This window comes from Rhizobium sp. NZLR8 (assembly GCF_019685025.1).
In the GTDB taxonomy this organism is placed as follows: domain Bacteria; phylum Pseudomonadota; class Alphaproteobacteria; order Rhizobiales; family Rhizobiaceae; genus Rhizobium.
Genome location: NZ_JABDVY010000007.1, coordinates 1 through 113,419, shown reverse-complemented (window position 1 = coordinate 113,419; position 113,419 = coordinate 1). Strand labels below are relative to the sequence as shown.

Below are 113,419 nucleotides of genomic sequence, written 5' to 3'. Positions count from 1 at the left end.
CATGCCTCGTCCTTTTTCTTCATCTGTACCGGCGTCTTCGGCGTTGCAGGCTTCCTGACTGCCGTCGTGCGCTTCGGCTTTTCCACAGGCGCGGCAATGGCAAAGGCGGCCTTATCTGCGGCCTTGGCGCGTGGCTTGCGTACGGCCTTCGGCTTGGCGGCAACCGTTTCGGCCTGGACGATCGCTGCTGCGACGGGTTCAGGCTGCGCAGGCGCCGGCACCAACGGCGGCGTTTCCGGCAGGCTCATCGACGGCGTCGGGGCTGAGACCGCAGCAGGCGGCACCTCGGTCTTGTTTTCCGGGGCCACGGTCGCCTTCTGCAGGTCGGCCTTGATCTCGTTGCCCATCTGGCGAAGCGGATTCATCGCCTCGCGCAGGCTATTCACCGGGTTGAGCTTCTGAGCGTCGCTGAGCGTCTGGCGGACATCGTCAAGCTCTGCCTCGCGCAACGCTTCATCGAACTGCGCGCGGAAGTCACCCGCCACCTTGCGGGCGCGCTGCGTCATCTTGCCGAAAGCGCGCAGCATCGGCGGCAAATCCTTGGGACCGACGACCACGATCAGGACCACCGCGATGACCAAAAGCTCGGTCCAGCCAATATCGAACATGCAAGGCTCCTGGACGGGAAGCGCGGGGGCAGCGCCTTTTCCCGGACTTGGTTATTTCGTTTCGTCGGCCTTGTGATCGACGGTCTTTGCCGTTTCCGGCGCGTCCTCGTCCGTCATGCCCTTCTTGAAGCTCTTGATGCCCTTGGCAACGTCGCCCATCAGTTCCGGGATCTTGCCGCGACCGAACAACAACAGCACTATGACCAGAACGATCAACCAGTGCCACATGCTAAAAGAACCCATTACCCTAACTCCCTGTTTCGTTGTTCCCACGATGTAAGGATTTCAAACACCGTTTCCAACATCACGCCTTTTGAACTGCGCTTAATGTCACGGTATCGCCCTTTGTGACAAGCCATTGACCCGTCGAAAAGTGGCGGCCCCCATTGTTTTCGCCATGCATGGCAAAAGCAAGACGCAAGCCCCTCAATCTTCGGAGGCGCCGCGCGGCGCCAGCAACCCCAGTTCCTCGAGGTCCATCTGGGTTATCGGGTCCTCGTCCTCGGTCAGTTCGTCGTTCATCAACGGCGAGGGAATATTGAAATTCGCCGGAATCCGGCCTGACAGCAAGCCCGCTCCCTTCAATTCTTCGAGACCGGGCAGGTCACGCAGTTCCTCGAGACCGAAATGGTCGAGGAAATCGCGTGTCGTGCCCAGTGTCACTGGCCGGCCCGGCGTGCGCCGGCGGCCGCGAAACCGCACCCAGCCGGCTTCCATCAGCACGTCGAGCGTGCCGCGCGAGGTCTGAACGCCGCGGATATCCTCGATTTCGGCCCGGGTCACCGGCTGGTGATAGGCAATGATCGCCAGCACTTCCAGTGCGGCGCGCGACAGCTTCTTCACCTCGTTTTCATCGCGGCGGATGACAAAGGACAGATCGGCCGCGGTGCGGAAGGCCCAGGCGCCCTCGATCTGCACGAGGTTGACGCCGCGCGGCGCATATTGCGCTTTCAGACGCAGCATGATTGCGCGCACGTCAGCATTCTCAGCCAGACGCTCAGCCAGGAAGCTCTCGGAAACCGGCTGCGAGGAAGCGAAGACCAGCGCCTCGGCGATGCGCTCTGCCTCGATCTCCGCCTGCAAGTCGCGGCCCCTGCCTTCGAAATCGTCCTCGAAATCCTCATCACTCTTCGGATCGATCAAGCCGGCTGCTCCTGCTCCACCACCTGCAGCGTGGCGTGTTTGGGACCGCGGCGCATGTATAACGGCTGAAAGGCGCCGTCCTGGCGGATTTCCAACTTGCCCTCGCGCACCAGCTCTAGCGAGGCGGCAAAAGCGCTAGCGATCGCCGTGACGCGTTCCTCGGGCGCTGCGAGATAGCGCAGCAGATAATGCTCCATCGCTGTCCAGTCGCCGACCTCGCCGATCATCTGGGTCAGCAATTCGCGGGCATCTGTCAGCGACCAGACGCTGCGTCTCTCGATCGTCACATGGGTGACCGCATTGCGCTGGCGCAGCGCCGCATAGGCGGTCAACAGATCGTAGAGGCTGGCCGCATAAGCGGATTGCTGCCGGTCGGGAATATGCTCGGGCGCGCCGCGCATGAAGATGTCGCGGCCGAGACGGTTGCGGTTGACGAGGCCTTCCGCAGCCTGGCGCATGGCTTCGAGGCGTTTCAGCCGGAAGGCGAGCGTTGCCGCCAGTTCCTCGCCGGAAGGACCGTCATCCTTGGCCTGCTGGGGAATGAGCAGCCTCGACTTCAGAAAGGCGAGCCAGGCTGCCATGACGAGATAGTCGGCGGCAAGCTCGATGCGGATGCGCCGGGCGCTTTCGACGAACTGCAGATATTGCTCGGCAAGCGCCAGCACCGAAATGCGCGACAGATCAACCTTCTGGTTGCGGGCAAGATAGAGCAACAGGTCGAGCGGGCCTTCAAAGCCGGCGACATCGATCACCAACGCCGGCTCGTGGCTGGCGCGCTCGGCACCATTTTCCTGCCACAGCTTGTCCATCGGCGTTGCCGCCTGCGAACGCTCCGTGCCCTTGACCGTGTTCACCACCCTGCTCCTCTACAATCAGACCGTCGCAAACATCGCCTCGAATTCTGCCCTCAATTCCGCTTCGTCGGCGGCATCTGCTGCCGTGAAGCCCGCCTCCACCGCTTTTGCGCGGACAAGCGATTGACCGGCGATCTGCGGAACATTTGCCACGACCTCGCGCATCTCGTCCATATGGCCGTTGCAATGCAGCACGATATCGCATCCGCCTGCAATGATATTCGCCGCGCGTTGACCGATCGTGCCGGAAAGAGCATTCATCGAGCTGTCGTCGGAGAGCAGCAGACCGGTAAAGCCGATATGCTCGCGGATGATACCGTCGGTCACTTTGCGCGACGTTGTCGCCGGATTATCGGGATCGATGGCGGTGAAGACGACGTGGCAGGTCATCGCCATCAACTCGTCTTTCATCGCGACGAAGGGTGGGAAGTCATGGGCTTCCAACTCATCGCGCGAGACGGTGACGACAGGAAGTTCCAGATGTGAGTCCGCAAAGCCGCGGCCGTGGCCGGGAACATGCTTCATCACCGGCAACAGGCCGCCGGCCTTCAGCCCCTCGGCAGCCGCCCGGCCCATCGCGATGACGGTCTCGAGATCGCCGCCATAGGCGCGGTCGCCGATGACATTGCTGCTGCCCTCGACCGGCACATCGAGCACCGGCAGACAATCGACATCGATGCCGAGGCTCGAAAGGTCGAAGGCGTGCAGCCGCGACATCGCCCATGCGGCGCGCAGGCCGAGCCCTGGGTCGCGGCGATAGAGATCGCCGAGTTCCCGGCCTGAGGGATAACGCTTGAGAATGGGTGGCCGGATGCGCTGGACACGGCCGCCCTCCTGGTCGATCAGCACCGGTGCATGCCAGCCGACGCTGTCGCGCAGTTCGGCGACAAGATCGGTAATCTGACCTGCCTCCGAGATGTTGCGCCCGAAGAGGATGAAGCCCCAGGGCCGTTCGCCCCGATAGAAGGCTTTCTCTTCGGATGTGAGGGAAAGGCCACTGCAGCCAAGGATCATCGCTTTTGATTCGGTCATTTGAGAATCATAGACGGCGCCCGGCCAAATGCGAGCAAGGTCGAAAGCGATGCACAAAAAAGAGCGGCGGACCGATCCGGCCCGCCGCTCTTGTTATTCCATTCAAACCCGAGACTACTTGGAGATCAGGCAGCTGCCGCCCGCTGCGCGATACTGTTCGCAGAGCGCTGCGGCCTCGTCCTTGGAACCGGCAGGAATACGGACACGGTAGAAAGTGCCCTTGCCGGCGATATCGGCCTTGCGGATCTCATGTGCGCGGCCACCAAGCACACCGGCGAATTTCTTCGACAGGTTGGCATAGGATTTGGTCGCCTCGTCTTGCGACGGCAATGAGGCGATCTGGATGCCGTAGCCGCCGGCGGACGCGGCCTGCTGCGGCTGAGCGGCGACCGGTGCTGCGGCCGCGACCTCAGTCGTCTTCGGCTGCTGTGCCGGCGGTCGGACATTGCCCTTCTCGGTCACGGTGCCGACAACGTTGACGGGCTGCTCGGCCGGACGGGCGATCGGAACCGGAGCGGTATCGGTCGCCGCCCCGGTCTTGACCGGGCGCACCGGCGGTTGGACCGGGGCGGGATTTGCAGCCTGCGTGTCGGCGCCACCTGTCAGCGGCGGCTGTGCCGGCGTCGTTTCGGCAGGTGCTGCAGAACGAGCATCGGCGGAAGCAACCTCGGCGCTTGACGGGAAGCTTGCGGCCGTTCCGCCTACCGGCGGCACCGGCGAAGCCGATTGCGCCGACGGGGCCGTCAACGCCGGCATCGGCTGAGCAGACGATGTCACCGGGGCAGCCGGCTGGTCGACGGCTGCTGGTTCCTCGCGGGCGACCAGCGTGCCATCGGGCTTGACGATCATCGTGCGGACCTTGCGCGGCGAAACGGACGGCGCCTTGTCGGCATCGCTAGCGGGCGCGTTTTCGGCATTGTCCTGGTTCGGCAGCAGCCGAGGATCCTCCGTCTCACCGACTGCGGTCGGTGTGACCTGATCACTCGGGTTGGCGTTCTCGTCGTCCTCAGGCAGCGCTTCCGGTGTCAGCGTGCGCTGGACGACATCGACCGGCGCCTCGTCGGAAGAAACCAACGCCTTCTGCTTCGGCTCCTCGGCAGAACCGGCAACACGGTCGTAGACCGCCTTGTCCTGGTTCGGCACGGTCTTGCCGCCGGGATTTTCCGGAACGACCTTGACCGGCTCCTTGTCCGCAGCGATCACGCGCGGCTCGCCCGATGCGACGATGCCGAGCCCCTCGCCGTTCCAGACGGAGGAATAGACACCGTAACCGACGCCGGCGAAGACCACGAGCACGACGGCTCCGGCAAGCAGCCGGCGCATCGACCGGGCCCGGCTGAAATCAGCCGCCTGGCTTGCCGACTCAATCCGAACTTCGGAGGTTTCGCGGCGCTCGACCGGCTCGCGCACGCTGCGGCGGAAATCCTCCTCCAGCGCCCGTTCGAAATCATCGAGGCCATCGGCGATGGTGGGCTTGACCACCTTTGCCGCTGCGGCAGCCGTATCCGTGGCCGGCGCCGGGTTTTCCCGCGGCTTGGCCGGTTCGAAGAAGCTCGCGATCTCCGCGTCGAGATCGAAATCGAAATCCTGAGTTTTCGCGACCGGAGCTGGCTGCTCGACCGGCGGTAGCGCCGGCACGTGCATGTCCTCGACAGCCTCAGGACGATCCTCCGGATCGGAGATCATCGCCGGATCAAACGGCAAGTCTTCGGTCGAGTCAGCGACAGGCGTCCAGTTGAAGGCCGGAGCCGGAGTTGGAACCTGAGCCTGAGCCCGAACGTGGGACTCAGCAACGACAGCCGGAGCGGGCCGTGCAGGGGCGGAAGCCGCCTGCTGGAAAGCAGGAATTTGTGGCTCAGGCGCAAAAACGGCCGCTGACCTAGGCGAGATGGCAGCGGCCTGCTCGGGAGCACGGACTGCCGGCTCCAGCTGCGGCACGGGCTCAGCCGGAGCCAGCTCTGGCGGTTCGGAGAAATCGAGATCGGCGAGTTCCAGCTCGATGCCGGCAAGATCCAGCTCGAAATCATGGCCGGCGAAGGGATCGTCGGCTTCCGGTACAGGTTGCTGTGCCCGCGAATATGCCGTCGCGGCAGGCTGAGGTGCAGCGACCTCGGCAAGCTGCGGCGCGACCGTTACGGCTTCAGCAGCATAGACCGGAGCAGGCCGAGCGGCAGCCGCGACGACCGGTGCCGGCGCGATCACTTGCGGCTGGACAAATGCAGCGGCAACGGGAGCTGCCTCGATCGATTCGGCCTGCGGCGAAACCGTCGCCGGATTGGGGCGTTGCGGTACCGGATAACGCGAGACGTCGGCGAGCAGATCGTCAAGATCGAAAGTGCCGGCAGTGTGCGGAACGTCGGGCACGACCTCGGTCAGCGCGGCATCGGCCTGGATCTCGCCTTCGACGGCGGCGGCAATGAGATCGAAACCGGCGTCGGACCCGAAATCTTCCAGATCGTCTTCGATTTCGACGAAGTCCTCGACCTCGGCAACCTCTTCCGACGCGATCACCTCGTCGTGGCGATCGAGCTCGGCGGGGAAGCCGAGCGACGGAGACGCGGATTCGAATTCCTCGGACGGCTCGGCAGCGACGATGGGGGCCAACTGCTCGACGGCGGGGGCGGACTGCTCGATTGCGGGCTGCGGCTCTGCAGCGGGCAGATCGGCGGAATGCGCTTCAGCCACCGGCGCTGCGGCTGCTTCGACCACAGGTTCGGGCTTCGGCGGAACAACCGATTCCTCGCGTTTCGCGGCGTGGAAATTGGCAAGCGGCAACCTGATGCTGGCGGCCGACCACTGCGGCGCCTTGGCGGGCTGCGGCAGCGAAGAGACCGGAGCAGCACCGATCGACAGCTCAAGCTCCTCGATCAGGTCGCGGGCACCGCCGATAGCCGATTGCACCGGCGTCTCGAAAGCGGGCTCGACGGAAAGCTGCTGCGGCCAAGCCGCCGGGTCGGCGGCGGGCGCATCCCAGTTGCTTGCTGCAGGCACAGTTGCTTCCTCAGCCTCAACGGAGGCGACGGAAACCGGCTCTGCAACCTCCGGCCTCTCGGCAGCCGGAGAAACATCGAGAACGGGCTCAATGTAATCTTCGGGGATGACGTCGTCAGAGATCGGCTCGGCTGGCCGGTCGAGCTCTGCGAGCGGACGTGGCGAATCGTAACGGTCGAACTCGCGGCCAAGCTCGTCCTCGAGATCGAGGGCGGGCTCCTGCCGCGCGGGCTCGGTTATCGTGTTTGCTGCAACACGGGGTTCGAAGCCGACGATACGGGCAAGTTCGGCCAACGGATCATCGTCGGCAAACAGGTCATCTTTTCCGCGCGTATCATACGCAAGTTGTTTATCAGCCATGCCTATCCCACTCGCAAACGCCAACTCTGAATTGCCAGCGCATTGTGGGGAAATGGTGACGTTATCGCATTTCGTCCGGTGCGGCAGTGCCTGTAATGGCAAGTCCCGACTTCAAAACCGACGCGACGGCGTACACCAGCCCAAGTCTGGCAATAGTTGATTCTCGGTTTTTATCATTAACAAATCGTAATTCCGGCTGATCTTTACCTTTGTTCCAGTGCGCATGGAAAGAACTAGCGAGGTCGTAGAGGTAAAAAGCGACCCGATGCGGCTCCTGTGACTGGGCTGCAGCCTCGACGATCCGCGGGAATTCGGCGAGCTTGGCGACGAGCTGCAATTCGGCCGGATCGCCAATGCCTGCAACGGTTTGCGCCAGTTCGGCGGCCGAAACATCGAGGTCGCCAAAAGCCTCCCTCGCCTGCCGGAAGACCGACATGCAGCGGGCATGCGCATATTGCACGTAAAAAACCGGATTATCTTTCGACTGTTCCGTCACTTTGGCGAAATCGAAGTCGAGCGGCTCGGAATTCTTGCGATAAAGCATCATGAAACGCACCGAATCACGACCGACCTCCTCGACCACTTCCCGAAGCGTAACGAAATCGCCCGAGCGCTTCGACATCTTCACCGGCTCGCCGTTGCGATAGAGCTTGACGAGCTGGCAGAGCAGCACCGTCAGTTTCGCCTTACCGTCCGAAACGCCACGTGCAACCGCTTCCAGGCGCTTGACGTAGCCGCCATGGTCGGCGCCAAGCACATAGATCATCTCGTCGAAACCGCGGTCGAACTTGTTCTTGAAGTAGGCGACGTCGGCGGCGAAATAGGTGTAGGAGCCATCCGACTTGATCAGTGGCCGGTCGATATCGTCACCGACTTCGGTCGAGCGGAACAGCGTCTGTTCGCGATCCTCCCAATCCTCAGGCAGTTGTCCCTTCGGTGGCGGCAGCGTGCCTTTGTAGACATAGCCCTTGAAGGTCAGGTCGTTAATCGCCGTGCGGATCGCGGCTGCACCATGGGCATGCAGCGTGCGCTCGGAGAAGAAGACGTCATGATGGACGTTCAGCGCCGCCAGGTCTTCGCGGATCATCACCATCATCGCATCGATGGTGCGATCCTTGACGATCGGCATCCATTGGTCTTCCGGCATGTTGTGCAGCCGTACGCCGTAATCGGCGGCAAGCGACTGGCCGACGGGCACGAGATAGTCGCCTGGATAGAGACCCGAGGGAATTTCGCCGATCTTTTCGCCGAGCGCTTCGCGATAGCGCAGGAAAACCGAACGGGCGAGCACGTCGATCTGCGAGCCGGCATCGTTGATATAGTATTCCTTCTCGACGTCGTAACCAGCAAAGGCGAGCAGGTTGGCGAGCGCATCACCGACGACGGCACCGCGGCAATGGCCGACATGCATCGGGCCGGTCGGATTGGCCGAGACATATTCGACGTTGACCTTCCGGCCCTCACCAAGCGTCGAGCGGCCGTAATCGATGCTGGCGCCGATCATCGCAGCGAGCAGCCGCTGCCAGTAGCCGACGGCCAGACGGATGTTGATGAAACCCGGGCCGGCGACCGAAACCTCGGCGATGTCGGCATCCTCCCTGAGCTTGGCGATGATGATGTCGGCCAGCGCGCGCGGGTTGGTTCCGAGCGGTTTTGCCAGCACCATGGCGGCATTGGTCGCGACATCGCCATGGCTCGCGTCACGTGGCGGCTCGACGGCGATGCGGCCGAAATCGAGCTCGGATCGCTTTTCCCTGACCAGATCGATCTGTTCAAGGGCGGTTTTGATCCTGGCTTCGAAGTCGGTAAAAAGGTTCATCACACTCTTCCATGCATAGGCTGTGCCAAAGGCTTAAATCGGCCTTCGGCGGGGCGACCGCTGCCTATCGCAAATCCGGAGTCTGGTCAAACAATCGCCTGTGGGCGCTGATCGCATAGGTGTCGGTCATGCCGGCGAGATAATCGCCGACATGGCGGGCCTTCGGCGCATCCGACAGGCCGGCGATATGATCGACCCAGTAGTGGCTCTGCATCTCCTTGGGATTGGCCATGTAGGCGGCAAAGAGATCGGTGACGATCTGCGCCGCACCCGCACGGATGCGCATGATATCGGGATTGCGGTAGATACGTTTGAAGAGCATCGCCTTGATCAGCCTGTCGGTCTCGGCCATGTGATCGGAAAACGTGGCGATAACCCGGTCGGCACCGCGAATGTCGGCTGCGCTCTCGGGGCGCAGCAGGGAAAGGCGTGCCTGCGCGACGCCGATCACGTCTTCGACCATGCGGGTGATCTGCCGGCGCATGATCTCATGGGTGAAGCGGCTCGGCTCCAGATGCGGGTATCGCGCCCTGACCTCGGCCATCAGCCCGGCGAGAAACGGGATTTCCTCCAGCATATCGAAAGTCAGGTAGCCGGAGCGCAGGCCGTCGTCGATATCGTGGGTGTTATAGGCGATGTCGTCGGCGATCGCCGCGACTTGGGCCTCGAGACTGGCATAGGTTGCAAGCTCGAGATCGTGCAGCTCGCAATAATCGAGGATCGGCTGTGGAACGGGACCGCGCGTGCCGACACCTTCGGGCGTCAGCAGCGGACCATTGTGCTTGACCAGACCTTCGAGGCTTTCCCATGTCAGGTTGATGCCGTCGAATTCGGCATAACGCCGCTCCAGCTTGGTCACGATGCGCAGCGATTGTGCATTGTGGTCGAAGCCGCCATAGGGCAGCAGCACCTCGTGCAGCGCGTCCTCGCCGGTATGACCGAACGGCGTGTGGCCGAAATCGTGCACGAGCGCCACGCCCTCGGCCAGATCCTCGTCGAGCTTCAGGGCGCGGGCGAGCGCGCGGGCAATCTGCGCCACCTCGATCGTATGCGTGAGCCGGGTACGGTAATGATCGCCGTCCTGAGCGATGAAGACCTGGGTCTTGTGCTTCAGCCGTCGGAAGGCGGTGGTATGGACGATGCGGTCACGGTCGCGCTGGAAGTCGGAGCGCGTCGGGCTTTCATCCTCCTGATAAAGCCGTCCGCGCGTCGTCCAGGGGTCGGCCGCATAGACCGCCCTTTCACCGCTGCCGAAACCCAAAGCACGCCTATCGATCGTCATTGTTCACCGTCATCCTGCATGTTGCCGCATCTGCCCATTGACGCCGCTTTGCGCTCTTCATACCTATAGCCCGAAGAAACGGCAAAGAGGTGCTTTCTCAACCACCTCGGCGCATCATGGCCTTTTTACGAAGATCATGATAAGTTTGTTTGATATCAGGCATTTGAATATTCGAGTGCCAAAACCCATTCTCTCCGGATCTTGACCCCGGCAGGAGGAAACATGACGGATACGAGTGTAACCCTTTCAGATGCCGCAGCAAAGCGTATCGCTGCGATCGTCGGCGCCGAGGCCGGCAAGAGCGCGCTGCGCGTCTCCGTCGAAGGCGGCGGCTGCTCGGGCTTTTCCTACAAGTTCGACCTTGCCGACAGCGCTGATGACGACGACGTCGTCGTCGAAAAGAACAATGCCAAGGTGCTGATCGACAGCCTTTCGCTCGTCTACATGGCGGGTTCCGAGATCGACTTCGTCGACAATCTGCTCGGTCAATCCTTCCAGATCAAGAACCCGAACGCAGTGGCAAGCTGCGGTTGTGGCACCAGCTTCTCGATCTGAAGATCCGAACGCACTGCGTTCTCCCCATCGAACCGGCCGAAGATAATGCTTTCGGCCGGTTTACCGTCTTGTCCGACGACGAAAGACCACGATAAAAGAAGCGCACTAAAGCGCACCGCCTCGAAGCTGATTCATGCGGCGCGCTTTAGTTCTTTTGTTTTTATGCATGCCGTTATCCAGAACCGCTGCACATTTCTGGGCGACATGCATTATGCGCAACGGGACAGAGCCATGAAGATCGCGACCTGGAACATCAATGGCGTCAAGGCGCGCATCGACAATCTTACGCAATGGCTCAAGGATTCCGATCCGGATATCGTTTGCCTGCAGGAGATCAAAACGGTCGACGAAGGTTTTCCAAGGCTCGAGATCGAGGCGCTCGGTTATCACGTCGAGACGCACGGTCAGAAGGGCTTCAACGGTGTGGCCATTCTCTCGAAGAGTTCACCTTCCGAAGTGAACCGCGGCCTGCCCGGCGATCCGCTGGACGAACAATCCCGCTTCATCGAAGCGGTGTTCACCCTGCCCGACACACGTATCCTGCGCGTCTGCTGCCTCTACCTGCCGAACGGCAATCCTGTCGACACGGAAAAATATCCCTACAAGCTCGCCTGGATGGAGCGCCTGCGGACGTTTGCAGCCGAGCGGCTGGCCTATGAGGAGATGCTGGTCCTTGCCGGCGATTACAATGTCATCCCGGAACCGCACGACTGCTTCGATCCCAAGGTCTGGGAAAGCGATGCGCTGTTTCTGCCGCAGACGCGGGAGGCGTTCCGCCGGCTCGAAAATCTCGGGCTGACGGATGCCGTGCGCGTGACGACGGATGCGACGCAGCTCTATTCCTTCTGGGATTATCAAGCCGGCGCATGGCCGAAGAACAACGGCATCCGCATCGATCATCTGCTGCTGTCGCCTGAGGCCGCCGACCGGATGACGTCGGCTGCAATCGAAAAACACGTGCGGGCCTGGGAAAAGCCGTCCGACCACGTACCGGTCATCGCTTATTTCGATTTCACGGCCTGAGGCTTTTCGCCTTGATACTAGTCGTCGGAGCTAGTTGCGATGCTGTGCGAGAGGGATACCGCCGTGCGGCGGTCGGCCTCATTGGCAACGGAGAAGGCCTGTTCCTGCAGCGCTTCCATCCAGCTGCAATCCTTGGGCTTGCAGCGGTCGAGCGCGGCCGTCATCAGCGCCAGGCCGCGGGCCGTCTGGCCCTCGTCGAAAAGAATATTGCCGAAGACCGCCATGGCGCCTGGGTGACCGCTCTTGCGGGCCTGGTTCAGCCATTTCTTCGCCTGCTGCGGGCTGGAATTGCCGCCCTCGCCGGCCAGCATCATCTGCGCCAGCTGGAACTGCGCCTCGGGGACGCCAAAGGTGGAGGCCACCTGAAAATAAAGCTGGCGCGCCTGGCTGAGGTCGATCCGGACCGGACTGCCTGATATGCCGTGTTTGTAATAATTGGCGAGCGACAGCAGCGCGTTGACAAAGAAGCCGGTATCTTCCGAGCCCGGTTCGACGCCCTGCTGGGCGATTTCGCTGTAAATCTTGAAGGCTTCGAAATCATCCTGCGTGACACCGTCGCCATCGGCATACATATTGGCGAGCGCCCAGCGTGAGCCGGTGTGCCCCTTTTCAGCAGCGTATTTATAGGCTTCGACCGCCTCTTCCTTCTGTCCGTTCTTATAGGCCTTGAAGCCGAACTTGAAGAGGTCGAAGGGTCCGGATTCCTTGCTGACGCCCGCCTTGATGTCAAATGCGCGGACCGGGCCGGACAGCGCCAGCGCTACGGCCATCGACATGCCCATCAGCATGAATTTGAACAGTCTGAACTCGGACGTCACCATTTCAACCGATTTCTTTCGCTCATCGCAGGCAGGAAGCAGCGGCGCTCGCGCTGTGCATTCCGCGGATGTATTTCTTCGAGGCGAGCGATCCCGCGGCGAGCTCCATGGCTCCTTTGCCCGCGTCGCATCCAGCCCACTGGCCCTCTCTCGAAGGCCGAATTTTCAGCGCATCATTCAGAACCACCCGGCTCACGGCATGGCCCGACAGCAATCTCCGTGGCAGGCTTTCGACAGTTGCGGCATCCGCCTTCCCGCCTTCACCATAATCGTAAACAACAAATGTGACGAAACCGGTATCGACATCTCCAGGAAAGCCGTGCCGCTCATCCGAGCGGGCCGAAAACGACAACAAAGAACGGCTCGACGGCGCCGCCGTGAGACCGGATTGGCGGTCGCAACAGCCTTGTGCAGAAAGCGAAACGGCCGCAATCAAACGATTGTTGCCAATCGTATCGCGCGATCTGTTGTTGCCGGAAAAAAATCGACCCATGCTACTATTTACACGCACCGTAAGCCTGCCCATCACCTTGCCCGCAAATAGCGCTGCGCCCTCTTTGTGGCGGGAAATGGACAATTTCACCCCGCTGCCACCTTACGGCAATCGTCGTAAAAAAGTGTTGCTGAATCGTCACAAATCAGAACGTCCATTTGTCTTACGGAGTGCTCAAAAAAAGCCCGGCAGACTGCCGGGCTCTCAAACCTCTACTTGGGACGCAGGGTCAGAACTTGATCTTTACGCTGGTGGAAAGCGCCGCCACCAGATCGTCGCCGAAGGAATAAGAGACGTCGTCGCCGTAAGTCTTGCCGTTATAGACGAAGGTGCCGGATTCACCGGCGGTCATGATGCCGAGCGCACCGGCCAGACGCCATTCGACGTTTTCGACCGGCGTATAGGAAACACCTGCGCCAAGCGTCCACGTGTCGGTTTGGGCGCCGTAGCCCTGGCTTGTGCCGCGATCCCAGGTCAGGCTGAGGGCGCCTGCCCATTGGTCGTTGAACTTGTGGCCGACGCCGCCGCTGATCGTCCAGCCGTCGCGATACAAGAGGTCGAGCGAGGTGAGTTGGCTGCCGGCGTTGCAGGCGACGACGCCCTTGGTGGCCTTCGGGCAGAAGGCGATCGACTGAAGCACGCTCCAGTTCGTCCACTTGACCGAACCGAAGGCAAGCCAGTCGGGGGCAATGCCGCTCTGCAGCTTCAACTCGACGGAATCGGGCGCTTCGGCCGAACCGTAGACGGGCGTGACGATACCGAGGTAGGGATTGGTGGGACTGACGGCCTTCGGCACCTCGGTCAAGTCGACCGTGCCCGTGAGATCGTCATACTTGACCTTGCTGTTATAGACCAGGCTGGCGCGAAAGGCATATTCCGGGATTTCGTAGGCGACGCCCGCCCGCCATCCCCAAGCCTGGTCGGCAAGGTCCAGACGGCCAGTGCCGTCATAGATTAGTGCGGCCGGCAGAGTGGTGATCGGGGCGACGAGGCGCGTCTTGAACCCCTCGACCGTCTGGTAGAATCCGCCACCGATCAGGCGAAGCTGTCCGGGACCCATGTCGAAACGATAGGAGCAAGTGGCACCGTAGTTGCGGGTGCTGATCTTGGTTTCGATGTTGTTGTTGACGCCCAGCCAATCAGTGCCGGGATTGGTGTGTGCGCCGAAGGGCGTTGAATAATCGCCCAAGCAGTCGATGGCGTCTCCGAAACCAACCTTTACCCCGAGATAGGGGACCCAGTAATCCTCCGTCTCATCCGCTGTGGTCGAACCACCGCCGATGCCGTTGGTGCCGAGGCCGTCCGAGGCTTTGGTGTCCTTGACGTTCTTCAGCCTGCGCTGCGGCATGACATAGGTCGCACCGGATTGCACCGAGAACCGCGAATTGTCGAAGAGAAGGTCGATATTGTATCCGCCGCGCTCCAGACCGCCGGCGAAGGACGGCGATGCAAGCGACGAAAAAAGAACGAGCGACGTTACGCCCTTGGAAAACCTACGCGATGCCATTGTGTCTCCCCCACTCCAGCAATTGATGTCACGTCACTCTAGTAAGTGTTCGCTCGACATGGCAACGCGCGCCACGGCAGCGCTTCCAGGCATTGCAGCGACTAGCTTACGTAAAGAAATTGACGGACACGTCAAAAAATCTGGTTAATAAAATTTTATTCCCAGGTTATCGGTTTTAAGATGGGCTTTTGGGTTTTCATTCCAAACATTGCAGAAGCTGTATCAATCCGACAACAGTGGCAGTTTTCACCCCCAGGAGGTCCGTCCAGCCGTAATCCCCAGGCTCAGCGCCTGAAATCAGCCGCTTTCAGGCCGAATCACGCGCGCCGAAACCAATGAAAAAGACGCGCCCGAGGAGGGACGCGCCTTTGAAATAAAATACCAAAACGGGCGATGAACCTTACCCGGCTTCGCTTACCCTGGAGAGGGCAGTGTTCAAGCTGGCGATCTGGCCCTTCAGCTCGTCGAGGCGCTCGCGTTCGGCCTCGACCACTTCGGGATTGGCGTTGGCGACGAACTTCTCGTTGGAGAGTTTGCCGTTGATGCGCGAAATCTCACCTTCCATTTTGGCGATCGCCTTTTCGAGACGGGCCTTTTCGGCGGAAAGGTCGATCAGATTGCCGAGCGGCAGGCAGATGGTAGCCTCCGCGACGACGATCTGAGCAGCCCCCTTCGGCGCATCGTCGGCCAGCGATATTGCCTCGACACGGGCAAGCCGCTTGATGGCGGCGTCATGGCGGAACAGACGTTCGCGCGTCAGGTTGTTGGCCTTGACGACGACGAGCGGGGCTGTCGCCGACGGCGGTACGTTCATTTCGGCGCGTACTGAGCGGATGCCGGAGACGAGGTCGATCAGCCAGTTGATCTCGTCGGCGGCCGCGTCGTCGGCATAGGAGGGCGACGGCCATTCGGCATGGCAGACCAAGGTGTCGCGCTCTTTGCCCTCGCCTGCCGTATGGGCCCAAAGCTCTTCGGTCATGAAGGGCATGAAGGGATGCAGCAGCTTGTAGATCTCTTCGAGAATATAGGCGCTGCAGGCCTGGGCCTCGGCTTTGGCACCCTCGTCCTCACCATTGAAGACCGGCTTCAGGAGCTCGAGATACCAGTCGCAGACCTCGTTCCAGACGAAGCGATAGAGCGCGCCGGCGGCATCGTTGAAGCGGAAGGCTTCAAGCGCTTCCGTAACGTCACGTTCCGTACGGGCAAGCTCCGTCAGGATCCAGCGGTTGATGGTGAGTTCGGCCGCCTCGGGCACAAAATGCGGGTCGCTCTTGACACCGTTCATCTCGGCGAAGCGCGTGGCGTTCCAGAGTTTTGTGCCGAAGTTGCGATAGCCGGCGATGCGGGCCGGATCGAGCTTCACGTCGCGGCCCTGCGCCGCCATGATCGCCAGCGTGAAACGCAGCGCGTCGGCGCCATATTCATCGATCAGTTCCAGGGGATCAATGACGTTGCCCTTGGACTTCGACATCTTCTGCCCATTCTTGTCGCGCACCAGCGCGTGAATGTAGATCGTATGGAAGGGTTCGACAGGATCGCCATTCTCGTCCTTCATGAAATGCAGGCCCATCTGCATCATGCGAACGACCCAGAACGGGATGATATCGAAACCGGTGACCAGAACACTCGTCGGATAATAGCGTGCGAGTTCCGGCGTTTCGTCCGGCCAACCGAGTGTCGAGAATGGCCAGAGCGCGGAGGAGAACCATGTGTCGAGCACGTCCTCATCCCGCGTCAGGATCTCGCCCGGCTTGAAGTTTTCGAGCAGGTCCTCGACATAAGCCTTCATTGGTCCTTCATGCGAGAGGTAATGCTGGATCGCCGCCTGCAGCGCCTCTTCCTCTGTCTGTTCGACAAAGACCTGGCCGTCCGGGCCATACCAGGCGGGAATCTGATGCCCCCACCAGAGCTGGCGAGAAATACACCACGGCTCGATGTTCTCCAGCCAGTTGAAATAGGTGTTTTCCCAGTTCCTGGGAATGAACCTGGTTCTTCCCTCGCGAACGGATTCCAGCGCGGGTTGTCCCAACGTCTTGTTGTCGACAAACCATTGTTCAGTCAGCCGCGGCTCGATAGGCACGCCGCCGCGGTCGCCGTGCGGCACCATGTGCTTGTGCGGCTCGATCTTGTCGACGAGGCCGGCCTCTTCGAAAATCTCGACGATGATCTTGCGCGCGAAGAAACGGTCCTGTCCTTCCAGACGGTCCCAGGCGCCATGCAGCGCTGCCGGATTGTCGAGACCTTCGAGGAAGTCCTCGTTCTCCTTGATGGTAATCGTGGCATCGACATTCATGACATTGATGGTACGCAGCTTCGCGCGTTTGCCGACCTCGAAGTCGTTGAAATCATGCGCAGGCGTGATCTTCACCGCGCCCGTGCCGGCCGTCGGATCGGCATAGGAATCAGCGACGATCGGTACCTTGCGGCCGACGATCGGCAGGATGACATGCTTGCCGACGATCGATTCATACCGCTCGTCTTCGGGGTTGACGGCAATGCCGGTATCACCCAGCATCGTCTCCGGCCTCGTTGTCGCGACGACAATATAGTCACGCGTCTCGAATTCGGTCGGCTTGCCTTCCTCGTCGAATGCAATCGGATATTGGTAGGTGACACCCGGCTCTAGCGGATAGCGCAGATGCCAGAGATGGCCCTTTACCTCGTGCTGCTCGACCTCCATGTCGGAAATGGCAGTCAGGAGTTTGGGGTCCCAATTGACGAGGCGCTTGTCCTTGTAAATCAGGCCTTCCTTGTAGAGTGTGACGAAAACTTCGAGGACGGCCTTCGACAGGCCCTCGTCCATGGTGAAGCGTTCGCGCGACCAGTCGCATGAGGCACCAAGGCGCTTCAGCTGGTTGAAGATCAGGCCACCCGATTCAGCCTTCCACTCCCAGACCTTGTCGATGAAGGCGTCGCGGCCCATTTCGCGGCGGCCGGGCAGCTGCTGTTCCATCAGCTTGCGCTCGACGACCATCTGCGTGGCGATGCCGGCATGGTCCATGCCCGGCTGCCAGAGCACGTCCTTGCCGCGCATGCGCTCGAAGCGAACCATGATGTCCTGCAACGTGTTGTTGAGCGCATGGCCCATGTGCAGCGAACCGGTAACGTTCGGCGGCGGGATGACGATGGTGAAGGTCTCGGCCCCGGGCTTGGCGTTCGCGCCGGCGCGGAAGGCGTCGTCCTCATCCCATTTTGCAGCGATTTTGGGTTCGACGGCAGCTGAATCATAGGTCTTGTCGAGCATTTTCTGACCAATTTCGAGGTTCGAGGATGGCGTTTGTAAATAGGATGGCTACCGGCAAGTCAATAAAAAAGCCGCCCCGGAGACCGGAGCGGCTTTTCAGGAAAAAGCAATCCGATCAGCGGCGCGGGCCGCGCGCCACGCGCTCGATCTCTTCACGCACCAACCGCTCGACCAGCGTCGGCAGATTGTCGTCCAACCATTCGCGCAGCATCGGGCGCAGCATATCCTCTGCAATCTCGTCCAGCGAGCGGCGCTCCGCACCGTCGATCGCGGCGGCGAGCTCCTCGAAAGAGCGGCTGATCTGCAGACCGGCATCCTGTGAAAGCAGCGTCGGCTGGACCTCGTCCATGACGCTCGGCAGAAAACGTTCGGCCGACGACTGTGCGGGTTCCAAAACCGGCGGCATTGTTTCGACGGCGGGCGCCGGCTCGTCGATTGCGACCCGCGGTGCTTCCGCATAGACCGGCTCGGCCGGCTGCTCGATCACCGCCTGCGGAACGGGTGCAACGCTAGCCGGAGGAAAAACAGGCTGCGCCGGCTGCGGCTGCGGTGCTGCTGCACGCGGCGGCTCCGGCATCACTGCCGGCTGCGGTTCGGGCTGGCGGAAGCCGCTCGGAATCTCACGCAGTGCCTGACCGGCCTGCACGGCGCTGCGCTCGGAGGCGGCGCGCACGCGGGCGGCGACATCGGCAAGCGACAGGGCGCGGGCCGGCACTTCTGCTTCAGGGGCGGTGCCGGCCGAATTGGCGGCGACGAAACGCGGATCGGAGGAGCGCATGGCCGGTTCGGGGAACTCCACGCCGGCATAGGTGTCATCCACCGTCAGATGGATTTCGGAGCCGTTCTCGTCCTCATCGGCGCCGTAGACCGGCGGCAGGGATGCGGAGATCGCCTTGCCGGCGCCGGGCTCATTGCTTTCGATGATCTGGCGAATGGAGGCCAGAATTTCTTCCATGGACGGTTCACGCGCTACACCTGGCTGAGCCATTTCAATCCCCGTTATCCAAAAACAACGACCGGATGATGTGGAGCGTTCACCCGAATCACCACGACCTTAGAATACCCCAGGCAGGAAAAAAATCATCGCGAATCAAATGAATGCGGCCATGCACAGTTTTGTTACCCGATGTTTGCGACCTGGCGGCATCAGGGTAATTCATGTTTGTGAAGGCTTTCCAGCGGCACGAACAAAAACCGAGCATTAATGACAAGCCTTGCTCTTTACTCGGCGTCATCCTCGGCCTTGTGCCGAGGATCTGCGACAGAGAAATAGGCAGGCCTATTAGCCGGTCTGACAGGCCCCATTGACGCCCGTTGCTGAATTCATCGACAAAACCGCCTCAGAAAACGAATTCGCGCGCCTTGGCGAAACCGGGCAGCGGCTTCACGGAGGCATTGAAGAAGACGTTTTCCGAAACGGCGCCGCGCTCGGCGACGAATACCTTGGCGCGGGCAGCATTGCCGTAACCTTCGACGGTGATCAAACGGCCGCCATCACGCAATTGACCGAGAAGAGCCGCCGGAACCTCCTCGACTGCGCCATTGACGAAGATCAGATCATAGGGAGCGCCGGCAGCGTAGCCCTTTTCGAGTGGTCCGGTCACGACTTCGACTTTGGCATAGCCGGAAAGCTGCGCCTTCGCCTCGGCGGCCAGCGTCTCATCGCATTCGAGCGAGATGACGGAGCCGGCAATGATCGACAGCAGCGCCGATGCGTAACCCGTACCGCAACCGACTTCGAGGACGAAATCATTCTTGGTGATCGCGGCCAGTTGCAGCAGCTTGGCGAGCGGCGATGCCTCCATCAGGAATCGGGCCGGCTTTCCCGGTGCTGCGGCCGATATCTCGACATCGTTGTCGATGTAAGCCAGCAGCTTCGCCTTCTCCGGCACGAATGCCTCACGCGGCACGGAGAGAAACGCCGTCAGCACGGAATGCGAGGTAACGTCCGTCGTGCGAACCTGGGTGTCGACCATCTTTGCGCGCGCTGCTTCGAAATCCATCATGTCCTCTGGCTCTTGAAAGCGGTTCCTATCCTTCGTCTCTTAATCCCCGCCACGGTTGCTTTCAAGGCTTGGCAGCCTCCGGCGTAAAGAATCCGGCAGGCGCATCTTCCGCGCCACAGGGGGATTGAAGCGCTGCAACGCAAACGTGGAATCCCCTGCCCCGTCATGTTATGATCCTCAACGGAGGAAATAAGGAGGAGCAGGCAATGTCTGCGATTTTCGAGCATTTCTCGCTGTTCGATTTTTTCATCGTCGCAGCGCTCATCGGCATATTCTGCTGCGGGCTGCTTGACGGCGAAACGACCCTGAAGTGATTGGGCGCCGAAGGGCGCTCAGAGATATTCCCGGCATATCGTCTGCGGCAATCTCATGCAGGCAGACGCGGGTTTGATTTGCGCTCGGTTCGTTTGAAATCACGGCGCGACCCCGCTGCCCGCTACGCATGTTGCCAACAGTAGCCAGCACTTCCAGCCTCGACCGCCTCACGCACATTAACGTTACGTCAACCATTTTGTTGCGGCGCCCTCACCTTTCGCTATGGGTGTGCGCATGCAAACCTTTCTGATAAAATCGCGTGATATAGAAGCGCTTCACTACAATGCCGATGCCCGCCTGCTGCTGATCAAATACAGCAGCGGCGACATTCGCAGCTTCACCGGCGTTTCGCCGCGGGCCATGCGACGGCTGCTCGGCGCTGGTCCCGAAATCGGTAGCGGGTCTGGATCAAGCGATCTGGAATATCAGGCGCAAATCCGCAAGGGCGGCCTGAAGGCGCTTCACCGCCTCAGGGGAATCAGTCCGTCGCAGTTCGATTTTTCGGCCCGCCCGCGGATCTGGTAGCCGTGCGTTTCAGACGCGACGCCTCGTCGCTTAACCGGCCGCAGCCAGGCGGTATACGTCGTGTGGAAAATTTTGGAGGCCTCGCCCGGAATTGAACCGGGGTACAAGGATTTGCAGTCCTCTGCGTCACCACTCCGCCACGAGGCCTCACGCGCTCGTTATCTGAGCCGTGGCGAGCGTTTAGAATGATCGTAAGGAAATCGCAAGAGGGCATTTCGGAAAAACGCCATTCCGCTGCTGCCGAAAAGGCCATTTTCCCATCCCGGAACGGCGCGGGCGCAGGCTGGGATTTCCATGGCCGTGACGATGCCCTATTTCCTGCCAATGTTTGCATTTGAAACGAATTGTCAGCTTGACGATCGTGCTGTTGGCCTCATATTGCCCCCGGGAGGGTGATAGGAGCTGCAATGGATTGGGCTGCCCTCAAATCGAAGCACGTGCATGCGGCATACGACGCCGACAGCCGGGATCTCCACGTAAAATTCCCGGGTTCTCCACCAGTGAAACATGCGGATATTCCGCCGCACGTCTACCAGAACCTGCTGGAAACGAGTGATCCGCACTTCTATTACAGTTATTATGTTGCGCCTTCCCGCGTATCACGGGGTGGGCGACATCCGGTCTCGGTCTCCCACGCGCTGAAGCTCGTCCTCCTGCTTGCCGTCTGCAGCCTCCTCATGGTGACCAGCCTCGATCCGGGTCCCAGTGGAGTGTTCGAGGAAAGCGAACTCAGGTCGAATTAGGCCCAAATTCGCATAGGCGGCGTGCCCGGCTCAATCGCTGGGCCTGCGGCAAGGCGACTGGCTGCTGGGTCGACATTGTCGGTTCTGTTCTGATTGCGATAACGGCGATCGTCGCGGTGGCGATCGTTGCTGCCATCACGCTCGTTCCGGCCGTTGAAATTGCGATAGTTACGAGGTCCGTTATAGCCGCCGCCTTGACCTTGGTCGATCACGCATCCCTCGGGACGGCGGCAGACGCCGCGAGCGTCAAAACCCCGGCTGTCGAGGGCCTCGGCAGGAACGCTTGAAAAAATCGCCGCCGCTGACACAACGACGATAAATAATGCCTTCATTTCCTCACCTGGACCAATTGGCGCGTTTTCATTTTACAATCCATAAACCATGAAGGCAAAAGCCATTCAGGGTTTCGCCAAATCTTTCTGGAGATGACTGTCAGCCAGCCGGGTCCCGCCGCCTGTGCCACCAGACCACCAGCCGCCGCCGAAGCCTGCGCGCGACAGGCAGATCGTGCGAAAGCACCAGGAGGCCGAGCGGCAGCATCCAGAATCCCAAGATTGGCAGGAAGCCTAAGAACCCGCAAAGAATGAGGGCCACGCCGATCGCCATCCGCGCGATGCGCGAACGGGGCATTCCGATGCTGAAGGAGCCGAGCATAAGCCTGCCGCTTGCATGATCGATGCCGAAGCGCCCCGCCCGCTTTTTGGGCCTTTCGCCGGCCCTCGTCTGTTCGCGATCATTCCGATTCGTCATTCCCCAGAGATGGGCACAGGCATCCCAAATACAAGTTCATTTCATTTTTTTGAAAAAACCGCTTGGCAAATCGGGCAAGCATTTGTATTAGCCCACTCACACCGCGCCAAGCAGTGATCCCTGGTAGCTCAGCGGTAGAGCATTCGACTGTTAATCGACAGGTCGCCGGTTCGAATCCGGCCCGGGGAGCCATTTTCAAGTTAATCGCCTGTTTCGTTGAGAAATCCGAAGACAGGCGTTTTCTTCTCACTTTTAGCCCTAAATCAGCATCCCCCTAATCCTTGCGAAAATCCACAAGACGCATAAATTCAATCCATCGGATAGCTTTTGCTGGTGACCACGGATGAACTGGCACTGTGCTGATGCAATCAAAGAAAGGTCGGGTCGAACGCTCCCCCCGACCTTTTTTTGTTCAGACGCCGGAAACAAAACGCCCGCCGAGTTGCTGCTCGACGGGCTGCTGTGGTGGTGTGGTGAGGTCAGGCCGACGCGACTGTGACCGGGTTACTGCCGACTAAAAATCGAAATACACGGTCACACCTGACCGACGACGATAGCCGTAATCGTTGCGATAGCCGTAATCGTCGCGATAGCCGTAATAGTCGCGATGCCCGTAATACCGCGGACGGTAGCACGAACCGTAGTACCGGCAGTCGCGGTAAGCGTACCGGCGGTTCTTCCAGTGGCCATACGCATATCCATTGCCGTGTCGACGGTGTTTGACCTGCTCGACGTCGGCGGTGTGCATTGCAACTGGTTTCGGCACGACGATCGGCGTGGCGTTTAGCGGCAGGGCAAAACATGCAGCCAAGACTGTGGCTGCGACTGCGGGAAAAAGCTTTTTCATCGGCGCATCCTTTCAGGCTCCGAGTCTGGGTTAATAGGCATTAACCTGGCATGAACGGCTCTCCGCTGTGGAATTTCCAGAAAGACACCAGCCGCCGCGCCCTAGTGTCGGAAGGGGTGGTGATCGCGCCGGCCATCGGTGTTGGAGGAGCGGAGGTCACGTCAATGTGGCGTGAAGTGCCCCCCGCTGTTGGCCTGGGCAGCGGCCGAAAGGAACCGAGCGCACCCATAAAGCTGAGAGCCGCCCGGCCGCGGCGCCGTATGAAGCGGCGTCGCTCGCCTGCCATCGTGATGGTCACGATCCGGTTCAAGCAAAGCAAGACAGGGGTCAAGCTAGTCATACCCCGTGTTCCTGTGGACCACTCGCTCCTGGCCCGTGGCCGCATCAAGAGACCGCGATCGGCAACGTTCTGAGAGGCCTGAAAAGTTCTCATGCTGCGAACTTGGCAGACGCTACTTCGCCCTAGCACAGAGCACCACTATAACATTGCAGACGTCTTCACCGGATTGCGCGACTCGAAAACAGCAGCGGCGCTTCACCTGCGGTAGCCAAAGAACCGCCAAGGGTGTAGAGCCCATCGCATGGCCCTAGACCCACTCAAAGCACTCTCCGACTATTCCGAAGCCGATTGCACCGTGCAGTTCTGGATTGCCGACGCGCCCGCGGTTGAATTCAAATCTCTACAGGCCGCCGTGAGTTACGCGAAAAACAATGGCGGTCGATGGCAGCAGATCGAAATCACGGTGCACTTGCCCCGCGAGGATATCGTTTACGCAACCGATAAGGTGCACCAGTTGATCGATGCATTGCGCCTTCACGGCCAGTGACATTGTTGGCATAGTCCCAAAGATCCAGGTCGCGAGAGAACAGCGTGGCCGCGGTCGTGTAAGCCCTCGTGGCGCCGGCCTTCATCGACGGCGATACCTCCGGGGCTGGTCGTCCTGGCGTTCGTCTTTAATGAAAGCGAAACGACGAACCGGCCGGCCTTTGCGTTGACGGTCGAATGATGTAGAGGCTGAGGCAGGACGCGACCGCCATTAACTTTAGAATGGGGTCGGGCGGCAGATTGACGTCACGTCGCTGCCACGAGATCACGTGGCCGTTCTCTCTTGATCATTGGAGCGTGGGAACCGCGCTCGCAGCTCCTTTTCAAACACATACTACCGCCACAGCAACCGGATAGGCTCAGTCATGGCTCTCCGTATGGCAATAGGAATTGGAATAGGCGCCGCGGTCGGCCCGATTCTGTTCGACGACGTCGCGATTGGCATCACGTTCGGGGTTGCGCTCGGCGCTGCCGTTGGGGCTACAATCAAACGGAAATGACGTCCGGGCGCGATCGCGATCCTATTGGCCAACGCTCCCGACTACGGAGCGCCTGCCTGACTTCTCCCCCATACTCCCGTTCTGTGCAGACGCGAGCCGCCTGCCTTTAATAGCTGCACGAACGACCGTCGCCGGGTCGGAAGCCATCGGCGCAGGCCGGATTCATGGAATCTCCCGGCTGATATCCCGATGCTGTGCCATATGAATTCGGCGGTGTCGAGCAGGCCGAGATCATGGCGGCAAGACTGATTGCTCCGGCTGCTACAAATGCCCGAAATCTGTTCATTGATGCTTCTCCAGTTTACGCCGTGACGCCATCATGAGTGCCTGTCCCTTGGGAGCAGCGGGAGGAATTTATCTTGCCCCCAAAGATATAGGCGCGTTGCTCGACTGGCGTTAGCGGGAGCGTCCAAGATTTCGTCGATCTTTATCATCCGCGCCTGAAGATCGTCGACGATCAAGCCGGCCGGGAACAAAGGCCGTGGTTCAAAGTTGAGTGGCATTAACAACGTAACGTCAGTTTCTGACAGGAGGTCTCTCATGGGTCGCGGTATTCTACTTTGGCTGCTCGGTGTTCCACTGCCTATCATCATTCTTCTGGCTCTGTTTATGCGATAGGAACAGATATGTCGGTTTCAATGACAGGTTCCGGAGAGATTGCCACTCCGGTCGAATCCTCCAAATCGGCTATGACATGGGGGCCCATCTTTGGGGGAGCCGCGGCAGCCATTGGCGTGACGCTCATCCTTTTGCTGCTCGGATCCGGGCTCGGGCTGACCATGGTGTCGCCCTGGTCGGGACAAAGCAGTTCGCTCGGGACACTCGGTGTGACGGCGGCAATCTGGCTCGTTCTCGTGCAATGGCTCTCTTCGGCGCTCGGAGGCTATATTACCGGACGGCTGCGGACGAAATGGGCGGCTGTCCACACTGATGAAGTTTTCTTCCGTGACACCGCGCATGGTTTCTTGAGCTGGGCTTTGGCGACAGTCTTCGTCGCCTGCTTTCTTGCATCGTCGCTGACCTCGCTGGCCGGCGCAGGTGCACAAGCCGTGGGTTCAGCGGCACATGCCGTGGGATCGACTGCCACTGCCGCCGGTACAGCAGCAGCATCGTCGGCAACTTCGCCGGTGGATCTCTCCACTTCCTATTTTACCGACGCACTGCTGCGCCCCGATCAGGCGCGAGCAGCGGCCACATCCAATGATTCCGCGGCAACATCGGAGGTGTCTCGCATCCTGCTCAACGGCGCCGCCGAGGGCAAGATTCCCGATGACGACAAGGCCTATCTTGCCACCATCGTCTCTTCTCGGACCGGTCTTTCCGAAGCCGATGCACGCACCCGCGTCGATGCGGTGTTGAAGCGTATCGACGACACCAAGGTTGCCGCCCAGAAAGCTGCCGATGAGGCACGCAAGGCGGCCTCCACCACGGCCCTGCTCGGCTCGCTGTCACTTCTGATCGGGGCTTTCATCGCCTCTGCCGCCGCAGCGTTTGGCGGATCGCAACGCGACGAAGAGGAAGATCTCATCGTCACTTCCCGGCGCTAAAGGCCCGGGTGAACTCGGGGCGCGGGGTCGAAAGGCCGCGCGCCCTATTTATGTTGTCTTGTTTGAAACGCAGCCCTTCGCCAGGTTGCAGTTTATTTTGCGGCGAGCGGAACATGTGGCCATTTTTGAGCTTCGGTTAAGTCAAACCTTTTCCGGAGAAGATAGATGGCCAAGAAGACGTCCAAGATCTCGCCCTCGGACAGTGCAACGATCCATGATCAGAAACTGCATCGCGGTGCAGGCGGTGAGCTTCATCAGTTTGCCGAAGACGGCATGCCGGTGTTGACCACGGCTCAAGGCGGCCCCGTCTCCGACGATCAGAATACGCTTCGCGTCGGCGCCCGTGGCCCCGCCCTCATCGAGGACTTCCATTTTCGCGAGAAGATTTTTCATTTCGACCACGAGCGCATCCCCGAGCGGGTCGTCCATGCGCGCGGTTACGGCGCCCATGGCTACTTCGAAACATACGAATCGCTGGCCGCCTATACCCGGGCCGATCTTTTCCAGCGGCCTGGCGAAAAGACGCCAGCCTTCGTACGGTTTTCCACAGTTGCCGGCAGCAAGGGTTCCGTTGATCTGGCGCGCGACGTTCGTGGTTTCGCGGTGAAGCTCTATACGCAGCAGGGTAATTGGGATCTGGTCGGCAATAACATTCCCGTCTTCTTCATTCAGGACGCAATCAAATTTCCCGACGTCATCCATTCCGTGAAGCCGGAGCCCGACAGGGAATTTCCGCAGGCGCAGTCGGCGCATGACAATTTCTGGGACTTCATCACCCTCACCCCCGAAAGCATGCACATGATCATGTGGGTCATGTCGGACCGCGCCATCCCGCGCTCCTTTCGTTTCATGGAGGGTTTCGGTGTTCACACCTTCCGCTTCATCAACGCCGCCGATGAATCGACCTTCGTCAAATTCCATTGGAAACCGAAACTTGGCCTGCAATCCGTCGCATGGAACGAGGCGGTCAAAATCAATGGTGCGGATCCGGACTTCCATCGCCGCGACCTCTGGCAGTCGGTCCAGTCAGGAAACTTCCCGGAATGGGAGCTCTGTGTCCAGCTCTTTGATCAGGACTTCGCCGATACGTTCGACTTCGACATCCTCGATCCGACGAAGATCATTCCCGAGGAGGTCTTGCCGGTCAAACCGGTCGGCCGTCTCGTGCTCGACCGAATGCCCGAAAACTTTTTCGCCGAGACCGAGCAGGTCGCCTTCATGACGCAGAACGTTCCGCCCGGCATCGATTTCAGCAACGACCCGCTTCTGCAGGGACGGAACTTCTCCTATCTCGACACGCAGCTGAAACGTCTGGGTGGTCCGAATTTCACCCATCTGCCGATCAATGCTCCGAAATGTCCCTTCCACAATTTCCAGCAGGATGGCCATATGGCGATGCGCAATCCTGTCGGGCGGGTCAATTACCAACCGAACTCCTGGAATCAAGGGCCACGAGAATCGCCGGTTCAGGGCTATCGTCACTTCCCCGCCGAGGAGCAGGGTCCCAAAGTCCGGTTGCGGCCGGAAAGCTTTGCCGATCATTACAGCCAGGCCAGGCAGTTCTTCATCAGCCAGACACCGCCGGAGCAACGCCATATCGCGGCAGCGCTGATCTTCGAACTGAGCAAGGTCGAGACACCTGTCATTCGCGAACGCATGGTCTCGCATCTGATGAACATCGATGAGACCCTGGCCAGCAAGGTCGGCCACGCGCTCGGCTTCAAATCGATGCCGAAACCTGCCGATGCCGCCATGCCGACGCGGCAGGATCTCGAGCCGTCGCCGGCGCTCAGCATTATCGAGCGCGGTCCGAAGCGGTTCGAAGGACGCAAGCTCGGCATTCTTGTCAGCGATGGTACCGATGCCGCTATCTTCAAGGCGCTGCTTGCTGAAATCACCGAACAGAGGGCAAGTTTCGAAGTGATCGCGCCAAAGATCGGCGGCGTGACGCTCTCGGACGGCAATTGGATCGAGGCGCATCAGATGATCGACGGAGGACCCTCGGTGCTCTACGACGCCGTCGCGCTCCTCCCCTCGTCGGCGGGAACGAGTGACCTGCTGAAGGAGGCCACGGCCCATGATTTCGTGTCGGATGCCTTCGTGCACTGCAAGTTCATCGGCTATGTGGAAACAGCGCTGCCACTCATGCAGAAGGCCGGAATTGCCGATTCACGGGATGAGGGCGTGATTGCGCTCGGAGCGGCTGGGGATGTATCGGCCTTCGTCAAGGTGCTTGGCAAACTGCGTGTCTGGGGCCGCGAACCCTCGGTCAAACGGAATTGACCGCCGCCATGGGAATGATTTGTCGCAATCTAAAACCCGCGTAAACGCGGGTTTTATACCGTATGAGGCACGCAATTTATTGAAACTAAAGCGCGTCGCATCAAACTTGATTCATGCGACGCGCTTTAGTCCTTTGTTTTTATGCATGTCGTTATCCCGGAACCGCTGCACACTTCCGAGCGACATGCATTAAGTAATGGAAACTGCTTCGATCTGTTCCATCTTCCGTCCAATGCGCTGTGGAGAGCCGTATGCGCTGGTGCTTTCGACAGATCTCCGACTTAGCCGTCTTATGGGCAGGGCATCGTGTGGTCCCTGTCACGCTGGTCGCTTTCGTAGCCACATGGGCGGCAGTCGGCCTGAGTTTTTCCTTCCCGCGGCAGTGGCTTCTGCTGACCAACATGGTCGGTACAGCTATTATATTTTTCATTTTGCTGCTGGTGCAGCACTCGCAAAATCGGGACATGGCGCTCCATGCAAAGCTCGACGAACTCATCCGATCAAGCAAGGCAAGAAATCACTGGATTGCGGCTGAGAAGAAAGATGCCGACGCCATCGAGGAAATGCGCCAACAACACCACGACCAGATCTCAAAGACAATGAACTGAAGCGCGTCGCACGGAGGCGGTATGCATCAGGCGGATGCCGCCTCTGCGGCAGACTTTTCATCCGCTTTTTCCTCGACGCAGTCGGCTTGCGCGGCAAGCGTCTTGCTCATTTCCCTGAGTTCCTCCTCCTCCAGCTTTTCGATACCGACAAACTTGTTGGCGGCCTGGCTCGTCAGGATGAGTTCGTCAAGCTTGGCCTGGACCGCCTTTCCGTCGCGGTTCTGGCTGTTCTGCAAGACAAATACCATCAGGAAGGTGATGATGGTCGTGGTTGTATTGATCACAAGCTGCCAGGTTTCAGAATAGCCGAAAAACGGGCCGGAGATCGCCCATGCAAGTACGAGCGCCAGCGCCGCTACGAAGGTGAACGGCTTTCCCGAGAAATCGGCGACGAGGGTTGCAAAGGAAGAGAAGAAGTTGGGTTTGTTCGACATCTGAAAAGCCTCGCTGGATCGCAGCATCAATGCCGTCAATCGACAACATCAACGTCAAATCCGGGCCGAAGTTCCTCGCCGGTGAGCCGTCAGCGCACCCGGAAACACGGCCAACTCAGAAAATATTGTGCAGCGCAGCAACTTTTTGCTAGTGTAGGCGTTTGGTTAAGCATCACCGCCATCCCGGCTGCTGATTGGCGGAGACTTTTCATGAGATCTATGTCAGACACTCTCGCACGCCTTGCTGCGCTGCGTGGAACGCTTCGCCCCCAACCCACGCAGGACAATTCCGATCTTGTCGCCTTGGAGGCGTTTGGCGCAAACCCGGGTGCTTTGGGAGGCCATACCTATCTGCCGACGAAGCGCGGGAAAAACATGGCGCTGGTCGTCGTCCTGCACGGCTGCATCCAGACTGCCGCCGGCTATGATATCGGGTCGGGGTGGTCGCGATTGGCCGAGGACTATGGCTTCGCGCTACTGTTTCCCGAGCAGCGACGGGCAAACAATCCAAACCTCTGCTTCAACTGGTTTAACCCGGAGGACACAAGACGCGATCACGGCGAGGTCTCTTCCATTCGCCAGATGATCGCAAAACTCGTTGCCGAACACGGTATCGACAGCCGGCGCGTGTTCGTGACGGGGCTTTCGGCCGGTGGCGCCATGGCCGCCGCCATGCTTGCCACCTATCCGGAGGTTTTTGCCGGCGGCGCGATCATTGCGGGCCTGCCCTATGCAAGCGCCGCGACCATTCCCGAGGCATTCGACCGAATGCGCGGCCACGGCGGTCCGACGGCAGAAGAACTTGAATTGCGGTTGAGAAGCGCTTCAGGGCACAAAGGTCCCTGGCCGACATTATCACTCTGGCAGGGAACCGCCGACAGAACCGTCGTGCCAGCCAATGCGAATGCGATCGTGGAGCAATGGAGAAATATCCACAGCGTCGACGCATCGCCGTCACGCGTCGAGGATATCGGGCGACATCAGCGAAGGGTGTGGACCGATGCTCATGGGGTCGAGGTGATTGAGCTTTATACGATTGCCGGGATGGATCACGGCACTCCGCTCGATGTCGGCACCGGCTACGGGGCAAGCGGCCCCTTCATGCTTGACGTCGGAATTTCCTCGACGGTGGAAATTGCCAGATCCTGGGGTCTGGTTCCCTCGTTTGAAAAGCGACTCGTCGCCAAATCCTCTGCTGCGCAACCGGAAAACGCCACGGCTCCATTCGCCGCGGAGAGCGACCGTGGCGGCATTCAGAAGGTCATTGAAGACGCCCTTCGATCCGCCGGCCTGCTGCGGTAAAGCGACAGACCGAGAGCAGCCCTGGCTGCTATGCCGTCATGCCAGGATGACCGTCGGAAGCCGGCGAGATTGCGCTATCGGTTTTGGGACTTGGGCAGTGGCCCGTTTTGATGGCTGAGGACGAGTTCGATCTGGACATCCTGCTGAAACTGCAGCACCCGCTGACCAACGTCGCTCTCCGGCATCCCGGCTGCCAGAAGCTGATCGGCGAGCCTGCGGCATTCGGCCCTCCAGAATTCTATTGCCTCTGCGCCGTGTCGGCGGCCGAGTTCACGGGCGCAGCGCTCGATATTGGCGGTTCCGGTTGCAGAGGGAAAAGCAATAACCCTGCCTTCACTACGGGCGGCGGGGCGGCAGGTCATTTCAGTAGCCATTGAACACAGGTTCCTTTGATCCTATTCGTTGTCTACGGGACTATGGTTAATGCTTTCTATCGTTCGTATCGGTTCCTTTTGACGAAGCAGAATTTGCAGCCCACGGCCGTCAGTCAGCCTCGCCTTCGACCTTGACGCCGGCACGCCGATGCGCCGACAGTCCGTGTCACGATCGACACTCCAGGCACAGAGACCACTGATGACGATGACCGTTCCCCGCAATTTCCTGAAAAGCCTGTTCGACGCGGCGGTTCGCGCCGCCGATCCGATAACCGGCATCAAGGCAAACCTGCCGGATCGGCCGAAGGGAAAGACCGTGGTAATCGGCGCCGGCAAGGGTGCTGCGCAGATGGCGCGGGCGCTTGAAAGCGTCTGGGATAGACCGCTCGAGGGTCTGGTGGTCACCCGCTACGGTTACGGCTGCGAGACAATCGATATCGACATCATCGAGGCTGCCCATCCGGTGCCCGATGCGGCAGGCCTTGCCGCGGCAAGGCGGCTGATGGAGACGGTGAACGGACTGACGGAAGACGATCTGGTGATCGCGCTGATCTGCGGCGGCGGCTCGGCCCTGCTGCCCGCCCCGCCGGAGGGGCTGGCCCTCGAAGACGAGATTGCCCTCAACGAAATGCTGCTTGCCTCAGGCGCGCCGATCTCGGCGATGAATGTCGTGCGCAAACATCTCTCGACCATCAAAGGCGGGAGACTTGCGGCAGCAACCAAAGCAAGGGTCGTCAGCCTGATCGTCTCCGACATTCCCGGCGACAACCCGGCGCATGTCGCCTCCGGGCCGACCGTGCCTGACGGTTCGACGCGGCACGATGCGCTGGAGATCATCAGGCAATATGGATTGCAGCTGCCGCAGGCGGCGCTCGACCATCTGAACTTGCCGAAGGCCGATGCACCGCGGCCGGACGATCCGGTCTTCCTACGGCACGAGCATCATATCATCGCCTCTGCCGGCGTGTCGCTGGAGGCCGCTGCGGCCCTGGCGAAGTCGCAGGGGATCGAGCCCGCCATCCTTTCGGATGCGATCGAGGGAGAATCGCGCGACGTGGCGCGGGTGCATGCGGCCATCGCCCGCGAGGTGCTGGGCCGGAACAGGCCGTTTTCGAAGCCGGTCGTCATCCTTTCCGGCGGCGAGACGACGGTGACGCTCCGAGCCAAGGGCGGCAAAGGCGGACGCAACGGCGAATTCGCGCTCGCCATGGCGCTTGATATCGACGGACAGGAGGGTATCCATGTCCTTGCCGCCGACACGGACGGGATCGATGGCTCGGAGGATAATGCCGGCGCCTTTGCCGATGGTGGCACCGTCAAGCGCCTTCGTGCCGCCGGGCTCGATCCGCGCCGGCTGCTCGACGGCAATGACAGCTATTCCGGCTTTGCGGCCACCAGCGACCTCTTCGAAACCGGCCCGACCGGAACCAACGTCAATGATTTCAGGGCTATCCTGATCCGCTGAAAGCCGGCCAATGGCAGCGATGGTGGATCAGGTTTTGATCCGCCCCTGCCCGACCAGCCATCCCACCGCCTCCTGCACCGCCTGCTGGGACGTGTACCTGGGGGTGTAACCGAGCAGGCGCCGGGCTTTGGCGATCGAGCAATTCGGGCTTCGGGCAATATGCTCCCACGTCGCCTTCGCATCTTCGGCCGTCTGGCTTTTGGCCCAGGCATTGAATGGGGCGAAGGTGAGCTTCGGCTCCTGCCCGAACCACCGCGACATGGCTTCGGCATAACCGCGAAGCGTCAGCGCCTGCTCCGAAACCGCGTGGAAACTTTCCCCGATCGACGCATTCCTGTTGGCGATCGCACCCATGAACATCGCCGCCACGTCATCGGCATGGACGTGATGGACAGTCTCCAGGCCGAAATGGGGCAGCGCCAGGGTCTCTCCCCGAGCAAGGGTTGAAAAGACCTGCAGGTTGAAATTACCGGCAGGATTGAGCGGCGCCCATCCGGGACCGACAATATGGCCGGGATGGATGATGGTTGCCGGAAAGCCGTGAAGCCTTGCCTGCTGCAGCAGATAGGTTTCGATCGCCGCCTTCTGGATGCCATAGTCACCGAAAGGAGACTTCGGCGCCTCTTCCAGTGTCGGCACGGCACTGGCGTGGCCGTGTGTCCAGATCGTGCCGGTATGCAGGAAATGACCGACATGCCCCGATAGTGCCGTCACCAGATGCTCCGCGCTCTCCAGCGTGAAGCAGATCATGTCGATGACGGTGTCGGCTTTCAACTCACGCACGGCCGTGCCGAATTCACCGGTCCGTTCCATCGCTGCCCGATCCATCCGACGCTGATCGACGGCAGCCCAGGCGCGGTTTTCCGTGTAGGGCTTGGCGGCGCCGCGGCTGATCGTGACGACGTCGTGCCCCGCCTCAACCAGACGAGGAACGAGATAGGTTCCGACATGGCCCGTTGCCCCGATGACCAAAACCCGCATTGTCGTTCCTCCCTTTGCATGATCCGCGGCGACTATGCTGCGCCGTGCCGCGATCCCGCAAGCGGAGTTTTCGCCAAGATGGGAAAGCGGCCCCGCTATCGATTCTTGAAAACAAGGCAGGTGCCGCCGTGACTGCGGATCTGGTTGCAGAGGTTGTTGGCTTCCGGGCGCGTCTGCCGGCCGATGCGGGCAGCATAACGCGGGCGAAAGCCGAAGCTGCGATCACGCTGTCGCAGGATCAGCGGTTGCTCCGCATTGAGCGGCGCAGGCAGATCCTGCACCGAATCGAGAAACATACGCCGGGCCACCGCGACATCCGCGTTCGCGGCAAGCTGGACGCCCCAGGGCGCCCAATCGCCCTCCGGACGCCAAGGCGTGTCCTTCAATATCCGGCGTTCGGCAAGCGCCACGCAACCCTCGAGAAAGGGCCTGTCCTTGTCGAGCGGGGCGGCCGCATCTTCCGGCGGATTGTCCTTCCACTCCTCCACCGTATGAGCGGTGATCGCCATGACGTAGCCGCGCGTCTCGTAAGGTAATCTTCCTGACGCTAGGTAAGAAGAAAGGCCGTTTTCGCCGGCATTGTAGGCAGCGGCGGCAAGGCCGAGATTGCCGAAACGATTGCGCAATTCATCGAGATACTGCGCCGATTTCCGCAGGGCTTCCAGCACCTGGTAGCTGTCCTCAAGGCCGCGCAGTTTCGCCGTTCCGGGCATGAACTGCGCAATCCCCTGCGCTCCCTTAAAGCTCACGGCATCGGGGCGAAAGGTGCTTTCGCGCCAGATGAGACGGGCGAAATAATCCGGCGGCAATTGATTGGCGCTGGCGAAATGCTCGATCGCGACGCAAAGGTCGCGATTGAAATTGTCCTTACGGATGCAGAGTGTCTCGCCCGATCCCGACGCCGAAGGCCCGGAGTAGAGACAGGCCGGCTCGGCAGCGCTTTCTTCCGGCTGGGCTTTTCCACTGGCTGCGGCGGAAAACAGAAGGCAGAGCGAAAGCATGGCCTTCGCCGTTCTCCTCCCAATGCCGGACTGACGCTTTCGCCCTATCATCGGATCTCAGCAGGTTCGACTTCCATCGCGACGGTGATCCTAGATAGCATCGATCAAGGCGCGAAGCTTGCCATTTCCGCAATGCCCGCACGAAAAAGCCGCCGCGCCAGATGGCCGCGGCGGCTTCAGGAAAGCTTTGAATACAGCGGTCAGGCCGTCGGTTGCTTGGTCTTCCGGAGATACGGCAGAACCGTATCGAAGGAGCCAAAACGCGTGATTGCGTCTTCGTTGGAAACCGCTGCGGTGATGATGACGTCCTCGCCCTGGTTCCAGTTCGCCGGTGTCGCCACCTGGTGCTTGGCCGTCAGCTGGATGGAATCGATGGCGCGCAGGATCTCGTTGAAATTCCGCCCCGTCGTCATCGGATAGGTGAGGATCAGCTTGATCTTCTTATCGGGACCGATGATGAAGACCGAACGCACCGTTGCGTTGTCGGCGGGCGTGCGGCCTTCCGAGCTCTCGCCGGCGCCGGCCGGCAGCATGTCGTAGAGCTTGGCGACCTTGAGGTCCTTATCGCCGATCAGCGGATAATCGACGTCGAAGCCGGTGGCGGTCCTGATGTCGTTCTTCCACTTGGCATGGCTTTCCACAGGATCGACGGAGATGCCGATGATCTTGACACCACGCTTGGAAAAGTCCCCGGCCAGGCCGGCCATGGCGCCGAGCTCGGTCGTGCAGACAGGCGTGAAATTCTTCGGATGCGAGAACAGGACGGCCCAGCCACTGCCGATCCAATCATGGAAGCTGACCGGTCCCTGTGTGGTGTCGGCGGTAAAATCGGGAGCAATATCGTTGATGCGTAAGCTCATGGTCGGCCCTCCAAAGCCTTGTGTTAAATCTTGATCATCTCAAATCGAGGCCATGGGATCCGTCCGCCGGAAGCGGTCACGAGATTGCGGTCAACAGGATCGCACCGGCCGAAGATAAAAACTTCCCATTCCAGGATTTTAAGTACGTCATATACCACGATCACCGAAGGCATGCTCTTTCGATTTCAGGCCTACGGCGGCATTATTTTTCCGATGCATCCGAGCGATGACAGGGCCGATATTTCAATCGGCCTTATCTGAAACATCAGGGGTCCGCCCTGCCCTCATTCAAGCCGCCTGCACGGTTTTGATCCTGTCGATGCCGCCGACAATAGGCGCGAAATCGGCCCAGACGCCCTGCGCGCCCTTCTGCCATTCATCGAAGGCTTCCGGCTTCAAGAGCTTGCCGCCATGGCCAAGCGCCGTCTCGACGGACTTCACCTCGTCGTCGACGATCAGCTGGTTGAAATAGGTGGCGCCTTCGCTGGAAGCCTGCTGGAACACCGCCTTCTGCTCGTCATTGAGGCCAGCCCAGAAGGTCGAGGAATAATAGATGACGCCGGATGCCCAGATGTGGCCAGTCTCGGTCATATCAGGCACGACCTCATAAAGCTTGAAGCCGGAATAGGCCGATTTGGTCAGGTCCATCGCGTCGGCGACGCCGGTTGCGAGCGCATTGTAGGTCTCGGTGATCGGAATGCCGATCGGTGTCGTGCCGAACGCGCTCCAGAGCTTGGTGTGCAGCGGGCTCTGGATGACGCGGATGCGCTTGCCCTTGAGTTGCTCGGGCCGCGTCACCGGTTCCTTGGTCAGGAGATGGCGGGCGCCATAATTGATGAAATCGCCGACGACGAAATTCTGCGCCTGCAGCCTCTGCTTGAGATCGGCACCGACATCGCCGCTGACGGTCCTGCGCACATGGTCGGCATCGCGGAAGAGGAAGGGCAGATCGAGGATCTGCAATTCCGGCGCCCAGCCGGAGAGCGACGAGACCGTCGAGAGGCTGGCCTGGATCGAGCCGAGGCGCACGCCCTCGGCCACTTCCTTCTCGCCGCCGAGCGCGCCGTTCCTGACGATATTGAACTTGAACTGGCCGGGAAGCTTGGCTTCGACCAGTTCGCCGATCTTCACCCAGATCTTCGTTTCCGGCTTGTCGTCGTTAAGCAGCGAGGCAATCGTGATCGTCGTCGTGCGGGCGGCGGCCGTGCGGACGAAAGCGGGCGCCGCGAGCGCCGTTCCGGCGAGCGCTGCGGTCTTCAGGAAATGGCGTCGGTTGAGATTGTCCATGGGGTTGTCCTGTTCGTTAGACGATGATGGCCCAGGCGCAAAGGATTGCGAGCGAGACCAGAAGGGCGAGCAGATAAGGAACGACGGCCCGGAAGAGCTCTGAGGCGGGAATGCGGGTGACGCCGCTGACGACGAAGATCAGCATGCCGAGCGGCGGCGTCAGTCCGTGGATCATCAGGTTGACCACGATGATCACGCCGAACTGGATGGGATCGATGCCGGCGGCAACCGCTGCCGGCAGCAGGATCGGGCCGAAGAGCAGGATCGCGGCACCGATGTCGAGAACGAGACCGACGACCAGCAAAATGACGTTCGACAAAAGAATGACGGCAAGCGCGCTGCCGCCGAGCGCCGTCGTCAGATGCGAGATCAGCGAGGACACGTCATCGACCGCCAACAGGAAGGCGAAGGGGCCGGCCGTGCCGATCAGGAGACCGATCGCCGCTGCCTCGACCGCCGCCTGACGAAAGGCAACATAGAGCGAGAGGAAACCGAGGCGCGCACCGATGCCGAGCAGCAGCGTGTAAAAGGCGGCGAGTGCTGCTGCCTCCGTGGTCGTGACGATGCCGATACGGATGCCGACGACGACTATGACGCCGAGGCCGAAGGCGGGGATCGCCTGGACCGCCGATTGCCAGCGCTGTCTCGCGGTCGCGCGCGGCAACGGCACCTGTTCGGTGACCGTCAGGTGAATGGCAACCGCCAGGCATATGGCCATCAGGCAGCCGGCAAAAAAGCCGCCGACGAGCAGTGCGCCGACGGAAAGATTGGTCGCCGAGGCAAGGATGAGAAATGCGATCGACGGCGGGATGATGTTGTCGAGAACCGATGTCGAGGCGATGATCGCCGCCGCCTGCGCCGGTCGATAGCCGTGCTTGACCAGTTCGGGCTGGAAGGTCGACGCGCCGAAAGCGGCATTTGCGACCGAGGAGCCGGAAGCGCCGGAAAAGAGAACACTGGTCAAAAGCGTCGTCTGCGCCAGTCCGGCCCGGCGATGACCAACCATGGCGGCAGCAAAACGGACGAGCTGATTGGCGACGCCCGAAGCCGTCAGCAGGCCGCCGACTAGCAGGAAGAAGGGAATGGCGAGCAGCAGGAATTTCGATATGCCGGTGACGGTCGAGGAAACGATCGCCGCTTCCGGCAGGCTGCTGCCGAAGGCGATGGCGACATAGGCCGCGGCGAGAAAGGCGTGCGGCAGCGGCGCGGCGAGCACGAGACCGATCGCCGCGATCAACCCGAGGAAAATGCTTGGCGGCCAGTCGAGATCAATTGAGATATGCGGGATGCCGGCATAGAGCGCGACGCCCAGCGCAAGCGAAAGCGTTACCGGCAGGACCTTGCCGTCGGCGATACGCTGCAGAAGCAATACGACGAGGATCAGCGCGCCGCCGGCGCCGAGGAAGCCGAAGCGGATCCATTCCGGCAGACCGAGCGTCGGCGAGATACCGCCGAGCATCGTCATGATCTGGTTGCCGCCGAAACTCAGGATCAAGGCGGAAAGCACGGTGAAGATATCGGCGCCGATCCGCGTGACCTTCTGCAGGCTTTCCGGCAGCATCCTGACGAAAACGTCGAGGCGCATGGCAAGCGCGCTGTTGAGGCTGAGCGGCGCGCCGAGTGCGATCAGTGCCACATGCAGCCAGACTCCGAGGTCCTCGGCACCGATGAAGCCGGTGCCGAGGAAATAACGCAGGCAGACCGTGACGAGCACCATGAACAGCAACACGGCGAGAACGGATGCCGCGGCAATGCCGAGGATCGCTTCAACAGCCCGCAGCGCCCGCGCCGCAAGCCCATCGTCCCCGACCCGTTCGATCGGACGAACTTCACTGGTGGCCAATAAACCTACCTTCTGCCCAGAGGATCTGGCACTCCTGATCCTCAAAAAGATCGCGGTCGAGAGCGTCACGCCTTTTCGCCGAAACGGAGCGCTTCCTCAAGCGGCAACGGGCCAGAAAAATCGGGCTATCGACATCGGTCTGTTGAATGGAGAAGCCCAAAAGTGCAGCATTTGATTGTTTTTTAGGCATTTGCGTTGATGCACGTTTTTCAGGCGACACCTTGCCAAAATTGCTGCAGTGCGTCATCAATGAATAATGACGCATCTCGATCTGACAATTCTGGTGATCGACGAAAATGCCATACGCGCCTCCATCATCGAAGAAGGGCTGCGCGAGGCAGGGCATGCGCGCGTCACCGTGGTGCATGAGGTCAACGGCATCGCGCGAATCATCGAAACACTGACGCCCGACGTAATCATCATCGATATCGAAAATCCCAACCGCGACATGATGGAGCATCTGTTCCAGCTGACGCGCACGGTCAGCCGGCCAATCGCCATGTTCGTCGATCGCTCCGACACGGCCTCGATCGAAGCTGCGGTCGATGCCGGCGTCTCGGCCTATATCGTCGACGGATTGAAGAAGGAACGTGTCAAGCCGATCCTCGACATGGCCGTCAGCCGCTTCAATGCCTTCAGCCGGCTGCGGCGCGAGCTTGCCGATGCCCGCTCAGCGCTGGAGGAACGCAAGCTCATCGAGCGCGCCAAGGGCATATTGATGAAAATGCGCGGACTGTCCGAAGAAGAGGCGTTCGCCCTGTTGCGCCAGACAGCGATGAACGAAAAGAAGAAGATGTCGGAAATCGCCCAGAGCGTCGTCACCGCCGCAGGGCTGTTGATGTAATGGCCGACGTTCGTGAATTTCCGGAGGAACCGGAGTGGATATGATGACGAAGGCGACGAATTTTAGCGGCGGGCTGCCCTCGCCCGTGCGCGTGAACAACGAAGGGCCGAAAGTGCTGCGGGCCGGCTTCATTCCGCTCGTCGACGCATCGGTGCTGATTGCGGCGGCAGAATTCGGCTTTGCGCAAAAGGAAGGCCTGACGCTCGATCTCGTCAAGGACGTCTCCTGGGCGACTGTCCGCGACCGCCTGGCATTCCGCCAGTTCGATATCGCCCACATGCTGTCGCCGATGCCAGTCGCCTCCATGCTGGGTCTCGGCTCCAATCCCTCGCCGACAATCACGCCGTTTTCTCTGGGACGCGGCGGCAACGCGATCACGCTGTCGACGCGACTTTTCGACAGGATGCGAAATGACGCGGGATTGCCGGAAACGGCAAATGCGCTCGACAATGCGCAAGCTTTGGCGAAGACACTGGCGGCGATGAAGATGCGCGGCGAGCCGCTACCGACCTTCGGGGTCACTTATCCCTTTTCCTCCCATAATTACGAATTCCGCTACTGGCTGGCGGCTGGCGGCATCGATCCCGACAGGGACGTCAAGCTCGTCGTCGTGCCGCCGCCACTGACTTCGGACGCGCTTGCAGCCGGCGCGATCGACGGTTTCTGCGTCGGCGCGCCGTGGAATATGGTCGCCTCGGAGCGCGGCCTCGGCCGCATCGTTGCCGCCAAACAGGATATCTGGCCATCGGCTCCGGAAAAGGTGATCGGCATGCGGCCGGACTGGGCGGAAAGCCATCCGGAAACCGTTTCCCGGCTGATCGTGGCGCTCGACGCCGCAGCCCGCTGGTGCGACCGGCCGGACAATCACGACACGCTGGCGGCAGCACTTGCCGATTCCCGCTATATCGCCGCCCCCGTCGAGATCATTCGCCGTGTTCTCGCCGGCGAATTCAGCCTCGATGCAAAGGGCAACCGCCGCGTCATTGCCGACTATTTCATGTTCCATTCCGGCTTCGCCAACTATCCCCGGCCAAGCCATGCTCTATGGATCTACAGCCAAATGATCCGCTGGGGACAGGCCGAGGCCAGCCTCAACAGCGCAAGGGCCGCCGCATCCGCCTATCGCCCCGATCTTTATCGCAGAGCCCTCGGCGACGACAACGCACCCGATGACGCCGATATCCGCATCGAAGGCAATGACGAAGGCGACCGCTTCATGGACGACCACGTCTTCGATCCGACGCGATTGCCGGACTATGTTGCGGGCTTCGCCGTTCGGAGCACCCTGCCCTTCGCTTCCCACAGCGATGAGACCTGATCGACAGGCCGGCCTGCACAAAACGCCAGCAATGATCTCCGTCCGCCCCACCGCAACGCACAAAAAATTTGCACGATTTTTAGTAGCCCCAAAAACGAGCAGACGACAGACTTTTAAAAATACTGTTTTTATTCAGTGCCTTGATATGAAAACACCAATCTGGCACACAGCTTGCAAGGTTATTAGCGCGCAGATCAACGACGATCAGCACAATGAGCGCGCATTAGGCGCTCGCGCAAAACAGAGACATTGCTCTTCAGATTGAAGACGTAGGTCCTACTGACATGAATTCGGCGTCCAACGACGGGCGCCACCAGCAAAGCCGCTGATCAGGATACTTCGCGCACCTCGTGTATGCGCGGCCTGGCCAGCGGCTTTTTTGTTTTAACCCCCAACAATGGATCGGCACGACCTCGTCGGGCCACGGAGAAGCCATGTCCGTCATCGAGAAAGCAGAGCCTATGTCCGCCGGCGAACCAGCCAAAGCATTGTGGATCTCCACAGCCGCCTTCACCCTCTGTTTCGCCGTCTGGACGATCTTTGCGATCATCGGCATCCGCATCAAGCAGGATCTCGGCCTGAACGAGGCGGAGTTCGGATTACTGGTCGGCACCCCGGTCCTCACCGGCTCGCTGGTGCGCATCGTCCTCGGCATCTGGACAGGGCGTTACGGCGGCCGTCTCGTTTACACGATCACCATGCTGGCCGCCGCATTGGCGACATTCCTGCTCTCCTACGCCCAGACCTATTCGCAGATGCTGATTGCCGGTCTCGGAGTCGGGCTTGCCGGCGGCTCCTTCGCGGTCGGTGTCGCCTATGTCTCGCCCTTCTTCCCGGCGGAAAAGCAGGGAACGGCGCTCGGCATCTTCGGCGCCGGCAATGTCGGCGCGGCCGTGACCAAATTCGCCGCCCCCTTCGTCCTGCTGGCATGGGGCTGGCAGGCGGTTGCGGAGATCTGGGCCGTCTGTCTGGCGCTGATGGCAATCGTCTTCTGGTTCACCACCACCGATGACCCGGCCTTCCGTCTTCGCCGCGAGCGCGGCGTCGCCTCCAAGAGCCTGGCTCAGGAATTCGCGCCGCTGCAGAACGTTCAGGTCTGGCGTTTCTCGCTCTACTATTTCTTCGCCTTCGGAGGCTTCGTTGCCCTGTCGCTGTGGCTGCCGCGCTATCTGGTCGGCGTCTACGGCTTCAACCTGGAAACGGCCGGGATGGTTGCGGCCTGCTACTCGATCCCGGGCAGCATCTTCCGCGCCTTCGGCGGCGTGTTGTCGGACAAAAAGGGCGCACGCAGCGTCATGTATACGATGCTGGCCGTATCGGCCGTGGCCACCCTCATTCTGTCCCTGCCGGCCGCTACGATTACGCCTGCCATTTTCATCGTCGTCATCTTCGTGCTCGGCTTCTTCATGAGCCTCGGCAAGGCCGCCGTCTACAAGCACATTCCCGCCTACTATCCCGAAAGCGTCGGCGCCGTCGGTGGCATCGTCGGGATGATGGGCGGCCTTGGCGGCTTCATCTTGCCGATCGCCTTCGGCCTGCTCAAGGACATGACCGGCCTATGGTCCAGCTGTTTCCTGCTGCTCTTTGCAATCGTCGTCGCTTCTCTCATCTGGATGCACCTGTCCGTAAAGCAACTGTCGCGCCAAGGGCACTCCGCGCCCGTGGCTGCAACCTGATCTAAGGACTTGGAAATATGACCGAAAAACTTGTCATCATCGGCAATGGCATGGCGCCCGGGCGCATGTTGGAGCACCTCTTCGAACAGGCGCCCGGACGCTATGAAGTTACGATCTTCAATGCCGAGCCGCGCGTCAATTACGACCGCATCATGCTGTCGCCGGTTCTCTCCGGGGAGAAGGACTACGAGCAGATCATCATTCACGGTGACGGCTGGTACATCAAGCACGGCATCATGCTCTACAAGGGCCACAAGATCGTCAACATCGATCGCGTCGCCAAGACCGTCACCTCCGACCACGGCGTCACCGAAAGCTATGACAAGCTGGTGATCGCAACCGGTTCGGTGCCCTTCATCATCCCGGTCCCCGGCAAGGATCTGCCGGGCGTCATCACCTATCGCGATCTGGACGACGTGCAGGCGATGCTGCTTGCCGCTCAGTCGCGCGAAAAGGCTGTTGTCATCGGCGGCGGTCTGCTTGGCCTCGAAGCGGCGGCCGGTCTTGCCCAGCGAGGCATGGACGTCACCGTGCTGCACGTCATGCCGACGCTGATGGAGCGCCAGCTCGACCCCGCCGCCGGCTATCTGCTGCAGAAGGCGGTCGAAGAACGTGGCATCAAGGTCATCTGCAAGGCCAATACCAAGGCGATCGTCGGCAACGGCAGGGTCGAGGGTATCGAGCTTGACGACGGCCGCATCATCCCGGCAACGCTGGTGGTAATGGCCGTCGGCATTCGTCCGAGTGTGGGCCTGGCGAAGGACGCCGGCCTTGCGGTCAATCGCGGCATCGTCGTCGATGCCGGCATGCAGACCTCGGATGGCAATATTCTTGCGCTTGGCGAATGTGCCGAGGTGGGCGGCATGGTCTACGGCCTTGTTGCGCCGCTCTATGAAATGGCTCGGATTGCCGCAGCACATCTCTCGGGCGATCGCTCGCCGGCTTTCGTGCATGCGGATACACCGACCAAGCTCAAGGTCACCGGCATCGAACTCTATTCCCTTGGCGACTTCGCCGACGGCGACGACCGCCAGGAAATTGTGCTGCGCGATGCCAGCGCCGGCGTCTACAAGCGCCTGGTGCTGAAGGACAACAAGATCATCGGCACCGTGCTTTACGGCGAGACCGCTGACGGCGCCTGGTTCAACGACCTGAAGAAAAAAGCGACTGATATTTCGGAGATGCGCGAGACGCTGATCTTCGGACAGGCCTATCAGGGAGGGTCGCCGCTGGACCCTATGGCGGCCGTTGCAGCCTTGCCGGATGACGCGGAGATCTGTGGCTGCAACGGCGTATGTAAGGGAAAGATCACCTCGACGATTTCAGGCAAAGGGCTGACGTCGCTCGACGACGTGCGGGCCCACACGAAGGCATCCGCCTCGTGCGGCTCCTGTACTGGCCTCGTCGAACAACTCATGGCGCTGACGCTCGGCGACAGCTACAACCCGGCTGCCGTGCAGCCGATGTGCACCTGCACCGAACTCGGCCATGACGACGTCCGCCGCCTGATCAAGGCGAAAGGGCTGAAGAGCATCCCCGCCGTCATGCAGGAATTGGAATGGAAGACCTCCTGCGGCTGCGCCAAATGTCGGCCGGCACTCAACTATTACCTGGTCAGCGACTGGCCGGACCAATATGCCGACGACTACCAGTCGCGTTTCATCAATGAGCGCGTCCATGCCAACATCCAGAAGGACGGCACCTACTCCGTCGTTCCGCGGATGTGGGGTGGCGTCACCAATTCGAACGAGCTGCGCGCCATCGCCGATGTCGTCGACAAATTCGAGATCCCCATGGTGAAGGTGACGGGCGGCCAGCGGATCGACCTGCTCGGTATCGAGAAGGAAGACCTGCCCGCCGTCTGGGCCGACCTCGGCAAGGCCGGTTTCGTTTCCGGCCAGGCCTATGCCAAGGGTCTGCGCACAGTGAAGACCTGCGTCGGCTCCGACTGGTGTCGCTTCGGCACCCAGGATTCCACCGGTCTCGGCATCCGCATCGAGAAATTCATGTGGGGCTCCTGGACGCCGGCCAAGCTGAAATTGGCCGTGTCCGGCTGCCCGCGCAACTGCGCCGAGGCAACCTGCAAGGATATCGGCGTGATCTGCGTCGATTCCGGTTTCGAGATCCATTTCGCCGGTGCCGCCGGTCTCGACATCAAGGGTACGGAGGTCCTTGGGCTCGTGCGGACCGAGGACGAGGCGCTGGAGCATATCGTGGCACTGACGCAAATGTACCGCGAGCAGGCCCGTTATCTCGAGCGCATTTACAAGTGGGCCAAGCGTGTTGGCCTCGAAGAAATCCGCCGGCAGATCATGGGCGATGCCGAAAAGCGCAAAGCCTATTACGAGCGCTTCGTCTTCAGCCAAAAATTTGCCCAGGTCGACCCGTGGTCGGAGCGTGTTTCCGGCAAGGACAAGCATGAGTTCAAGCCGATGGCGACGATCGGCTATCCGCAGGCTGCAGAGTAAGGAGATGGACATGAACTGGATCGCAATAGGCGACATCTCCGACATCCCGCTACGTGGGGCGCGTTGCGTAAAGACACCGCAGGGCAAAATCGCCGTCTTCCGCACCGCCGAAAACGAGGTCTTCGCCATCGAGGATCATTGCCCACACAAGGGCGGGCCGCTGTCTCAGGGCATCGTTCACGGCAAAGCCGTCACCTGCCCGCTGCACAACTGGGTGATCTCGCTGGAAACCGGCAAGGCTCTCGGTGCCGACCAGGGCGAGGTCCGGACGATACAGGTGCTGAACGAAGACGGCAGGCTGTTCATTGCCCTGGAAAGCCTGATGATGGCGGCGGAATAGATGGTAGCCGAGGTCAAGACCACCTGTCCCTATTGCGGCGTCGGCTGCGGCGTTCTCGCCACCGTCGACGAGGCAGGCTCAGTCAGCGTCAAGGGCGATCCCGAGCACCCGTCGAATTTCGGCCGGCTGTGCTCGAAGGGGTCGGCACTTGCCGAAACCATCGATCTCGATGGCCGGCTTCTCTACCCCGAAATCGCAGGCGAGCGCAGCGGTTGGGACGAGGCGCTGGATCTGGTCGCCCGGCGTTTTTCCGAAACGATCGCCGAACACGGGCCTGACTCCGTTGCCTTCTATGTCTCGGGCCAGTTGCTGACCGAGGACTATTACGTCGCCAACAAGCTGATGAAGGGTTTCATCGGCTCCGGCAATATCGATACCAATTCAAGGCTCTGCATGTCCTCCTCGGTGGCGGGGCATCGCCGCGCCTTCGGCGCCGACACGGTGCCCGGAACCTACGAGGATATCGAACTCGCCGATCTGGTGGTGCTCACCGGCTCCAACCTCGCCTGGTGTCATCCCGTCATCTACCAGCGGCTTGCCGCCGCAAAGGTGGCGCGGCCAAACATGCGCATCGTCGTCATCGATCCGCGCCGGACGATGACATGCGATATCGCCGACCTGCATCTGGCAATCCGCCCGGACGGCGACGTCGCGCTGTTCATGGGACTGCTTGCCCATCTCGCGACAAGCCCGGCAATCGACCAAAATTATATCGCTTCCCACACGGAAGATTTCGCCGACGCCTTTGCGGCTGCCGCGGCGCTTGATATCAACGATCTCCTGGAGCGGACCGGCCTGCCGGCCATGCAGATCCGGGAATTCTTCCGCCTGTTCGAGACCACGCCGAAAGTCGTGACCTGCTATAGCCAGGGCGTCAACCAATCCTCCTCCGGCACCGACAAGGTCAATGCGATTATCAACTGCCATCTGGCGACCGGCCGCATCGGCCGCCCAGGCATGGGACCGTTCTCGCTGACCGGCCAGCCGAACGCGATGGGCGGGCGCGAGGTCGGCGGTCTCGCCAATATGCTTGCCGCCCATATGGCGATCGAAAATCCGCAAGACCGGGACCGCGTGCAGCGCTTCTGGAATTCACCGGTCATCGCCGCAAAACCGGGCCTGAAGGCGGTCGACATGTTCCGCGCCGTGGCCGACGGGCGCATCAAGGCGCTCTGGATCATGGCCACCAATCCCGTCGTCTCGATGCCGGATGCCGACAGCGTCGAAAGCGCGATCGCCGCCTGTCCCTTCGTGGTCGTCTCCGACATCCTCAAAGAGACGGATACGACCCGGCACGCAGATGTGCTTCTACCCTCGCTCGGCTGGGGCGAAAAGGACGGCACCGTTACCAATTCCGAACGGCGCATTTCCAGACAACGGCCGTTTCTCGGCATATCAGGCGATGCCAAGGCCGACTGGTGGCAGCTTGCAGAGGTCGGACGCCGCATGGGATTTGCCGCCGCCTTCGACTTTAATGCACCGGCCGCAATCTTTGCCGAACATGCCGCCCTCTCCGCCTTCGAAAATAACGGCAGCCGCGATTTCGACATCGGCGCTCGTGCCGGCATAAGCGACGGCGCCTACGATGAACTATCGCCCTTTCAATGGCCGCAGGCGCCAGGGACCGCACCCGGCATCACCCGCTTCTTCGCCGAGGGCGGGTTTTTCCATGCCGACGGCAAGGCGCGCTTCATCGCGGTGAAACCGCCGGCAACCGATCGCACCAATGCCGATTTCCCCTTCACGCTGAACACCGGGCGCGTCCGCGACCACTGGCACACGATGACGCGCACAGGAAAGAGCGCGCGGCTTTCCGCCCACATCGCCGAACCCTTTGCCGAGATCCATCCGCGCGACGCCATCGAGACCGGTATATCAAGCGCCGGCCTCGTCGAGATCGACAGCCCCCATGGCAAAGCGATCGTCCGGGCGCTGGTGACCGATCGCCAGGCACGCGGCGGCATCTTTGCGCCGATGCACTGGAACGACCAGTTCGCCGCGAAAGCGCGGATCGACGCCGTGGTCGCGCCGATAACCGATCCGTTTTCCGGCCAGCCGGCGTCGAAGAACGTTGCCGTTGCCGTTCGGCCCTTCCCCGCCACCCATTATGGCTTCGCCGTCTCGGCGACAAAACCGGCGACACCTGAGGCAGCCTATTGGGCGCTGGCGAAAGCCGACGGCGGCTGGCGGCTGGAACTTGCCTTCAGAAACACTGTCGACGACTGGACGGCCTGGTGCCGCGCGGTTTTCGCCATTCCCGATGAAATCGAGCCGCTGGGTTATGCCGATCGGCAATCCGGCGACCTCAGGCTGGCCTTCTTCGATGGCGAGACCCTGCTCGCCGCGCTGTTCCTCGCCCGCGAACCGGTCGCCGTCGCCCGCAACTGGGCGATCTCGCAGCTTTCCGCCTCGCATGGCGACCTCAGGAAACGCTTTGCACTCGTCGCAGGCCGTCCCGGCGCCGGCAGGCCGGATCCGGGCGCCACCGTCTGCTCCTGCTTCAGCGTCGGGGTCAACCAGATCGCTGCCGCCGTGCACGGCGGATGCCACAGCGTCGAGACTGTCGGCAAGGAAACGAGTGCTGGTACCAATTGCGGATCCTGCCGCAGCGAAATCGGCAGCATCATCGATCGCTGTCTTGCCGCTGCCGCGGAGTGAACGGCAGGAAACGTGACGCGGCTGCTATCAGGCCGCGTTCGGGACGATGAACATCTTATGGTCGGCTGAGATACGCACCGAAATCTCGTCATAGGATGCGAGGGTCGGATGCCGCGTCTCTATCTTGTGGTGATGAGCAGCGGTGACGACCATGACATCGGCGCCGGCGGCCTCGCCGGCAACGATGCCGGCTGCGACATCCTCGAACACCAGGCAATCATGGGTGCTGACGCCGAGCCGTTCGGCGCCCAGAATATAACATTGCGGATCGGGTTTACCGACCTTCACATCCTCCGCCGTCACCATGAATTTCGGCACCGGCAAGCCTGCCGCCTCCAGCCGCCGATGGGCAAGACGCAACGGCGAGGATGTAACGATCGCCCAGCGATCCGGAGGCAGTGAACTCAGGAATGTCGCAGCACCGGGAATGGCAACGACGTCGCTGACATCGGCGATTTCGGCTTCGGTCACCAGCCTGGATTCATGTTCGGGGTCCACCCCGGGCAGGTTCAGCCGGGTGATCGTGTCAATGCCACGCGATCCGTGCATCTTCGGCAAAAAGGTGGCGACATCGAGCCCGTGACGCCTTGCCCAGTCGCTCCATGCACGCTCGGCCGCCTGGATCGAATTGAGAATGGTGCCATCCATATCGAACAGGAAGGCGGCATAAGGCTTCTCGAAGCCACGGGGCATCGGCAGGGACAAAACGTAGATCCTTTTAAGGAGGAATATCGGACGGTCGTTGCTATCGATTGATAACGGCAAATTATTGCATTTTGCAAGCTTGCGGAAAGACGACGGCCGCTCTTGAGAAGGCAAAAACCGCCTTAGAAAGCCGTGCGGGTGGCCAGTAAGCCGCAGGAGAGTCGGAGACCAATCGAGTCGTGGCAGAGGGTATCGGTGCTGGCGGCGAGCTCCCGCGCGACCGGAGTATCGGCGCGCAGCTCGGCTTGCGCGGTTGGATCGACGCGCATCGGAGTGGCGGTCCATAGCGAGGGGCGGCTGACGTCGATTGAAGAAATCCTGTCCTTCTCGCGGCCCACGGCAGAGGACGCGATCGCCATGCCGCTTGCTGTCAAGGCGAGTGCAAGGGCAATCTGGAGGCCCAAATCTGCGGCCTCGCGAGAGGAAATGAACATAGCGGCCTCATGCTGCCGGTTTTCAGCGTTTATCCAGCAATTAAGGCAGGCGGCGATGCCGATCCAGCGGCTTCGCCCGTTAAGGTTTATGCGTAACCATGCAAGGTTCGCGTAAAAGTTTTTTGGCAAATTTCGGAACAATGATTCCAGCGGGCGGTTACCCGAGGGCCACCCAAGATGAAAATCAAAGGAGGATATCCTCATGACCAAGTCCCTTATTGCCGCTTCGCTGCTTGCGATCGGCATGGCATCGTCTGCCTTTGGCCAGTCGAACCCCGACCCGATCGGGCCGACGAATGGCGGCTCGACCGATCCGAGTTCAGGTAGCTATTCATCCGATTACACCAACAGTGACAACGGCATGTATCCGGTGCGCAGCACGGCGGTTGACCCGATGACGACACAAAGCATCGGCCGTCCGCAATCGATGGAATGCCCCGGCATGCCGCAACAGATGTCCGGCGTCGACACCCGCGGCGGTCAGAGCGGCGCATCGATCAGCGACGCCTGCCGCGAGTACGACAACTAACAGGCACCCTCCGCTGACAGAAAAGGCCGGTTCACGCCGGCCTTTTTCATGTCGCGACGGCGATGCAAAGCTTGTTCTCGCGGATGAAACTTTTGATCCGGCCGTTCCGTACATTCGTAGCAGGTCGAAAAGAACACAAGCAGGAACGGCTTTATTGGCACAGGACGCGGCAAAACCGGCCATTCTCTGGTTTCGCAAGGACTTGCGCCTTGACGACAACCAGGCTCTCAATGCAGCCGATCTCTCCGGCCGGCCGGTCATCCCCCTCTATATAAACGAGCCCACGGCAGGCACCGGTCCACTGGGCGCTGCGCAAAGCTGGTGGCTGCACCATTCGCTGGAAGCGCTCGACAGGTCGTTGCGCAAGCAGCAGGGAGGACTGGTGCTTGCCAGCGGCGAGGCCCTCGAGGTGCTCTGCGCTTTGATCAGGGAGAGTGGTGCCGAAGCCGTCTTCTGGAACCGCCGCTACGATCCATCCGGAATCGCCATCGATATCCAAATCAAGCACGAACTGGAAAAGCAGGCGATCGAGGCGAGAAGCTTCGGCGGCCAGCTGCTGCACGAACCTTCCCGGCTGATGACCGGCGCCGGCACACCCTACCGCGTCTACACGCCTTTCTGGCGGGCGCTGGAGGCCGCCGGCGAACCAGAGCGGCCGCTCGCCGCGCCTGCGAAACTAAGGCTGGCCTCGCAGCTTCTAAAATCCGAAAGGCCGGAGAGCTGGAGACTGCTGCCGACGAAGCCGAACTGGGCGAAGGGTTTTGGCGATCTCTGGACGCCGGGCGAAGAAGGTGCGCAGCAGAACCTACGTGACTTCGTCGAGGAAGCGCTCGATGGCTACAAAGAGAACCGCGACTATCCTGCGAAGCAAGCGACATCGATGCTGTCACCGCATCTGGCACTTGGCGAGATCTCCCCTGCCCGTATCTGGGATGCGACACGCGGTCTTACGAGCCAAGTGCCGGCGGCCGATATCGTGCATTTCCGCAAGGAGATCGCCTGGCGCGAATTTTCCTATCACCTGCTTTTCCATTTCCCGCAGCTTGCCTCTGAAAACTGGAACAATCGATTCGACGGCTTCGAATGGCGCAACGACGATGACGATTTCAACGCGTGGCGCCGGGGGGTGACCGGCTACCCGATCGTCGATGCCGGCATGCGCCAGCTCTGGCACCATGGCTGGATGCACAATCGCGTACGCATGATCGTCGCCTCATTCCTCATCAAGGATCTGATGGTCGACTGGCGCCGGGGCGAGGCCTGGTTTCGCGACACGCTGGTCGATGCCGATCCCGCCAACAACGCCGCAAGCTGGCAGTGGGTGGCTGGCTCAGGAGCCGATGCCTCACCGTTTTTCCGGATCTTCAATCCGGTGCTGCAGGGCCAGACCTTCGATCCGGACGGTGACTATATCAGAGCTCATGTGCCGGAGCTTCGAGAGCTCGGGGCAAAATACATCCATCGGCCGTTCGAAGCGCCAAAGAGCATGCTCGACGCGGCAGGCATCACGCTTGGCCAAACCTATCCGAAACCGATCGTCGACCACACGCGCGCGCGCAACCGGGCGCTCGCCGCCTACAACGCCACAAAGGACGCCACATGAACGCGCACTTGCGTCCTGCTCCCCGCCGGCTGAAGATCGCCATCATCGGCTCCGGCATCTCGGGCGCCTCCGCGGCCTGGGCGCTGTGTCAGGTACACGACGTTACGCTCTACGAGAGCCAAGCGCGGGCGGGCGGCCACACGGCGACGGTCGACGTCGATTACGATGGGGTTCGGATTGCGGTCGATACCGGCTTCATCGTCTATAACGAACAGAATTACCCAAATCTGACGACGCTCTTTGCCGAGCTCGGCATCGCCACGCATGCAAGCGACATGAGCTTTTCGCTCTCACTCGACCGCGGCAGACTGGAATGGTGCGGCGGCGGGCTGTCTTCGATCTTCGCACAGAAGCGCAATCTGCTGCGGCCGTCGTTCCTGTGGATGATTCGTGAGATCCTGCGCTTCAACCGCACCTGCCTCGAAGACCGGGCGGCCGGCCATCTCGCCTCCCGTTCGATCGGCGATTATCTCGACTGGCGCGGCTTTTCGCCGGGTTTCACCAACAACTATCTCCTGCCGATGGCGGCGGCCATCTGGTCGACGCCGTCCGCCCGCATGCTGCAGTTTCCCGCCGAACATTTCGTCAATTTCTTCGACAACCACCGGCTGATCTATCGCCGGCAGCACCAGTGGCGGACGGTGACCGGCGGCAGCCGCACCTATCTCGACCGGCTGCTTCAGCCGCTCGGCGAACGGATGAAGCTTTCCTGCGGCGTGCGCAGCGTGCGCCGCTCCGCGAGCGGCATCGCGATCATTGACGATACGGGCAGCGAACACGCCTTCGACAAAGTGATCTTGGCTTGCCACAGCGACCAGGCAGCCCGCCTGCTCGTCGATGCTACCGACGGGGAAAGGAGACTGCTTGCCGCCATCCCCTATCAGCCAAACCGCGTCGTCCTGCACCGCGACGAAGCCCTTATGCCGCAGCGGCGCAAGGTCTGGGCTTCGTGGAACTATCTGCGTTCCAGCCGCGTAGATGGAAAGGCAGGCGTGGCCGTCACCTACTGGATGAACAGGCTGCAGGGCATCGACGACAATTTTCCGCTGTTCGTGACGCTCAATCCGGATCGTGAGCCGGACCCCCGCAGGGTTTTTGCGGAATTCGCCTACGAGCATCCGCAATTTTCGACCGAAGCGGTGAAGGCGCAGCAGGCGCTTGCCGCCATTCAGGGAGAGAACAATTGCCATTTCGCCGGCGCCTGGACGGGATATGGATTTCACGAGGATGGCCTCGTTTCCGGCCTCGCGGCAGCGGAGGCGATGGGCGGCATCATCCCCTGGCGGACGGTCCGAACCTGGGAACCTCAACCGGATGCAACAGCATGAGAGGACGCGGCGAAAAGCGTGGCATGGACACGGTGGCCAACGGCCCGCCACCGGATGCGGCGGCAGCACTCTATGTCGGCGACATCATGCATCAACGGATGAAACCGTTCGGCCATCGCTTCCGCTACCGCGTCTTCTCGCTGCTTGTCGATCTTGATCGGCTCGATGAGGCGGACCTGGCGTCGATGCTGTTTTCCGTCAACAGAGGCAATCTCGTGTCGTTTTACGAAAGGGACCATGCCGATGCCGGCAACACGCGACTACGCATCTATGCCGACCGGCTGCTGACCCAAGCGGGGCTCGATCGTGCCGACAGGATCCTGCTCGTCTGCTATCCCCGAATTCTCGGCTATGTCTTCAACCCGCTCTGCGTCTACCACGCCTATGATGCCGGTGGCGCACTCGTCGCGATGATCTACGAGGTGCGCAACACCTTCGGCGAGCGGCACAGCTATGTCTGTCCCGTCGGCCGCGGCGAGATGTCGGAAAGCGGGCTTCGCCAGAGCTGCGAAAAGCTCTTCCACGTCTCGCCCTTCATCGGTGTGGTGGGGCGCTATCATTTCCGCATCTTGCCGCCCGGCGCGGAAATCCGCTGGCGAATCCTCGAAACCGACAATGAAGGCCCGCTGCTTTCGGCGACGTATTCCGGGCGACAAGAGCCCTTGACCAGCGCCTCGCTGCTAAGGCTGACGGCGTACATACCTTTCCTCACCGTCAAAATCGTGGCCGGTATACATTGGGAAGCGCTGAAACTCTGGCTGAAAGGCGCGCGCTATATCAGGCGTCCGGCCCCGCCGCCTGAAGTCAGCATCCACCAGCCCTGCCCGCTTGCAGACGCGGCGGAATGACATTAGCTTTCGATGTAATGGCCGGAGGCCGCCCGAACACATCGTCACGGATGTATCGTCGCCCCTAACCGGCAAAAAATGCTGGAGGAGGAGAGATGAGTAAGGCGCAGGACTGGAATCTGCTGGCTCGTGATGCGGTGACGCTGACGGCCGAAAACATGTCCCGCATGGTGAAAGGTCTGCCCTTCAAGGCAAAGCTGGCTGTGCGCGGACTTCTGCACATGCAGCACGGTTCGCTCGCCGTTACCCTCCCCGACGGCCGCAGACTGTTGGTCGAGGGCAGGAAGGCCGGTCCAAAGGCGGCGCTCAGCCTCCACAACTGGAATCTTGCCTATCGGGCGCTGACGAGCGGCACGATCGGGGTTGCCGAAACCTATATGGACGGCGATTGGGACAGCCCCGACATCGCCGCCTTCCTTGAACTCTTCCTCGTCAACGGCGAGGCCGTCTACAGCTATGCGCATGGCAAGGGCGGCCTTGGCCGCCTCTTCGAGCGCGTCCGCCATTGGATGAACACCAATACCAGGACGGGCTCGAAGCGGAACATTTCCGCCCACTACGATCTCGGCAACGATTTCTACAAGCAATGGCTCGATCCGAGCATGACCTATTCCTCGGCACTCTATTCGACCGGGGCCAACGACCTGCAATCGGCGCAGAATGCCAAATACCGCGCGCTCGCGGAGGCGACCGGCATCGGGCCTGGGGATCACGTGCTGGAGATCGGCTGCGGCTGGGGTGGTTTTGCCGAATTCGCAGCAGGCGAGCTAAATTGCAAGGTGACCGGGCTGACGATCAGCCGCGAGCAGCTCGCTTTCGCCGAGGAGCGCATCCGCAAAGCCGGCCTCGGCGACCGCGTCGAGTTCCGTTTCCAGGACTACCGCGACGAGACCGGGCTCTATGACCGGATCGTCTCGATCGAGATGTTCGAAGCAGTCGGCGAGAAATACTGGCCATCCTATTTTTCCAAGCTCAGGCAATGCCTGAAGCCGGGCGGCAAGGCAGGCCTGCAGATCATCACCATCCAGCCAGAATCCTTCGACCAGTATCGCAGCAATCCCGACTTCATCCAGAAATATGTCTTTCCCGGCGGCATGCTGCCGACGCGCAACCATCTGGCCGAACTCGCCGGCAAGGTCGGCCTGTCGCTGGACAAGGATTTCGGCTTCGGGCTCGACTATGCGCGCACACTTGCCGAATGGCGCGAGCGCTTCTGGTCGGTCTGGGAGCGCATCCGCCCGATGGGCTTCGACGAGCGTTTCAAGCGGCTCTGGGAATTCTACCTGTTCTATTGCGAGGCCGGCTTCCGCGCCCGCAATATCGATGTGCGCCAAGTCGTGTTCTCGCGCCGGTGATCATTCCGCTAAATGCGGCGTCACCGAATGGTGACCAGTCAATGGCGGCCGCTCCCGCCAGCCGGTCACTCGGTTCACCAGCGTGAAATAAGCACCATAGGGGAGCAGGCGCGCCAGTTTCAGCATGGTGGTGAAGCGCTTCGGGAACGTGATCTCGAAGGCCCGCAATTTCAGCCCGGCGGCAATCTGCCGGGCGGCGTCTTCGGGCGACACCAAGGCCGGCATCGGAAAGGCGTTCCTCCTCGTCGCCGGCGTATCGACGAAGCCTGGGCTGACGAGCTGGATGCGGATGCCGATCTTGTCGAGATCGAATTTCAGGCTTTCGGCCATATTGATCAGCGCCGCCTTGGTGGCGCCATAGGCCGCACCCGTAGGCAGGCCGCCATAGCCAGTGACGGAGGAGACGATGGCGATCTGCCCCTGGCCTTTCGCCTTCATATGGCCGATCGCCGGCAGCAGACAGTTGACGACGCCGGAAAGATTGACGGCAAAGCTTTTTTCGAAATCGGCGCGGTTCAGGTCCTCGGCATGGACCGGCAGGTAGACGCCGGCATTGAGGATCGCCATGGCGAGCGTGCCATGCTCATATTCGATGGAGGCCATGACATGTTCCATGTCCTCGGCATCGGTGACGTCGCCGTCGAGAACCACGATACTGCCGGAAAGACCGCTGGCTTCGGCCTGCAGCTCGACCAGCTTTTCGTGACGTCTGGCGGTAACGGCGACCTTGTATCCTTCGGCCGCGAGCTTCAGCGCAAGCGCCCGGCCGATCCCGGAACTTGCCCCGGTGATCCAGACGATTCCATGTTCGGGACGGGCGATGAAATCATGCATCACATGTTCCTCCGGCTCTGCCTGACCAACACGAAAACAGGTCCGGAAGTTCTCTGCGTCTCCCGGATTTATGGCTCTATCACACCATTGTGGCTGCTTTCAGCCGATCAGGTCGCCGATCATCTGACGAAAGGATCCCGTCAGTCTGACCGGCCCGTCCGAAACGGCAAAGGCGATGCAAGGCCTGTCCTTTTCGGCGACCGGTCGGTGGTCGACCGTCTCGTCGGCGATGGAGATGTCGCCGGGGCCGAAACGGCCGCGTTCATCGTTGAAGGCGCCGTCGAGGATGAGGATGAGTTCCATGCCTTTGTGGGTATGCGCCGGCAAGGCACGGCCCGGGCGGATCCACATCAGGTTGACCTCGCAGCCGTCCATATCGAAGCAATATTCCTTGAAGCCCGGCAAGCGCTTGCGCCAGGGCACATCCTCGACCTCGCAGCCGACGAGATCGCGCAACGCTTGGGGAAACAGTACGTTTTCCGGCCGCGCTGCCGCACGTGGCACAGAGACGGCAGGCGCCGAGGAAAAGATCGCCGAAAGCCGCCGGTCGCGATCGGCAATGGCAGCAACAGGCGCGCTTTCCAGGGCCTCCCCGGCCAGCAGCTCGAGGCTTTTGACCAGGCTGCGATTATCCGGCGTCATTTCGAGATGGGACCGCACCAACACACGCGCCGGCTCAGGCAAGGAGCCGGCGACATAATGCGCCATCAATGCATCGATCGTATCGATCTGCTCGTGAATCATGCCGGTTTCGGTCACGCCCTGTTGCCGCGCTCCGTTTTCGCTTTGTCGTCATCCGTACGGGGAAAGTCAATCTTCGGATCACTCCGCGCACGGTGGGATTGTCGGCTACGCGTCATTTCAGGGGAGGAAGGCCAAATTTTATCGTGCCCGACAGAGGCGTGGAATAGCATTTCTTGCCAACTCAGCCTTGTGAAGGGAAAAGACCGTTCCTAAAGTAAGAGTTCGAATAGAGGCAGATTCCATGACCTTCCACCCTTCCGTCCTCGAAGCCATCGGCAACACGCCCCTGATCAAACTCAAGGGTGCGTCGGCGGCGACCGGCTGCACCATTCTCGGCAAGGCGGAGTTCCTGAACCCCGGCCAGTCGGTGAAGGATCGCGCCGCGCTCTTTATCATCCGCGACGCAGAGCGGAAGGGCCTGCTTCGGCCCGGCGGCGTGATCGTTGAAGGCACGGCCGGCAACACGGGTATCGGGCTGACGCTGGTCGCCAAGGCGCTCGGCTACCGCACCGTTATCGTCATCCCGGAAACGCAGAGCCAGGAAAAGAAGGACGCTCTGAAACTGCTCGGCGCCGAACTCGTCGAGGTGCCCGCCGTTCCCTACAAGAACCCGAACAACTACGTGAAGGTTTCCGGCCGGCTCGCCGAGCAGTTGGCGAAGACCGAACCGAACGGGGCGATCTGGGCAAACCAGTTCGACAACGTCGCCAACCGGCAGGCGCATATCGAAACGACCGCCCCAGAGATCTGGAACGATACCGACGGCAAGATCGACGGCTTCATCTGCTCGGTCGGTTCCGGCGGCACGCTGGCAGGTGTCGCTACCGGCCTCAAGGCTTTCAAGGCAGACGTCAAGATCGGCATTGCCGATCCCGATGGCGCCGCTCTCTATGAATTCTACCAGAACGGCGCGCTGAAATCCGAGGGCTCCTCGATCACCGAGGGCATCGGACAGGGCCGCATCACTGCCAATCTCGAAGGCTTCACCCCCGATTTTTCCTATCGGGTGTCCGATGCAGAAGCGCTTCCCTATCTTTTTGATCTGGTCGAAAACGAGGGCCTGTGCCTTGGCGGCTCGACGGCGATCAACATTGCCGGCGCGGTCAATCTCGCCCGGGATCTAGGCCCCGGCCACACCGTGGTGACGATCCTCTGCGATTACGGCAACCGCTATCAGTCGAAGCTCTTCAACCCGGACTTCCTGACGTCGAAGGGGCTGCCCGTTCCAGGCTGGATGGCCGCGTCACCCGATATAAACGTTCCCTACGAGCCCGCGTGAGATCCCATGCCCGTCAATGCCCTCTATCGTGACGACTTCTATCTTTCGACATGCGAGGCGGTCGTCACCGCCGTTCACGAAGATGGGGGCATCGAACTGGACCAGACCTGCTTCTATGCGACATCCGGCGGCCAGCCGGGTGATACCGGCGAGCTTGAACGCGCCGACGGCACCAAGATCGCCCTTGGCCAGACGAAGCACGGTCCGAGCAAGGATATCGTCATCCATGTGCCGCTCGAAAACGAGCCGAAGCCCGTGGTCGGCGAGACGCTGGTGCTGCACCTCGACTGGCTGCGCCGCTACAGGCTGATGCGCATGCACACGGCCTGCCATCTGCTCTCAGTCGTCTGCTCCTTTCCGATCACCGGGGCTGCCGTCGGCGAGGAGGAAAGCCGCGTCGACTTCGACATGACCGAGACGATCGACAAAGACGAAGTCACGGCCAAGCTGATGGAACTGGTCGGTCAGAACCATCCGGTCACCCTGCAATGGATCACCGACGAAGAGCTTGCGGCCAATCCTGATATCGTCAAATCGAAGAATGTCCGCCCGCCGATGGGGCTCGGCCGCGTCAGCCTCGTCTGCATCGGCGAGAACTCGTCGATTGACAGCCAGCCCTGCGGCGGCACACATGTTTCCGAGACTCAGGAAGTCGGGCAGATCCACATCGCCAAGATCGAGAAGAAGGGCAAAGAGAACCGGCGCTTCCGCATCCGCTTCGGCACGCCCGGCGACGAAGCCTGACCATCAAGGGAGACCACAATGAGTGAGACCAAGAGCCGTTTCGTCGTGTCGGCCGACTGGCTGCAGGCGGAACTCGGGAAGCCGGACCTGCGCGTGCTGGACGCCTCCTTCTATCTGCCGGCGCAGAAACGCGATGCCGATGTCGAATATGCGGCCGGCCATATTCCCGGTTCCATCCGCTTCGACCAGGACAAGATCGCCGACCACTCGACGTCGCTGCCGCACACGATCCCCTCGCCCGACTATTTCGCCGCCGAAGTCGGCCGGCTCGGCATCAGCGAAAACGATCGGATCGTCGTCTATGACGGCATTGGCCTGTTCGCCTCGCCGCGCGTCTGGTGGCTGTTCCGGGTGATGGGCGCGAAGAACGTCTTCGTGCTCGACGGCGGTCTCGACGGCTGGAAGGCCGAAGGCCGTCCGCTCGAAAGCACCGCACCCAACTATGCGCCGGCGAGTTTCACGCCTGACTTCGACGAGAGCCGGGTGGTGACGCTCGATAGGATGCGTGACATCGTCTCGAGCGGTGCGATGCAGATTGCCGATGCCCGCAGCGCCGGCCGCTTCGCTGCTGCCGAGCCCGAGCCGCGCGCCGGCATGCGCTCCGGCCATATGCCGGGCGCCCGCAGCCTGCCCTCCGGCACCTTTGCCAACCAGGGCCGGTTCAAATCGCTGCCCGAACTGCGCCAGACCATCGAGGATGCCGGCATCGATCTTTCCAAGCCTGTCGTCACCTCCTGCGGCTCAGGCATCACCGCAGCAATCATCACGCTGGCGCTGGAATCGCTCGGCCATCACGACAACAAACTTTACGACGGCTCGTGGAGCGAATGGGGCAGCCGTGACGATACGCCTATCGTCACCGGCCCGCCGACGCCGGTCAAAGCCTGATCGCCATGGGGAAGACACCCGCGTCGCTCAAAGCGCATATCACCCGGCTGGAAATGACGGCGCCGCCGAAGGCGAGCATGCCAGTGCCCGTCAATATCCAAACGGCGATCATGCGCGCTCCCGAGATCCCCTTGCCCTTTTACCGCTATCTGTACCGGCAGGTCGGCGCGCGCTGGCAATGGGTGGACCGGTTGCGCATGAGCGACGAGCAGCTTGCCGAGACGTTGAACGACAAGCGCAACAATATCAGCGTCCTCTACGTCAACGGCGCGCCCGCCGGCTTCTACGAATATTTCTGCGAGGACGAAGATACGATCGAGCTCAGCCATTTCGGCCTGATCGAACACGCGCTCGGCCTCGGCATCGGTAAATGGTTCCTGCTGCAAGCGCTCTACGCCATATGGTCGCTGAATCCGAAGCGGGTCACCACCACAACAAACAATCTCGACCACCCGCGCGCACTGCAGCTCTACCAGATGTACGGCTTCTCCCCGGTCTCGACCGGCACCGGCATCGTCCGGCCGCTGAGCGACAAGGAGCTGCTGGAGATGGCGCGGAAAAGCTGACTGTTTGGTTTACCTTCCTGTGCCTGTCACAGGAATCCAGACACGGCGCGTCTGCGCCGGGAATGAAGCAATCCCACAAAGGAAAGCGTCTATCGCGCCCAAGGACTTGGGCGCACTGGAATCCTGTGACGAGCATAGGAATGAGGGTGGAAACTTCTCTTCAAACGTCGATGAATTGGCATGTCTGGCATCAAGTACGAGATTGTCCGCGGCGATCTCGACAAGCAATAGCACCCGCAAGAAACGGGTGGCTTGGGCGATGGTCCGGGTGCAATTTCATGGCGATCACAAGGAGATTTGCCGTGACCGCCATTCGTTTTGCCGCCATGCCGACCACTGACGCTGAACATCTCTGGAGCGGTGGCCGCGACGCATATGACAACCTGCCTGAGACGGTGGTTTCCGACGGTGACGGCAACCCTTGCCGCCACTGCCTGGGGAATATCGAAGAAGGCGAGGAGTTTCTGGTTTTCGCCTACCGGCCGTTCCCGGAGCTGCAGCCCTATGCCGAAACCGGGCCGATTTTCCTCCACAAGCAGCCCTGCCGACGCTACGCCGCCGAGGAGATCCAGCCGCCAATGTTGACGATGAGCCCCGACTTCATCGTCCGCGGCTATAGCAAGAACGACCGCATCGTCTATGGCACCGGCGCAGTGACTGATATCGCCAATATTCCGGCCTACGGCGAAAAGCTGCTGGCGCGGCCCGACATAGCCTATGTGCACGTGCGCTCGGCGCGCAACAACTGCTTCCAATGCCGGATCGACAAGGTAAAGACGCCGGTTCTTGCAGAGACCAGCGCCTAACCTATAGTCAGCTAGCTTACGCTACGTTCAGCACGCTTTCCGGCGCGAAAGCCTCGTAGCCGAGCGCCTCGGCGACCGGCTTGTTGGTGATGCGGCCCTTGTGCACGTTCAGGCCGTTCCGCAGATGTTTGTCTTCGGCGATGGCGCGCAGGCCGCGATCGGCAAGCGCCAGGCCGTGGACCAGCGTGGCATTGTTCAGGGCATGCGCCGAGGTGACCGGTACCGCGCCCGGCATGTTGGCGACGCAGTAATGCACGACGCCGTCGACCTCATAGGTCGGATCGGAATGGGTCGTCGCATGCGAGGTCTCGAAGCAGCCGCCCTGGTCGATGGCGACATCGACGATGACCGAGCCTTTCTTCATGCCGGATAGCATTTCGCGGGTGACGAGCTTCGGCGCGGCGGCACCTGGGATCAGCACGGCGCCGATAATGAGATCGGCCGTGAAGACTTCCTCCTCCAAAGCCTGGATGCTGGAATAACGCGTGTGGATGCGGCCTGCGAAGATATCGTCGAGCTGGCGCAGGCGCGGCAGCGACCGGTCGAGGATGCTGACATCGGCGCCGAGGCCGGCGGCCATCCTGGCGGCATGCAGTCCGACGACACCGCCGCCGATGACCGCAACCTTGGCCGGCAGAACGCCGGGCACGCCGCCGAGCAGGATGCCGAGGCCGCCATTGGCCTTCTGCAGGGCGGTGGCGCCCGCCTGGATCGACAGGCGGCCGGCAACCTCCGACATCGGCGCCAGCAGCGGCAGGCCGCCGCGTTCGTCGGTCACCGTCTCATAGGCGATCGCGGTGACGCCGGAGGCGATCAGACCCTTGGTCTGATCGGGATCGGGGGCCAGATGCAGATAGGTGTAGAGAAGCTGACCGTCGCGGAGCTGCGCCCATTCGGAGGGCTGCGGCTCCTTCACCTTGACGATCATATCGCATTTTTCAAAAATATCCTTGGCGGAGGCGGCGATCTTCGCGCCAGCCGCAGCATAGGCGCCGTCATCGGCGCCGATGCCGGCGCCCGCCTTGGTTTCAACCCAGACCTCATGGCCATGGGCAACATATTCACGCACCGAAGCCGGCGTCAGGCCGACACGGTATTCATGGTTCTTGATTTCCTTCGGGCAACCGACACGCATTTGCGTTCCTCTCATGTCATCCGCAGTCGCGGATTTCCTCGGACATTGAATCCAACCACCAAGGGCGTGAAATGTCCTTGCAAAGACGATTTGCGAAGAGGCGGTTTTTCGGTGATTATTGCGTACGCTCTATATTTTTTCGAAGGTTCTTCGAATGGCCGATCTGGATACCATCGATCTTGCGATTCTTAAGGTGCTGCAGGCCAATGCCCGCATCACCAATGCCGAGCTTGCCGAAAGGATCGGCCTGTCGCCTTCGGCCTGTTCGCGCCGCCTCGACATCCTCGAACGAAGCGGCGTCATCGGCGGCTATCATGCGCGGCTTTCGCACAAGGCGCTCGACTACAAGATGATCGCCATCGTGCATATCTCGCTGTCCGGCCAGTTCGCCAAGACGTTGGCCGAATTCGAGGCAGCGGTGAAACTCTGCCCGAACGTGCTCGTCTGTTACCTGATGTCGGGCGAATACGACTATATCCTCAGGGTCGCCGCCCGCGATCTCGAGGATTATGAGCGCATCCACCGCGATTGGCTGTCGGCCCTGCCCCATGTCGTCAAGATCAATTCGAGCTTCGCGCTCAGAGAAATCATCGACAAGCCGAATGTCGGGCTTTGAGCCCTTGCATATCCACGGAAAGCCTGCCCAGACTTTCGGTGCGCGCGGGCGTTTCCCGTTCATTGGCATGTGATGACATCGAAGACCCAAGGCTATATTTTCGTCCTGCTGGCGATCACCATCTTTTCGCTGCAGGACGCCATCTCGAAACATCTGGCAGCGACCTATCCGCCGATCTTCGTGACGATGATCCGCTATTGGGCTTTCGCGCTGTTCACGATCATCCTCGCCTCGAAGATGCGCGGCGGCATCAGGGCGACGGCCCGTACCAAACGCCCCATGCTTCAGGTGACGCGCGGCGTGCTGCTTGCCGTTCAGGTGGTTTTGGCCATCACTTGTTTTGCCGTGATCGGCCTTGCCCGCTCACAAGCGATCTTTTCCGCGACGCCGATCCTGATCGCACTGCTGTCGATGCCGATCCTCGGCGAGCGGGTTGGCTGGCGACGATGGATTGCAATTGGCGTCGGGCTTTTCGGGGTTTTGCTGATCCTGAAGCCGGAAGGCGAGTTTTTCGATGTGAAACTGCTACTCGCCGTCATTTCCTGCTTCAACTTCGCCTTCTACGTCATCGCCACGCGTCTCGTCAGCCGCGACGACTCGTCGATGACGAGCTTCTTCTATACCGGCGTCATCGGTGGCATCACGATGAGCATCATTGGCCCGTTCTACTGGAGCTCTATGTCGCGGGCAGACTGGGGCTGGATGGCGCTGGTCTGTATGACCAGCATTTCCAGCCACTATTTCTTGATCCGCGCCTACGATCTCCTCGATGCCGCCGCGGTTCAGCCGCTGACCTATCTGTCACTGGTCTACGCCTCGATCATCGGTGTGACGATCTATGACGAAACGCTCGGTATCAACACAATCATCGGCTCGATCATCGTCGTTTCCGCCGGGATCTTCACCATCTGGCGCGAGCATGTGGTGGGGCGCAGGACGGCCACAGCCAATTGACGTTTCACTGCAATTTTAGCCAAGCCCCTAAAACCATTTCAATTTTCGGGCGCTATGCTCCCTGGCTGTATCAGGGGAGAACATATGACCCGCAACTTGAAAATCACGGCCCGTAAGGCCGACCGGAAAAACTGCCGCGTCTTCGGCAGCGTCAAATATCTGAACAGCGAGGTGGATGCCCGCATCCTCAACCTGTCGGCGACCGGTGCCGCATTGGAGATGAAGACGCCGCTCCATGCCGCATCCGGCAGCAAGGTCCGTATCGAGGCTGAAAACCTTGGGATGCTCGAAGGCATCATCCGCTGGAAGCACAATGGCCGTGTCGGCATCCAGTTCGACGTGAATTCGAATGCGCGGGCGCAGGTCTCCTCCTATTTCCGCTTTTTCCATAAGGAAATACGGCCGGTGCTGGCGGTACGCCAACTTAGAACCCATACCAACGGCGATCGCCCACCTCATTTGGCGACGTTGACTCTGAAATCGTAAGGCTGCGGCGCTTCTGCGCCGCAGGGGCGGCCGAGATCGCGTCAGTCGCTGCGCTTGGCACTGGTGCCGAGCGCGCGTTGGAATCGGGTCGCCTTTCTCCGCGATTGTTTTGCCGTCCTGTCATTTTCGCAGTGTACTCCTTGTCAATTCGTCCTAATTCTGACGGGCCGGACGATGCATGATCTTTGAAGGAGAGTTCGATGTCTTCCATTTTCGACGTTGGCGTCATGAGCCGCCGTTCCCTGCTTGGCGGGCTTGCCGCCACTTCCGCCCTGGTGCTGCTGCATCCCTTCAGCGCACGCGCCAGCGCCAACCAGGCGCATCTCCGGCTGATGGAAACGACGGATATTCACGTCAACGTCTTCCCGTATGACTATTATGCCGACAAGCCGAACGACACGATGGGCCTGTCTCGCACCGGAACGATCATTGACGGCATCCGCGCGGAAGCCGTCAATTCGCTGCTGATCGACAATGGCGACGTGCTGCAGGGCAATCCGATGGGCGACTACATGGCCTATCAGCACGGCATGAAGGACGGCGACGTCCATCCCGTGATCAAGGCGATGAACACGCTCGGCTATACGGTGGGCACGCTCGGGAATCACGAGTTCAATTACGGGCTCGACTTCATGTTCAAGGTCCTATCAGGTGCAAACTTCCCCTTCGTCTGCGCCAACCTGACCAAGGGCCAGCTCGCCTCGGACCCGAAGCAGGACGATCTCTTCTTCAAGCCCTACCTTATCGTGGAAAAACAAATCAAGGACGGCGCCGGCAAGGAGAGCCCGGTCAAGATCGGCTTCATCGGCTTCGTACCGCCGCAGATCATGCTCTGGGATATCAAGAATCTCGAAGGCAAAGCGCAGACGCGTGACATCGTCGAGGCCGCCAAGGCCTGGGTTCCCGCCATGAAGGAAGCCGGCGCCGATATCGTCATCGCGCTTTCCCATTCCGGCATCGACGGAGCCGCGCCGTCCGAAAAGATGGAAAACGCCTCGCTGCATCTGGCCGCCGTCGATGGGATCGACGCGATCTTCACCGGCCACCAGCATCTCGTCTTCCCCGGCCCGAAGAGCTGGGATGGCATCGCCAATGCCGACCCGGTCAAGGGCACGCTGCACGGCAAGCCCACGGTGATGGCAGGCTTCTGGGGTTCGCATCTCGGCCTGATCGACCTGCTGTTGGAAAAAGACGGCAACAGCTGGAAGATCGTCGACTTCACCGCGGAAGCCCGGCCGATCTATCATCGCGACGACAAAAAGAAGGTGGTTGCCGATTACGCCGACAAGAAGGACGTGGTCGACGCCGCCAAGGCCGAGCACGAGGCAACGCTTGCCTATGTGCGTACCCCCGTCGGCAAGACGTCGGCGCCGCTCTATTCCTACTTCGCGCTGGTCGCCGACGATCCCTCGGTGCAGGTCGTCTCCCAGGCCCAGACCTGGTACATCAAGCAGATGCTGGCCGACACCAAGTTCAAGGATCTGCCGGTGCTTTCGGCGGCGGCCCCCTTCAAGGCTGGCGGACGCGGCGGCGCCGACTACTACACCGACGTTCCGGCCGGCGATATCGCCATCAAGAACGTCGCCGACCTCTATCTCTACCCGAACACGGTGCAGGCCGTTGCCATCACCGGCGCACAGGTAAAGAACTGGCTCGAAATGTCGGCCGGCATGTTCAATCACATCGAGGCCGGCTCGAAGGACGCACCGCTGCTCAACAACGACTTCCCGTCCTACAATTTCGACGTCATCGACGGCGTGACCTATCAGATCGATCTGTCGCAGCCGCCGAAATATGATTCGTCCGGCAAGGCGATCAATCCGGATGCCAACCGCATCCAGAATCTCGCCTTCGACGGCAAGCCGATCGATCCCGCCCAGAAATTCGTCGTCGTCTCCAACAACTACCGCGCCGGCGGCGGTGGCAATTTCCCGGATATTGCCGCGGACAAGGTGATCTTCCAGGCGCCGGATACCAACCGCGACGTCATCGTCCGCTACATCCACGACCAGGGCACGATCAATCCGACGGCCGATGCGAACTGGACCTTCAAGCCGCTGCCGGGCACGACGGCGACCTTCGAGAGCGGCCCAAAGGCGAAGCAGTTCCTCGCGGCGGTCAAGAGCGTCAAGATCGAGGATGCCGGCGACGGCGCCGACGGTTTCTCGAAGTTCAGGCTGGTGCTTTAAGTGGAAAGAGATGCCGGCGAAGGCGCGCTCGCGCCTTCGTCATTCGGCAGCGAGCGGCGTTTCGGGTTCACGCAATTCTGCGATCTCAGCATGGAAATCGGCTTGGCTCGGGCAAGCCGAAAGCCGCGTGCGGAACGCGTCGATCATCCAGGCAGCCGCAGGTCCCGGCGGATTGGCGAGCTGGCGCATCGAATAGATGGCATACTCGCCCTGTTCGTAGGCGTCCAGATCGAGATGGACGAGCGCGCCGCTGCGAAGATCGTCATGCATCACTGAGGCAGGAAGACCGCCCCAGCCAAGGCCGGCCTTGATGAGCTGATGCTTCGTGGCAATGTCGCTGACGCGCCATGTCTTGTAGGACAGAACGTTGAAATCGCGCCCCTTCGTCCGGCCCGACGCATCGGTGACGACGAGCTGCACTTCCTCGCGCACGTCGCCGAGCGTCAACGGCCGGTCGATCCCAGCAAGCGGGTGATTGGGTGCGGCAACCGGCAACATGAAGGAGTGGCCGATCCGCTCGGTGACGACCGAATCATCCTGTTTCAGGACTGCGCCGCCAATGCCGATGGTCGCCTTGCCGCTGAGGACGAGGTCCATGACCACGCCGAGCTCACCGACATTGAGGTTCAACGAAACGGACGGAAACCTTTCGCGAAATTCGTGCAGGACATCGACCACGGCCCGGGAAGGCACCATGACGCTGATGGCGACGGACACCTCCGCTTCAAGCCCTTCCCGCAAGCTCTTGACGCGCGCTCGCATCACCTGCAGGTCGCCGAGTATGCGCCGCGCATCCTCCAGCATCGCCTTGCCCGCCTCCGTCAGCTTCGGCTGGCGGGCGCCGGAGCGCTCGAAAAGCGCCACCTCGAGCTGCGCCTCCAGATTGGCAATCGTATAGCTGACGACCGACTGCGCACGGTTCAGCGCCCGCGAGGCGGCCGAAAAGCTGCCGGTCTCGGCAACGGTCAAAAACACCTGCAATTGGTCCAGGGTCGGGTTCGGAAGCATATCCATCCATTCCATCGATAGTTTCGATCGACATTATCACCGTTTTTTCGATAGCAGGCCAGACCTATTTTCCTCGTCGACACTGCGGCTCACCTCCCAGCAATGGGCCGTCAAATCCAATTCGAAAGGAAATGCACCATGTCGTCCATCCTTCTTCTGACGTCCAGCCCGCGCGCCGACTCGCTCTCGACGCCGATCGCCGTCGACCTCGCTGAAAAGCTGAAGAGCCAGAACCCTGGTAGTGTTGTCGTTCGCCGCGACCTTGCCGCCAATCCGTTGCCGCATATCGATAACCTCTTCACCGGCGCAATCCGCAAGCCGGCCGAAGCCCGCACTGCTGAGGAGGCAGCCGCCGTCAAAACTTCCGACGAACTTGTCAACGAGCTGCTTGCCGCCGACACGATCGTCATCAGCACCGGTCTCATCAACTTCAACATCTATTCGTCGCTGAAGACCTGGATCGACAACGTCGCCCGCGCCGGCCTGACCTTCAAGTACACGGAAAGCGGCCCGGTTGGCCTCGCGACCGGCAAGAAGGTTTATGTGGTGCTCGCCTCGGGTGGCGTCTACTCGCAAGGACCGGCATCCGCCTTGAACCACGCCGTGCCCTACTTGAAGTCGGTGCTCGGCTTCCTCGGCATCAGCGATATCGAGACCATCTATGTCGAAGGCCTGGCCTTCGGTCCCGAAGCTGCCGAAAAGGCCATCGACGCCGCCAAGTCGCGCGTCCAGGAAATCGCGCTGGCCGCCTGATCGGCTTCTAATGCTCGCATGGAACGGCCGGCAATTGCCGGCCGTTTGTCATTGGTCGATACCGGCGACAAAATCCCGGACCGTCTCCAGGATTTCGGTCGAGAGTTGCTCATCGGAGGAAATCCTGGAAAGGCCGACGCCGCCGGCCATCATCGCGAAGGCCATGATCGCCTTGCGTCGCCGTTCTCCCTCGTCCGCTCCCGCAGCCTTGCTCGCCAAAGCCTCAAAATTACGCCTGAGCCCATCGGTGGCGATCGCCCGCGCCTTCTCGCCGCTGCGGGCTATATCGGAGGTCAACGCCGCAAATGGGCAACCGTCGCCGGGGTTGTCGCGATGATAGACACTGACGTAACGATCGGCGATATCGGCGGGCTTCATCGCCGCCGGATCCACACCCTCGGCCGCCAGCCTGCGTCCCCACGAATCGAAAGCGGACTGAATCGCCTCGGCGACGAGATCGTCGCGGGAGGCGAAGTGCTTGTAGAAGCCGCCGACGGTCAGCCCGGCCTCCTTCATCAGGTCGGCGACGCCGATACCTTCGAGCCCTTCCTCGCGCAGCCGCTTCGACGCGGTCTCGACGATCTTCTCGTGCGTCTTCTGTTTCTCCAGCTGCGAACGCCCCATCGGAATCTCCCGGCACTAAATTCGAATGAGCATGATGTCGGCCGAAAACCGCTTACACTTTTCGGCATCATGCTCCTTGACGCGTATGGATTACAGTCATAATCCTTATAGATAACGATCATAATCCAGATCGTTAGCAATTCCAAGAGGAGCATGAATCATGCGTCTAAGAAACAAGGTCGCGCTGATCACCGGCGGAAACAGCGGTATTGGTCTCGCCACCGCCAAGATCTTCATCGATGAGGGCGCCAGGGTGGTGATCACCGGCCGCAATCCGGAAACGCTGGCCGCGGCCGAAAAGGCGCTTGGGGCCGGCGTGCTGGCACTGAAGGTCGACGTCACCGATGCCGCTGCCACCGAGAAGGCCTTTGCGGAAGCCGCCGCAAAGGTCGGCAAGTTCGACATCGTCTTCGCCAATGCCGGCATTGGCGGCGCGACGCCGCTCGGCGAGACGTCGCCCGCGCAGTTCAACCAGATCATCAGCACCAATCTGACGGCGGTTTTCTTCACCGTGCAGGCGGGCCCTGCCGCATTTCAACGACGGCGCTTCTGTCATCCTCAACGGTTCGGTGCATGCCGTGCTCGGCGCCCCCGGCTGGTCGGCCTATGCGGCGACCAAGGCTGCGGTCCGGGCGTTGACGCGGAATATGGCCTCCGAGCTCGCGCCCCGCGGCATCCGCGTCAACCAGGTGACACCAGGCGGCACGAAGACGCCGATCTGGTCGCCGATGGCACCGACGGAAGAGCGATGTCGGCGCTGGAAGCCCGCATCGGGGGGATGAGCCCGCTCGGCCGCATGAGCGAAGCTGACGAAATCGCCAAGGCAGCACTCTATCTGGCCTCGGATGACGCGGCCAATATCACCGGCATCGAGATCACCGTTGATGGCGGCATGACGAGCGCCCCGTCCGGCGCCAAGATCTTCCGCGCGGCTTAAGCGAGTTTCACCACCCCGGAACGGCCGACGACGCAGTTGCGGCCGCTCCTCTTGGCAGCATAAAGCCGGCCATCGGCGGCCGCCAGCACGGCGGTAAAATCGACACCGTCCTCGTCGGCGGTCGCAACGCCGATACTGACCGTGACCGGCCGGTCATCCGGCGTCTTGACGCTGGTGGCGATCGTCCACCGCAGGCGCTCGGCAAGGAGCAGACCTTCCTCGTGGTCGGTGCCCGGGCAGATGGCAACGAATTCCTCGCCGCCGAAGCGGAAGACGCGGTCGCTCGAGCGCAACGTCGTGCCCAATCGGGCGGCGATCGCCTTCAGCACCTCATCGCCCTGGAGATGGCCGTAGCCGTCATTGACATCCTTGAAGTGATCGGCGTCGAGAATGAGGACGGTGGCGAATAGCCCCTGCCTCAATGCCTCGCGCACCATCAGCGGTGCTTCAACTTCCATGCGCGTGCGATCGTAGACGCCGGTGAGCATATCGCGGCCGGTGCGCTCCAGAAGGTCGTTGTAGCGCTCGCGGAATGTCAGGTCGCCGAACACGTCGCTGATCGAACGTGCCGACACGCTGGCCCCGCCCCGGCGAATACGATATTCGTAGATCGCAAACATCGCCGCATAGAGGCAGACGGCCAGCATTTTCGCCTTCCATCCGGCCCAGAATGCAGCGATCGGCACATCCAGGAAATAATTCAACGCGGCAAAGAAGCCGATCTGGTCGAAGGTCAGCAGCACAAATCCGGAAATCAGGAAGCGCAGCACGACGCGCCGGCGGAAGAAATCGCCGAGTTTCTCGTAAAGCAGGATGATGCCGAGTGAATCGACATAGAGCAACGCCGTGCCCCAGACCATCAGCCAGCCCATCTCTTTGAGGAAATCGACATCGGGCGTGTGGTTGGGCGACATTTGCAGCGGCAGGTGCAGCTGCAGCACCCAGGCGATGCCGACGGTCAGCAGGTTGCCGAGGAACAGGCCGTAGATCGGCTGACGCACCGTGGCGGCATCCTCCTGCCGGTAAAGCATCAGGATCATCATCAGCTTGCCGGAGAAGAAGACCGATGAACCCGGCGACACATCGCCGAACGGCAACGAGACGTAGAAGACCGCCGCCAGATAGGTTTCCATGAAATGCATGACCCCGAGCGCCGTCAGGAAGACGCCCAGACCGAGCCGATGACGGAAGTGCAGAAGCGTGACCATCAGCGAGAAATAGGCGACGGCTTCGACAGCGAAGAGCGCGAGGTTGAACGTCTCCATCACCTCTCCCCAGCTTCAAGCCGGCGCGGTCGGCGGCGCGCGGACGCGGCGATCGCGACAGCGGATCCTTTGGTCGATCGTCCGAAAAAGTCAAACACGAGGGCGGCCCTGCACATGCTGCAGGCGATACCTTTGACCGCAATCCTTTAAGAATGCGTGAGCACGATTGCGCGCGCCGGAGAAGCATCCGGCTCACAGGATTGAAAAACAAGAATAATTGCGGCCGACATCCGGCCGATCCGGCAGATCCCGATTTCAGACCTGACGAAGCTTCTCGCCGTCACCAAAGAGCGACGAACCATGCTGATCAATGATCTGCTGCGCCTTGCGCACAGTGCATTCGAGCGCATCATCGGAAGAGCTAAACAGATCGGCGCGGATGAAATTGCGTACCAGCACCTCGTCGCCGACCTTCTTTTCGATGCGGCCGGCAAGACGATATTGGCTGCCTTCCCTACGCGGCTCCGCGTAGATCGTGCAATCATTGTAAAGCTGCGGCTCGCCGGAAGGGCCGGCCGCCTCCGAGGGGGCGGGTTTGCTGCCGCCGGAGAACATCGAAAAAATATTTGAAATGAACGAAGCCATGCTGCGCCTTTAGCACGGCGATATCGTCGTCGCCAAGTTAAATGATCAGATTGGCGAGGATCTCGTTTTCGGTGATATCCTCGTAACCCATGCCGGCAGCTTCGAAATTTCCGATCAGCCTGGCGAAATTGTCCGGCGCCTTGGTTTCGATGCCGATCAGGATCGAGCCGAAATTGCGCGCTGATTTCTTCAGATATTCGAAACGGGCGATATCGTCGTCGGGGCCGAGCAGATTGAGGAAATCCCTGAGCGCCCCGGGGCGCTGGGCAAGCCGCAGGATGAAGTATTTCTTCAGCCCTGCGTAACGCATGGCTCTTTCCTTTACGTCAGGCAGACGCTCGAAATCGAAATTGCCGCCAGAGACGACGGCAACGATGGTCTTGCCGCGGATCACGTGGCGGTCCATCGCGGCGATCGCCGTCAGCGACAATGCGCCGGCCGGCTCCAGCACGACGCCCTCGACATTCAGCATCTCCTGAATGGTGACGCAGATGGCGTTCTCCGGCATCAGTTGCACTTGGCTTGCCGGGAAATCGCAAAGAGCGGCGAAATTCAGGTCGCCGATCCGGGCAACGGCGGCGCCGTCGACGAAATTATCGACCTTGGCAAGCGTCGTCACCTTGCCGGCCTCGATACTGCGCCTCAGGCTCGGCGCGCCGGCGGGCTCGGTGAAGACGAAAGCCGATTTCGGCACGGTGCGGTGGAGATAACCGGTAATGCCGGCGGCAAGGCCGCCGCCGCCGACCGGCAGGACGACCATATCAGGCACCGTTCCCTCAGGCAGTTGCTGCATGATTTCAGCGGCGACGGTCGCCTGTCCCTCAATGATGTCGGCATGGTCGAAGGGCGGCACCATGACGCCGCCGATTGCCTCGACATGGTCGCGCGCGGCCTGGTAGCATTGGTCGAAGAAGTCTCCGAACAATCGGATGGTGATGAATTCGGCGCCGAACATGCGCGTCTTGTCGATCTTCTGCTGCGGTGTCGTCACCGGCATGAAGACGACGCCCGGCACGCCGAAATGGCGGCAGACGAAGGCGAAGCCCTGGGCGTGATTGCCGGCCGAGGCGCAGACGAAGGTCTTGCCGACCGCTCCCTGCCCGATCGCCTTGCGGAAGAAATTGAAGGCGCCGCGGATCTTATAGGAGCGCACCGGCGACAGATCCTCGCGCTTCAGCCAGATATCGGCCCCGTAGCGCGCCGACAGATGATCGTTGAGTTGCAGCGGTGTTGCCGGAAAAAGGCTGCGCATTGCTTCTTCGGCGCTTTCGACATCAAGTCTCGTCACGGGCGTGGTCCATTCTCATAATTACAGCGCCGCTATGGCATAGGCCGACCGGCAAAAGAAAGCCCGTTTCGGCCATTTGCGGTTCGCCGCCAGCCCTGTTTGCGAAAGCCTTTCTTAAGCCCACCGCAAAATTGGCGGCACATGAACTGATTTTAACTGTCAATGAAAACGCCAGCCACTAATATAAAGCCATGATCACGTTCAACTTCGCAAAACCACTCGCCTGGCTGCTGCTCGCCGTCATCCTCTTCGTCACGGTTTCGCCGATCGGGCTGAGGCCGGAGACCGTTACGACGGTCGACACCGACCGCGCAGGCGCTTATGTTCTTCTCGGCCTCGCCTTTGCGCTCGCCTATCCGAAACAGTGGAAATTGGTGGCCGTGCTGCTGATCGCTGGTTCCGTCGCCATCGAATATCTGCAGTACCTTTCGCCGACGCGCCATCCGCGCCTGCATGATGCCGGCATCAAGGCAATGGGCGCCGCCTTGGGGCTGCTCGCCGGCTGGGTGATCAACAGGTGGCGCGCGACCAAAGCGCCAGATACGCTTCCTCTCGCAGAAAGCTGATTATCCCGGACTAGAACCCGCGCAGCTGCACGGCCCAGAAAAACAGTGGTATTGCAGCGATCGCAGTTCCCAGAACAAGCGCGACACTGGTCTTGACGATCCGGACGCGCCGAACCCTAGCCCCACTCCAATCGTAAACCATCGTCTTACTCCCAGAAGACAACACTTACTCAACCGCCGCGGCGCAATCCTTGCACCGAAAATGCCCCCGTCAAGCAATAGAACGCATATATCCACAATATACATGCATATTCAAACGATATTGTGAAGCTGGTCCGGGGCGACCGGAATCGAACCCGTATGACCGAGGCCGATAGATTGTCGCTGAAACCCGGTACACTTGATCGGCATCGAAAACGACTTTGACAGTGCATGCCTAATGCTCGACGGCGAGCAAGTCAATTTCCGCTCGCCGCCGTCTCGCGCGTTTCCACATAATTCTTTCGTCGGAAGCCGAATAAAATCATGCGAAATTCAGAGTGTTACAGGTCTATTTCGCGTCTGACGTAACCGCGCTATAGCACTTCCACTAGCCGTCATAATGGCCGGAGAACGCCGCCTCTGCCGACTTGACGGTGACTGCCAAATTCACGCCCTTTGTGACCGTCGCGCCGGTGGCGCGAAGATCGGTCACCACTTTCAAGCCACCCGCCTTTGGGGCCGGGAGCGGCAGTACTGTGCAGGCGTCCAGATCAGCGACCCAGAGTCCGTCTTGACCTTCAACACTAATAACAACAACTGTAGCCATGTTTTTGCCCTCTAACGATTGATGTTTAAAATCCAGCTTTCTTCAGGCCTTCACGATAAAGATCTTTATGCCATTGCTCTTTACTTGGAACTGCAGACAACCACTTGTCCACATCGAAGTCCGGGTTGCCTTCACGAAACCTTCGTACGAAGACCCGCGCCTTGTCCTGATGACCCAACATGGCCCAACTTGCGGCGGACAACCTGTCCGCTAAATTGGGGTCGGCCATCTGCCCGATATAGTCCAGCGAAGCTTCGAATTCGCCGAGGGCATAGTTTGCTCCCGCAGCAGTCCAGAAATAGGTATCGGGACCGAGCGGGTTCAGCTCGATTGCCCGCTCGATCTTTCGCAAGGCCATGGCGGGGAGCGAACAATGAACCAACGTGTCCGCGTAGTCGGCAATCACGTCGGCATAGTGTGGCGCAAGGCTTTCTGCAATTTCCATTGCTTCGGCGCTTTCATCAAACGCGCCCTGCAATAGTTTGGCAACACCGAGCTCGCGATAGCCATCGGCAAAGTCCGAACGCATCTCGGTGGCCTGCTTTGCGAAAGTCTCAGCCAATTGCAAAAGATCGATATCACCTCGGGCCGTCAACAACCATTCCTTGGAGTAGGTGCGCGCCATAGAACTCTGCGCCGGCGCGAAATCGGGGCTTTCGCTGAGCGCGGCCTTCATTTCCTTGCGGGCGCGCCGCAGGTTCGGAAGTGTCAGCCGCGCCAGGTGCCGCCTGCCGACAAGATATCGATGGTAAGCGATCGGGTTCAGATCTTCGCGCAACGCCTCATGGCGCTCGATTTCGCTGGACACGGAGAGAGCGATCTGCCGGGCAACAACTCTCCTGTCTCTGGCGAGATCCATACGATCGAGGCTGAACCTTTCGGCCCAAACTATTTGATTCTGATCGAAAAAGATCAGCTGGGCGAACAGGGTCACTTCATCGCCGGAATTGCTGATCCGGGTGTCGAGGATATAGTTGACGCGATGCCGTTCAAAGAAGGCTTTCTGCGTCTCCACCTGGTGGCCGATCTGAACCGCCGAATACGGGGCTATGACCTCCAGGCTGTTGAAGACGCAAAATCCGATCGTGATATCCTCCACCAACGATGCGGCTAGAAAACCAGCTTGAGGCCGAACGGATTGGTTCCTGGGCGGAAGCAGCACCAAGCGGGGAATGGCAATGCTGATATCTTCGGGCTCAAGGGGAAGCGCCGCGTCGAGTTTCGCCTTTGACGACATGGATGTCGGACGGAGAGGTTTTGCATCACCGTCATCGGATCCGGTGCGCGGGGCGATGCCTTTCGAAGTCGCACTACGCCGCTGTTCGAAATAGTTCCGGAGGGATTCAACTTCCTCTTCCGCGTTGAATATCCGGATGAGCAATTGCAGCGTTTCCGGATCCCTCGGCTCCGTCCGAAACAGGATAACCGCTGCCTTCCTCAGGAGTTCGGATTCCTTTCCCGACTCGGCCAATCGGGACGCCGTTCTCAATGTATTTGCGAGAAACTCGATATGGTAGTTTTCCCGTTCGGCAAGCCACCGCTGAAACTGACGGCTATGGCTGTGAACCGCCCCCAGAAAAGGCTGGTTCATCAGTTTCACCAGCTGTCTCAGTCGGGCAAACGGCTCAACCTCGTCCTCCTGGTTCGATAGCAGAATGTCGGAAGACAGAGACGCCCGTTCAAGGGTGAGTATGTTGCCCTTTGATGAAAGGATGTTTACCCCGAGATCGATTTGGCGGGCCTTAATGCGCGAAATCACCTTGCGTAAAGTCGAAAGTGCAACGTCCCTGTCGGCCTCGCCCCATAGTAAGCGAGCCAAGGTCGTTCGATCTGCCGAACCTTGATCGGTTGTGAACAAATAGGCGAGAAGCAGCAGGCCTTTCTCGGGAAACGCAACAGCGTTCCCATCTCCGTCAACGAGCTGCAACGTCCCGAAGGTCTTCAGAACAAAAGCCATTTTGCCGTTTAGTCACCACATGTCCCGGCATTCACAATGAAAAGTGAAGTGCACGTATTGCAACAGTAGAAATCGCAAACACTACCCCTGCCAGTACTTTGTCCCAATGTCCTGCGAAATTCAACAAGCTTGTGTCGCAGGGGTTGTGCCAAGTTTTCTACGCTGACTCGCATAATGTTCGCAGTCGACCGTCGCGCCCTCGCATATCGGCAAGATAAATCGGAAAATTCGTGCCGTATCGTTGCTTTTCAAAGCTCTAATCAGCAGGCAAGATCTTCGCTTTACTGCCGAATTCAGCTGGACATTCGAAGCGACCAGCGTTTTGGAACGCCATATCCCCAGTGCCCAATATCCGACCTCATCTCTCAAAGCCGATATAAAATTGTGGAGGGTGATTGCGGCCTCCAGACTTTGAAACGGAATCGCATGCCCACCCCTGAATATCGGTTGAGAAAACCGTCTCTCTTTGTTAGCAGGAAGAACCACGCGGACGTGGTGGAATTGGTAGACACAAGGGACTTAGACAAAATTGAGTGCACTGGCGGAAACGCCTGATGTAGAACTGCTCAAAGTCGGGGAAACCTGTCAGATGGCAATCCCGAGCCAAGCCCCGCAAGGGGAAGGTGTAGAGACTAGACGGGCAGCACCTAAGGCAGACGCTAGGGTGAAGGTATAGTCCAGACCACAAACGCCGGAAGGCGGCGGCGAAAGTCGTAGCTGGTAAGAAAATCCCTCGGCCTAGGCTTTGCGGGTTCGACCCCCGCCGTCCGCACCACCAACAAACAGTCATGCGCCGCTTTGCCGGTGGCACCGGCGAATGATCAGGCAAGTATTTCTCATCAAACGGAAAGGCGCCGCAAGCTTACGCTCGCCGCGCCTTATTATTTCTCGTCAAAGATCAGGCGAGCTTGGCAGCAAGCTTGGCGACATGGGCGCCCTGGTATTTCGCGCCTTCGAGCTCGATCTCGGAAGGCTGGCGCGAGCCGTCGCCGTTGGTGATGGTGGAGGCGCCGTAGGGCGAGCCGCCCTTGACTTCCTCGGTACCCATCTGGCCCTGGAAGGCATAAGGCAGGCCGGCGACGACCATGCCCTGGTGCAGGAAGGTCGGGATGAAGCCGAGGATGGTCGTTTCCTGGCCGCCGTGCTGGGTCGCCGACGAGGTGAAGACCGAACCGAGCTTGCCGACGAGCTTGCCGGCAAACCAGAGGCCGCCGGTCTGATCCCAGAAATTGCGCATCTGCGAGGCGACCGTGCCGAAGCGGGTGCCGGCACCGACGATGATCGCGTCATAGTCCGCCAGTTCGTCGACGGTGGCGATCGGAGCGGCCTGGTCGACCTTATAGTAGGAAGCCTTGGCGACCTCTTCCGGAACCAGTTCCGGAACGCGCTTGACGGTGACGTCGGCACCAGCCGACTTGGCGCCTTCGGCAACCGCATAGGCCATGGTTTCGATATGGCCATAAGCCGAATAATAAAGGACGAGAACCTTCGCCATCTTCTGTCTTCCTTCACGCAGTGGGTTGAATGTCGTGATCGAGAGGATCTTTATCATGCGCGGATTTCCGAACACAGTCCCGCCTTGAAGAACTCAGTGTTCAACGCCCGTGGACGAAAATTCACTTGCGCTTCTCATTCCAGCGGGAATGAACGCGCCTGATAGCTGTTTGCAAAGGGGCCGAAGGACGCTACCTATTCACCAGCCCCACTTCACGGAACATCCCATGAGCCCTGCCATCGTCGTCACCGCCGCCATGCTCGCCATCGGCGACGAACTTCTTTCCGGCCGCACCAAGGACAAGAATATCGGCCACCTCGCCGATCTGCTCACCCTTTCCGGCATCGACCTCAAGGAGGTGCGCATCGTCGCCGACGACGAGGAGGCGATCGTCGAGGCGCTGAACGCGCTTCGCAGCAAATATGATTACGTCTTCACCTCAGGCGGCATCGGGCCGACGCATGACGACATCACCGCCGATGCCATTTCCAAGGCGTTCGGCGTGCCCTGCGAATATGACGAAGAGGCGATGACGCTGCTGGCCGATATGTACCGTCGCCGTGAGATGGAATTCACCGAGGCGCGCCAGCGCATGGCGCGCATGCCGCGCGGAGCTGTCCATATCGCCAATCCGGTGTCGACGGCGCCGGGCTTCATCATCGGCAATGTCCATGTGATGGCCGGCGTGCCGCAGGTCTTCCAGGCAATGGTCGACAATGTGCTGCCGACGCTTCGAACCGGCACGCCGGTGCTCTCGCTCGCCATCGCCTGCCCTTACGGCGAAGGCGAGATCGGCACGCCGCTGACCGCGATCCAGAAAGCCCATCCGGAAACCAGCATCGGTTCCTATCCCCGATATATCGGCCAGAAATTCTCGACAGAGATCGTCGTGCGCGGTCGCTCGCAGGCGGCGATCGATGCGGCCGGCGCCGAGGTGCACGCCATGATCGAGGCCATCCGCCAGCGAAAGGACATCGCCGAAAACCATTCCGCCGAGGCTTGAGGACAATGCCGGAGCCGGCGACCGAGCTTGATCCCCGTCAAGGAACGGAAGAACGGTCCGGTGCATTCCTTCCCTCGCGCACGCCATTTCAGCGCAAGGAGAATTGATATGTCTTACAAAACCATTCTCGCCATTCTCGATACAACGGACAATAGCAGCGCGGTTGCCGATTTCGCCTTTGCCTTCGCCGCCGAAAGCGGTGCTCATGTGATCGGCCTGCATGCCGAAACCATCTCCGCCGTGCCGCTGGTGGCGCCGATGGAAATCCCCGATCCTGTCGCCGTGCAGGCGCTGCAGGATATGGCGCATGGCGAAACGATCGCGGTCGAGCGGATCTTTCGCACTAAAGCGGAAGCATCGGGCGGCTCCTCCGAATGGCGCAGCTTTGCAACATCAACCGGCTACGGCTCCGCACCGCTGATCGAAAGCGCGCGCAGCGCCGATCTGCTGATCGCCTCGCAGGCCGACCCGGCCAAACCCTCCGACAGCCATGTCGACGTCGACAGTTTCCTGTTCGAAACGGGCCGGCCGGTGCTGATTATCCCCTACATCATCCGCCAGCCAAAGCCGATCAAGCGCGTGCTGATCGCCTGGAACGGCTCGAAAGAGGTGGCGCGCGCCACCTTCGACGCGCTGCCGATCCTCAAGGCCGCCGACGAGGTGGAGATTTTTTCGGTCGATCCGGCCGACACGGCGCTGCAATCGCCGCTGACGCCAGGCGCCGAGATCGCCGCGACACTCGCCCGCCACGGCGTGAAGACTACGCTTGCGACGGCCCGAAGCGTCGACAAAAACACCTCGCATGTCATCGAGAACCGGCTTTCGGACGACAGCATCGATCTTCTCGTCATGGGCGCCTATACGCATTCCTGGCTCTGGCAGATGATTTTCGGCGGTACGACGAAGACCTTGCTGCAATCGATGACGGCGCTGACTCTGTTGTCGCGTTGATGGTTGCCGCCATCATCGGCGCTCTTGCCTTTTACCGGCAAATTCCGTTAATTGCGGCGACCGATGACGCTTCGAGCCTCGGCCACAACTCGCGCAGTGCAGCTCGCGAACTCGCGCGTTGCAACTCGCGATCTCGCGCAGTTGCAACTCGCGCGATTTCTGGTTTGGCCGATTGCCGCCTCAAGCTCGTCCGGTCGCCGGCAAACGGCGTGTTGTTTTTTCATGCCGCGGAGCAGCCCGATGTCCCTTCCCGATAAAGCCTTTCCCGTTTCCTGGGATCAGTTCCACCGCGATGCGCGCGCGCTTGCCTGGCGGCTTGCCGGCCTCGACCAGACGTTCAAGGCGATCGTCTGCATCACCCGTGGCGGCCTCGTCCCGGCCGCGATCATCTCGCGCGAATTGAACATCCGGCTGATCGAGACCGTCTGCGTCGCCTCCTATCATGATTATGTCAACCAGGGCGACATGACGCTGCTCAAGGGAATAGCGCCCGAACTGCAGGAAAATGGCGGCGAAGGCGTGCTCGTCGTCGACGATCTGACGGATACCGGCAAGACCGCTGTCCAGGTACGCACCATGATGCCGAGGGCACATTTCGCCTGCGTCTATGCCAAGCCGAAGGGCGTTCCCACCGTCGATACGTTCATCACCGAGGTGAGCCAGGATACCTGGATCTACTTCCCTTGGGACATGGGCTTCACCTACCAGGAGCCGATTGCCAAGGGTCCGCGCTGATCGCCGATCAGAGCGCGCGATCCTAATATTTACCACTTGAAATTGTTCCAGATTTTGTCAACCCGGCCTCGTGAATCCGCTATCGGGATCTGCACATCTATTTTACCTTATGCTCATATACTAAGCGGGGTGCGAATCGTTTCAAGTTGCGCTTAAAGCGTGCAGCGACGATACGGTACAGGGAAGCAAGATGGCGCGGTGGGTGCATATAGGAGCGGCTGTAACCCTTGGGTTGGCGTCCTTTCTGTTTCCGCCGACGCTTGCCCGCGCCGAGCCTGCTTATATTCCCCTGGTGCGCGACTATGTCGAGACGCGGATCCGGCCAATGGTGGAAACGCCGCTGGTGCTGAAAGCCATCGCCGAGCAGAATGCGCAGTTCGGCAATGTCAGCGAAATGGATATGCGGGTGCTCGACGAGATCTACCGGTCGGAGGTCGATCAGCACCACCTGCAGATGGTCAAGCTGCTGCTCGACAAATCCGTGTCGCATTACCTGAAAACCAGGCAGGACGCCTCGCAGGGGGCGATCGTCGAATTTTTCGTCACCGACAGTCATGGGCTGAACGTAGGGCAAAGCACCATCACCGCCGACTATTGGCAGGGCGACGAGGAAAAATACCTCAGAACTTTCGCCAACGGCTCCCGCGAGATTTTCATCGACCGGGCGGAACGCAACGAATCCACCCAGATGCTCGAAACGCAGGCGAGCTTCGTCGTCATGGACGAAGAGGACAGGCCGATCGGCGTCGCCACCGTCACCATCGCCATCGATGCGCTCTGAAGAGTGCGAATTTCCTCGCCGAATCGGCATGCGCATTTGCGCCGGAAATGCCATCACAAGATTTGCCGCGGGACGTTTTTTTGCCGTTCCAGCACTTTCCTTAGCCGGCGACGCGTGCAAGCCATTGTAATTTCAGGGCTCCCCGGCTTTCCCCAATCTCCACAGGCGCATCCACAAGATGTTGTGGTTAGCAATCTATTAAGAGCCAGCCCTTGACGGAATCACCTGTTTCAAACTTACTGTCTCTGATGTTGCGGCGGCGACAGGACCGGAGGTAACGAGCCCGGTTCCCTTTTGAAAATTAGACGCGGAATCAGGGTAATGTGCCGGGAACGGTTCAGGCCTGACAGGATTTCTGCGCGGTTTTCAGCCTCCAAAAAAAGTGACATTGGGACTGGCGATAATAAGCTGTTAATACTATATTTAGTGTTTGCAGCCACCATCACCACAAGATACAGGAAGAGCATCTCCGGATGACACCCCTGTGACAATACGGAAACGAGACTGGCTGCACGACGACAAAAGTGCCGCCGGATAGGAATTTTGCGCCCTGGTCGCGGGGATCGGGCGCCAACACGAGGTTAAGACCATGCGCATCGAACGTCGTTTCACCAAGGCCGGACACGGCGCCTATGCGGATATCGAATTCCGCAAGGCGACGAGCGAGATCAAGAACCCTGATGGTTCGATCGTGTTCCGCCTCGAGAATATCGACGTTCCCGCGCAGTTCTCCCAGGTCGCGACCGACGTTCTGGCGCAGAAGTATTTTCGCAAGGCCGGCGTTCCCACCCGGCTGAAGAAGGTCGAGGAAAACGACGTTCCTTCCTTCCTGTGGCGCTCCGTTCCCGACGATGCGGCGCTGAAGACCCTGTCCAAGGATGAGCAGACCGGCTCCGAAATCGATGCGCGCCAGGTTTTCGACCGTCTTGCCGGCACCTGGACCTATTGGGGCTGGAAGGGCGGCTACTTCTCTTCTGAGGAAGATGCTTCGGCCTTCCAGGACGAGCTTGCCTATATGCTCGCCACCCAGCGCGTTGCCCCGAACTCGCCGCAGTGGTTCAACACCGGCCTGCACTGGGCCTATGGCATTGACGGCCCCGGCCAGGGCCATTTCTACGTCGACCCCTTCACCGGCAAGCTGACCAAGTCCAAGTCGGCCTACGAACACCCGCAGCCGCATGCCTGCTTCATTCAGTCGGTCGAGGACGATCTCGTCAACGAAGGCGGCATCATGGACCTTTGGGTGCGTGAGGCGCGCCTGTTCAAATACGGCTCCGGCACCGGCTCCAACTTCTCGATGCTGCGCGGCGAAGGCGAAAAACTTTCCGGCGGCGGCCGCTCCTCCGGCCTGATGAGCTTCCTGAAGATCGGCGACCGCGCCGCCGGCGCCATCAAATCGGGCGGCACGACGCGCCGCGCCGCCAAGATGGTGGTCGTCGATATCGACCATCCCGATATCGAGGAATACATCAACTGGAAGGTCAAGGAAGAGCAGAAGGTCGCGGCCCTCGTCACCGGCTCGAAGATCGTCGCCAGGCACCTGAAGATGATCATGAAGGCCTGCTTCAATTGCGAAGGCGGCGACAACGGCGATTGTTTCGATCCGACCAAGAACCCTGCCCTGAAGCGCGAAATCCGCGCTGCCAAGAAGGACCAGGTTCCCGAGAATTACGTCCAGCGCGTCATCCAGTTCGCCCGCCAGGGCTACAAGGATCTCGAATTCAAGACCTACGACACGGATTGGGATTCGGAAGCCTATCTCACGGTATCCGGCCAGAATTCCAACAACTCGGTCTCGATCAAGGACGACTTCCTGCGCGCCGTCGAGAATGATGGCGAATGGAACCTGACCGCCCGCAAGGACGGCAGGGTGATGAAGACGCTGAAGGCGCGCGATCTCTGGGAAACCATTTCCTACGCCGCCTGGGCCTCGGCCGATCCGGGCATCCACTTCAACACGACGATGAACGACTGGCATACGTCGCCGGCCGGCGGCCCGATCCGCGGCTCGAACCCGTGCTCGGAATACATGTTCCTCGACGACACGGCTTGCAACCTTGCCTCGCTGAACCTCTTGCAGTTCAAGGACAAGGCCACCAAGCGCATCAACATCGCCGACTACGAACACGCCGTTCGCCTGTGGACCGTCGTGCTCGAAGTCTCGGTCATGATGGCGCAGTTCCCGTCGAAGCGTATTGCCGAACTCTCCTACGAATACCGCACGCTCGGCCTTGGCTACGCCAATATCGGCGGTCTGCTGATGTCGTCGGGCATTCCCTACGACTCCATCGAAGCCCGCGCCATTGCCGGTTCGCTGACCGCGATCATGACCGGTGTCTGCTATGCGACCTCGGCCGAAATGGCGGGTGAACTCGGGCCCTTCCCCAACTTCGCGCCGAACCGCGAGAGCATGCTGCGGGTCATTCGCAACCATCGCCGCGCCGCCTACGGCGAAACCTCCGGCTATGAGACGCTGTCGATCGACCCGGTCCCGCTGATCCATTCGGAAAACCCGGACCAGGATCTCGTCGCCCACGCCAAATCGGCCTGGGACAGAGCGCTTGAGCTCGGCGAAAAGCATGGCTACCGCAATGCCCAGGTCTCGGTCATCGCGCCCACAGGCACGATCGGTCTCGTCATGGATTGCGACACCACAGGCATCGAGCCCGACTTCGCCCTCGTCAAGTTCAAGAAGCTCGCCGGCGGCGGCTACTTCAAGATCATCAACCGCGCCGTGCCCGACGCGCTGCGCACGCTCGGCTATTCGGAAAGCCAGATCGCCGAGATCGAGGCCTATGCCGTCGGCCACGGCAACCTGAACCAGGCGCCGGCAATCAACCCGTCGACGCTGAAGACCAGGGGCTTCACCGACGAGAAGGTGGACGCCGTCAACGCGGCGCTGAAGAGCGCCTTCGACATCAAGTTCGTCTTCAACCAGTGGACACTCGGCGCCGACTTCCTGAAGGAGACGCTGAAGGTTTCCGACGAACAGCTGGCCGACATGAGCTTCAACCTCCTCGACCATATCGGCTTCTCCCGGAAGGACATCGAAGCCGCCAACATCCATGTCTGCGGCGCGATGACGCTGGAAGCCGCACCCTTCCTGAAGGCTGAGCACCTGCCGGTGTTCGATTGCGCCAATCCCTGCGGCAAGATCGGCAAGCGCTACCTCTCGGTGGAAAGCCACATCCGCATGATGGCGGCGGCCCAGCCCTTTATCTCGGGCGCGATTTCCAAGACGATCAACATGCCGAACGACGCCACCGTCGAGGATTGCAAGAACGCCTATCTGCTGTCCTGGAAGCTCGGCCTCAAGGCCAACGCGCTTTATCGCGACGGCTCGAAGCTGTCGCAGCCGCTCAATGCCTCGCTGATCGAGGACGAGGAGGACGAGGATGCGCTGGAGGAACTGCTGCAGGCGCCCCTCGCCGCTCAGGCGGTCACCATCACCGAGAAGATCATCGAGCGGGTGGTCGAACGTGTTTCGCGCGAACGCGAAAAGCTGCCGAACCGCCGCCAGGGCTATACCCAGAAGGCCGCCGTCGGCGGACACAAGGTCTATCTCCGCACCGGCGAATTCGGCGACGGCCGCATCGGCGAGATCTTCATCGACATGCACAAGGAAGGCGCTGCCTTCCGTGCGATGATGAACAATTTCGCCATCGCCATCTCGCTCGGCCTGCAATATGGCGTGCCGCTCGAGGAATATGTCGAGGCCTTTACCTTCACCAAGTTCGAGCCGGCCGGCATGGTCATCGGCAATGATGCGATCAAGAACGCCACCTCGATCCTCGACTATGTCTTCCGCGAACTGGCCGTCTCCTATCTCGGCCGCCATGACCTCGCGCATGTCGATACGTCGGATTTCTCCAACACCGCTCTCGGCAAGGGCATCCAGGAAGGCAAGACCAACCTGCTTTCCACCGGCTGGACCCGCGGCTACAAGCCGACGCTGGTGTCCGGCACCGGCGGCGAACGCCAGGCTGGCGAACCCAAGGGTTCTGCCACCGCAGCCCCTGCCCGCGCCACGTCCACCGGCACCGTCACCGTCTTTGCCGGTAGTGCTGCCCGCAAGCTGGAGCCGACGGTTGCCATCTCCACCTCCGAAATCGTCGCCTTCAAGCGCGATTACGAGGAGCGCGCCAAGGAGCTGGCCGAAGAGATCGCCGAGGAGGTAACCGAGGAAATCACCAGCGACGCCACCGCCCTCTTCTCCGACAAGGCAGCAGCGGACGCGGCAACGGCGAAATCCGAAGCCAAGAAGCGGGAAGCCGAACGCCGCCAACGCTCGATCATGCAGGGCTATACCGGCAACATGTGCTCGGAGTGCCAGAACTTCACGATGGTGCGGAACGGGACTTGCGAGAAGTGCGACACGTGTGGGGCTACGAGCGGGTGCTCATAAGTAGGGGCACAGATAGATGCGTCGGTCTGTGGAAAACCATAACCTTGTTGTGATCAACGGTGGAGGGCGCAAGCCCTCCGCATGGATCGAAATTCCTCAGACAATTATCTGCCCCTCCCCAACAAACCGTTCGGATGCAACAACTTTTCGAATTGCAGGTTCGAGCGCCCGAAAGGCGCTCGAACTTGGTCACAGGCAACCACTCCTGGATCTTTGGAGTCTTGTTGTTGGACAAATACCGCCTGTTAACAATGCGTTTATAAAATGGGGAACTGGTGAGGTAAGAAACGCTCTCCGGGCCATGAGTGGGAAAACTGAAGAATCGTCTCGGATCAAACTGCCCCGACTTTATTGAACTTGTCGACGTTCTTCAGGAAGTTACTGAAACGTTAGGCGCGCAGGTATTCGAAGAGAAGCAAAAAATGCCTATCATTCGGCACCGGAAATGGCCGCAAAAGACAAGGTGCACGTTCGAGATTTTCCGCGCTTGCTAGCTGAATAAAAGTTTCGGTTTATTTTTGGCATACTTATTTCTGAATCGACCAAAATCACCATCCCGTATGCGACGTTAGCGCCGCCTGAAGGCATCGAGCGGCTGCCCCCCAGGGGCACAAACCGTAGGCATCGCCTACGATGCGGTCCAAAAGGACACAGCAGATGCGGCGTCCAAGGAGAAAAGACGTTTCCGCAAGATTCCATGTGCGCGGCGACAGCTTCTACTTTGCGCCCGCGGTAGTCGATGGTGAAACCGTCTCGGGTGTGGTCTATCCGGAAAAGCGCGGCATCCATCCTCTTGTTGGTCCCGCGGCCGTTCCAGCGTTCGGCAACGACGAGACGACCAAACCTTTAGCCGGAACCCTTGGCGTCCGTTAAAATGGCAAGAAGTCGAAGAGGCGTTTGCTTGTGCTCGCCGCCCAAGACCGCTTCACGCTCCCGGCAATCAACGGCGGGCCGGACGATGGCGCCAAGGGAGATTGATTGAACCGATTGAGCATCGCGTCACACACGTAGTGCCCCCAATTCGTCAGATGCTCCGTTTCCTCCGCGCCCAGGAAATGAAGGTAGGTGCCGACGTCGGAGGGAACGACGAACGACGACTGCAGCGTGTAAGTTGCATATGGCTTAAGTTGGACGTCCTTGCTGTCGATCGACCAATAGACGCCACGCGTTCTCGCGCGCAAAGCAGTTTTGGAGGGATCGTCGAGGCCAAGCATATCAGCCCGTTCTGCGGCCTTGAAACCGCCGATCAGGTCTCGCCGCCTCAAGGCCCTCACCTGATTGTCGGTCGTATCGAGAACGCGCTTGAGCTGAGTAAGATAGTTCCAGTATCCGCTGGTCGAAGAGCGCCAAGGCGCTCCGGCGTCGCTGATGAACAGGCAGTCGCAGCGTTTCAGAGCCGGCTCGATGCCGTGATTGTCGTAAACGCCCCCGTCGCTCAATATCGCCCGGCCCGGAGCGACAGGTTCGCCAACAGTGTGATCGAGTTTTTCCCTCTCCCATGAAAACTGCGACAGATCCAATCGCAACGGTGACAGCACGGGCGGGAATGCAGCCGAAGCGGCAACCGGGGTCGCGAGCGAAAGCGTGGGATGAAACGACACGCCGATCCTGTAGTCGGCGATATAGCGGTTAGACATGCGGAAGAGCGAACCGGTGCTGAGATTGCTGGAGCAGAAGACAAACCAGGGCGATCCCGGAAGATCTCTCAGGCTTGGTGACTTTCCATCGAACAGATGTCGCTCGTAGAGTTTGACGGCTTCCTCCGCCGCGCTCGAGAAGGGATTGAACACGCCTTTCAGAAAGCTCGGCTCATCCGCGAATATCTGACTGAAAGCCAGAATGCGATCGATGTATTCGGTCTTGAGTTGACGGCGACCAAAGACGAGCCGTGGCCACACATAGGCCAGCAGGCCAGACGCGATTGATCCGCCCGATACCGACGAAATCATATCGAGCTTCGCCAGAAGACCGGCTTCGTTGAGCCTAAAAAGCGATCCCGCATGGAAAAGCATGGCCCGATAACCGCAGCCCGAAAGGCAAAGGCCGAGTTGGTAGCGCCCGGCGGGCCTCTCGAGTTCGTCGGATTCCGACAAGACAATGTCCTCCTCGAAATACTCGTCCTCTGAAATGCACGGCCTCCCTCAGGAATGTGAGTTTCCCAACATTTCTTCCTCAGGGCAACCACCGGTCACTCGTCTTTGGGCCTGTGCGCTACTTACTCGCCATACCTCTTGGAGTTGGCATCGCATTTGTGCCACGCCCAGTCCATTCCGGCTTCGCCTTCATGGCCGTAACACCAGTCAACGCGATCAAGCAGCGGACCAAGCGCGTCACGCCGTTTGCAGGCGCGCTCCGTCTCGATGGCGTAACGATCAGTGCTGCCGCGGCAGATGTCGTCCAATCCTATCCACTGATGGATCAATCGATCCGGCGCCTTGGCACCCTTGTCCGTGGCCAGCACCTTTCCGGTCTCGGACTCGATCTGCAGGGAGGCCGTGTTCCACACGAAAGAGAATTCCGCCATCCCGGAGGAAGTCCTACCCGTATCCCGGTTGCGGGCAAACCACTCGACAACTCCTGACATTTCGCATTTTCCGGCGCAACTGGCAGTCAAGGAGCCGGGCTTGACGCTGTATATGCGCTCCGGCCAGTGTTGGGCGAAGGCCGCCTTGTCCTTTAGGACGACGTCTTTGTCGACCGAGGTCCCGAAGAAGGAGACCTCGTCGGCATAGACGCTTTTCATGAAGGCCAGCGCCGAAGCGCTGTCTTTCGACCATTCGTCATTGTATCGGTTGGCGAAATCAATCGCATCTGTGGTCAGGTCGCCGGGTGGGGATGCAGCACCCTCCTCGGGCGCGCTTGGGTCCGCCGACGGCATGTCGGCGGGTTTTGCGCTCACCTGAGGCGCCGCGTCCGCAGGTGGCGACCCGCTTTCCTGTGGCGAGGGCATGTTCTCGGGCGTGTTGATATTCCAGTCCCGCATCTCCGCAGCGGTGAGATACCTTATATCAGTGCTGTCGATCGACAGGCTGAGCTGCAGCAGATTGGGGCTTACCCCCATGTCGGTGAGATATCCGATGATGTCGCCGGTCAGCGATTGAACGGACGAGACTGCCAATTTGTTGTCCATGGGGACATCGTCGGACAGGGAAACCCGATGCACGCCGATGGAGCCCGGCTCGGCAAACCTTTCAACGCCGCCGGCGAAGGCGAAGGCGCAAGCCGATGCACATTCCATGGCTCTGATCTGGATCGTTCTTGCATTCAGCGCGCGGATGGCGCGGCCGAAGCTGATCGCGGTGACCACGTTTCCGCCGGGCGAGTCAAAGCTGATATAGTCCGCTTGATACTGCCTGTATTCGTCGACAAGCTTCATCGGATCGTCGGAGAATTCAAACACGCCCTTTATCACCAGACCACGCTCTCCCGGGGCGCCGTCCAGACGTTGGTAGGAAATTGCCGCATGCCCCTCTCCGGCCATGGCGACGAACGCGAGCAGCATCGATATCAACGAGACGGATTTGCGCATTCTTCCCCAGCCCTCGAGCACCTGTATTTCTCCTGTGGTCATTCGCAGCATAACTTGCGCAGGGGTATAGCCGGATTGAGCCTTGCCTTATCGGCGACCAAACGGCGCCGATTACGGCCTGAAGAACAACAGCTTCGCAGAGAAAGTAGATACCTACCCCAGCAGTATCCGATCAATGCACAAGGGCGATCTTCTGGCAAGCGGCACAATCAGAAGTGTTGAGAGAAGGTAAACGCCAGCGTGAGGATCGCAGTTCACAAGGCATCGACCTGCGCAATGAATATCGGCTATGTCGCCTGCACCGAAGCATTTGACCAGCGAGGCACTTCGTGACTTCTACCCATGACAATCATGCCCTCGACCTGACGAGCGATCCCGATTTCTTTTCCCTGCTCACCGGAAGCCACATGCGCATCGTCGGCCGTCGCCTTGTCCAGGATGGGCAGGGGCCTGACTGGCTTTACCACGATGCGCCTTTCGTGGTCCTCGCGCACAATAGCGAGCCCGACCCACGCTTCATCTACGCGAACCGCACGGCGCAGACCTGCTTCGAATATAGCTGGGATGAATTCATCTCGCTGCCGTCGCGGCTTTCGACCGAGCAGCCTGACCGCGCCGAGCGTCAGCGGCTGCTGGATAGCGTGACCCGCGATGGTTTTGTCGAGAATGGCCGCGGCGTCAGGATCGCGAAATCGGGGCGCCGTTTCTGGATCGAGAATGTGACCGTCTGGCAACTGATCGATGAAGCCGGGACGCGGCTGGGTCAGGCTGCAACGTTCCCTTCGTGGCAGGACGCGTAGTCTCTCTGTCCAATTGCAGGGCCTCAGCCTGATGCATTGTACTTCGGCGGTGACGTCACGGCTTTACGCAGTCGGGATGCGCCGCCTGGAAGGCCGGCAGTTCGGCGCACCGGGCGTCGATATCGACGATACGCTTGAAATTGGTGACATCAACGCCCCAACGGCGGGCATTGTAGACTTGTGGGATAAGGCAGAAGTCCGCCATTGTCAGCCGATCGCCAAAGCTGAAGGCTCCATCGACTTCGCCAATCATCGCCTCCAGCTTGCGCAATCCGTCGGCGATGAAATGCTTCATCCATTCCTCCCGGGCGTCAGCCTTGTCGGTCATGGTCAGGAGATGCGTTACGACATGCATATTGCAGATCGGATGGATGTCCATGGCGACCGCATAGGCAAGCGCGCGGACATGCTGGCGGTCGGCGCTGTCCGATGGCAGCAATCCGTATTCCGGCCGTAGCTCGGCCAGATATTCGATAATGGCCAACGACTGGGTCAGAACTTGTCCATCGATCACCAGGGTCGGCACCAGCCCCTGCGGGTTGAGCGTGAGATAGTCCGGCTTCCTGTGCGCTCCCTCCAGCAGATTGATCGGCACCGTCCGATAGTCGATCTCCAGCAGGTTGAGCGCGATGCGGACGCGATAACTCGCGGACGATCTCCAATAGTCGTAAAGAACGACTTCGCTCATAACGGCTTCATTCCCCCATATCGTTCGACGGTCTGCTCAATTGCCCCGAAGATCGAGTGGCCGGCACGGTCCTTCATCTCGATGCGGACCTGATCGCCGAACCGCATGAAGGGCGTCTTCGGCGAGCCGGTTTCGATCGTCTCGATCATCCGGATCTCGGCGATGCAGGAGTAGCCGTCGCCGCCGTCTGCGACCGGCCTGCCCGCACCGCCGTCGAGCTTGTTGGAAACAGTTCCCGAGCCGATGATCGTTCCGGCCGTCAGATTTCGGGTTTTGGCGGCATGGGCGATCAGCTGGCCGAAATCGAACGTCATATCGATGCCGGCATTGGCCTTGCCGAAGGACTTGCCATTCAGGCTGACCAGTAACGGCAGATGCAGCTTGCCGCCATCCCAGGCGTCCCCGAGCTCGTCCGGCGTCACAGTGACAGGCGAAAATGCCGAAGCCGGCTTGGATTGGAAGAAACCAAATCCCTTGGCCAGTTCGTGGGGGATCAGACCGCGCAGCGACACGTCGTTGACCAGCATCACGAGGCGGATGGCGTCGCGTGCCGCTTCCGGGCTTGCCTCCATGGCAACGTCGCCGGTGACGACGGCGACCTCGCCTTCCATGTCGATCCCATAGGCCTCGTCAGCCACCAGGATCGGCTCGCGCGGCGCGAGGAAACTATCCGAGCCTCCTTGATACATCAGTGGATCGGTCCAGAAGCTTGCCGGCATCTCGGCGCCGCGCGCCTTGCGCACCAGTTCGACATGGTTGACGTAAGCGGAACCGTCGGCCCATTGATAGGCCCGCGGCAAAGGTGACGTTGCGTCATGCTCGTGAAACCGGAGCGTCGGCTGGGCGCCTGTCTCGATGCCTTCGGCAATCAGCGCAAGTCTCGGCGCCACATGCTCCCAGTCGTCGAGTGCTGCCTGCAGCGTGCGGGCGATATGGCCGACTTCGGAGCAGCGGGTCAGGTCGCGGGACACGACGACGAGGCGGCCGTCTCTGGTGGAATCCTTCAAGGTCGCAAGTTTCATGTTCCAATTCCGATGCTATCACTTGATACCGGGGGTTCCGTCGAACTTGCGTTCCAACCCGTCCCAGCATTCGAGGTAATCGTCCTGCAGCGTTTCCAGCTCGGCTGCGTATTTCGTCAGTTGCTGCGGGTATCGGGTCTCGAACATGAAGGCCATGGTGTGATCGAGCTTCACCGGTTTGAGCTCGGCATTGGCTGCCTTTTCGAAGGCGAGCGCATCCGGCCCGTGGGGCAGCATCATGTTGTGCAGGCTCATGCTGCCCGGCACGAAACCCTCCTCCTTGGCGTCATACTGGCCATGGATCAGGCCCATGAATTCGCTCATGATGTTGCGGTGGTACCAGGGCGGACGGAAGCTGTGCTCGGCGACCTGCCAGCGCGGCGGAAAGATCACGAAATCGACATTCGCGGTGCCTGCATCTTCGGTCGGCGCCGTCAGCACCGAAAAAATCGACGGATCGGGGTGATCGAAGCGGATGGCGCCGACTGGAGAAAATGTCCTGAGGTCATATTTGAACGGCGCGTAGTTGCCGTGCCAGGCCACGACATCCAGCGGCGAATGGCCGATCTCCGTGACATAGAATTTTCCGCACCACTTCACATGGACGCGGCAAGGCGTTTCCTTGTCCTCGAAGGCGGCGACAGGTGTCTTGAAGTCGCGCGGGTTTGCCAGGCAGTTGGCGCCGATCGGCCCGCGGTCGGGCAGCGTGAATTTGGCGCCGTAGTTCTCGCATAAATAACCACGCCAGACCGTCTGTTCGCCGGTCCTGGCTACCTTGAACATCATGCCGCGGGGGATGAGACATATTTCCAGGGGCTCGACATCGATAATGCCCATTTCGGTGAATATTTGGATGGCGCCGAGCTGCGGTACGACCAGCAGTTCGCCATCGGCATTGAAGAAGTAATCGTCGACCATGTCCTCGTTGAAGACATAGGCATGGGCTGACATGCCGACCTGGGTCACGGCATCGCCTGCCGTCGTGATGGTCCGCACCCCTTCCAGAAAGTTCAGTTTCTCCGTTGGTGCGGGGATCGGATCCCACCGAAGCTGGCCCAGCGGCAGCGAATGTTCGTCGAGGCAAGGCGCGGTTTTCCAGAGCGGATAGGTGGCGTTGGAGAAGCGCCGGGTGTGACGCACGCTCGGGCGAATGCGATAGAGCCAGGACCTCTCGTTCGTCCCGCGCGGCGCGGTGAACGGCGAGCCGGAAAGCTGCTCGGCATAAAGACCGTAATTGCATTTCTGCGGGCTGTTCTGGCCCTGCGGCAAGGCGCCGGGAAGCGACTCGGTTTCGAAGTCATTGCCGAAGCCCGGCATGTATTTCAGCTTGTTTGCCGTTGCGCCTTCACCGCCCGACGTCTGGATCGATGTCTGGTCCATGCTCAACTCCTCCCCGAAAAACTCTCCGCCGAGCGTCTTTTCAGACGCGCGAGAGAGCTTACTCCGCCGCCGTCCCGATGACACCACGCCTGATCTGATCGGCCTCGATCGACTCGAAAAGAGCCCGGAAATTACCTTCGCCGAAACCTTCGTCGCCCTTGCGTTGGATGAATTCGAAGAAGATCGGGCCGATGACGGTTTTGGAGAAAATCTGCAGCAGGATTTTCGTCATGCCGCCATTCACCACGCCTTCGCCATCGATGAGGATGCCGTGTTTCTTCATGCGTTCGATGGGTTCGCTGTGGCCGTTCACGCGTTCATAGGACATGTCGTAATAGGTCTCCGGAGGACCCGGCATGAAGCGCAACCCGTTGTCGGCAAGCCGGTCGGTGGCGCCGTAAATATCCTCGGTGCCGACGGCGATGTGCTGGATGCCCTCGCCCCGGTACTTCTTCAGATATTCCTCGATCTGGCTGGTGTCGTCCTTCGATTCGTTCAGCGGAATGCGGATCTTGCCGCAGGGCGAGGTGATGGCGCGGCTCACCAGACCGGTGATGCGGCCGTCAATATCGAAGAAGTGGATCTGCTTGAAATTGAACAGCTCGCGGTAGAAATCCCACCACTTGTCCATGTTGCCGCGGAAGACGTTGTGGGTCAGGTGGTCGAGATAATAGAAACCGATCCCCTCGGGGCGCGGGTTGCGCTCGCCCAGCCAATCGAATTCAGCATCGTAAGCAGATCCCTTGGCGCCATAGGTTTCGACGAAATAGAGCAGCGAGCCGCCAATGCCTGTAATGGCCGGGACGTCGAGTAGCTTGTCATCACCTTCATAGGGAACGGCGCCTTTCGACAACGCGTGGTCGAAAGCGTGTTTGGCGTCGACGACACGCCAGGCCATCGATGCGGCGCAGGGACCATGTTGCTCGACAAAGCGGGCGGCATGGCTGCCGGGCTCGGCATTGACGACATAGTTGATGTCGCCCTGCCGCCAGACGGTGATGTCCTTGGTCTTGTGCCTGGCAACGGCGACATAGCCCATGCGTGTGAAGAGCTCGCTGAGCTTTTCGGGTTCGGGATGCGCGAACTCGACGAATTCGAAGCCGTCGGTGCCGGCCGGGTTGTCGGCGGTGATTTCGGATGGCGGTGCATTATGCGGGAAAGGACCCATTTTCTCCTCCTGATTAGATGGGAGTTTGACTGCGCAAAGTGTGGCCCAAAACGCGTGCAAAATCCTTGCATTCTTCATGCCATGAGAAGATATTATGCACGGTTCGTGAGCGTTTTGGAGATTTTACGCAATGGATGAACAGCTCGACAAACTGGATTTGCGCCTACTACAGGAACTGCAAAAGGACGGCAGGCTGACGAACAACGAGCTCGGCGATCGCATCGCGCTTTCCCCGTCGCAATGCTCGCGCCGGCGGACGAGACTGGAGGCCGAGGGCTATATTCGCAGCTATCGGGCTTACCTTGACCGGGAAAAACTGGGGCTGGATATGCTGGTGGTCATTTCCGTGACGCTTGCCACCCACAACAGAGACAATGCCCAGCGATTTTCCCAGCTGATCAACGGGCTGCCGGAGGTTCTCGAAGCCTATGCACTGACCGGGGAGATGGACTATCACCTGAAGGTCGCGACCCGCGGGCTCGCCGACCTCTCCAAATTCGTCAACGACGTTCTGTTGCCGCACGAGTCTGTGCAGCACGTGAAGACCTCGATCGTGCTCGATACGCTGAAGACCTTCGAGGGCTTTCCGGTGCGCATGCCCGGCAGCTGGCACGGCGACAGCGCGCGATGATCTCCCATTGCCACCGATCAACGACTTATTTGGCGATAAGCGTCAAAGCGGCAGTTCGGTCGAGAATTTCAGCTCGCGCAGCACGAAGCTCGAGACCACCGTGCGCACATGCGGGTTGCGCATGAGGTAGCGGGTCATGAAAGCTTCGTAGCTTTCCACGTCCCTCGCCCGGATCTTCAGCATGTAATCGAAAGCGCCTGACAAGGCGTAACACTCCATGATCTCCGGCCGCTCCAGCACCACCGAAGCGAAAGAGGCCACCGCCTCTTCGTGATGATCCTCCAGGGTGACATGGGCGATCACGCAGAGTTTGAGATCAAGTTTGCCGGGATCGAGCAGCGTCACGCGCTTGCGGATGACGCCGTCGGCTTCCAGTTCCTGGATCTTCCGCCAGGCCGAGCTCTGCGACATGCCGGCCTTCTCAGCCAGATCTGCCAGCGACAGGCTGCCGTCGGCCTGGATGAGCTGCAGAAGGGTGCGGCGAAAGTTCCCAGTTTCTTTCATTTTCTGCCCAACACTCGGGAAAATCTGCCACCATTATGGCAAGAGCCAAGATGAAAGAAAAGAAAATCCGCCAAAGCTGGAGGATAATGGCAGGAATATCGTCATGCTCCGGGAGGATCAGCCTATGACCAAGGAAAGCAGCTACACCGCCAAACTGCCAGGCCCGGACGGCCTCTATGACTACACAGCCGAGGAAGATGCGATCTGGGGCGAACTCTACCGGCGCCAGATGAAAATGCTGGCCGATACCGCCTGCCAGGAATATCTCGACGGCGTCAAACTGCTGGGCCTCAAGCCGGAGAAGGTGCCGCAGCTTCTCGATGTGAGCCGACGCCTGAACGACACCACCGGCTTCGGGGTCGAAGGCGTGCCGGCGCTCATTCCGCCCTCGCGCTTTTACGAGCTTCTGTCGCAAGGCAAATTCCCGCTCGCAACCTTCCTGCGCCGTCGCGAGCATATCGACTATATCGAGGAACCGGACCTGTTCCACGAGGTCTTTGGTCACTGCCCGCTGCTGACCAACCAGAGTTATGCCAATTTCGTCCGGCATTTCGGCGAAACCGCCGTCCGCCTCGGCAAAGGTTATTCCTGGCATCTGTTCCGGATCTTCTGGTTCACGGTCGAATTCGGCCTGATTAACACGCCGCAAGGCCGCCGCTGCTTCGGCGCAGGCATCGTCTCATCGCCAAGCGAGGCGAAGGCGGCAACGGAGGGTATGGCCTGCGAATTTCGGCCGTTCGATCTGCTGAGCGTGCTGAGAACCCCCTACCGTATCGATATCCTCCAGCCGATCTACTACGTCATCGACAGCTTCGCCGATCTGGAGGCGATCATAGAGCAGGATATCGAGGCTACGATCCTCAAGGCGAAATCGCTCGGTGATTTCGCCCCCGCTTTCGAGGCCAAGGCTTCGTAAGCGCTGAAGCGGTGGGGAAGAGCGTGGGATCGCAGCATGCTGCGTGTCACTTCGGAGCGGCTGAACTTCGATTGACGAAGTCGACCAGGACACCCGGCTTGACCATGGCGGCCAGCTCTTCGACGTCCCAGTTCGTCAGCCGAACGCAACCATGCGAGCCAACCTTGTCGATGAGCTTCGGCTCAGGTGTCCCGTGTATTCCATAGGTCGGCTCCGTCAGGTCGATCCAGACGGTTCCGACCGGGCCGTTCGGCCCTTTCGGAATGGTCAGGACCTTGTCGTTCTTTCCCTGCTTGAAGTTCAGCTTCGGGTCATAGCGGTAGACCGGCATCCTCGCGACGCCCTTGACCTTGTGCTTGCCCGACGGCGCCGGATTGTCTTCGCTTCCAATCGTCGCCGGGTAGACTGCAAGCAGTGCTCCGTCCTCGGCATAGGCCAGTACCTGCCCGGTCTTCCTGTCAGCTTCAATCCTCTTGACCTTGCCTTCCCTTGGGGGACCAGGATTCACGACCCACACCGTGTCGCCAGGAGCGAACTGCGAAGCCGGGTTGAGCGCGTTCACAAGATCGATACCCATATGAAACCGCTCGGATAGCTTCTCCGCAACGCTGGTATATCCCAAGCTCTGCATCCTTGCCTTCTCGCCGTAATCCTCGGGGATCCGGTCAACGAGACCCTTGGCATCCTCTGGCGAGACGACATAGCTCTCGACGATCGGGGCAACGCCTTCCAAGCGGGAAACGACCTCTGCATCCGGCCTGCCATCGACAGGAAGGCCGTTCATCGCCTCGAAACCGGCGACCGCCTTGTTGACGTTCTCGCCGGCGAGCCCGTCGATGACGCCAGGAGACGCGCCGGCGCGGTCGAGCAGGACCTGAAGGCGGATGATCGCCGGGTCCGGATCTTCGGACGAGCGCTTGTCTGCTTTGATGGAAGCAATCGAAGCGGCGTTGATTGCATCGGGCTTGAGTTCCCCCGCGGCGGCATCGCCAACGGAGATGACCAAAGCGAGCAGCGATATCGGCAGGGCTGTTTTCATAAACGACAAATGACCATCGCCGAAACTTGTTCCATCGAGCAAAGCTACTCGGACTTTAGGCTTAGTCGCTTCAAGTCCTTCTCCAGATCACAGCGTCTTCGCACGGCTCTTGGCTTCGCGCGATCTTGCCGCGTGACGGGCGGGCCTGAGTTCCTCGATCGTCGGCAGCCACCACTTAGCGTCCTGAAGCGGCGGCATTTTCGCGGGCCGGGTGCGGACGAGTTCTTCGAGTGTGGGCACCCGCCAATATCCCCAGACCTGATCGTCGGTTCCGCGGGGATAGAGGTCCGCCACGACAGCCGGGTCGGCGAGTTCGCCGGTGACCTCCGTAAAGACGACGATCCCATACGAGATCGCGACGGGTCTCCCGATCGGCGGCAGGTCGTCGCCGGGAAGCGGGTAACGACGGCGCTTACGTTCCGCGGAGCGGAGCCTGCTGCGGAGATCCAGCGCGGTCCCCTTCCGCTCCTCGGCTCGACGTCGTCTCTCCTCCGGCTCGTTTCTTCGGGCCGCCGCTTCGATATCCGGCCATCTGCGCCTGAGTTCCTCATAGGATCGGCAGGGAACGTGCCATATCTTGAGATCGCCGTCCCACCGGGAGAAGGGCACTTCGCGCAACTCGTCGACGGCGGTCTTCGAGTATGGCGTGCGGATTCGAAAGCCTGCCTTGCCAAGCTCGAGGTATGGACTATCGATCGGATCGAAGGCGAAGGCATCGCGTCCCTTCGCATCCGCATGGGCGTCGGCTTCGGCCTCCTGCTCGGCAAGCCATCGTCCGATGCGACGGGAGGCAGTCCGGCCGGGAACGAACCAGGCCTTGCGGGCGTCGCTCCAGCGGGCACGGGGGAAGCGTCGTCGAAATTGCTCGACGGTCATCCTGTCGTAAGGAAAGGAAACGTCAGCGCCGGGCTTGGGGTCGTCATCGCCGGACGGCGCGTCGTCACGATCAGCCGGGGATTTCGTTTCGGTCATGGAAGGAGAACGTTTGCGCCAAGGGATCGGTTTCCCGGGGGCGACACCAACCCCTCAATTTTCAATCAACAAGAACGACGACTGCTCGACACGGACGCGGGCAATTCCCCCTCAGTGAATTGTCTTCAATCGCTGGTCCGCATGCGAAATATCATGCAGCGTTGCCATAAGCTTTTCGAACTCGCTCAAGACACGATTGAACTCGCCGTCCGGCATGCCCGTGATTTCCGATATGGTCGACGAAACCGAGGCGATGAGCGTGTCGATCCAGACGCAACGGTCGGCCGGCACGTTGCCGAGAACCTCCTGCCGATGCGTCTTCAGCTCCCGCAGAATGCGGATGATAAGGGCTCCCCGGTCCGCCCTGCTCAAGGACCGCAGCCTTATCTGCGCCCTCTGAATTTCCGTTATCAGCGTCGTCGCCATCCCCTGCTCCCCGACCCTCAACACAACCGATATCACAACCGTAGCGTTTGCAACACGGACTTTGGTCCTACTGCGGCTCGACACCGTGATGATCAATTACTCGTCGCCACGAGGACCGGCGCGTCGCAGGTGCGCCGCGGGCCGTCCCATGGTTGATATGTATTGTCTTCCGGTCGATACGACCTGTAGCGAGCGGAGCACCAAGCCGTCTTCGCATTCACTTTGGTGCCCGCACCTTGATCGGCCTCGGCGATATCAGGCTGGTACGACGAAGAGCAGGCGCGGATCTCACCGCTATAGGATCGATAGGTGTTGGTCGCAGGATCGAAGGAGCGGTAACGTTGCGCGCACCAGGCGAGGTGCTCGGCCGAAAATTTTGGCAGCTGTGCCAGGCGCTCAGTTGACGGGCCAGCGGATTCCGGCTTCGTCGTTGCCGTCATGATGGCCGGCGCCTCGGTGACATAGCTGGAATAGAGAGGCGCAATCCGTTCATAACGCTGCAGTCGAGGGTCCACTTTCACCGGTTGCGTCGTCCAGAGATCGGGCGCCGCAAGATCCTGGAAGGCATGAGGCTCGGAATCCGCCACGACGTGGGAGGCAACGGATGCGGCGGCTATGCAGGCCCCGACGGAGCTGACGATTCCAAAGGCGACAGATGCCAGCGCGTTCATTGGCCCACCCCCTGCTGTTGCGCCTGCGGAACCCAGACGCGGCCGGCAGTGCTGCCATGTCGTCCGCCGGTGACGACAAGCATGGCGAGGATGCCGGCGATCGCCAGCAGGATCGCTATCAGCGGCAGGGCCAGACCTGCGGATTTCTCTTCGGAATAGATCATGTTCCTCTCCTCGGCCCCGGCGGCGGCGCTCTCCGCCGGGCACCGGCTGTCACGCACAACCCCGCAATCGGAACCGATTTTCGGAAAGGATTATGCGCAGATTGAAAGTGATAGAGCGTCCTTAGCGCGTGCTATTGGACGCGCGGCGCTCTATGTCGAGATGATGTAGACGATCGTGAATGCAGAAGGGTCGACGATGACGATCCGGCCATCGGCGAGGAGGAAGAAACGGTAGGCCTTATACTGCGGCACGATCTCGATTATGCGCGGCGGCAGCGGCTCGAGCCTGATCTTCTTCGGGATGGTCGTACCGACCGAGACCGTGAAATCCGTCTCACGAACCGGCTCGACATGAACTTCCTTCACAACAGTACGGATTTCCGTCTGCTGCTCGACCGAGATGTTGACGTTGGTCGTGTTGTTCGTCTCGATCTTGGTGGTGTTTTTGGTGTTGCTGTCGACCGACGTGTTGTTGTTGCCGACGTTCATCTTGCTGTTGGACTGGGTCTCGGCCGAACCGCCGGAAGACTTCGCGGCATCGCCGGGTTTTTGAGTTTCGCCGGAGCCGGTCGAGGTGCCGGTCGATGTCCCGGTATCTTGGCTGCCGGCCGGCTTCTGGCTTTCGGTCGAAGACTGTCCCGACTTGGGCGTCGTCGAGCTATCGGAGCTTCCGGACTGCGTCTTGGTGCCGGGCTCGGTTGCCGTCTGGCCGGAGGATCCATCGGTGGTGGTTCCCGAGGATGCCCCCGATGAGCTTCCGTCGGAGCCCGAAGGCTGCTGCGTGCCTTGGCCAGTGGAACCACCTGCGCCACCAGAGGCGGCACCGCCCGCATCCGGCCGCTTGGTCGCACCGTCGCTGGACTGGCCGTTTTGGGTCGCACCCTTCTTGGGAAGAATCGGCGCATCCTGCGCCGAGGCGGAAATGATGCCAACCGGCGAAACGCCGATCGCGAGTGCCGTCATCAGGACGGCGAGTGTCTTGCTCTTCATAATAATTCTCTTTGCTTTTTCGGCCGCACGACGACGCTGCCGTCGACCGTGCGGCTGATCTAAACGATGATTTCCGAAGTTAAGACGCGGTAGCGGCCGCGTGGAGGATCAGGTCACTTGATGACCTGGATCACCTTGCGGGAGGACGGTTCGACGATGACACGTTCATCATTGACCACGGCGTAGGCATAGGTCGGATCATCCGGAATAGGCGTCACGACGACCGTTTCCGGCAGCGGCTGTCCGACGACAACCTTCTCCTTTACGACTACGCGCGCCGACGGTGCCGGAGCCTCGCGAACGTAGGTGACGACCTTTTGCGGCGGCGGATCGATCGCGGTGCCAACGATGGCGCCGGTAACACCGCCGACAGCAGCGCCAACGGGACCACCGACAATCGCTCCGGTGACTGCGCCGCCGGCCGCACCATTGACGGTCGAGGACTGGGCGAATGCGACGCCGGACATGAGGGTCGCGGCAGTTGCCGCACAGACGATAAGCTTGGAGAGCATATTTTCCTCCTTCTGTTTTGAAGCGATCTTAATGACCGCTGCCAAACCAACTAGCTGGAGGCGGGGTCGTTCCCCGCCCCGGACCTCAGTCTGATCGATCCCGGCCTTTGGTCCCAAATCCATGTCAATGTCCGTTGCCGGCGCTACTTGCAGATCGAAGGGCCCCGTATTTCCGGGCATAGGCAGGAGACCGAAGGAGATGGCACGATCCAACCGCAGGGAGGCGGGACGCAGGCGCCTGGCAATGCGCCTGCCGGAGATGCGGAAGCTGATCATGGAAGCCCGCGACCCGCTGCAGCTCGAACTCTTCGAGGCCTACCAGATGGCTGTCGAAGCGCGCGATGCCGTTCGCAGACAAGGGTTCAACTCCCACCGAGTGCGGGAGTATGATGAGGTCTGCGTCGAGATTGAGCGCCACGTCATCAGCGCCATGCACGAAGCTCCCTATACGACCGCGCAGAAGGCCGGAGAGCCGTCATAGCTCGAAGGCGTTTGGCGGTCCCGCTTGGACGATCCGGGTGATTGGCGCGCCAGCCTGGGCCGAGGGCGCTACCGAGCGCGGCCGGCGACGACCAACGCGCTCATGCCGCCGCTAGGACAGGCTCCGTGCCGTGCTTCCACTCGCTCAGCCACCTCGTCGACGATCTCGGATATCCGCTCCGGCGCCCGCCATTCAATCTCTCCCCGGAGCAGCGTGCCCTGGCAGAAGGCGGCTGCGACGTCGTGCGCGCTGGCCGCGACGGATGTCAATTCGAGCCGATCGCAGGTAATCGCCTCAAAGCCGGCGGAGGACATCTGCGCCTTGATAGAGCCGGGGTCGAAGTAGGAGTATGGCAAGCGCCTGAGAAAATCCGGCGGATCGGATGGGAATAGGCTTGCCAGGCATTCATCCACGGATCTGGCGAAGTCGTTGGCCGAAAGTGCATCCCACGTCGAGAACAGAAAACGGCCTTTGCTGCGCAACACTCTTTCCGCCTCGCCATAGGCCTTCACCTTATCGGGAAAGAACATCGCGCCGAACTGGCAGATGACGAGATCGAACATCTCGGGCGCGAAGGGGAGGTTTTGGGCATCGGCGTGCATCCAGTGGGTCCGCGACATCGTCACCGATGGTGCGCCGATGTCCATCATTGCCTGGTTGAGGTCGGTGGCAACGATTTCCGTTGGCGGATCAAGCGTCATGCGCAGCGCGCGTGTCAAGGCGCCCGTCCCCGCCGCGAGCTCGAGAACGCTGCCAGGTTTCGACCGGTCGGCGGCGATCGCCATCTCCGCCGCATAGGGCTCGAAAAGAATCGGCACAAGGAGGGTCTGGTAAAGCTCGGCCACACCTTCATCGAATGGTGCGGGAGAACTGGCAAATGCGGCGCGGGCGCCGTTTTCGATGTCGGCAGAAATTGTCACTCGCAGATCTCCAAAACCCGGACCATTCAGTGCTGAAATATGACTGAACCTACTGACGTCCACGGGGGCAGGACCTAGGTCCCAGGTCTGTCAGACCGAAGTCCCGGGGGTGGAACGCGGACAGGACCGCGCCGTTTCGAAGAGGTGAAGGAGATCCAGATATGGCCCAGAGTAACAGATCCCGCGTCAATGACGCCTGCAATGTGTCCGTCATCGCCCTTGTCGTCGTTCTCGCTGCGCTTCTCTACGTCTTTGGCGCCGCCATGTCTGGAGACTCGCTCCAGTTGACCAAAAGCATAAGGGGCGCCGAAATCTTCGATACCAGGGATCTACCCTGACGCTGTCTGGAAAAATTTTGAGGAAGCGATAGGTTAGTCGGCAAGTCTCTTACCGGTATCAAAATGATTTGGCTTCGCCGCTGGAATGCCCGCTCACTCGCCTCCCAGTTCTTCATCGCGGGTGGGCTCATATCGATCGCCGCCATGTTCCTGGTTGGCATTCTCGTCACCCACCTCATAGAGGAGGCGGTCATCCACAACTCCGGTGCTGCGACGGCGCTCTACGTGGACAGCGTGGTCGCGCCGCTGCTTCCCGACATGCAAAAAGCAACACCGCTCGACGAAGGCAGCGCTCAGGCTCTGGACGAGACGCTTGGTCAGGGCGCGCTCGGCAGGCGTCTTGTTTCGTTCAAGCTGTGGCGAAGCGACGGAACTATCCTCTATTCGAATGAGAAGGAGCTGGTGGGCAAGAAGTTTGCGGTAAACGGCAAGCTTCGAAACGCGTTCGCAGGGTCTCTCGTCGCCCGCTACGAGGTCGCAAGCGATCCGGAAAGCGACAAGGAGCGCGCGCTCGGCAGGCCGCTCATGGAAATCTACAATCCTGTGCTCCAGCCATGGTCCGGACAGGCGGTCGCCGTCATCGAGTTCTACGAGACGGCAGAAGGATTAGGCGACAGTCTGGCGCATGCCAGGCTCCGCAGTTGGGGCGCCGTCGCCGCCCTGACAGCAGTCTTTTTCCTTGTTCTCTCCGTTCTGGTCTTTCGGGGCAGCCGCACGATAGAGGCGCAACGCAAGGATCTCAAAGAACGGGTCAATGAACTGTCGGCACTTTTGGAGGAGAATCGCGGGCTTCAGCGGCGGCTGCAGCGCGCCTCCCAGCGGGCGGCGGCGCTCAACGAAACCTATCTACGCAGCATCGGTGCCGATCTGCACGACGGGCCGGCCCAGCACATTGCTTATGCCTCACTGCGGCTGGACAGCGATCTGTTGATCAATGCGTCGACCCAGCCCGAAACGCGTGAAAAGGAACTCGCCTGGATACGCTCGAGCCTTGCAGAGGCGATGACCGAGATCCGCAATATTTGCAGCGGCCTGGTGCTACCGCAAATCGAGAAATCCTCGATCGCCGAGATCGTCGCGCGGGTGGTCGAAGCACACCAGCGCAAGACCGAAACCCATGTCGAAACAATCATCGACGACAATGGACCCGAACCCGCTCCTGCCGTAAAGATCTGCATCTATCGCTTCGTTCAGGAAGCGTTGAACAATGCGTATCGCCATGGCGGCGGCGTACAGCAGGCCGTAAGAGCCGTCTCGCGCAATGGTCATGTTCACGTCGAGGTCAGCGACCGCGGCGATGGCTTCGATCCGACCGAGGTGAGGCCTACGAGCCTCGGCCTTGTCGGACTTCGCGAACGCATCGACAGCCTCGGAGGATCCTTCGACGTCAAGACAGGCGAAGGAGGCACGACGGTGACCATGACCTTCGAGCCTATGGAAATGGGAGACTAGGGATGACATCAATCACTATCGGCGTCGTGGACGACCATCCGCTTTTTCGCGAGGGCGTTACGCGCAGCCTCTCGGAGATCAGCAACTTTGCCGTCGTTGGCGAAGGTGCCAGCAGCAATGATGCAGTGATGATCGCTGCCACCAGCCATCCCGACATCATGCTTCTCGATGTCTCGATGCCCGGTGGCGGACTGTCGGCGATCGGCGATGTGCTGACGCGTAGCCCGACAACGAAAGTGCTGATGCTGACGGTATCGGAGGAGGTGGACACGCTGCTGGCAGCCCTTCAACAGGGCGCGATGGGCTATGTTCTCAAAGGTGTCGGATCGCGTGGTCTCGTCGAAGCCATCCAGACGGTGCTGAGTGGCTCACGGTATATCTCGCCGACAATGTCGACGAAGGTCATGGAGAATTCGCTGCATGGCAGCGCACCCGATAAGAACAGTCTGACGCCACGAGAACGCGAGGTGATGGATCTGGTCTCTCAAGGCCTGTCAAACAAACATATCGGCTTGCGTCTCAACCTTCAGGAAAAGACGGTGAAGCACCATATGACACAGATTCTGAGCAAGCTCGGCGTCACGAACAGGACTGAAGCGGCTCTCCAATGGCGCGAACGGCGCTAGAGCATGCTGCCGAAAAGGGTGAGCGGGTTTTCCGACGACCTCATGTCCTGACTCAGCAACAGAACAGGCGCTGCCCGCACCACCCACTTTGCGGCTCCTTAGCGAAGGTAGCGGCCTAACCGGCTGGCATCATTTGCAGTCGCTTGCCGGCTTATGATCGTTCTGCCTTTTCCGTCCTTCATGACGTAACGGCCACGCCGCAGGGTTTCGGTAATGCCGTTTGCATGGCGGACGTCGATCGAACCATCGGAAGCTTCGATCGCTCTCGCCCCCGATTCTTGTGAGGTCCCTTTGGCAGAGGAAGAGGATCCGGCACTATTGCTGGAGCTTCCACCGGCACTATTCCCGGAACCGCCGTTCCCGTTCCCGTTGCCGCTCCCTCCCCCGTTGCCGTTCCCGTTGCCGCCGCCGTTACCGTTTCCTCCCCCGTTGCCATTCCCTCCCCCGTTGCCGTTGCCATTGCCGCCGCCATTCCCGTTGTTGCCGTCCTTAGCCTGCGCGCTTTCGACCGCCAGAACGGGAAGGGAGCCGCCAAGGTTCAATGTCACCGGCGATGCAACAGCGACGAGGGCTGCGGCCGTGCTGCCGCCCCACCTCAGAAAATCGCGTTTCGAGAGAGTCATCCTATATAGCCTCGTTCGTCCGTTCTCCGCCGTTTCCTACGCGGAATAGGCGCATGACAATTTTCGCTGTTCCGAAGATCAAATGCAACCGGACCTAAGGTACTAGAAAGGGCAGGACTTTAGTCCGGCTTACCCATAGCCAAGTCCACGAGCAAGGAATTCCGAACGATCATTGCGAGAGATAGACTGCGCCGCGCGCCATTCGTGACCTTCGCCGCCTCGTTGATGTATTGCCGCATGAGGGAGAATGCATTTTTCTGGAACTTCTTTCCGCGCCGCCGATTTGATTGTCGAAGAGCAACAGAGGAAACAGTGATGGCAAACCCGAACGAATCCCCCGCAGTCCAGTCCATGCGAAAAGAACAGGCAGAGCAGCGGAAGCAGGCCCAAAAAGGCGAGCTCGACAGAGGTATCGAGGGCACCTTTCCGGCCTCCGACCCAGTGTCTGCTACCCATACCTCAATTCCTGCCGGCCGCAGCGACGTCGAGGCGGCTGAGCGGGTGAAACGAGAGCCCGATCCCACCAGGCTCGACGAGGCATTTCCGTTCGTCGATCAGGCCCTGCGCTCGACCGGCGAAACCGGCGGCTCTTCCGCAGGCGTCGATGCCGATCGAGGGGAAATGCGGACGCTTCAGAAAGACGCAAGTCGAGTGGCGGAAACCGCTTCGGAACTGGCTTCAGGAACAGCGCGCCTGGCGAAGGCGGAAGCGAGCAGCTTCGTCCACGAGATCGAGAATCGGATACGCCGGCAGCCGCTGACCGCAGTGGCGATCGTCGCCGGCATAGCCTTCGTCTTCGGTGCGACGCGTTGAGGAGCCAGCCTAAAGCGCGTCGCATCAAATTTGATTCATGCGGCGCGCTTTAGTCCTTTGTTTTTATGCATGTCGTTATCCCGGAACCGCTGCGCCCTTCTGGGCGACATGCATTAGCTTCCCGGAAGTCTTGTGAAAATCGCAACCTACAATGTCAACGGAATCAATGGACGGCTGCCGATCCTGTTGCGCTGGCTGAAGGAGGACGCCCCTGATGTCGTCTGCCTCCAGGAGCTTAAGACAGACGACGCCAGGTTTCCGCGAAAGGAAATCGAACGATCCGGCTACGGCGCCGTCTGGCACGGCCAAAAATCCTGGAACGGCGTTGCCATCCTGGCGAAGGGCAAGACACCGATCCTGACCCGGCGCGGACTTCCCGGCGACCCCGATGACACACACAGCCGCTATATCGAAGCCGTCATCGACGGCGTCGTGATCGGATGCCTGTATCTGCCGAACGGCAATCCCTTCCCCAGCGTCAAGTTCGATTATAAACTCCGCTGGTTCCGCCGCCTGCGCGAATACGCCGCCGAACTCCTCGAACTCGAAGTGCCTTCGATCCTCGCCGGCGACTTCAACGTCATGCCGACGGAGATCGACGTCTACAAACCCGAACGCTGGCTGGACGACGCCCTATTCAGGCCCGAAGTCCGCAAGGCCTATGCCAATCTCGTCGCCCAGGGCTGGACCGACGCCGTCCGGCATCTGCATCCGGAAGAGCGCATCTACACCTTCTGGAAATACTGGCGGAACAGCTTCGAACGCGATGCGGGGCTGCGGATCGACCACTTCCTGCTCAGCCCGGCCGTCGCGCCATGGCTGCGATCGGCGACCGTCCGGAAAAACCCGCGAGGCTGGGAGCATACCAGCGATCACGCACCCGTCATGATCGAGCTCGTTGTTCCCGCCGCCGAAGCCGTGTGAGCCGAGATGCCGTCGATCGCAGGCGCAGCAAGGAACCTACGATGCCGGCTGGAGTTAGCTCGCAAAGGAGATTGACCTATGCCCACGAATTCCATCCCCAATTCCGCAAAGCTTCCGCCGAAGCCGTTGAACGAGGATACCCAGGACGAACTGCCGGAAACCAATATCGACGAACAGCGAAAGCCTCCCATCAATATAGGCAGCAGCCGCGAGGCGGGCGACGGTGTCACCGACGCCGACCCAGAGACAGGCCGCGCTAGTCCGAAGGATCGCATCCCTGCCCCGCAGTTCTCCAATCGGAAGTGACTGCTATGGCAGAAAGCAAGAATTACCTGAACTCCGACGAGATCCAGGCTGACGACCAGCTGTCGCCGAAGCCGATCGAAGGAAAGGATCCGCCAAGGCACGTGCGCAAAAGCGAGGAAGCGGTCGCCGAAGGCTCTGACGACACCGGGCGCGTGCGGGTTCCGCCCCCGGTCGCCAATCCCGATTGATCGCCCGCCGGGAGGCGGTTCCGATCATCGTCAACTCATTCATTCGCGCCCAGATCATAAATGCGGCCAGTCAGCCAGGCTGGCCAGTCTCGCTCGAAGAAGGACTTGGCGTTTTCATCCACAGCGCGGTTCGGGCGCGTCGAAAGCTTGATCTCATCGCCCTCGAGCCGAACGACGATCTGCTCATCCCGATGCGCTTCGCGTTCCCTGCGGAAGCGATATTGTTCTAACAGACCTGCGCTCGCATGCGGAATGGATTCGCCTTGCGGATCACATATCGCTCGCGCTCCGCGGCTGCCGCCTCCCCTTCGTATGAAGAAATCAAGCGCGCTGAGCACCGCTTCGGAGGCGAGCGCCATATGCCGCCATTGCACGCCTCGGACCGCCTCGGCTGCGCGACCGTAGGCGACGCCATCAGCGCGAATTTCAGCACTCAGCTTCCGAGCCTCGATCAAGGCCTCGCCGACGCTCTGCTCATCGCAGATGATGCCGGCCTTCTCGCTCATTCGCGACTGCACTGCTGAGCGAATCGATTTGACGGTGAGCGGGCTTTCAGTCCGAAGGGCGGAAAGCAGATCGGCAACACCTGCCTCGGCGATACCTGATTTATCCCCTGTGGCGGGCCGCTTCGCTCTACCGCTCGCGCCGATGTGCTCGGCCACCCGGGTGCCGAAGACTTGCCCGGCATTGAGCGCCGCTCCTCCCGGCCTCGTCACCCCATGGGTACCCGCCGCTTCTCCGACAGCATAACAGCCGGCAAGATTGCTGCGGCCCCAGGTGTCGACCATGATGCCGCCATTCATGTGCTGGTTGTTGACGGCGAATTCCAGCGGCTCGGCGGCGATGTCGATCTTGTAGCGGCGGTAGAGCTCGATCGCGAGCGGGTTCATGTGCTTCAAGCGATCGATCGGCACGTCTTGGCCAGCGCCGGCCTTGCCGAGATAGAGGCGGACGTCGTCGTCCAGCCTTTCGAGGCTGAACGGCAGGTCGCCTGGTACCGGCAGGGGATTGCGATTGAAGTCCATGAAGACACGCCGCCCGGCGGCGGTTTCGCTTGATATCGCGAGATCCACCAGGCTCGAGCCGAAGTCCAGCATGCGCGTCGCATGAAATGGCCACTGGTAGCCCTTGCGGAAGACATTCGACGCCAGCTCTTGCGTCGTGCGGTAATATTGCGCCAGGAAGTGGTGCTCGGTGCCTTCCGCATCGACCGAGTAGATATGCGGGATCGCCTGGACGTAAGTGCCCGACAGATTCCACGGAAAACCTTCCCGGCGCGTTCCGATGCCGAACTGGCTCTCTGTGAGGTTGACGAGTTCGACACCTGCCTCGAGCGCCAGTCCGAGGGAACCGAAACAGCCGTTGGGATAAACGCTGTCGCGATAGAGTTCTCCAGGCCCGCCAGCCGCCAGCACGATCACTCCACTGACGAACAACGCAATGCCGAGCGGGTTCTGCCCTGTGCGGTCACTGGCGCGCATGGCCAGTATGCCGACGACGTGGCGGTCCGCCCCTTCGCCTTCGGTGAGGATTTTGACGGCGGTGGTCTGGTTATAGAACGGCACGTCGAGCCGGATCGCCTCATCAGCCAGCACCTTGACCATCAAGCGCGAGGTGCGCGGACCGCAGCTGGTGGCGCGGCCGACGTCGTCGTGGTCAGTCTGGTATCTCAAAGTTCCGCCGAGCGGATCCTGCGGCAGCGGCAGGCCGAGGAACTGCAGCGACGCCATCATCCGGGATGAGCCGACAGCCTCGACATAGGCCGTATCCTCGTCCATTGCGCCGCCGCTGCGGACGGCACGGGCCATCGCCTTGTAATTGTCGCCCTGATCCGCCGTGTTTGCCGTGTGAAGGGTCTGCTTGTCCGATCCCGAACAGGCCGAGGTTCCGCCCCAGGCGCTCTGGCTGACGATGACGACGTCATCGCCGCGCCGCTTCATTTCCACCGCGGCGCGCAGACCTGCAGCACCGGATCCGACGACGACGCAGCCGGCTCGGTAGACCGGCAGCTCGACGCCGGCGAGCCGGACCGCTTCCGATGAGGAAGCCTCGGGTGGAAGGCGCGGCATGTCGACATCGGTCAGTGCGTCAAGAATTTCCTGCGGAACAGCTCTGGTCATTGGCATTCAGCCCAACGGGATGTCGACCCAGCGCTTCTGCCGGGAGGACTCCATGCATGCATCGACGATCTGGCAGATGTGGTGGCCCGTATCGAATGTCGGCCACATCGGCTTGTTTGCAACGATCGAACGGATGACCTCGGCCACCTCGATGATCTTGCTTTCATTGTAGCCGATGCCGAAATTCGGCAGAGGAAGGAAAGCCTTGAAGGTGGGATTTTCCGGCCCGACGTCGATCTCCCGGAAGCCGCGCCGCGCCGTCCGGTCGTCGTTGGAATAGAAGCGCAGCCGGTTTATCTCGTCATAGGTATAGGCGATGCTGCCTTTCGTTCCATAGACCTCGTAGGTCTGCATGAACTTGCGGCCGGTCGCGACACGGCTGAAATCGACGATCCCGCCGGCGCCGTTGGCAAACCGGCACAGCAGGTTGGTCGCGTCGGGGTTGGTAATATCAGCCCAGGCCTCGTTGCCGATGAGCTTCACCTGCTCGCCATAGGCAAGGTCCTCGACGACGGGCCGGCGCGGCGTCACGATGAAATTGTCAGCGATCAGGGAACTGACGCGGCCGACCAGGAAATCCATGAAGCTGAAAATGTGCGAGCCGGTGTCGCCGACGATCCCGGTTGGCGCCAGCTTTCCATCGGCGCGCCACATGAAGGGGGCGTTCGGATCGCCAAACATGTCGACGTGCTGGCAGCCGCGGAACAGCTTGATCTCGCCGATTTCGCCGGATTGAATGATGTCTTTCGCCAGATCATGGACGGGGTTTCTGGGAAAGGCGTGCCCGACACGGGTAATGACACCCTTCTCCCTGGCGATGTCTGCCAGTTCCCGAGCCTCGTCGGCGGTGTTTGCCAGTGGCTTTTCGCAGTAGACATGCTTGCCGGCCAGCAGGGCCGCCTTGGCCACAGGATAATGAAGGTGGTCAGGCAGGCAGATATCGATCAGATCGACTTCAGGATCGGCGATCGCCAGTTTCCAGTCTTGATAGATCCGCGCACCCGGCGCCCTGCTGCCGAGATCCTCGACTGCGTCAGGATTGCGATCGACAAGCGCCACGATCCGCGCCGTCCCGTCCGAGACGCCGAAGAAATGCGCAAAGGTCTGATAGGCCATCGTGTGGATCTTTCCCATCCAGCCCGAGGCGCCAAGCACTGCAACTCTCACTTCGACCATTGTCATTACTCCTTAGCGGATTTCGGCGCGGGCCCGAGGTCTAGTGTCGTTGCGTTCGTAGGCGAAGATCGCCGACGGCAGCGCTGACAGGCCCCGGATGAGGTCCGATCCTTTTTCCCCGACCATGATTGTCGGTGCATTGGTATTGCAGGACGGCACGCGCGGCATGACCGAGGAATCGCAGACGCGGAGACCTTCAAGACCATGGACCTTGAGATCGAGCCCGACGACCGCATCCGGCCCCGTTCCCATCTTGCAGGTGCCCACGGGATGATGGTCGGTCTTGGCGTTGGCGCAGCCGTAGTCGAAGAGCTGCTCGTCGGTCATGACTTTCGGCCCGGGAAGCCTTTCGGCCATGACAAAGGGCTTCAGCGCCGCCTGCTGCATGATCTCTCGGGCGAGCTTGAGCCCCTCCAGGGACATCGCCCTGTCGTGAGGATCGGACCAGTAGTTGGGATCGATCAGGGGAGCAGCAGCCGGATCGGAGGATGACAGACGCACCGTCCCGCGCGAGCGCGGATGCAGATAGGCGGAATTGAGCGTCACGCCGGCGTTCTTGAGCCGCTCGACGCCCGCTTCGATACCCGAACCCAAACCGAGGTGGAACTGGATATCAGGAGACCGAGCGTCGGGATCGGCATACCAGAAGCCGCCGGTCTCGAAGAGCGACGAGGCAACCGGACCGCTGCGGAACAGGGCATATTGAAGACCGGCCCAAAGCGTGCGGTGAAGCTTTGCGACGCCGTCATAGGTATGATCGCCGGTGCACTCGGCGATGACGAAAAGGTCGAGGTGATCCTGAAGATTGCCGCCGACGCCGGGCAGATCGTGGAGCACCTTGACGCCCGCAGACCTTAGGTGATCGGCCGGTCCTATGCCGGACTGCAAAAGCAGCTTCGGCGATCCGATCGCGCCGGAGGAGATCAGCACTTCACGCTCGGCGCGGACGATTTCCGAGCCGCGCGCGGTGGCGATCTCGACGCCTGTCGCACGCGCTCCCTCGACGATAATCCGCGCGACGCGGGCGCCCGTCCGAACCGTCAGGTTCTTCCGATCCTTGATCGGCGAGAGGTAAGCAAGCGAAGCGGAGGACCGGCGGCGATCGCGCTGGGTGAGTTGGTAAAATCCGACGCCCGCCTGCTGGCGGCCGTTGAAGTCATAATTATAGGGAATACCGAGCTCCTGCCCGGCGCGAATATAGGCGTCGCAGATCGGCAACGGCGCCGCCGGCATCGAAACACCAAGCGGACCGCCATAGGCGTGGTAGTCGTCGGCGAAGCGCTGATTGTCCTCCGCACGTTTGAAATAGGGAAGGATCGAGCGATAGTCCCAGCCCTCGCAGCCGTCTTCACTCGCCCAAAGATCATAATCTGCAGCGTTTCCGCGCGTATAGAGCTGTGCGTTGATCGATGAGCCGCCACCGATGACCTTTGCCTGCGTATAGCGTAGCACCCGGCCCTTCATGTGTTTCTGAGGAACGGTTTCCCAGCCCCAGCTGGCCACACCTTTGGTCATCTTGGCGAAGCCGGCCGGCATGTGAAAAAGAGGATTCCAGTCGCCTCCCCCCGCTTCGAGCAGGAGGACGCTGATATCCGGATCTTCGCTCAGCCGGCTCGCAAGCACGCATCCTGCAGGACCGGCACCGGTGATGATGTAGTCGAATCCCATTTTTACTGTCCTGTTTGAACCCGGCTGACGCCAATGGATCTGCTCATGCCTGCAAGTCCGTCGATGCGATGTGATCTGCAACTCTCAGCGCCTGGCTGGCGACGGTGAGCGCGGGATTGACGGCAGCCGACGTCGGCAGGAAACCGGCGTCGACGACGAAGAGGTTTTCGTGATCATAAGAACGGCAGTAAGGATCCAGCGGCGCCGTCGCGGGATCGTTTCCGATGCGGACCGTTCCGCACTGATGGGAAGGCGTGCGCTTGTCGAAGGGTCTCGACAGCACGATCGGAAATCCGATCGACTTCAGGATCGCCTTCAGCCTGGCGACAAGTGCCAGATGCGCATCCCAGTTGGTTCGTTGCCACTGGAGAATGATCCGATCTCCATCGACCATGACGCGACTTTCGGGATTGGGAACGTCCTCGCTCATCGCGTAGAAATCGATGGCATGGCTGGTGATGAAACGCAGGACCCATTCCGGCGCCCTTGGCAGCGAACCCTTCAGAACCTTTTCGGAGATCCGGCCGAGGAGCTGCACGTTGCCGAGCGGCGGTCCACCCTTCCCGTCCGAGAGATAGAAGTCGTTGAAGGCAAAGGTCTTCTGGTAGACGGAGGTGTTCCGGAACCGTGGCGAGACGCCGATGACGGCGGAGGCGTTGTGGTTCATGAAATTGCGCCCCACCTGGTCGGAGGAGTTCGCCAGGCCTCCTGGGAAGCGGTCGTTTTTCGAGCGAAGCAGAAGCACCGACGACTGAACCGCACCGGCCGAAAGGATCAGGATCTTCGGCGAAACCGTCAGCGTCTCGCCGTTCCTGACATAGGTGACCCGGTCGATCCGGCTCCCCGCTGCGGTATCGAGCCTCGTCACGCGCGCATTGATTTCGAGCCGCACGTTCTCATGGCTTAACGCTACCGCAAGCGCTGCTGTCTCGGCATCCATCTTGCCGTCCCGTGCATTCGGATGCGCATCCCAGGGCGTGCGTGCCTTGGAAAGCCAGGCGTCGAGGTCCAGGCCGAGCGGCAGGGAAAACGGGTGCAGGCCCTTTTCCTTGAGGCGCGCCCTGACATCGGCGATCGGCGCCTCGTCCGGCACGGGTGGGTAGCCGTAGGCAGTCGAGTGATAAGGCTCGGTAGGGTCTTCGCCGAGGTTGCCGCGAACCTGGTACATCCTTTCCGCCTTAGCGTACCACGGCTCCAACTCCTCATAGGCAAACGGCCAGGCCGGCGACACGCCTTCCCGATGCTCGATCACGCCGAAATCCTCTTTGCGATAGCGCGACAAAACGGCGCCATAGAATTTCGAATTGCCACCGACATTGTAGTAGTTGCCGGGATTGAAGCCTTTGCCGTTTGCCTCGTACCAGGTTTCCTTCGGCCGGAAATGTCCCCGCTGGAAGATGGCGCGCTGGTCGCGATTGACAGGAAGATCGGCGATGTGATCGCCGGCTTCGAGGATCAATATCCGCGCGCCGGTCGCAGCCAGGCCGGCGGCGACGGTGGAGCCGCCGACGCCTGAACCGATGATGACGATGTCTGGTGAACTGTTCATATCAGCGCCTGGCCGTCATATAATCCGCACCTGGCTGTCCGGATCGAAGAACACGGCCTTGTCGAGATTGAAGGCAAGGCGAGTTGTCTGTCCCGGAGCGATGCCGGCATCGGCGCGCAGGCGGGCGACGACGGATTTGCCGCCGAGCT

General features: G+C 60.6%; 110 protein-coding genes, 2 tRNA genes and 2 pseudogenes (2 of these 114 running past the window's edge). 52 read left to right on the top strand and 62 right to left on the bottom strand.

What is annotated here, in order from left to right; all coding sequences use genetic code 11:
• Positions 1 to 3, bottom strand: the 5' portion of a protein-coding gene (gene tatC / locus HJB89_RS17350; RefSeq protein WP_207583969.1) for a twin-arginine translocase subunit TatC. Its footprint begins 825 nt before the window's first position; 3 of the gene's 828 nt are visible here — the first part of the coding sequence; the start codon lies at positions 1 to 3; its stop codon lies off the left edge, out of view.
• Positions 1 to 608: the 5' portion of a Sec-independent protein translocase protein TatB gene (gene tatB / locus HJB89_RS17345; protein ID WP_207583968.1), read on the bottom strand. 1 nt of this gene lie to the left of the window's left edge; 608 of the gene's 609 nt are visible here — the first part of the coding sequence; the start codon lies at positions 606 to 608; only part of the stop codon is in view: it crosses the left edge, with 2 bases visible at positions 1 to 2. Before tatB ends, tatC begins: the two co-directional genes overlap by 4 nt.
• A 51-nt stretch (positions 609 to 659) precedes the next feature.
• Positions 660 to 851, bottom strand: coding sequence for a twin-arginine translocase TatA/TatE family subunit (locus tag HJB89_RS17340; protein ID WP_064709192.1), 192 nt, complete (start codon positions 849 to 851; stop codon positions 660 to 662).
• Between the two features lie 183 nt (positions 852 to 1,034).
• Positions 1,035 to 1,751: an SMC-Scp complex subunit ScpB gene (gene scpB, locus HJB89_RS17335; RefSeq protein WP_207583967.1), complete on the bottom strand. Its 717-nt coding sequence runs from the start codon at positions 1,749 to 1,751 to the stop codon at positions 1,035 to 1,037.
• Positions 1,748 to 2,605: a ScpA family protein gene (locus HJB89_RS17330; RefSeq protein WP_221116319.1), complete on the bottom strand. Its 858-nt coding sequence runs from the start codon at positions 2,603 to 2,605 to the stop codon at positions 1,748 to 1,750. Before HJB89_RS17330 ends, scpB begins: the two co-directional genes overlap by 4 nt.
• An 18-nt stretch (positions 2,606 to 2,623) precedes the next feature.
• A complete protein-coding gene (gene nagZ / locus HJB89_RS17325; protein ID WP_207583965.1) occupies positions 2,624 to 3,637 on the bottom strand; it encodes a beta-N-acetylhexosaminidase in 1,014 nt (337 codons plus the stop codon).
• A 114-nt stretch (positions 3,638 to 3,751) separates the two neighbouring features.
• The gene (locus HJB89_RS17320) at positions 3,752 to 6,988 is read right to left on the bottom strand and encodes an SPOR domain-containing protein (RefSeq protein ID WP_221150275.1); all 3,237 of its coding nucleotides are present in this window, start codon (positions 6,986 to 6,988) and stop codon (positions 3,752 to 3,754) included.
• 61 nt (positions 6,989 to 7,049) lie between these two features.
• A complete protein-coding gene (argS, locus tag HJB89_RS17315) occupies positions 7,050 to 8,807 on the bottom strand; it encodes an arginine--tRNA ligase (protein WP_221132664.1) in 1,758 nt (585 codons plus the stop codon).
• Positions 8,808 to 8,871: 64 nt separating this feature from the next.
• Positions 8,872 to 10,089 carry a deoxyguanosinetriphosphate triphosphohydrolase gene (locus HJB89_RS17310; protein WP_207583962.1) on the bottom strand — a complete coding sequence of 406 codons (1,218 nt, stop codon included), beginning with the start codon at positions 10,087 to 10,089 and terminating at the stop codon, positions 8,872 to 8,874.
• Between the two features lie 222 nt (positions 10,090 to 10,311).
• On the opposite strand from HJB89_RS17310, the gene erpA reads away from it, so the two are divergent.
• Together erpA and xth (HJB89_RS17300) are read left to right on the top strand one after the other, a co-directional pair.
• A complete protein-coding gene (gene erpA / locus HJB89_RS17305) occupies positions 10,312 to 10,644 on the top strand; it encodes an iron-sulfur cluster insertion protein ErpA (protein ID WP_164009248.1) in 333 nt (110 codons plus the stop codon).
• A 231-nt stretch (positions 10,645 to 10,875) separates the two neighbouring features.
• Positions 10,876 to 11,667 carry an exodeoxyribonuclease III gene (gene xth / locus HJB89_RS17300; protein ID WP_207583961.1) on the top strand — a complete coding sequence of 264 codons (792 nt, stop codon included), beginning with the start codon at positions 10,876 to 10,878 and terminating at the stop codon, positions 11,665 to 11,667.
• Between the two features lie 17 nt (positions 11,668 to 11,684).
• Here xth (HJB89_RS17300) and exoR read toward each other — a convergent pair whose 3' ends face one another.
• The 6 genes from exoR to HJB89_RS17270 all read right to left on the bottom strand — a co-directional run bounded on the left by exoR (position 11,685) and on the right by HJB89_RS17270 (position 19,735).
• Complete coding sequence (exoR, locus tag HJB89_RS17295; RefSeq protein WP_207583960.1) at positions 11,685 to 12,488, bottom strand: exopolysaccharide production regulator ExoR; 804 nt, start codon at positions 12,486 to 12,488, stop codon at positions 11,685 to 11,687.
• Positions 12,489 to 12,507: 19 nt separating this feature from the next.
• On the bottom strand, positions 12,508 to 13,068 hold the full coding sequence (locus HJB89_RS17290) for a hypothetical protein (RefSeq protein ID WP_246762742.1): 561 nt from the start codon (positions 13,066 to 13,068) through the stop codon (positions 12,508 to 12,510).
• Positions 13,069 to 13,207: 139 nt separating this feature from the next.
• Complete coding sequence (locus HJB89_RS17285; RefSeq protein WP_221150274.1) at positions 13,208 to 14,485, bottom strand: OmpP1/FadL family transporter; 1,278 nt, start codon at positions 14,483 to 14,485, stop codon at positions 13,208 to 13,210.
• Between the two features lie 400 nt (positions 14,486 to 14,885).
• On the bottom strand, positions 14,886 to 17,729 hold the full coding sequence (locus HJB89_RS17280) for a valine--tRNA ligase (protein ID WP_221116316.1): 2,844 nt from the start codon (positions 17,727 to 17,729) through the stop codon (positions 14,886 to 14,888).
• Between the two features lie 115 nt (positions 17,730 to 17,844).
• Positions 17,845 to 18,717: a DUF2497 domain-containing protein gene (locus HJB89_RS17275; RefSeq protein WP_221116315.1), complete on the bottom strand. Its 873-nt coding sequence runs from the start codon at positions 18,715 to 18,717 to the stop codon at positions 17,845 to 17,847.
• Between the two features lie 352 nt (positions 18,718 to 19,069).
• Positions 19,070 to 19,735, bottom strand: a complete 666-nt coding sequence (locus tag HJB89_RS17270; protein ID WP_221132668.1) for a protein-L-isoaspartate O-methyltransferase — start codon at positions 19,733 to 19,735, stop codon at positions 19,070 to 19,072.
• 537 nt (positions 19,736 to 20,272) lie between these two features.
• Between HJB89_RS17270 and HJB89_RS17265 the strand changes: the two genes are divergently transcribed.
• Complete coding sequence (locus tag HJB89_RS17265) at positions 20,273 to 20,575, top strand: KTSC domain-containing protein (RefSeq protein ID WP_221150272.1); 303 nt, start codon at positions 20,273 to 20,275, stop codon at positions 20,573 to 20,575.
• 73 nt (positions 20,576 to 20,648) lie between these two features.
• Here HJB89_RS17265 and HJB89_RS17260 read toward each other — a convergent pair.
• Positions 20,649 to 20,722, bottom strand: a tRNA-Cys gene (locus tag HJB89_RS17260).
• 260 nt (positions 20,723 to 20,982) lie between these two features.
• Between HJB89_RS17260 and HJB89_RS17255 the strand changes: the two genes are divergently transcribed.
• Positions 20,983 to 21,318, top strand: a complete 336-nt coding sequence (locus HJB89_RS17255; protein WP_207583955.1) for a KTSC domain-containing protein — start codon at positions 20,983 to 20,985, stop codon at positions 21,316 to 21,318.
• Here HJB89_RS17255 and HJB89_RS33255 read toward each other — a convergent pair.
• Both HJB89_RS33255 and HJB89_RS17250 read right to left on the bottom strand, forming a co-directional pair.
• Positions 21,315 to 21,650, bottom strand: coding sequence for a hypothetical protein (locus HJB89_RS33255; protein WP_207583954.1), 336 nt, complete (start codon positions 21,648 to 21,650; stop codon positions 21,315 to 21,317). The two genes, HJB89_RS17255 and HJB89_RS33255, sit on opposite strands and share 4 nt — an antisense overlap.
• A 100-nt stretch (positions 21,651 to 21,750) precedes the next feature.
• Entirely contained in the window at positions 21,751 to 22,068 is a 318-nt protein-coding gene (locus HJB89_RS17250; RefSeq protein WP_207583953.1) for a hypothetical protein, read from the bottom strand.
• Between HJB89_RS17250 and HJB89_RS17245 the strand changes: the two genes are divergently transcribed.
• Together HJB89_RS17245 and HJB89_RS17240 are read left to right on the top strand one after the other, a co-directional pair.
• Positions 21,988 to 22,185: a hypothetical protein gene (locus tag HJB89_RS17245; protein ID WP_207584408.1), complete on the top strand. Its 198-nt coding sequence runs from the start codon at positions 21,988 to 21,990 to the stop codon at positions 22,183 to 22,185. The genes HJB89_RS17250 and HJB89_RS17245 overlap by 81 nt on opposite strands.
• Positions 22,186 to 22,260, top strand: a tRNA-Asn gene (locus HJB89_RS17240).
• A 322-nt stretch (positions 22,261 to 22,582) separates the two neighbouring features.
• Here the strand turns inward: HJB89_RS17240 and HJB89_RS17235 are convergent.
• The gene (locus tag HJB89_RS17235) at positions 22,583 to 22,915 is read right to left on the bottom strand and encodes a hypothetical protein (RefSeq protein WP_207583952.1); all 333 of its coding nucleotides are present in this window, start codon (positions 22,913 to 22,915) and stop codon (positions 22,583 to 22,585) included.
• Positions 22,916 to 23,496: 581 nt separating this feature from the next.
• On the opposite strand from HJB89_RS17235, the gene HJB89_RS17230 reads away from it, so the two are divergent.
• Positions 23,497 to 23,742 (top strand): hypothetical protein, encoded by a 246-nt coding sequence (locus HJB89_RS17230; RefSeq protein ID WP_207583951.1) that lies wholly within the window; start codon positions 23,497 to 23,499, stop codon positions 23,740 to 23,742.
• A gap of 605 nt (positions 23,743 to 24,347) precedes the next feature.
• Here the strand turns inward: HJB89_RS17230 and HJB89_RS33250 are convergent.
• Positions 24,348 to 24,527: a hypothetical protein gene (locus HJB89_RS33250; protein WP_246762740.1), complete on the bottom strand. Its 180-nt coding sequence runs from the start codon at positions 24,525 to 24,527 to the stop codon at positions 24,348 to 24,350.
• Between the two features lie 340 nt (positions 24,528 to 24,867).
• Between HJB89_RS33250 and HJB89_RS17225 the strand changes: the two genes are divergently transcribed.
• The 3 genes from HJB89_RS17225 to HJB89_RS17215 all read left to right on the top strand — a co-directional run bounded on the left by HJB89_RS17225 (position 24,868) and on the right by HJB89_RS17215 (position 28,679).
• Complete coding sequence (locus tag HJB89_RS17225; protein ID WP_207583950.1) at positions 24,868 to 25,788, top strand: hypothetical protein; 921 nt, start codon at positions 24,868 to 24,870, stop codon at positions 25,786 to 25,788.
• Positions 25,789 to 25,953: 165 nt separating this feature from the next.
• Positions 25,954 to 28,071, top strand: a complete 2,118-nt coding sequence (locus tag HJB89_RS17220) for a catalase (protein WP_207583949.1) — start codon at positions 25,954 to 25,956, stop codon at positions 28,069 to 28,071.
• 251 nt (positions 28,072 to 28,322) lie between these two features.
• On the top strand, positions 28,323 to 28,679 hold the full coding sequence (locus tag HJB89_RS17215; protein ID WP_221150270.1) for a low affinity iron permease family protein: 357 nt from the start codon (positions 28,323 to 28,325) through the stop codon (positions 28,677 to 28,679).
• 26 nt (positions 28,680 to 28,705) lie between these two features.
• Here the strand turns inward: HJB89_RS17215 and HJB89_RS17210 are convergent, their stop codons facing one another.
• Complete coding sequence (locus HJB89_RS17210) at positions 28,706 to 29,113, bottom strand: low affinity iron permease family protein (protein WP_207583947.1); 408 nt, start codon at positions 29,111 to 29,113, stop codon at positions 28,706 to 28,708.
• A 210-nt stretch (positions 29,114 to 29,323) separates the two neighbouring features.
• On the opposite strand from HJB89_RS17210, the gene HJB89_RS17205 reads away from it, so the two are divergent.
• Entirely contained in the window at positions 29,324 to 30,415 is a 1,092-nt protein-coding gene (locus HJB89_RS17205; RefSeq protein WP_207583946.1) for a PHB depolymerase family esterase, read from the top strand.
• 74 nt (positions 30,416 to 30,489) lie between these two features.
• Here HJB89_RS17205 and HJB89_RS17200 read toward each other — a convergent pair whose 3' ends face one another.
• Positions 30,490 to 30,789, bottom strand: a complete 300-nt coding sequence (locus HJB89_RS17200; protein WP_221116309.1) for a DUF6074 family protein — start codon at positions 30,787 to 30,789, stop codon at positions 30,490 to 30,492.
• A 199-nt stretch (positions 30,790 to 30,988) separates the two neighbouring features.
• Here HJB89_RS17200 and HJB89_RS17195 point away from each other — a divergent pair, with 199 nt between their 5' ends.
• Positions 30,989 to 32,254: a glycerate kinase gene (locus HJB89_RS17195; RefSeq protein ID WP_207583944.1), complete on the top strand. Its 1,266-nt coding sequence runs from the start codon at positions 30,989 to 30,991 to the stop codon at positions 32,252 to 32,254.
• A gap of 27 nt (positions 32,255 to 32,281) precedes the next feature.
• On the opposite strand, the gene HJB89_RS17190 is transcribed toward HJB89_RS17195, so the two are convergent.
• From HJB89_RS17190 to HJB89_RS17165, 6 genes are all read right to left on the bottom strand, one after another.
• Positions 32,282 to 33,235, bottom strand: a complete 954-nt coding sequence (locus tag HJB89_RS17190) for an NAD(P)-dependent oxidoreductase (protein WP_207583943.1) — start codon at positions 33,233 to 33,235, stop codon at positions 32,282 to 32,284.
• Between the two features lie 95 nt (positions 33,236 to 33,330).
• Positions 33,331 to 34,287, bottom strand: a complete 957-nt coding sequence (locus HJB89_RS17185; protein ID WP_207583942.1) for a lytic transglycosylase domain-containing protein — start codon at positions 34,285 to 34,287, stop codon at positions 33,331 to 33,333.
• A 149-nt stretch (positions 34,288 to 34,436) separates the two neighbouring features.
• On the bottom strand, positions 34,437 to 35,096 hold the full coding sequence (locus tag HJB89_RS17180) for a peroxiredoxin (protein ID WP_207583941.1): 660 nt from the start codon (positions 35,094 to 35,096) through the stop codon (positions 34,437 to 34,439).
• Between the two features lie 288 nt (positions 35,097 to 35,384).
• Positions 35,385 to 36,383 (bottom strand): TRAP transporter substrate-binding protein, encoded by a 999-nt coding sequence (locus HJB89_RS17175; protein WP_207583940.1) that lies wholly within the window; start codon positions 36,381 to 36,383, stop codon positions 35,385 to 35,387.
• A gap of 16 nt (positions 36,384 to 36,399) precedes the next feature.
• Positions 36,400 to 38,226, bottom strand: coding sequence for a TRAP transporter large permease subunit (locus HJB89_RS17170; RefSeq protein ID WP_207583939.1), 1,827 nt, complete (start codon positions 38,224 to 38,226; stop codon positions 36,400 to 36,402).
• The gene (locus HJB89_RS17165; protein WP_207583938.1) at positions 38,213 to 38,491 is read right to left on the bottom strand and encodes a hypothetical protein; all 279 of its coding nucleotides are present in this window, start codon (positions 38,489 to 38,491) and stop codon (positions 38,213 to 38,215) included. The genes HJB89_RS17170 and HJB89_RS17165 overlap by 14 nt, the downstream gene beginning before the upstream one ends.
• On the opposite strand from HJB89_RS17165, the gene HJB89_RS17160 reads away from it, so the two are divergent.
• The 6 genes from HJB89_RS17160 (at position 38,483) to HJB89_RS17135 (ending at position 47,530) form a co-directional block, all read left to right on the top strand.
• On the top strand, positions 38,483 to 39,070 hold the full coding sequence (locus tag HJB89_RS17160) for an ANTAR domain-containing response regulator (RefSeq protein WP_207583937.1): 588 nt from the start codon (positions 38,483 to 38,485) through the stop codon (positions 39,068 to 39,070). The genes HJB89_RS17165 and HJB89_RS17160 overlap by 9 nt on opposite strands.
• A 34-nt stretch (positions 39,071 to 39,104) precedes the next feature.
• Entirely contained in the window at positions 39,105 to 40,388 is a 1,284-nt protein-coding gene (locus HJB89_RS17155; RefSeq protein WP_221116307.1) for a CmpA/NrtA family ABC transporter substrate-binding protein, read from the top strand.
• Positions 40,389 to 40,822: 434 nt separating this feature from the next.
• Positions 40,823 to 42,064, top strand: a complete 1,242-nt coding sequence (locus HJB89_RS17150) for a nitrate/nitrite transporter (RefSeq protein ID WP_207583935.1) — start codon at positions 40,823 to 40,825, stop codon at positions 42,062 to 42,064.
• A gap of 17 nt (positions 42,065 to 42,081) precedes the next feature.
• Positions 42,082 to 44,532, top strand: a complete 2,451-nt coding sequence (gene nirB / locus HJB89_RS17145) for a nitrite reductase large subunit NirB (protein ID WP_207583934.1) — start codon at positions 42,082 to 42,084, stop codon at positions 44,530 to 44,532.
• A 4-nt stretch (positions 44,533 to 44,536) separates the two neighbouring features.
• Positions 44,537 to 44,872: a nitrite reductase small subunit NirD gene (gene nirD / locus HJB89_RS17140; RefSeq protein ID WP_207583933.1), complete on the top strand. Its 336-nt coding sequence runs from the start codon at positions 44,537 to 44,539 to the stop codon at positions 44,870 to 44,872.
• Complete coding sequence (locus HJB89_RS17135; protein ID WP_221116306.1) at positions 44,873 to 47,530, top strand: nitrate reductase; 2,658 nt, start codon at positions 44,873 to 44,875, stop codon at positions 47,528 to 47,530.
• A 27-nt stretch (positions 47,531 to 47,557) separates the two neighbouring features.
• On the opposite strand, the gene HJB89_RS17130 is transcribed toward HJB89_RS17135, so the two are convergent.
• A complete protein-coding gene (locus tag HJB89_RS17130) occupies positions 47,558 to 48,235 on the bottom strand; it encodes an HAD family hydrolase (RefSeq protein WP_207583931.1) in 678 nt (225 codons plus the stop codon).
• 122 nt (positions 48,236 to 48,357) lie between these two features.
• Positions 48,358 to 48,669, bottom strand: a complete 312-nt coding sequence (locus HJB89_RS17125; RefSeq protein WP_207584297.1) for a hypothetical protein — start codon at positions 48,667 to 48,669, stop codon at positions 48,358 to 48,360.
• Between the two features lie 202 nt (positions 48,670 to 48,871).
• On the opposite strand from HJB89_RS17125, the gene HJB89_RS17120 reads away from it, so the two are divergent.
• From HJB89_RS17120 to HJB89_RS17100, 5 genes are all read left to right on the top strand, one after another.
• Entirely contained in the window at positions 48,872 to 49,198 is a 327-nt protein-coding gene (locus tag HJB89_RS17120) for a hypothetical protein (protein WP_221116304.1), read from the top strand.
• Positions 49,199 to 49,352: 154 nt separating this feature from the next.
• Entirely contained in the window at positions 49,353 to 50,801 is a 1,449-nt protein-coding gene (locus HJB89_RS17115) for a deoxyribodipyrimidine photo-lyase (RefSeq protein WP_221150269.1), read from the top strand.
• Positions 50,798 to 52,129, top strand: a complete 1,332-nt coding sequence (locus HJB89_RS17110; RefSeq protein WP_207583928.1) for an NAD(P)/FAD-dependent oxidoreductase — start codon at positions 50,798 to 50,800, stop codon at positions 52,127 to 52,129. Before HJB89_RS17115 ends, HJB89_RS17110 begins: the two co-directional genes overlap by 4 nt.
• The gene (locus HJB89_RS17105) at positions 52,126 to 52,977 is read left to right on the top strand and encodes a DUF1365 domain-containing protein (protein ID WP_207583927.1); all 852 of its coding nucleotides are present in this window, start codon (positions 52,126 to 52,128) and stop codon (positions 52,975 to 52,977) included. The genes HJB89_RS17110 and HJB89_RS17105 overlap by 4 nt, the downstream gene beginning before the upstream one ends.
• A 95-nt stretch (positions 52,978 to 53,072) precedes the next feature.
• A complete protein-coding gene (locus tag HJB89_RS17100; protein WP_221150267.1) occupies positions 53,073 to 54,332 on the top strand; it encodes a cyclopropane-fatty-acyl-phospholipid synthase family protein in 1,260 nt (419 codons plus the stop codon).
• On the opposite strand, the gene HJB89_RS17095 is transcribed toward HJB89_RS17100, so the two are convergent.
• On the bottom strand, positions 54,333 to 55,166 hold the full coding sequence (locus HJB89_RS17095) for an SDR family NAD(P)-dependent oxidoreductase (protein ID WP_207583925.1): 834 nt from the start codon (positions 55,164 to 55,166) through the stop codon (positions 54,333 to 54,335). It lies immediately after the preceding gene.
• A 99-nt stretch (positions 55,167 to 55,265) separates the two neighbouring features.
• Positions 55,266 to 55,925 (bottom strand): ChrR family anti-sigma-E factor, encoded by a 660-nt coding sequence (locus HJB89_RS17090; protein WP_221150265.1) that lies wholly within the window; start codon positions 55,923 to 55,925, stop codon positions 55,266 to 55,268.
• A 226-nt stretch (positions 55,926 to 56,151) separates the two neighbouring features.
• On the opposite strand from HJB89_RS17090, the gene HJB89_RS17085 reads away from it, so the two are divergent.
• The 5 genes from HJB89_RS17085 to HJB89_RS17065 all read left to right on the top strand — a co-directional run bounded on the left by HJB89_RS17085 (position 56,152) and on the right by HJB89_RS17065 (position 60,193).
• Positions 56,152 to 57,189, top strand: a complete 1,038-nt coding sequence (locus HJB89_RS17085; RefSeq protein WP_221150262.1) for a cysteine synthase A — start codon at positions 56,152 to 56,154, stop codon at positions 57,187 to 57,189.
• 6 nt (positions 57,190 to 57,195) lie between these two features.
• Positions 57,196 to 57,933, top strand: coding sequence for an alanyl-tRNA editing protein (locus tag HJB89_RS17080; protein WP_207583922.1), 738 nt, complete (start codon positions 57,196 to 57,198; stop codon positions 57,931 to 57,933).
• Positions 57,934 to 57,951: 18 nt separating this feature from the next.
• On the top strand, positions 57,952 to 58,821 hold the full coding sequence (gene sseA, locus HJB89_RS17075; RefSeq protein ID WP_221150261.1) for a 3-mercaptopyruvate sulfurtransferase: 870 nt from the start codon (positions 57,952 to 57,954) through the stop codon (positions 58,819 to 58,821).
• A gap of 5 nt (positions 58,822 to 58,826) precedes the next feature.
• Positions 58,827 to 59,387, top strand: a complete 561-nt coding sequence (locus HJB89_RS17070) for a GNAT family N-acetyltransferase (RefSeq protein ID WP_207583920.1) — start codon at positions 58,827 to 58,829, stop codon at positions 59,385 to 59,387.
• A 302-nt stretch (positions 59,388 to 59,689) separates the two neighbouring features.
• Positions 59,690 to 60,193, top strand: coding sequence for a DUF1203 domain-containing protein (locus HJB89_RS17065; protein ID WP_221116297.1), 504 nt, complete (start codon positions 59,690 to 59,692; stop codon positions 60,191 to 60,193).
• 16 nt (positions 60,194 to 60,209) lie between these two features.
• On the opposite strand, the gene ald is transcribed toward HJB89_RS17065, so the two are convergent.
• Complete coding sequence (gene ald / locus HJB89_RS17060) at positions 60,210 to 61,328, bottom strand: alanine dehydrogenase (protein ID WP_207583918.1); 1,119 nt, start codon at positions 61,326 to 61,328, stop codon at positions 60,210 to 60,212.
• A 154-nt stretch (positions 61,329 to 61,482) separates the two neighbouring features.
• Here ald and HJB89_RS17055 point away from each other — a divergent pair, with 154 nt between their 5' ends.
• From HJB89_RS17055 to HJB89_RS17040, 4 genes are all read left to right on the top strand, one after another.
• On the top strand, positions 61,483 to 61,944 hold the full coding sequence (locus HJB89_RS17055; RefSeq protein WP_207583917.1) for an Lrp/AsnC family transcriptional regulator: 462 nt from the start codon (positions 61,483 to 61,485) through the stop codon (positions 61,942 to 61,944).
• A 72-nt stretch (positions 61,945 to 62,016) separates the two neighbouring features.
• Complete coding sequence (locus HJB89_RS17050) at positions 62,017 to 62,898, top strand: DMT family transporter (RefSeq protein WP_221150259.1); 882 nt, start codon at positions 62,017 to 62,019, stop codon at positions 62,896 to 62,898.
• 84 nt (positions 62,899 to 62,982) lie between these two features.
• Entirely contained in the window at positions 62,983 to 63,384 is a 402-nt protein-coding gene (locus HJB89_RS17045) for a PilZ domain-containing protein (protein ID WP_221116295.1), read from the top strand.
• Positions 63,385 to 63,584: 200 nt separating this feature from the next.
• The gene (locus tag HJB89_RS17040) at positions 63,585 to 65,573 is read left to right on the top strand and encodes a bifunctional 2',3'-cyclic-nucleotide 2'-phosphodiesterase/3'-nucleotidase (protein WP_221150257.1); all 1,989 of its coding nucleotides are present in this window, start codon (positions 63,585 to 63,587) and stop codon (positions 65,571 to 65,573) included.
• A 39-nt stretch (positions 65,574 to 65,612) separates the two neighbouring features.
• Here HJB89_RS17040 and HJB89_RS17035 read toward each other — a convergent pair whose 3' ends face one another.
• A complete protein-coding gene (locus HJB89_RS17035) occupies positions 65,613 to 66,581 on the bottom strand; it encodes a LysR family transcriptional regulator (RefSeq protein WP_221132693.1) in 969 nt (322 codons plus the stop codon).
• Between the two features lie 138 nt (positions 66,582 to 66,719).
• On the opposite strand from HJB89_RS17035, the gene HJB89_RS17030 reads away from it, so the two are divergent.
• Entirely contained in the window at positions 66,720 to 67,334 is a 615-nt protein-coding gene (locus HJB89_RS17030) for an FMN-dependent NADH-azoreductase (RefSeq protein WP_221116293.1), read from the top strand.
• Between the two features lie 48 nt (positions 67,335 to 67,382).
• Here HJB89_RS17030 and HJB89_RS17025 read toward each other — a convergent pair whose 3' ends face one another.
• The gene (locus HJB89_RS17025) at positions 67,383 to 67,958 is read right to left on the bottom strand and encodes a TetR/AcrR family transcriptional regulator (RefSeq protein ID WP_207583912.1); all 576 of its coding nucleotides are present in this window, start codon (positions 67,956 to 67,958) and stop codon (positions 67,383 to 67,385) included.
• 160 nt (positions 67,959 to 68,118) lie between these two features.
• Between HJB89_RS17025 and HJB89_RS17020 the strand changes: the two are divergent.
• Positions 68,119 to 68,895: pseudogene (locus HJB89_RS17020) on the top strand (SDR family oxidoreductase).
• On the opposite strand, the gene HJB89_RS17015 reads toward HJB89_RS17020, so the two are convergent.
• From HJB89_RS17015 to ilvA, 3 genes are all read right to left on the bottom strand, one after another.
• Positions 68,892 to 70,163 carry a diguanylate cyclase gene (locus HJB89_RS17015; protein WP_221116291.1) on the bottom strand — a complete coding sequence of 424 codons (1,272 nt, stop codon included), beginning with the start codon at positions 70,161 to 70,163 and terminating at the stop codon, positions 68,892 to 68,894. The pseudogene HJB89_RS17020 and the gene HJB89_RS17015 sit on opposite strands and share 4 nt — an antisense overlap.
• 252 nt (positions 70,164 to 70,415) lie before the next feature.
• Positions 70,416 to 70,745 carry an HlyU family transcriptional regulator gene (locus HJB89_RS17010; protein WP_207583909.1) on the bottom strand — a complete coding sequence of 110 codons (330 nt, stop codon included), beginning with the start codon at positions 70,743 to 70,745 and terminating at the stop codon, positions 70,416 to 70,418.
• A 37-nt stretch (positions 70,746 to 70,782) separates the two neighbouring features.
• Positions 70,783 to 72,033 (bottom strand): threonine ammonia-lyase, encoded by a 1,251-nt coding sequence (gene ilvA / locus HJB89_RS17005; RefSeq protein ID WP_221150255.1) that lies wholly within the window; start codon positions 72,031 to 72,033, stop codon positions 70,783 to 70,785.
• A gap of 191 nt (positions 72,034 to 72,224) precedes the next feature.
• On the opposite strand from ilvA, the gene HJB89_RS17000 reads away from it, so the two are divergent.
• Complete coding sequence (locus HJB89_RS17000; protein ID WP_207583907.1) at positions 72,225 to 72,599, top strand: VanZ family protein; 375 nt, start codon at positions 72,225 to 72,227, stop codon at positions 72,597 to 72,599.
• A gap of 529 nt (positions 72,600 to 73,128) precedes the next feature.
• Here HJB89_RS17000 and HJB89_RS16995 read toward each other — a convergent pair.
• The 3 genes from HJB89_RS16995 to wrbA form a co-directional block, all read right to left on the bottom strand.
• Positions 73,129 to 73,347: a hypothetical protein gene (locus HJB89_RS16995; protein ID WP_221150253.1), complete on the bottom strand. Its 219-nt coding sequence runs from the start codon at positions 73,345 to 73,347 to the stop codon at positions 73,129 to 73,131.
• 25 nt (positions 73,348 to 73,372) lie between these two features.
• Entirely contained in the window at positions 73,373 to 75,304 is a 1,932-nt protein-coding gene (locus tag HJB89_RS16990) for a hypothetical protein (RefSeq protein ID WP_207583905.1), read from the bottom strand.
• 898 nt (positions 75,305 to 76,202) lie between these two features.
• Entirely contained in the window at positions 76,203 to 76,799 is a 597-nt protein-coding gene (gene wrbA, locus HJB89_RS16985) for an NAD(P)H:quinone oxidoreductase type IV (RefSeq protein ID WP_221116344.1), read from the bottom strand.
• A 226-nt stretch (positions 76,800 to 77,025) separates the two neighbouring features.
• Between wrbA and HJB89_RS16980 the strand changes: the two genes are divergently transcribed.
• The 6 genes from HJB89_RS16980 to HJB89_RS16955 all read left to right on the top strand — a co-directional run bounded on the left by HJB89_RS16980 (position 77,026) and on the right by HJB89_RS16955 (position 85,547).
• Positions 77,026 to 77,802 carry a competence/damage-inducible protein A gene (locus HJB89_RS16980; protein ID WP_207583904.1) on the top strand — a complete coding sequence of 259 codons (777 nt, stop codon included), beginning with the start codon at positions 77,026 to 77,028 and terminating at the stop codon, positions 77,800 to 77,802.
• A 108-nt stretch (positions 77,803 to 77,910) separates the two neighbouring features.
• The gene (locus HJB89_RS16975) at positions 77,911 to 78,753 is read left to right on the top strand and encodes a universal stress protein (RefSeq protein ID WP_207583903.1); all 843 of its coding nucleotides are present in this window, start codon (positions 77,911 to 77,913) and stop codon (positions 78,751 to 78,753) included.
• A gap of 240 nt (positions 78,754 to 78,993) precedes the next feature.
• A complete protein-coding gene (gene gpt, locus HJB89_RS16970; protein ID WP_164009136.1) occupies positions 78,994 to 79,488 on the top strand; it encodes a xanthine phosphoribosyltransferase in 495 nt (164 codons plus the stop codon).
• A gap of 190 nt (positions 79,489 to 79,678) precedes the next feature.
• A complete protein-coding gene (locus tag HJB89_RS16965; RefSeq protein WP_207583901.1) occupies positions 79,679 to 80,269 on the top strand; it encodes a hypothetical protein in 591 nt (196 codons plus the stop codon).
• 589 nt (positions 80,270 to 80,858) lie between these two features.
• Positions 80,859 to 84,674 carry a vitamin B12-dependent ribonucleotide reductase gene (locus tag HJB89_RS16960; protein WP_221150250.1) on the top strand — a complete coding sequence of 1,272 codons (3,816 nt, stop codon included), beginning with the start codon at positions 80,859 to 80,861 and terminating at the stop codon, positions 84,672 to 84,674.
• Positions 84,675 to 85,331: 657 nt separating this feature from the next.
• Entirely contained in the window at positions 85,332 to 85,547 is a 216-nt protein-coding gene (locus HJB89_RS16955; protein ID WP_221150249.1) for a hypothetical protein, read from the top strand.
• Here HJB89_RS16955 and HJB89_RS16950 read toward each other — a convergent pair.
• Both HJB89_RS16950 and HJB89_RS16945 read right to left on the bottom strand, forming a co-directional pair.
• Positions 85,544 to 86,773 (bottom strand): patatin-like phospholipase family protein, encoded by a 1,230-nt coding sequence (locus tag HJB89_RS16950; RefSeq protein WP_409201828.1) that lies wholly within the window; start codon positions 86,771 to 86,773, stop codon positions 85,544 to 85,546. The genes HJB89_RS16955 and HJB89_RS16950 overlap by 4 nt on opposite strands.
• A 116-nt stretch (positions 86,774 to 86,889) precedes the next feature.
• Positions 86,890 to 88,224 (bottom strand): hypothetical protein, encoded by a 1,335-nt coding sequence (locus tag HJB89_RS16945; protein ID WP_221150247.1) that lies wholly within the window; start codon positions 88,222 to 88,224, stop codon positions 86,890 to 86,892.
• Positions 88,225 to 88,532: 308 nt separating this feature from the next.
• On the opposite strand from HJB89_RS16945, the gene HJB89_RS16940 reads away from it, so the two are divergent.
• Positions 88,533 to 89,003 (top strand): MEKHLA domain-containing protein, encoded by a 471-nt coding sequence (locus HJB89_RS16940; protein ID WP_221150245.1) that lies wholly within the window; start codon positions 88,533 to 88,535, stop codon positions 89,001 to 89,003.
• A gap of 55 nt (positions 89,004 to 89,058) precedes the next feature.
• Here the strand turns inward: HJB89_RS16940 and maiA are convergent, their stop codons facing one another.
• Genes maiA through hppD form a run of 4 tightly spaced genes read right to left on the bottom strand, consistent with a single transcriptional unit; the run spans position 89,059 to position 93,261 of the window.
• Positions 89,059 to 89,691, bottom strand: coding sequence for a maleylacetoacetate isomerase (gene maiA, locus HJB89_RS16935; RefSeq protein WP_221150244.1), 633 nt, complete (start codon positions 89,689 to 89,691; stop codon positions 89,059 to 89,061).
• Positions 89,688 to 90,713, bottom strand: coding sequence for a fumarylacetoacetate hydrolase family protein (locus tag HJB89_RS16930; protein WP_221150243.1), 1,026 nt, complete (start codon positions 90,711 to 90,713; stop codon positions 89,688 to 89,690). Before HJB89_RS16930 ends, maiA begins: the two co-directional genes overlap by 4 nt.
• A gap of 18 nt (positions 90,714 to 90,731) precedes the next feature.
• Positions 90,732 to 92,093: a homogentisate 1,2-dioxygenase gene (gene hmgA, locus HJB89_RS16925; RefSeq protein WP_221150242.1), complete on the bottom strand. Its 1,362-nt coding sequence runs from the start codon at positions 92,091 to 92,093 to the stop codon at positions 90,732 to 90,734.
• Positions 92,094 to 92,151: 58 nt separating this feature from the next.
• Positions 92,152 to 93,261: a 4-hydroxyphenylpyruvate dioxygenase gene (hppD, locus tag HJB89_RS16920; RefSeq protein WP_221150241.1), complete on the bottom strand. Its 1,110-nt coding sequence runs from the start codon at positions 93,259 to 93,261 to the stop codon at positions 92,152 to 92,154.
• 130 nt (positions 93,262 to 93,391) lie between these two features.
• Between hppD and HJB89_RS16915 the strand changes: the two genes are divergently transcribed.
• Positions 93,392 to 93,892 (top strand): Lrp/AsnC family transcriptional regulator, encoded by a 501-nt coding sequence (locus HJB89_RS16915; RefSeq protein ID WP_209885195.1) that lies wholly within the window; start codon positions 93,392 to 93,394, stop codon positions 93,890 to 93,892.
• 42 nt (positions 93,893 to 93,934) lie between these two features.
• Here the strand turns inward: HJB89_RS16915 and HJB89_RS16910 are convergent, their stop codons facing one another.
• Positions 93,935 to 94,396: an Lrp/AsnC family transcriptional regulator gene (locus HJB89_RS16910; protein WP_064838158.1), complete on the bottom strand. Its 462-nt coding sequence runs from the start codon at positions 94,394 to 94,396 to the stop codon at positions 93,935 to 93,937.
• Between the two features lie 124 nt (positions 94,397 to 94,520).
• On the opposite strand from HJB89_RS16910, the gene HJB89_RS16905 reads away from it, so the two are divergent.
• Positions 94,521 to 95,312, top strand: a complete 792-nt coding sequence (locus HJB89_RS16905; protein WP_207583888.1) for a phenylalanine 4-monooxygenase — start codon at positions 94,521 to 94,523, stop codon at positions 95,310 to 95,312.
• Positions 95,313 to 95,358: 46 nt separating this feature from the next.
• Here the strand turns inward: HJB89_RS16905 and HJB89_RS16900 are convergent, their stop codons facing one another.
• The 7 genes from HJB89_RS16900 to HJB89_RS16870 all read right to left on the bottom strand — a co-directional run bounded on the left by HJB89_RS16900 (position 95,359) and on the right by HJB89_RS16870 (position 100,086).
• A complete protein-coding gene (locus HJB89_RS16900; RefSeq protein ID WP_221150240.1) occupies positions 95,359 to 96,360 on the bottom strand; it encodes a L,D-transpeptidase family protein in 1,002 nt (333 codons plus the stop codon).
• 78 nt (positions 96,361 to 96,438) lie between these two features.
• Positions 96,439 to 97,323, bottom strand: coding sequence for a hypothetical protein (locus tag HJB89_RS16895; protein ID WP_221150239.1), 885 nt, complete (start codon positions 97,321 to 97,323; stop codon positions 96,439 to 96,441).
• 111 nt (positions 97,324 to 97,434) lie between these two features.
• On the bottom strand, positions 97,435 to 97,749 hold the full coding sequence (locus tag HJB89_RS16890) for a hypothetical protein (RefSeq protein ID WP_207583885.1): 315 nt from the start codon (positions 97,747 to 97,749) through the stop codon (positions 97,435 to 97,437).
• Positions 97,750 to 97,841: 92 nt separating this feature from the next.
• Complete coding sequence (locus HJB89_RS16885; protein ID WP_207583884.1) at positions 97,842 to 98,420, bottom strand: BA14K family protein; 579 nt, start codon at positions 98,418 to 98,420, stop codon at positions 97,842 to 97,844.
• A complete protein-coding gene (locus tag HJB89_RS16880) occupies positions 98,417 to 98,584 on the bottom strand; it encodes a hypothetical protein (RefSeq protein WP_221139574.1) in 168 nt (55 codons plus the stop codon). The genes HJB89_RS16885 and HJB89_RS16880 overlap by 4 nt, the downstream gene beginning before the upstream one ends.
• Before the next feature lie 150 nt (positions 98,585 to 98,734).
• Positions 98,735 to 99,574 (bottom strand): DUF1236 domain-containing protein, encoded by an 840-nt coding sequence (locus HJB89_RS16875; RefSeq protein WP_207583882.1) that lies wholly within the window; start codon positions 99,572 to 99,574, stop codon positions 98,735 to 98,737.
• Between the two features lie 113 nt (positions 99,575 to 99,687).
• Positions 99,688 to 100,086, bottom strand: a complete 399-nt coding sequence (locus HJB89_RS16870) for a DUF1236 domain-containing protein (RefSeq protein ID WP_207583881.1) — start codon at positions 100,084 to 100,086, stop codon at positions 99,688 to 99,690.
• A 199-nt stretch (positions 100,087 to 100,285) separates the two neighbouring features.
• On the opposite strand from HJB89_RS16870, the gene HJB89_RS16865 reads away from it, so the two are divergent.
• A complete protein-coding gene (locus HJB89_RS16865) occupies positions 100,286 to 100,567 on the top strand; it encodes a hypothetical protein (RefSeq protein ID WP_207583880.1) in 282 nt (93 codons plus the stop codon).
• Positions 100,568 to 100,635: 68 nt separating this feature from the next.
• On the opposite strand, the gene HJB89_RS16860 is transcribed toward HJB89_RS16865, so the two are convergent.
• Entirely contained in the window at positions 100,636 to 101,487 is an 852-nt protein-coding gene (locus tag HJB89_RS16860; RefSeq protein ID WP_221132689.1) for a methyltransferase domain-containing protein, read from the bottom strand.
• Positions 101,488 to 101,648: 161 nt separating this feature from the next.
• Between HJB89_RS16860 and HJB89_RS16855 the strand changes: the two genes are divergently transcribed.
• From HJB89_RS16855 to HJB89_RS16845, 3 genes are all read left to right on the top strand, one after another.
• Positions 101,649 to 101,825: a hypothetical protein gene (locus tag HJB89_RS16855; RefSeq protein WP_207583878.1), complete on the top strand. Its 177-nt coding sequence runs from the start codon at positions 101,649 to 101,651 to the stop codon at positions 101,823 to 101,825.
• A gap of 63 nt (positions 101,826 to 101,888) precedes the next feature.
• Positions 101,889 to 103,277 (top strand): sensor histidine kinase, encoded by a 1,389-nt coding sequence (locus HJB89_RS16850; RefSeq protein ID WP_221150238.1) that lies wholly within the window; start codon positions 101,889 to 101,891, stop codon positions 103,275 to 103,277.
• A gap of 2 nt (positions 103,278 to 103,279) precedes the next feature.
• Positions 103,280 to 103,903: a response regulator transcription factor gene (locus tag HJB89_RS16845; RefSeq protein ID WP_207583876.1), complete on the top strand. Its 624-nt coding sequence runs from the start codon at positions 103,280 to 103,282 to the stop codon at positions 103,901 to 103,903.
• Positions 103,904 to 104,001: 98 nt separating this feature from the next.
• On the opposite strand, the gene HJB89_RS33245 is transcribed toward HJB89_RS16845, so the two are convergent.
• Complete coding sequence (locus tag HJB89_RS33245) at positions 104,002 to 104,526, bottom strand: hypothetical protein (RefSeq protein WP_207583875.1); 525 nt, start codon at positions 104,524 to 104,526, stop codon at positions 104,002 to 104,004.
• 315 nt (positions 104,527 to 104,841) lie between these two features.
• On the opposite strand from HJB89_RS33245, the gene HJB89_RS16840 reads away from it, so the two are divergent.
• The 4 genes from HJB89_RS16840 (at position 104,842) to HJB89_RS16825 (ending at position 106,757) form a co-directional block, all read left to right on the top strand.
• Positions 104,842 to 105,339, top strand: coding sequence for a hypothetical protein (locus tag HJB89_RS16840; RefSeq protein ID WP_207584294.1), 498 nt, complete (start codon positions 104,842 to 104,844; stop codon positions 105,337 to 105,339).
• A 132-nt stretch (positions 105,340 to 105,471) separates the two neighbouring features.
• A complete protein-coding gene (xth, locus tag HJB89_RS16835; protein ID WP_207583874.1) occupies positions 105,472 to 106,263 on the top strand; it encodes an exodeoxyribonuclease III in 792 nt (263 codons plus the stop codon).
• Positions 106,264 to 106,341: 78 nt separating this feature from the next.
• Positions 106,342 to 106,569, top strand: coding sequence for a hypothetical protein (locus HJB89_RS16830; RefSeq protein WP_221132690.1), 228 nt, complete (start codon positions 106,342 to 106,344; stop codon positions 106,567 to 106,569).
• 5 nt (positions 106,570 to 106,574) lie between these two features.
• A complete protein-coding gene (locus HJB89_RS16825; protein ID WP_221116282.1) occupies positions 106,575 to 106,757 on the top strand; it encodes a hypothetical protein in 183 nt (60 codons plus the stop codon).
• A 35-nt stretch (positions 106,758 to 106,792) separates the two neighbouring features.
• On the opposite strand, the gene HJB89_RS16820 is transcribed toward HJB89_RS16825, so the two are convergent.
• From HJB89_RS16820 to HJB89_RS16800, 5 genes and pseudogenes are all read right to left on the bottom strand, one after another.
• A complete protein-coding gene (locus tag HJB89_RS16820) occupies positions 106,793 to 108,877 on the bottom strand; it encodes an FAD-binding protein (RefSeq protein ID WP_221150237.1) in 2,085 nt (694 codons plus the stop codon).
• 6 nt (positions 108,878 to 108,883) lie between these two features.
• On the bottom strand, positions 108,884 to 110,053 hold the full coding sequence (locus HJB89_RS16815) for a Gfo/Idh/MocA family protein (RefSeq protein WP_207583871.1): 1,170 nt from the start codon (positions 110,051 to 110,053) through the stop codon (positions 108,884 to 108,886).
• A gap of 12 nt (positions 110,054 to 110,065) precedes the next feature.
• Positions 110,066 to 111,721 (bottom strand): GMC family oxidoreductase, encoded by a 1,656-nt coding sequence (locus tag HJB89_RS16810; RefSeq protein ID WP_207583870.1) that lies wholly within the window; start codon positions 111,719 to 111,721, stop codon positions 110,066 to 110,068.
• Between the two features lie 43 nt (positions 111,722 to 111,764).
• On the bottom strand, positions 111,765 to 113,270 hold the full coding sequence (locus HJB89_RS16805; protein WP_207583869.1) for a GMC oxidoreductase: 1,506 nt from the start codon (positions 113,268 to 113,270) through the stop codon (positions 111,765 to 111,767).
• A gap of 15 nt (positions 113,271 to 113,285) precedes the next feature.
• A pseudogene (locus HJB89_RS16800) lies at positions 113,286 to 113,419 on the bottom strand (sugar ABC transporter ATP-binding protein); the annotation flags it as partial.

Bases quoted from the DNA above. Each gene is read 5' to 3' on its own strand.
- HJB89_RS17340 (WP_064709192.1), bottom strand. From the start codon at position 851: ATGGGTTCTTTTAGCATGTGGCACTGGTTGATCGTTCTGGTCATAGTG.
- nagZ (WP_207583965.1), bottom strand. From the start codon at position 3,637: ATGACCGAATCAAAAGCGATGATCCTTGGCTGCAGTGGCCTTTCCCTC.
- HJB89_RS17320 (WP_221150275.1), bottom strand. From the start codon at position 6,988: ATGGCTGATAAACAACTTGCGTATGATACGCGCGGAAAAGATGACCTG.
- argS (WP_221132664.1), bottom strand. From the start codon at position 8,807: ATGAACCTTTTTACCGACTTCGAAGCCAGGATCAAAACCGCCCTTGAA.
- HJB89_RS17310 (WP_207583962.1), bottom strand. From the start codon at position 10,089: ATGACGATCGATAGGCGTGCTTTGGGTTTCGGCAGCGGTGAAAGGGCG.
- erpA (WP_164009248.1), top strand. From the start codon at position 10,312: ATGACGGATACGAGTGTAACCCTTTCAGATGCCGCAGCAAAGCGTATC.
- xth (WP_207583961.1), top strand. From the start codon at position 10,876: ATGAAGATCGCGACCTGGAACATCAATGGCGTCAAGGCGCGCATCGAC.
- exoR (WP_207583960.1), bottom strand. From the start codon at position 12,488: ATGGTGACGTCCGAGTTCAGACTGTTCAAATTCATGCTGATGGGCATG.
- HJB89_RS17285 (WP_221150274.1), bottom strand. From the start codon at position 14,485: ATGGCATCGCGTAGGTTTTCCAAGGGCGTAACGTCGCTCGTTCTTTTT.
- HJB89_RS17280 (WP_221116316.1), bottom strand. From the start codon at position 17,729: ATGCTCGACAAGACCTATGATTCAGCTGCCGTCGAACCCAAAATCGCT.
- HJB89_RS17275 (WP_221116315.1), bottom strand. From the start codon at position 18,717: ATGGCTCAGCCAGGTGTAGCGCGTGAACCGTCCATGGAAGAAATTCTG.
- HJB89_RS17270 (WP_221132668.1), bottom strand. From the start codon at position 19,735: ATGATGGATTTCGAAGCAGCGCGCGCAAAGATGGTCGACACCCAGGTT.
- HJB89_RS17265 (WP_221150272.1), top strand. From the start codon at position 20,273: ATGGGTGTGCGCATGCAAACCTTTCTGATAAAATCGCGTGATATAGAA.
- HJB89_RS17255 (WP_207583955.1), top strand. From the start codon at position 20,983: ATGGATTGGGCTGCCCTCAAATCGAAGCACGTGCATGCGGCATACGAC.
- HJB89_RS33255 (WP_207583954.1), bottom strand. From the start codon at position 21,650: ATGAAGGCATTATTTATCGTCGTTGTGTCAGCGGCGGCGATTTTTTCA.
- HJB89_RS17245 (WP_207584408.1), top strand. From the start codon at position 21,988: ATGATCGATGCCGAAGCGCCCCGCCCGCTTTTTGGGCCTTTCGCCGGC.
- HJB89_RS17250 (WP_207583953.1), bottom strand. From the start codon at position 22,068: ATGACGAATCGGAATGATCGCGAACAGACGAGGGCCGGCGAAAGGCCC.
- HJB89_RS17235 (WP_207583952.1), bottom strand. From the start codon at position 22,915: ATGAAAAAGCTTTTTCCCGCAGTCGCAGCCACAGTCTTGGCTGCATGT.
- HJB89_RS17230 (WP_207583951.1), top strand. From the start codon at position 23,497: ATGGCCCTAGACCCACTCAAAGCACTCTCCGACTATTCCGAAGCCGAT.
- HJB89_RS33250 (WP_246762740.1), bottom strand. From the start codon at position 24,527: ATGAACAGATTTCGGGCATTTGTAGCAGCCGGAGCAATCAGTCTTGCC.
- HJB89_RS17225 (WP_207583950.1), top strand. From the start codon at position 24,868: ATGTCGGTTTCAATGACAGGTTCCGGAGAGATTGCCACTCCGGTCGAA.
- HJB89_RS17220 (WP_207583949.1), top strand. From the start codon at position 25,954: ATGGCCAAGAAGACGTCCAAGATCTCGCCCTCGGACAGTGCAACGATC.
- HJB89_RS17215 (WP_221150270.1), top strand. From the start codon at position 28,323: ATGCGCTGGTGCTTTCGACAGATCTCCGACTTAGCCGTCTTATGGGCA.
- HJB89_RS17210 (WP_207583947.1), bottom strand. From the start codon at position 29,113: ATGTCGAACAAACCCAACTTCTTCTCTTCCTTTGCAACCCTCGTCGCC.
- HJB89_RS17205 (WP_207583946.1), top strand. From the start codon at position 29,324: ATGAGATCTATGTCAGACACTCTCGCACGCCTTGCTGCGCTGCGTGGA.
- HJB89_RS17200 (WP_221116309.1), bottom strand. From the start codon at position 30,789: ATGGCTACTGAAATGACCTGCCGCCCCGCCGCCCGTAGTGAAGGCAGG.
- HJB89_RS17195 (WP_207583944.1), top strand. From the start codon at position 30,989: ATGACGATGACCGTTCCCCGCAATTTCCTGAAAAGCCTGTTCGACGCG.
- HJB89_RS17190 (WP_207583943.1), bottom strand. From the start codon at position 33,235: ATGCGGGTTTTGGTCATCGGGGCAACGGGCCATGTCGGAACCTATCTC.
- HJB89_RS17185 (WP_207583942.1), bottom strand. From the start codon at position 34,287: ATGATAGGGCGAAAGCGTCAGTCCGGCATTGGGAGGAGAACGGCGAAG.
- HJB89_RS17180 (WP_207583941.1), bottom strand. From the start codon at position 35,096: ATGAGCTTACGCATCAACGATATTGCTCCCGATTTTACCGCCGACACC.
- HJB89_RS17175 (WP_207583940.1), bottom strand. From the start codon at position 36,383: ATGGACAATCTCAACCGACGCCATTTCCTGAAGACCGCAGCGCTCGCC.
- HJB89_RS17160 (WP_207583937.1), top strand. From the start codon at position 38,483: ATGACGCATCTCGATCTGACAATTCTGGTGATCGACGAAAATGCCATA.
- HJB89_RS17165 (WP_207583938.1), bottom strand. From the start codon at position 38,491: ATGCGTCATTATTCATTGATGACGCACTGCAGCAATTTTGGCAAGGTG.
- HJB89_RS17150 (WP_207583935.1), top strand. From the start codon at position 40,823: ATGTCCGTCATCGAGAAAGCAGAGCCTATGTCCGCCGGCGAACCAGCC.
- nirB (WP_207583934.1), top strand. From the start codon at position 42,082: ATGACCGAAAAACTTGTCATCATCGGCAATGGCATGGCGCCCGGGCGC.
- nirD (WP_207583933.1), top strand. From the start codon at position 44,537: ATGGACATGAACTGGATCGCAATAGGCGACATCTCCGACATCCCGCTA.
- HJB89_RS17135 (WP_221116306.1), top strand. From the start codon at position 44,873: ATGGTAGCCGAGGTCAAGACCACCTGTCCCTATTGCGGCGTCGGCTGC.
- HJB89_RS17125 (WP_207584297.1), bottom strand. From the start codon at position 48,669: ATGTTCATTTCCTCTCGCGAGGCCGCAGATTTGGGCCTCCAGATTGCC.
- HJB89_RS17120 (WP_221116304.1), top strand. From the start codon at position 48,872: ATGACCAAGTCCCTTATTGCCGCTTCGCTGCTTGCGATCGGCATGGCA.
- HJB89_RS17110 (WP_207583928.1), top strand. From the start codon at position 50,798: ATGAACGCGCACTTGCGTCCTGCTCCCCGCCGGCTGAAGATCGCCATC.
- HJB89_RS17105 (WP_207583927.1), top strand. From the start codon at position 52,126: ATGAGAGGACGCGGCGAAAAGCGTGGCATGGACACGGTGGCCAACGGC.
- HJB89_RS17100 (WP_221150267.1), top strand. From the start codon at position 53,073: ATGAGTAAGGCGCAGGACTGGAATCTGCTGGCTCGTGATGCGGTGACG.
- HJB89_RS17095 (WP_207583925.1), bottom strand. From the start codon at position 55,166: ATGCATGATTTCATCGCCCGTCCCGAACATGGAATCGTCTGGATCACC.
- HJB89_RS17085 (WP_221150262.1), top strand. From the start codon at position 56,152: ATGACCTTCCACCCTTCCGTCCTCGAAGCCATCGGCAACACGCCCCTG.
- HJB89_RS17080 (WP_207583922.1), top strand. From the start codon at position 57,196: ATGCCCGTCAATGCCCTCTATCGTGACGACTTCTATCTTTCGACATGC.
- sseA (WP_221150261.1), top strand. From the start codon at position 57,952: ATGAGTGAGACCAAGAGCCGTTTCGTCGTGTCGGCCGACTGGCTGCAG.
- HJB89_RS17070 (WP_207583920.1), top strand. From the start codon at position 58,827: ATGGGGAAGACACCCGCGTCGCTCAAAGCGCATATCACCCGGCTGGAA.
- ald (WP_207583918.1), bottom strand. From the start codon at position 61,328: ATGCGTGTCGGTTGCCCGAAGGAAATCAAGAACCATGAATACCGTGTC.
- HJB89_RS17055 (WP_207583917.1), top strand. From the start codon at position 61,483: ATGGCCGATCTGGATACCATCGATCTTGCGATTCTTAAGGTGCTGCAG.
- HJB89_RS17050 (WP_221150259.1), top strand. From the start codon at position 62,017: ATGACATCGAAGACCCAAGGCTATATTTTCGTCCTGCTGGCGATCACC.
- HJB89_RS17045 (WP_221116295.1), top strand. From the start codon at position 62,983: ATGACCCGCAACTTGAAAATCACGGCCCGTAAGGCCGACCGGAAAAAC.
- HJB89_RS17040 (WP_221150257.1), top strand. From the start codon at position 63,585: ATGTCTTCCATTTTCGACGTTGGCGTCATGAGCCGCCGTTCCCTGCTT.
- HJB89_RS17035 (WP_221132693.1), bottom strand. From the start codon at position 66,581: ATGCTTCCGAACCCGACCCTGGACCAATTGCAGGTGTTTTTGACCGTT.
- HJB89_RS17030 (WP_221116293.1), top strand. From the start codon at position 66,720: ATGTCGTCCATCCTTCTTCTGACGTCCAGCCCGCGCGCCGACTCGCTC.
- HJB89_RS17025 (WP_207583912.1), bottom strand. From the start codon at position 67,958: ATGGGGCGTTCGCAGCTGGAGAAACAGAAGACGCACGAGAAGATCGTC.
- HJB89_RS17010 (WP_207583909.1), bottom strand. From the start codon at position 70,745: ATGGCTTCGTTCATTTCAAATATTTTTTCGATGTTCTCCGGCGGCAGC.
- HJB89_RS17000 (WP_207583907.1), top strand. From the start codon at position 72,225: ATGATCACGTTCAACTTCGCAAAACCACTCGCCTGGCTGCTGCTCGCC.
- HJB89_RS16995 (WP_221150253.1), bottom strand. From the start codon at position 73,347: ATGGCTACAGTTGTTGTTATTAGTGTTGAAGGTCAAGACGGACTCTGG.
- HJB89_RS16990 (WP_207583905.1), bottom strand. From the start codon at position 75,304: ATGGCTTTTGTTCTGAAGACCTTCGGGACGTTGCAGCTCGTTGACGGA.
- wrbA (WP_221116344.1), bottom strand. From the start codon at position 76,799: ATGGCGAAGGTTCTCGTCCTTTATTATTCGGCTTATGGCCATATCGAA.
- HJB89_RS16980 (WP_207583904.1), top strand. From the start codon at position 77,026: ATGAGCCCTGCCATCGTCGTCACCGCCGCCATGCTCGCCATCGGCGAC.
- HJB89_RS16975 (WP_207583903.1), top strand. From the start codon at position 77,911: ATGTCTTACAAAACCATTCTCGCCATTCTCGATACAACGGACAATAGC.
- gpt (WP_164009136.1), top strand. From the start codon at position 78,994: ATGTCCCTTCCCGATAAAGCCTTTCCCGTTTCCTGGGATCAGTTCCAC.
- HJB89_RS16965 (WP_207583901.1), top strand. From the start codon at position 79,679: ATGGCGCGGTGGGTGCATATAGGAGCGGCTGTAACCCTTGGGTTGGCG.
- HJB89_RS16960 (WP_221150250.1), top strand. From the start codon at position 80,859: ATGCGCATCGAACGTCGTTTCACCAAGGCCGGACACGGCGCCTATGCG.
- HJB89_RS16955 (WP_221150249.1), top strand. From the start codon at position 85,332: ATGCGGCGTCCAAGGAGAAAAGACGTTTCCGCAAGATTCCATGTGCGC.
- maiA (WP_221150244.1), bottom strand. From the start codon at position 89,691: ATGAGCGAAGTCGTTCTTTACGACTATTGGAGATCGTCCGCGAGTTAT.
- HJB89_RS16930 (WP_221150243.1), bottom strand. From the start codon at position 90,713: ATGAAACTTGCGACCTTGAAGGATTCCACCAGAGACGGCCGCCTCGTC.
- hmgA (WP_221150242.1), bottom strand. From the start codon at position 92,093: ATGGACCAGACATCGATCCAGACGTCGGGCGGTGAAGGCGCAACGGCA.
- hppD (WP_221150241.1), bottom strand. From the start codon at position 93,261: ATGGGTCCTTTCCCGCATAATGCACCGCCATCCGAAATCACCGCCGAC.
- HJB89_RS16915 (WP_209885195.1), top strand. From the start codon at position 93,392: ATGGATGAACAGCTCGACAAACTGGATTTGCGCCTACTACAGGAACTG.
- HJB89_RS16910 (WP_064838158.1), bottom strand. From the start codon at position 94,396: ATGAAAGAAACTGGGAACTTTCGCCGCACCCTTCTGCAGCTCATCCAG.
- HJB89_RS16905 (WP_207583888.1), top strand. From the start codon at position 94,521: ATGACCAAGGAAAGCAGCTACACCGCCAAACTGCCAGGCCCGGACGGC.
- HJB89_RS16895 (WP_221150239.1), bottom strand. From the start codon at position 97,323: ATGACCGAAACGAAATCCCCGGCTGATCGTGACGACGCGCCGTCCGGC.
- HJB89_RS16890 (WP_207583885.1), bottom strand. From the start codon at position 97,749: ATGGCGACGACGCTGATAACGGAAATTCAGAGGGCGCAGATAAGGCTG.
- HJB89_RS16885 (WP_207583884.1), bottom strand. From the start codon at position 98,420: ATGAACGCGCTGGCATCTGTCGCCTTTGGAATCGTCAGCTCCGTCGGG.
- HJB89_RS16880 (WP_221139574.1), bottom strand. From the start codon at position 98,584: ATGATCTATTCCGAAGAGAAATCCGCAGGTCTGGCCCTGCCGCTGATA.
- HJB89_RS16875 (WP_207583882.1), bottom strand. From the start codon at position 99,574: ATGAAGAGCAAGACACTCGCCGTCCTGATGACGGCACTCGCGATCGGC.
- HJB89_RS16870 (WP_207583881.1), bottom strand. From the start codon at position 100,086: ATGCTCTCCAAGCTTATCGTCTGTGCGGCAACTGCCGCGACCCTCATG.
- HJB89_RS16865 (WP_207583880.1), top strand. From the start codon at position 100,286: ATGGCACGATCCAACCGCAGGGAGGCGGGACGCAGGCGCCTGGCAATG.
- HJB89_RS16855 (WP_207583878.1), top strand. From the start codon at position 101,649: ATGGCCCAGAGTAACAGATCCCGCGTCAATGACGCCTGCAATGTGTCC.
- HJB89_RS16850 (WP_221150238.1), top strand. From the start codon at position 101,889: ATGATTTGGCTTCGCCGCTGGAATGCCCGCTCACTCGCCTCCCAGTTC.
- HJB89_RS16845 (WP_207583876.1), top strand. From the start codon at position 103,280: ATGACATCAATCACTATCGGCGTCGTGGACGACCATCCGCTTTTTCGC.
- HJB89_RS33245 (WP_207583875.1), bottom strand. From the start codon at position 104,526: ATGACTCTCTCGAAACGCGATTTTCTGAGGTGGGGCGGCAGCACGGCC.
- HJB89_RS16840 (WP_207584294.1), top strand. From the start codon at position 104,842: ATGGCAAACCCGAACGAATCCCCCGCAGTCCAGTCCATGCGAAAAGAA.
- HJB89_RS16830 (WP_221132690.1), top strand. From the start codon at position 106,342: ATGCCCACGAATTCCATCCCCAATTCCGCAAAGCTTCCGCCGAAGCCG.
- HJB89_RS16825 (WP_221116282.1), top strand. From the start codon at position 106,575: ATGGCAGAAAGCAAGAATTACCTGAACTCCGACGAGATCCAGGCTGAC.
- HJB89_RS16820 (WP_221150237.1), bottom strand. From the start codon at position 108,877: ATGACCAGAGCTGTTCCGCAGGAAATTCTTGACGCACTGACCGATGTC.
- HJB89_RS16815 (WP_207583871.1), bottom strand. From the start codon at position 110,053: ATGGTCGAAGTGAGAGTTGCAGTGCTTGGCGCCTCGGGCTGGATGGGA.
- HJB89_RS16810 (WP_207583870.1), bottom strand. From the start codon at position 111,721: ATGGGATTCGACTACATCATCACCGGTGCCGGTCCTGCAGGATGCGTG.
- HJB89_RS16805 (WP_207583869.1), bottom strand. From the start codon at position 113,270: ATGAACAGTTCACCAGACATCGTCATCATCGGTTCAGGCGTCGGCGGC.